The sequence below is a fragment of the Pseudoalteromonas byunsanensis genome, assembly GCF_001854475.1.
Classification (GTDB): domain Bacteria; phylum Pseudomonadota; class Gammaproteobacteria; order Enterobacterales; family Alteromonadaceae; genus Pseudoalteromonas; species Pseudoalteromonas byunsanensis.
This window is the reverse complement of sequence record NZ_MNAN01000028.1, coordinates 329,997-435,818: the sequence shown is the minus strand read 5'-3', so window position 1 is coordinate 435,818 and position 105,822 is coordinate 329,997. Positions and strand designations below refer to the sequence as shown.

Below are 105,822 nucleotides of genomic sequence, written 5' to 3'. Positions count from 1 at the left end.
TGAACCATCGACCAATGGATTAAAAGTCCACTGCTCTACCAACTGAGCTAATGACCCGCTCTGGATTCAAAACTGATTTTGTAAATGGTGGGTCATGATGGACTTGAACCATCGACCAATGGATTAAAAGTCCACTGCTCTACCAACTGAGCTAATGACCCGCTCGAGTTATCCTGAATATTGCATTGATGGTGGGTCATGATGGACTTGAACCATCGACCAATGGATTAAAAGTCCACTGCTCTACCAACTGAGCTAATGACCCGCTCGAGTATCAATGCAAAATTGTAAATGGTGGGTCATGATGGACTTGAACCATCGACCAATGGATTAAAAGTCCACTGCTCTACCAACTGAGCTAATGACCCGCTCGGATAACATTTACAAAATAAGTGGTGGGTCATGATGGACTTGAACCATCGACCAATGGATTAAAAGTCCACTGCTCTACCAACTGAGCTAATGACCCACTTAGTGCAGCAGTTTGATTTGAACCAATCGCCTGCTGCGGGCGCTTATAATACTTATTTAAAAAATGAGTGCAACTGAAATACGTAGTTTTTTTCAGTTTTTGTGTCTAAGCGCCTAATTTTAAACCATTGTGGCAAAAAATCATGCCATTTAGATCTTTGCAAGACGTTCTGTGGCTAATTTAGCAGCAGTCGTACTTGGGTATTGCGAGATCAAAGTATTTAAGATTTGCTTAGCTAAATCTAAGTTGCCTTGCTTTTCATATAAAGCACCTAACTTTAACATTGCATCAGGACGCTTGTTTGATTCAGGGAACTGTTCCACTACAGTCTTAAAATGCACCATCGCATTTGCATCATCGTTTTTTATCGACTGTAACTGTCCTAACCAGTAATGCGCGTTTGGAATATACACAGATTGTGGAAATGTCGCCAAAAAGTTTTGGAATTCAGGAATAGCCGCATCATAGCGCTTGTCTTGCATGATCAATGCTACCGCTCGGTCATATGCCTCATTCTCATTTAAATCACTACTGATAGCTTGTGAGCTGTCGACGGCAGTTGTAACTGAAGTACTGTTCGATTGCTCATACACCTTAGAGACGCGATTCTCAATTTCTTGATATAGTTCACGTTGACGCTGAAGTACTTTCTCAAGCTTGTAGCTTTGCTCCTCTGTAACGCCACGAACTTGACTCACTTCATCTTGCAATAAATTGAGTTGTTGCTGTAACTCTATTTGCAACATATTACGTGTTTGCATCATGCGCTCTAATTGTGCAATACGTTGCTCTAACGAACTTGGGTTATTTGCAGCCTCAGAAACAGGAGCGGGAGCAGCCCAGACATGGGTGCTCCCGCTTAGTAATAGTAGAGCTGCCAGAATATTATTCGGCTTCATAATCTCTCTTACTTATTAGTATACAAGCACCGCGCGACGGTTTTTAGCAAACGCTTCTTCTGTACGTGACTTAACCATTGGCTTTTCTTCACCATAGCTAACAACAGAAATTTGGCTGTCTGAAACACCTAAACTTTGTAAGTACTTCTCAACAGCTTTACCACGGCTTTCACCAAGTGCGATGTTATACTCTGGCGTTCCACGCTCATCCGCGTGACCTTCAATAAGTACCTTAACGCTTGGGTTTTTAACTAGGAAATCAGCATGAGCTTGCAATAGCTCAGCGTATTGGCTCTGAATCGTTGACTTATCAAAATCAAAATAAACGATTTGCTCTTGACGCAATGCTTCGTACTTTTCACGTAGCTTCTCTTCTGCTGACTTTTCACGAGAAATAGTATTTACGTCTACTTGATTGTTCGAATCATTAGTTGCAGCCTGGTTGCTTTCATTTGCTGCACCTTCGTCAACACTTGAAGAAGAGCTACATGCCGCTAGCGTCATTACTGGTAAAGCCACCAATAGCGCTTTTAAAGTTTTATTAAGTTGCATCGAGTATATTCCTATTTGTAAAATTCAAACCAGCAAAATTGTTATAAAAATGGCGACCAGGCCGGAGCCTTTACTTGTCCATCCGAAACGGGAAGTCGCGCTTTAAATCGACCATCCATAGACACTAAAGCCAGTACCTGCTTATTGTTATGTAGCGTGCTATAAATGATCATTGAGCCATTTGGTGCAATACTGGGAGACTCATCTAAACGCGTTCTCGTCAATACTTGAAACAGCCCCGATTCTAATTCTTTTTTAGCAATATGATATTTGCCTAATGTTCTATTAACCATAATCAATTGTTGACCATCGGGGCTAATAGATCCAGCAAGGTTCATGTCACCGTCAAAGGTAATACGCTTTGACCTACCAGTCTGTAAATTTAACTTATATATCTGGGCATTACCACCCCTTTCAGACGTATACACAATTTCTTTACCATTTGGATGCCAAGATGGTTCAGTATCTATGCTTCGGTGTTTGGTTAAACGTCTCGTTTGTTTGGTTTTAAGGTCCATTAAATAGACTTCCGTAGCCCCTCCCGAATCCTTAGATAACACAATGAGTAACTGTGTCCCATCAGGCGAGAATTGAGGCGCACCATTTATACCTGGAAAGCTAGTCATCACTTCGCGTTTCCCGGTATAAAGATCTTGCATGATAATTTGTGATTGACGGTTTTCAAAAGTGACATAAGCCAACTTGTTACCATCTGGTGACCATGCAGGAGACATCAGCGGTTCTTTTGAGCGCAGTAGCACCTGTTCATTGTAGCCGTCATAGTCCGCTACAACTAATTGATAAGGTTTCTCTTCACCATCGCGTACAATCACATACGCAATTTTGGTACGAAATGCTCCACGCTCACCAGTTAACGATTCATAGACAACATCACTGATTTGATGGGCATAACGTCTAAAGCCCTCGCTGGTAATGATACTTTGTCTGGCTTCTTGAATATGGTCCTGACTTTTCATCAACTTACCATTACTCATCATACGTGTTTCGCCCCCTGTTATCTGGGCACGAATAACGTCAATTAACTCATACTTTACCAAGTATCTTCCACCTGGTTGCTGCTCTACAGAACCAACGACGATAGCCTCAACACCTTTCTCTACCCAAGCGTTATAATCAACATCTTCATCACTGGTTGGAAGCTGCGGCATGTCTGCAAGCGCTACAGGCTTAAATTTACCACTGCGCATCAAATCTGCAGCTATTACATCACTCAACTGCGAAGGTAGCTGACCTACCCCTTCATACTTAAACGGCACAATAGCTATCGGTCGAGCACTGTCTATGCCTTCCGTTATGACAATCTCAAGTGCGGCGTTTGCAACACCTTGAAAGCCAAAAGCAACTATGATTAACAAGTTTCTCAATCGGTTAAACATAAGTTTCCTTTATAAATTTGGTTTAATGGTTAAATTAATATTTTTTAGTTCTTCAAACACATCTTTTTCTTTTGATACCGGTAATGTATCGGCCATTCGCACCGCTCTAAGTGCAGCATCACACACTAACTTATCACCGCCCAAAGAGGTCACACTAGTAACCAGACCATTAAATGCTAAGCGAATGTTTACACGGCACTCTTTACCACGCATCTTTTCATCCGTTAGTAGATTTTGTTGGATCCGTTGTGTGATCAATGCCTGATATTTCTCAACTTCTGTAAGCACCTGTTGCTGGCGAATGCGATTTCTTGCCGCTTGCTCTTTGGCTAACTGCTCCTGTAGCATTTTTTCTTCAAGGGCTTTTTGGCGTGCACGCTCAGCTTCTTCCGCTTTGCGTTTTTCCTCTGCTTCGCGACGTTTTCTCGCTTCTTCAGCTTTGCGCAAAGCATCCTCTTCCGCTTTACGTTTTTCCGCTGCCGCCTGAGCCGCCTTTTCAGCTACCAATTTTTCTTGCTTCGCTTTTTGAGCTTTCTCTCGTTGCTTTTGCTCAATTTCACGCGCTTTCTTAGCTTGTGCTTCTGCTTGACGTTTTTCTTCTTCTTTTGCTTTACGCTGCTGCTCTAACTTGGCGATACGACGAGCTTCCGCTTCACGATCTTGCCTTGCTTGCTGCGCACGTCGCTCCAGATCTCGAATACGCTTCTCTTCAGCCTTTTTCTGCGCGTCCTCTTTTTGCCTTAATTCCGCAATTTTCTTTTCTACCGCATTTTGATCAACTGAAATCGCCGATACCACCTTGTCTGATTGAGGTGTTTCGGGCGTATTAAGCGTGACTTGCATGACCGTGGGTGTGGGCGCTTTGAAAGTTGCACTGACAAATAGAAAACCTGCAATAGCAAGGTGTAAAAGAAAAGATTTTAACAATCCACTTTGTAGTGAGCCCATGGCTATTCCTCAAATGATTTGGTCATTAAACCCACCGATGGCACCCCAGCATTTTTTAAAAAGTCCATCAATAGCAGAACTTCCTGATATGACACTTTACCTGAGCCTTTGATCATCACTGGAGTTTCAGGATTTTGTTGCAGCTTAAGTTTTATAACAGCTGCAACCTCAACTGCATCCATGGGAGACTCTGGATCTGTTCCCACACTTACATAGTAACGACCTTGTGAATCAATACTAGCAATAATAGGAGGCGCATCTTTAGTTTCAACCAGATCAGACTCCTGCATTTGAGGTAAATCGACCTTCACACCGTGAGTGATAAGTGGCGCTGTTGCCATGAAGATGATCAACAATACCAACATTACATCAATGTAGGGAACAACATTTATCTCCGCCATTTGGCGGCGTTTCTTCCGCACATACATGTTATTTCGCCTCTGCCGAGTTTGCTGTCTGACGGTGAAGAATGTTTGAGAACTCTTCCATAAAGTTGACGTATTGAGTCTCAGCTCGCTCTACATCTTTAGCAAAACGGTTATATGCCATAACAGCTGGAATAGCCGCGAATAAACCCATTGCTGTCGCTATAAGAGCTTCAGCTATACCCGGTGCAACCATCTGTAAGGTTGCCTGCTTTACTTCACCCAAAGCGATGAATGCATTCATGATCCCCCAAACCGTACCAAATAGGCCAATATAAGGGCTAATTGAACCCACTGTCGCTAGGAAAGATAAGCCAGCTTCAAGCTTTTCGATTTCTCGTGAAAGTGCAACTCGCATAGAACGGTGAGTTCCTTCTATCACCATAACAGCCGAAGGTGTGCTACTTTTTTTATGGCGGGCAAACTCTTTAAAACCAGCAGCAAATAGAGCTTCCAACCCTGAAGCTGGTTCCGTCTTGGCACTTACTTCACTGTATAACTTACTTAAATCCATACCAGACCAGAACTTGCGTTCAAACTCTCTCGCTTCAGATACTGCTCGGCCAAGAATTCCTTTACGCTGAAAAATAATGGCCCAAGAGGCAATCGACATCCCAACCAGTGTCAGCATCACAAGCTGTACTAATAAACTTGCTTTTAAAATTAGATCAATAAAATTGAGTCCCGACTCCACTTTTTATACTCCTAACGATTGTGTTTCGGCCCATGGCCTACTACTTCACTCTATTGACTGTAAGCGACTATAAATGTTCAGTTAGTTTACTCACACATGCCAATGCTTACAATCTCATTACCGTGAATTACAGCTATTTGGCGACAAAGTGCGCAAAAATATAACAACTCCCTCACCTACTCATAAAAAATAAGCTTAAAGGATTAGAGGGGTAATTTTAACCTACATATAAAATGCGTATTTATTACTAATTTATGCATAAATCGAGCTCTTTATGCATAAATGGCGAATAAAGTCACATATCTATATTGGTAAGACCAATTAACAACAAATAAACTAATACTCACAAATTGTACAAAAACAAATCAACTCTTATAAAAACAACAAGTTAAAACAGGATTGAGCATAAAAAATCAACACCATCTTAAACAATATAAAAACCTGATATTAGTTTTTTTTATTTGAAAATAAAATTTTTCTAGTTTGATGAAATGAAAAAACATCTTTAATATACACCCTGTACTGAGCACACAGCATGATAAATGCACAAGCACAGTTGTTAGTAATATGATTTCTGATTTGTCGTATTACTTTGATAAATGCGTATTGGATAAAACCGATGTTCATTTATCAGTTCCCTGGATTACTTCCTTCAACTTGTTGTTTTGCCCGCTATCTTAGCGGGCTTTTTTTTGTCTTTAATTCGTGGAACAGTGTATCGGCCGAGCCTTAACCTTGACTGAAGTGAACGAGTTCTGATGAAGAGTTATGAGGCCTCAAGCCTAGTTTTAAACTAGGCTTGAGGTGTTAAGTTAAAATGAAGGTATGCTGCATTGGAGGCGATGCGACCACGGGGAGTCCTTTGTATAAAGCCTTGTTGGATCAAAAATGGTTCTATAACATCCTCAATCGTTTCCCGCTCCTCGCCAATAGCCGCAGCTAAGTTGTCTAGCCCGACAGGGCCTCCCGTGAATTTTTCAATAATGGCCAGTAAGTATTTACGGTCCATATAATCAAACCCACACTTGTCTACATCCACCATATCTAGTGCCTGTTGTGCGATGTCTACACAAACTTTTCCATCCCCTTTTACTTGTGCAAAATCTCGAACCCGCCTTAATAAACGGTTAGCGATACGAGGAGTGCCTCGTGAGCGTCTGGCAATCTCATCTGAACCTTCAGGACTAATGGTCAAATCTAAGTAAAAAGCCGAACGAGAGATGATCTTCGCAAGATCTGACACTGAATAAAACTCAAGGCGTTGCACAATACCAAATCGGTCTCTAAGTGGCGACGTCAATGAGCCCGCGCGAGTCGTAGCGCCAATTAGTGTGAAAGGAGGTAAGTCTAGTTTGATTGAACGTGCAGCTGGCCCTTCACCTATCATAATATCCAATTGGTAATCTTCCATCGCTGGATATAAAATCTCTTCAACTTGTGGGCTTAAGCGGTGAATTTCATCAATAAATAATACATCCCCTTCTTCAAGGTTAGTCAGCAATGCCGCCAAGTCTCCCGCTTTTTCAAGCACGGGTCCTGAGGTTGTTTTAATATTTACTTCAAGTTCATTGGCAACAATGTTCGCCAAGGTGGTTTTACCCAGTCCCGGAGGTCCAAATATCAATAAATGATCCAGAGCTTCATCACGTGTACGAGCAGCCTTTATGAATATTTCCATCTGCTTTTTTACATGTGCTTGCCCTGTGTAATCGGCCAGTAACTTTGGACGAATCGCCCTGTCGACTACATCTTCGTTACCCTGTACTTCTGGTTCTATTAATCTGTCGGCTTCTATCATAATGGCTTACATCATAGATTTGAGCGCTTCTTTGATCAGCGCCTCTGTGCTCATATTCGGTTGCGATACATTCTTTACCGCTTTAAATGCTTGTGCTTGTTTATAGCCTAATGCTAGTAAAGCAGCAACTGCATCATCCGCAGGAGTATCCGCTACAGTGGGGTTTTGCATTGGCTCAAAAACCGTAGCATCACTAAATGGTGTTAGTAGATCATGACCAAAATTCTTCAGCCTATCTTTCATTTCTAATACTAAACGCTCTGCGGTTTTTTTCCCAACCCCAGGGATTTTAACCAGAGTTGTCGCATCTTCATTATTGACACACTGTATAAATTGTTCAGCTGACATTCCCGATAAAATGGCTAAGCCAAGCTTAGGACCTACGCCATTTGCTTTTATCAACTCTCGAAACAACGCACGTTCTTTTTTGTGGTTGAAACCAAATAATAACTGCGCGTCTTCACGCACAACGAAATGTGTATAAACAGCTGTTTGCTCACCTATACCTGGCAGCTCATAGAAACAGGTCATAGGCATTTGTACTTCATAGCCCACTCCTGTAACATCGAGTAAAATTTCTGGTGGTTGTTTTTCTAATAATGTCCCACTGAGTCGTCCAATCATGCTGATTCCTATCTAAGTCTACGCCTTACCGTTTTGGTAGCACTGCCAGCAAGACGAATTAAATTTTGTTCCGAGTGAGCATGGCAGATTGCTATGGCTAAAGCATCGGCAGCATCCGCCTGTGGCGTGCCCGGCAACTTAAGAATACGCTTAACCATTTCTTGTACTTGAGTTTTTTGGGCGCTTCCTGTGCCAACAACTGCTTGTTTCACTTGCCTTGCGGAGTATTCACTTACAGGCACATCTTGCATCGTCGCAGCGACGATGGCAGCGCCTCTGGCCTGGCCTAGTTTTAAAGCAGAATCAGGGTTGTGTGCCATAAATACTTGCTCAATAGCAAAGCTGTCTGGCGAAAATTGTTCAATTAACTGATTTACTCCTTGGTAAATCATTTTCAATCTTATGGGAAAAGCATGCTCCCCAAGCTTAATACAACCACTGCCTAAATACTGAAACTTCGACCCTTGATGAGAGATCACACCATAGCCAGTAAAACGAGAGCCGGGATCTATGCCTAAAATAATTGCCAATATACTTACTCGGTCATTAGGTTTAGTGCATAATGCCAAAATACTGTATGAATTACCAGTTATAAGTCTTAGAGTTTAATGTCTGCTTTAATCGCTCTTATATCTCGTTCTAAAATAGAACATCGCAATAAACTCGGCGTCTTGGTGTTCGTGCATGCCAACATCTGCCCCGTTTTATCCCAAACCGCATTATTGCCGGCCGAAGACCATCCACCAGTGACGGAAATATGATTACTAAGTAATACAGGAAAATGATGTGTTTTGGCTATCTGTGCGAAGAGTTTGCTGTCAGGCTCAAAACCCGCTTGAGAAATTAGCGCACTGACAAGGTATACATCAGCGCCTGCCTTTGCGGCGTTTTTACTATGTTCAGGGGCACTAAAATCAGCACATACCGCCAAGGCGATACGATGGTGCTTACAGTTAAACACATAGTCTCTAGTACCTGTACTACAATAGTTTTCCTCTCCAGCATGTAAAAACTGTTTCGAATAAAACTCAATTTCACCATCTTCGAAACATATCACCGCACCAATAGCCGGTTTTTCTGATGACTTACTACTTAACGGACAGCCAGCAATCACAATAATATTATTTGCCATTGCCGCCTGTGATAGCCCCTTGAAATTTTCCGCCTCTGGCTCAACAGCCAACGTATTTAACAATTCCAATTCATAACCACTAAGCGATAACTCAGGAAAAGCGACAATATCGCACCCGAGCTCTGATGCTTGCGCTATCATGGCCATGTGGGTCTTTAAATTTTCGGTGACATCACCTTTTACAACCGGCGACTGTGCCAAGCCAATCACAACCTGCTCTCTCACTTCAACTCCTAAAAACATTCATAAACAGCTGTCAGTCTAGAACTGCTCGCTGTAAACCTTAAAACTAGGCTGTTAATCTCTTAGACATTACTTGCACATCTACACCGCAATAAGTCACGCGCTCCAAATTTTGCCACCCCACGCGCTTATAGAGGCCCCCCTCTAGTGCTTCTGTTTGTAAAAATAACTCTTTGATACCAATAGATTTTGCTGCTTGTTCAACTCTATCAACCAAGGCTGTAGCAACTTCTTTCCCGCGCCATTTGGGTGCCACAAACACTCCACCGAGCCAATGCTCTCTGTCTGGGTAGATAGACATTTCACGGTACTTAAGCTGCGCAACGCCGATCATTTGTTCGCCTTCCAAAGCAACAACGATAAGTGGCATACAGTCACGATTAAGGTACTCATCAAGTTGTTGCTCAAATAACGCTATTGATGCGTTCTCAATAATATTTCCCCATTGCTCAAAATACCATTTGGCCACTTGCGGTTTCAGCTCTACCTTGTCTGCTAAAAATAAAATATCCATACATAGTTCCTTGTCGTTTTGGGACATTCAATGTTTTGAGGTGAAAACCACATCTGGTGATTTTCACCCTTTATCAGTAATACTTAACCCCCATGAGATGCAAAATTTCTAACATCTTGCAACCAGGTATTGCGCTGCGCTTCATCTGCCACTATCACCCCACCGAACAAACTTACTGCAGCTTTTTCAATACCGCAAAATTGCAATGTAAATACATCAAGTTGTTCTAATACAGGTTTTGCCTGCATCTGCATGAAGTCGCTCGGTGCATCCATAGTTAAAATTATACGGGCTGACTTACCACAAAGATGTGGAGTCGGTAATGGATTAGCTTGCTCATAGCTAAACGCAAACCCAGGTAAAAAGGTCCTATCAAATAATCCTTTGAGTTTTGCGGGTAAACCGCCCCACCAAATTGGTGAGACGATTACGATATGTTCAGCCCATAATAGCGCTTGCTGAAACTGCACCAAAGCTGGCTCTAGAAACTGCTTTTGATCATACCCAGCTACTAGGTTGGGATTAAACTCCATAGTGGATAGATCAAAGCGTCGTACTTGTGCATACTCTGTTGCCGCTATTTCGTAACGGTCGCTCAACTGCTTTGAAAAGCTCTTTTCTTTTGGGTTACCATTTAGCAATAATATATGTTTCATCGTTACTCTCTATTTAGATTAGAAAACGATGCTGAGTTTAAGCTCTCCCCTTAACGGCAGAGTCAAGTACTTTTGGACATGACTCTATGGTACGAATACATTGACTCACCTTAGCGATATTATTGCTAATACGTAGCACTTGCTCTTGCATCTCTATTTTTAGCTGTTGTAAAAATAGATTGATTCGCTCCCAGTCTACTTGGTCGTTTTGATAGACAATCACGCCTTTTAATTTCGCCAACGTCACACCAAGCTCCTTGGCTTCTCGGATCAGCTTTAATACTTCCACATCACTTGCCGTATATACACGATACCGCCCTTGTCTTAAGGGCTTTTTGATAAGGCCCTTTTGCTCGTAAAAGCGGATAGCTTTTACCGACAAGCCTGTTTGCCTTGCTACTTCACCAATAAACACTACTTATCCTTCGCGACGTCTAAAATAACCGCGTTATTCACTAAAATTGTTAATATTGATTTCCATGGGCTGATTTACCCATCCCTCAGATCTGCAATATCACCCACACTAATAAAACCATACCGCTCATATGCCGACACCGAAGTCGTGGATGCGTGGACCGTAAGCTTAATATTTGACGCGACAATTTTGAGTGAAGACAGCAAGCAGCTTGCTAATCTAGCAAATGTTAAGATCCCTTGCTCTGATAAAGTGTCTGCCACTGTATTCATAAATGAATGCATACACACATTGCTCACTTCGTCGCAATCAGAGTATAAAAACTTTCTTATAATCATAAGAGTTACCTAATGTTTTTCAGCCATGCTCCATATCATTGTGACACTCTTGCAAGGGGCTTATACAGCCGATTAGAACGACACGATAATGCATCTGAAAATAATACAAGATACTTAAGTAATCACGTGTTTCATCTTGTGGCCACCCGTTACCTCAAAACCATTAGATTTGTAAAACTCTACGGTGCTTTTGTACTGTGGTAAAGGTGGCGTGCTCAACTCTAACCTCTTCCATCCCTGCTGCTTGGCAAGCTTCAATACCGACTGTAATAATTCCTGTCCTACACCTTTAGAACGATACTCAGGCACAACATAAAATTCTTGAATAATACCGAATTGACCTTCTGCATAGAGCGAGTAACTTTGACACACAGAAGCAAAGCCCACTATCTGCTCGGCATCAAAGGCTGCCATCACTTGATAAATACCGTTGGACATATAGTTTTTGCACAGATCAATTGCTAACGGAATATCGACATTAAAGTACTTAGTGCCCATTCGTTCTGAAATTTCATTGGTGAGACAAACTGCAAGCATTGCAATTTGTTCAGATTTGGAAGAATCAATAATTTGGTATTTCATGCGCTCACTCCTTGTACGCTGATTAAATTTAAAAGAAAAGCGTTATGGAGCAAAGTAGCTACCTAATAACGCTTTTCTACGTCCAAATATTAATAACGAATTGATGACAAATACAAGTACTATCTAGTATTAAAATTGAACATTCTTATTCTTACAGAGCTGTGGCACGTATTGATTGAACACACTGCATTCGCATAACCTAAATAAAAAAGGCGACCCTAGGTCGCCTTTTTCAATCGTATCATTCGTTATTCACTGTCGATTTTTGCTTGTTCAACACTAATAGCGAGTTCTTTAAGCGCATCAGGGTTAGCCACGCTTGGCGCATTGGTCATTAAACAAGATGCTTGCGTCGTTTTCGGGAACGCAATTACATCACGTATATTGTCTGTGCCGCATAACAACATCACTAAACGGTCTAAACCGAACGCTAAACCAGCATGTGGCGGTGTGCCATACTTCAATGCGTCCAATAAGAAACCAAATTTATCTTGTTGCTCTTGTTCGTTAATTCCCAAGATTCTAAATGCAGCCTGCTGCATCTCATTGTTGTGAATACGGACCGAACCACCACCTACTTCATAGCCATTTAAGACCATATCGTACGCGTCAGATATTGCACCTGCTGGATTTGCTTCCAGCTCCGCTGCTGAAATATCTTTTGGAGCAGTGAATGGATGGTGTACTGCGTGCAAAGTACCTTCATCATCTTCTTCAAACATTGGGAAGTCTACAACCCAAAGCGGAGCCCACTTAGTCAAATCTGTTAGTTCAAGATCAAGACCCACTTTTAAGCGTAAAGCCCCCATAGCTTCATTAACAACGTTACGCTTGTCAGCACCAAAGAGAATAATATCGCCAGTCTGTGCATTGGTTCGCGTTAGTAGTGCATTAATCACTTCTTCATTTAAGAATTTAGCAATCGGTGATTGCACACCTTCGATACCAGCAGCGCGATCGTTAACCTTCATCCACGCTAGACCCTTAGCACCATAAATGCCAACAAACTTAGTGTATTCATCAATTTGCTTACGCGATAACGCTGCACCACCTGGTACTGTTAACACTGCAACGCGACCTTTCTCGTCATTTGCAGGGCCAGATAGTACTTTAAATTCAACATCTTTCACTAAATCAGCAACGTCAACCAATTCCATCGGGTTACGTAAGTCTGGCTTGTCTGAACCAAAGCGACGCATCGCTTCGCTGTACGCCATAACTGGGAATTCACCCAAGTCGACACTTAACAACTCTTGCCACATTTCACGAATTAGCTTTTCTGTCACTGTGCGCACTTGATCAGATGTCATGAATGACGTTTCAATATCGATTTGTGTGAATTCTGGTTGACGGTCTGCACGTAAGTCTTCGTCACGGAAACACTTAACGATTTGATAATAACGGTCAAAACCCGACATCATCAGTAACTGTTTAAACAGCTGTGGTGATTGAGGTAGAGCGTAAAAACTGCCTTTGTGTACACGACTTGGCACTAGGTAGTCTCGCGCACCTTCAGGTGTTGCCTTGGTCAGTACCGGTGTTTCAATATCTAAAAAGTCATTGCTGTCCAAGAAACGACGTACAAAACTGCTGGCTTTTGCACGTAATTTAATACGGTCACTCATTTCTAAACGACGCAGGTCAAGGTAGCGATACTTTAAACGACGTTCTTCAGAGTTTTGTTGGTTAAAGTCCAGAGGTAGCGGCTCAGAACGGTTAACAATCGTCAACGCCGTGCCTAAGATTTCAACCTCTCCTGTGGCCATATCTTTATTTACCTGGCTATCAGGACGAGCGCGAACCACCCCCCTAACCTGTACACAGAACTCTTGACGCAAAGTATTTGCTGTATCCATTAACCCTTCAACTTCTGGGTCAAAAACGATTTGCACCAACCCTTCACGGTCGCGCAGGTCGATAAAAATCAAGCCACCTAGGTCGCGGCGTTTATTGATCCAACCGCATAGTTCTACTTCTTGTCCAACATGGCTTTTGTTTAAATTTCCGCAGTATATAGAGCGCATAGTATTCCTGTGTCTCAGTTACACAAGGCTGGTAACTGGCATTAATATGAAAAATTATCGGCGATTATATAAAATTCCTTGTCTGAATGTCATCCTCGATCCGATTTAGTTTCTAAAATTCACCATCTTTATTACACTGTCGTCACTAACAACCACTTTAAACTCGATAACATGCTATATCTTGGCTGCCCACAATGGAGCGCTTCTCATTGGAAAGGTCGTTTTTTTTCATCCCATTGCCAAAACAATCAAATGCTTCAAGAATATGCGCAGATTTTTAATTCGGTTGAAGGTAACACCACCTTTTATGCAGACCCAAAACCTAGTTCAATTGCTAAATGGTACAGTGATGTGCCCGATGACTTTAGATTCACCTTTAAAATTCCCAAACGTATTTCTCATGAACTAGCGTTACAAAACTGCCAACGCGAGTTAAATCATTGGTTAACTCTGTTTGAACCTATTTTTGATAAAGTAGGTCAAGTGATGCTACAACTACCTCAGGCTTGTGATCCACAATTTTTACCCCTGATTGAAGCGTTCTGCGCTCAATTACCAAAAGACCTACCACTGGGAATTGAAATCCGTCATCTAGCATTTTTTGATAAAGCTGATAATGAGCGTCGATTTAATCAGTTTTTAATTGGAAATCACTATAATAGAATTATGATGGATACGCGTCCCTTATTTAGTGAAGTCGCAACAACCCCAGCTATTATTGATGCGCAAAAAAAGAAACCGAGAGTACCATTACATGTTATCGCCACAAGTAACGCGCCTGTTTTACGCTTTGTTGGGTGCTCAGGCTTACAAGCTAACCGTCAGTTTTATGCGCCATGGCTGGTAAAAATTAATCATTGGCTAGATGAAGGAAAAACACCCTATGTGTTTTTCCATACTGCGGATAATTATGATGCGCCGTTGCTCGCCAAACAGTTTATTGAAGACCTTAAGCGCCCAGAGGTTAAACTAGGAACATTTCCTGCTCACCAACAACCTCAACAAACAAGCTTGCTGTAGTAATTTATTTCACGTCAGTGTGAGCTGTCATACTGTTAGCCTTATCTCGGCTAGGCTCAAAACCTTCATATCTGGGTAGTTCAACATCAAGTTCTTCCCAGCTTGCTTTACTGGTCACAAAATTATGTGACATTGGCCGCTCTTCAATATCTGAATCTAAAACTCCCAAACGTAATCGCAATTTACTGGGCAAATCATCATTAGAGCTAAATAAAGGACTGGCGCAGTGCTTGCAAAAATGTCGCTTTCGACCCGGCTTAAACTCAAAATACTTAATCGCGTCTTGACCACTAATAATGTGTAACTCTTCACTGTTCACAAAACCATTAGTAGCAAACGCTGTACCTGTAGATTTTCGACATAGTGAGCAATGGCAATGAATAATGTCACTGATCTTCCCTGTAATGCATAATTGGATTTTACCGCATAAACAACTGGCCTTATACATTCATTCTCCTTGCTAGGATGTGATTACTTTTGATATTGAGTATAATGAGTCGCCGTACCATGTACCAGAAATTTAGCCATGACCTTTTCACATTATTTTCTCCACTACCCTGAGCATATTCAAAATCAAGTTCAGCAACTAATCACATCGGGCAAAATTGAACAATATTTCAAGAACAAATACCCTGATGCTCATCAACTGCAAAGTGAAAAGTCACTGTATGAATATACCAATAAACTCAAGCAGCGCTATTTAAAAAATGCGCCCAACCTTAACAGTGTTAAATATAAAAAACAGAGTGATTTGGTAAAAAATGCACTGGGAACGCATACTTTTAAGCGTCATCAACATGGTGGAAAGTTAAAAGCAAAGCATGAAATAGCCATTGCAGAGCAATTAAAAAATGCCCCTGAAGCATTGCTCAAGGTATTAGTTGTACATGAGCTTGCACATTTTAAAGAAAAAGATCACAACAAAGCATTTTATCAGCTTTGTTGCCATATGGAGCCTGAGTATCATCAGCTTGAATTAGATTTACGATTATTCTTGGTACTTCAACAGTTACAACTGAGCTTTTATTGAAGGCCTAGCAAATCCGAGTAAGTGTTCGATATTAAGGTAACCAAGCTTGATCACCAGCCAAGCACGAAGCACAGCACCAAGTGCAAAACCAAAACAAAATGCCCAGGCGATACCCAGCAAGCCAAATTGAGCCTGGCAATACCACGCAATTAACACCGTGACCGCTGTCGCAAACAGTAATACCCATAGATTGTAAAGTGGTTCGCCAACCAAATTAATCACGCTACTTGCGCATATTCGCAAGGGTGTGATCAACTGCGCCAGTAGTAATATTAACAATAGCGTATGACCGGACTCCATTTCAGGCTCTTGATATAGAGCTAGTAGAGGGTAAGCCGCGATAGCAAGTATTAACACAAAAACTAAATTGCATAACCAAAACAGTCGCATTACATGCGCGACTTCAAAACTGTCTATTTGCTTGTTCAGTAACATCGGCTTTAGTACCATACCAAACGCATTGGATAAAATAGCCATCAACCCTGCAATCACCACCGCCGGATAAAATACACTGACAGCTTTTGGACCTAACCAATGATGTACTAGCAAGACATCAAGTTTAGCGACCAAGGCTACTCCAGCGCCACTTGCAAGCAATCGCAACGATGATTTACACCAGAACACGGTTTGATAAGCTGGTTTATTTTTTTCAAGCAGCGGAAATATCAGTACAAACTGCAAAACCACCACAATACTGATACTAACAATCAACGCTTGGCAAACCATTGCAAGGTCTAATGAATCATGCTGAAAATACAAGTACGCGCAGCTTAGTGCGGTGAGTATTTCAAACAGTGATTGCTGAGTAAGCAGGCCACGTCGTTTAGCATCAAGTGCCATTAAAAAAGTTGCTTGGCACTGCATAAGAGCACCAAGAGGCACAATAAAAAGTAAGTATTCTAAATGCTCGTTTGCCAGTTCATGGGGGGAAAATAACGCATAGCCGAATAACACGACGGCCACAAAAATGCATCCAAAGCTTAATGCCACTGCAAAATATACACGCTTTAATCCTTGTAGCAATGCATGTTGCTGACTTTTATAAAGAGGGTGCGCTATGCGCATAAGTGATGATGCAAAGCCCATACTGGCAGGTAAAAGTAGTACTTCACACAGCGCTAATAAGGCCGCAAACGTACCGAAATGTTCGGCACCCATAAAACGAGCCAGCAGCAAAGTCATGATAACTCTGCTAATGTGATTGAGCCCAGTAAAGGTGCCGAGTGACAATACGTGTTTTAAAACATCCATGTTAGGCAAATAATTACAGGCCTAACTCCGACATAAAATCATCATCCGCTGCATCAGCTTCATCTGCCGCTTGCTTCTTACTCTTGTTCTCTTCTTCATTTTTTGTAGCCTGGCGCTCAATAATGGTATCTGGGTCCACAGACTCTGCAATATCAAAGTCATGCAGCTTGATGAACTCAGTTTTATCCATAGCCAGCTCTAGATAGAAGATATTTTGATTCTGCGTAGTAAATGTTACCCGACGCGCTTGCGGGCGGTCCATCGTGGTATCTACAGAGATCTGAACTTGCTTATTAATTGCCATCATCTTCGGTTGATTTTGGGTAATTGACGTGTGTAATTGCTCACGCACTTTACTGGTAAAGTCACCCACAATTTGGTTCATCAACTCACCCATCACGTTGGATACATCATCGGACAAATGACTATTTGCTATTTCATCTTCTGGCATACCCATGCTGCGCATGTAGTCTTGGTAAATCTCCATTGCAGCTTGCGCGGTAAAGTTGGTAACCACTAGGCCAGTAAAGCCACCGTCAAACAATACAAAGCAACCAATATCTGGGCGCATACACGTACGTGTAATTTTTTGTACCATCGCAGAATATGCGATTTGATTACCACTTGCCGAAGAAAGAACCTCGGTCACAGAACGACACAAAGTCGATAATATGTCTTCAGTACTAACTACTTTATTTCTCGCCATTATTTATCTCTTTTTTACTTCTTATCATTAATAGTAGCCAAGCTACTCAATTTATCACTGACTATCCAGCATAAAATGGTAAAATAACACGATTATTTGGTAAGAGAGATAAAATGTGACTGGCAAAGACAGTATTTATGCCACTGAGCAACAGGTAAAAGATTTCAGCTTTGACGCTAACGTCGTTGAAGTTTTTCCGGATATGATACAACGCTCAGTCCCAGGCTACGCTACCATTGTAAGCACCATGGGTAAACTGGCGGGGCAATTTGCCCAAAGTAACTCTAATTTATATGACCTTGGCTGCTCTTTAGGCGCAGTAACGCTCAGTATGCGCAGAAACATCGCAAAAGAGAACTGCCGGATCATCGCAGTGGACAACTCACAAGCTATGGTTGAGCGCTGCAAAATGCATCTTAGTGGCTTCAAGTCTGATGTGCCCGTTGATGTCCAACTTGGCGATATTAACGAGCTTGAAATTAGCAACGCCAGTGTGGTTGCTATGAACTTTACCTTGCAGTTTATCCCACAGGAACAACGTTTAGCCGTCTTACAGAATATTTACAATGGTCTTAAACCAGGTGGCATCTTACTACTGAGTGAAAAGATCAAAGGCGAAAATGATGAGCAAGATAACTTACTGATTGATTTGCACCATGATTTTAAACGCCACAATGGTTATTCAGAGTTAGAGATTAGCCAAAAACGTACCGCAATTGAAAATGTCATGCGTCCTGACAATTTGAACAAGCATTTAACTCGATTAAGTGACATTGGTTTTAAGCAAACACAGGTTTGGTATCAGTGTTTTAACTTTTGTTCAATGATAGCCATTAAATAACGGAGAAAAGATGAACAACTGGTTTACCGACTTTTATGCCGCCATCGCGAAAAATCAACTGAGTCATTGGCTCGATACCCTGCCAGCCCAACTTACACACTGGCAAAATGAGGCCCAGCATGGCGATTGGTCACAGTGGGAAAAGGTCTTAAAGAACTTGCCTGAGTCAAATACTCAACATATTAATATTGAGGATAAAGTAGAGTTTGGTCTTGCCGATGAGCTGTCACAGGGCCATAAAAAGCAACTCACTCATTTACTGAAACGGATGATGCCTTGGCGCAAAGGTCCATTTCATATCCACGGCATTCATATAGATACCGAATGGCGTAGCGATTGGAAATGGGATCGCCTATTGCCTCATATCAGTGATCTTCATGGTCGAACCGTTTTAGATATTGGCTGTGGCTCTGGCTATCACTTGTGGCGTATGCGTGGTGCTGGCGCTGATTTTGTAGTGGGAATCGACCCATCAGATCTATTTTTATCACAGTTTCAGGCCATCAAACACTTTAATCCTGACCCTAATGTACACCTGCTTCCCCTTGGCGTAGAACAACTGCCACAGCTAAAAGCATTTGATACAGTATTTTCTATGGGGGTGCTTTATCATCGTCGTTCGCCAATTGATTTTCTAGCACAGCTTAAGGCGCAACTTCGAGCTGGTGGAGAGTTGGTACTTGAAACTTTGGTCATTGAAGGCGATGTCAATACAGTGTTGGTACCAACTGACCGCTACGCCAAAATGCGTAATGTCTGGTTTATTCCCAGCACCGCAGCGCTGACTTTATGGCTTGAACGTGTTGGCTTCAAAGACATCAAAGTCGTGAATAAAGATGTAACATCTCTTGACGAGCAGCGCCGTACGCCTTGGATGCAAACCGAGTCACTGGCGGACTTTTTAGACCCCAACGACATCACTAAAACCATTGAAGGCTACCCTGCACCACTGCGTGCTATTTTAACAGCTAAAGCTTAACTCTCAGAAATAACTGTGCAGGGGTCGCCTTTGGGCATTCCCTGCACATGCTGCTAATCTTTACCACATGCGATTAAGTGATATTTCAACTAGCCCCATATGGGCAATTGTTGTAAAATACGCGCGTTTCTAAGCAACCCATAAAGCAATTTTGAGGAAAACCTGTGAGCGAACAAAAACAGTCTCTTAGCTACAAAGACGCAGGCGTAGATATCGATGCGGGTAACGCATTGGTAGAGCGCATAAAAGGCGTAGTGAAAAAAACTCGTCGTCCAGAAGTAATGGGCGGAATTGGTGGTTTTGGTGCACTATGCGAACTTCCAACTGGTTACAAAGAGCCTGTATTAGTTGCTGGCACAGATGGTGTGGGCACTAAACTTCGTCTCGCTATCGATTTGAAAAAACACGATACGGTAGGTATCGACCTAGTTGCAATGTGTGTAAATGATCTTATCGTCCAAGGTGCTGAACCCCTATTTTTCTTGGACTACTACGCAACTGGTAAGCTGGACGTCGATGTTGCAGCGGATGTTGTAACCGGTATCGGCAAAGGCTGTGAATTGTCGGGTTGTGCATTAATCGGTGGCGAAACGGCTGAAATGCCAGGCATGTACGAAGGTGACGATTACGACATGGCTGGCTTCTGTACGGGCGTAGTTGAAAAATCAAAAATCATCGATGGTACTAAAGTAGCATCGGGTGACCAATTGATTGCATTAGCTTCAAGCGGCCCGCACTCAAACGGTTATTCGCTTATCCGTAAAGTGTTGGAAGTATCAGGCGCTGACACAAACTCAGAATTTGAAGGTAAAACACTTGGTGAGCACTTATTGGAACCAACTCGTATTTACGTTAAATCAATCCTAGAGTTACTCAAAGATGTAGACGTTCATGCGCTATCTCACATCACAGGTGGTGGCTTCTGGGAAAACATTCCTCGCGTGCTACCTGAATCAGCAAAAGCGGTTGTTAAAGGTGACAGTTGGCAATGGCCAGCTATTTTCAACTGGTTACAAGAAAACGGTAATATCAGTACTCACGAAATGTATCGCACATTTAACTGTGGTGTTGGCATGATCTTAGTTGTTCCTGCTGACAAACTAGCACAAAGTCTTGAAATTTTAAGCGCTCAAGGTGAGCAAGCTTGGCACATTGGTGAAATTCAAGATGCGGTTGCTGGTGAGGAACAAGTTGAGATCTTAGGTGGTAAAGCCTAATGTCGAATACTCGCTTAGTGGTATTGATCTCTGGCAGTGGTTCAAACCTGCAAGCCATCATAGATGCCTGTCAGAGTAATCAAATAAAAGGCGAGGTAGTTGCTGTTATCAGTAACAAAGAACAAGCTTATGGCTTAACACGTGCCGCCAATGCTGGCATTGAAACTAAGGTGTTAAGCCATAAAGCATTTGCTACACGTGATGATTATGACGTCGAGTTGGCCTCTTTAATCGACTCTTTTAATCCAGATTTAGTTGTATTAGCTGGATTTATGCGTATTCTAACTCCTAGCTTAGTGCAAAAATTTAAAGGAAAAATGTTGAACATTCATCCTTCTTTGTTGCCTAAGTACCAAGGGCTGAACACCCATCAAAGAGCGATAGATGCAAAGGACGACGTACACGGTGTTAGCGTACACTTTGTGACGGAAGAGCTGGACGGCGGTCCAGTGGTATTACAAGCGAAGGTTCCAATCTTAGCTAATGATACCGCAGAGACTCTGGCGCAGCGGGTTCATGAACAAGAACATATTATCTATCCTTTGGTGGTCCAGTGGTTCAGCGAACACAGACTAACAATGGAAGCAGATTATGCCGTTTTTGATAACCAACCCCTTCCAGCTCAAGGCGCAGCCTACCCATAATAAAATATGCGCTTGGCTACTTGGCTTAAGCGCTATTTTCTCTTGCTCTATCGTTGCCAATCCCCTTGTTTCTTATAACGCAGAATACCAAGTCTCTCGTAAAGGCTCAGTCAAAGGTACAGCTTACCGCGAGCTTAAACAGCTTGACCAGAACACCTATCAATTAAAATACAAAAGCGATATCGAATGGATGATTTTCTCTGACGAGCGTGAGGAAACTTCTAAGTTCAATATGCATGATGATACACCTGTTCCTCTTGAATACAGCATGGTGCGCACAGGTACTGGCCCAGACAAAGATTACAAAATTACCTTTGATCGTAAAAACCAAGCAATCATTTCAAATCAAGAAAAATACCCGTTAGGTGTAAAGTGGATTGAAGAACAGCAAGATTTACTCACATACCAATTGCAGCTAAGAAAGGAATTAATGGCAGGCAAACAGAAATTTAGTTATCCAATTATTGATAAAAAAGGTGGACAGCGAACTTACGACTTTGAAGTTGATGGCAAAGAAACCATTACTTTGCCTATTGGTAACGTAGAAACTGTGCGTATAAAACGCCTTTATGACGACGACAAGCGCCAAGTAACTGTATGGTTAGCACCTGACTATGATTATATTGTAGTGAAAATGTACAAGGGCAAGGAAGGCATAGAGCAATTTCAAGTGCAGCTAACAAAGTATGAAAAGCATACCCCTATGTAATAACGGGTAAAGGTAGTCGAAATTGCTCGACTACCTTTTAAACCATCCAAAGTGTTTAGATCTTCTCACCCATTTTAAACAGTACAAACTCCCCTTCTGACATTTTTTGCCATTGTTCATCATTAGTTAAAGGGCGAGTTGCGATAACAGTAACCACATCATTTGGCGTGGTTTCCTTTTGAAAATCCACCACCATATCCGCATCAATCAAAGTTGCTTTACCAAATGGCGCTCTACGAGTGATCCAATGAAGATTATTGGTACAATATGCCAACACATATACGCCATCAGTTAGTAACATATTAAACACGCCTTTGGCGCGCAACGTATCGGCCAATTTCGCAGCATACCTAAATACTGCGGCCATGTTTGAGGGGCGTTTTGGATATTTTTCGCGTATTTTATCGAGTATCCAACAAAATGCTAATTCACTGTCGGTATTGCCCACTGGTCGATAAAATTCAGGCTTTAGGTCACTATAATTAGATAACTGGCCGTTATGAGCATAGGTGATCTCTCTTCCCCATAACTCACGTGTAAAAGGATGGGTGTTCTCAAGGCACACTCGACCACGATTGCCTTGTCGAATATGGCTTATCACCGACACACTTTTGATTGGGTATGCTTTCACCAATTTTGCGATTTCAGACTGGCAACTCGGCTCAGGGTCTTTAAATGTTCTGCACCCTTTGCCCTCATAAAATGTAATACCCCAGCCATCTTTATGGGGCCCAGTGTTGCCGCCACGCTCCAAAAGCCCAGAAAAACTAAAACAAATATCTGTTGGGACATTCGCCGACATGCCCAATAGCTCACACATTAAATAAAAACCCCTTTAAAAACAGTAGAAAGCACCGGATTTTAGACTTATACAAGTATATGTTTTGTCCAGTGTTATGGTTACGATTGCGCTTATTATTATGCGTAACATCGCTATGCATTATGTCTCACTCGGGTGCACTCGTAAATAAGGCCGAGAATTTAAAATAAGGGGTTTTGTAGGCGAGCTCATATTTACCCCCACTCAGCCTACAAAGTGGCACGGACTCTAACTATTGACTACAAATGTAATCTAAAGCAATATTGGATTACAAATGTAATCCAAATAATAAACTATGAAAATAATTCTATCGATATTAATCGCATTGACGATGGTCGCATGTCAAAGCCCAACTGTTCATATCTATTCGCGAGATTTATCGCAACTAGAGCGTTCGAGAGTACAATCGCTTTTTGAAACTGAGAATATCCATTTTAAGTTTACCAATTTGCAATCGCCTGATCATTATCATGAGCCGTATTTGCTATATCACCCGCAAGATAGTGATCAGGCTCTCATTAGTGCAGTTGAACGTGTGGTAAGAGAGGTAGGCTTTAATAGATTAAACACGCAGGTGTTCAACAAAAAAAATCACTATTACACCCAAGGTAATATGGGGTTATATTTTCCCGCTAAAAACAGCCATTCAGTAGAACTTCCGGAATTATTATTTACACATCAATGCACTACCACTGATATGCAAATTCATATCAAACAAAACGGTAAATGGATGGCCCGTAACCAAACTGATTTACAGGGAAAATGGCAGTATGTTGAACCATATTTAACTCTACATTGGTTTGATGGCTCAGGGATGGTACAGCAAGCCTATCAAGGCCGAATACACACAGTACCCACCAAGCTTGGACCAAGAAACGCGGTTACCTTTACCGTTCTCGGTCATCGCAGCTATCCATTAGCATTGTTAAACTGTGATTTACAAGCGATTTTTATGTAACACGTATCAAGCATAACTTAAGTGGAAATAAGTGGGGGGGTAACTAAAGTACATCTCACAAATAGGGGGCATAATTTCACGCCCCCTAACCCTTTACGCCATCAGCAAGAAGCCGATGAATGCGATAAAAGCTGCAATTAAAGCATAAGGTAACTGCGTGACCGCGTGGCTAATTAAGTTACATCCAGAGCCTTGTGCAGCTAATACAGTTGAATCGGAATAGAAACACGCTTGACTGCCAAAAGATGATGCCGACAGCAATGCACCTATCACTAATGGTGTATTTGCATCAACCGCCACAGCTAACGGCATCACAATTGGGATCGTTACAGCAAAAATCCCCCAACTAGACCCTGTAGCAAACGCTAGGATAGCCATAGATAGGAATACCATAGCTGGTAACAACTGTGCCGTCATATATGGGCTTAATGAGTCAATAACATATTGAGGTAGCATCAGCTGATCACACACGTCTTTAAAAATAAATGCGGCGATAACCGTACCAATTGCTGGCAGCATACATTTAAAGCCATCAATCATCTGCTCAAGCATATCTGCAAGCGGCATCAACCTTTGCAGTAAGTAGAAAGGAACCGTGACTGCCAAAGTCGCCAGTAAGCCCTTCCAAACATCGATATCAAAATATACCGTAAACGCCACCAACAAGCTGATAGGCACTAAGAAGTTGTATAGTTTGCCTTGCTCATCTGCTTGTTCAAACTCTTGCTCTATCGCCTTTGCAGCGTATTCGTCTGGTGTATGCACATCCGTCAAGTCCACCTGATCTAGTGCTGGTTGCCCTTGCTGTGCCGCAAGTTCTGCACGCTTCATAGGCCCAAGTAAAGGCATGACACCGAGTGCCACAAGTGGCACCATAAGTACAGCCACCCAAGCATACAACATGTAAGGTATCGCCTGCATGTAGGTTACAATGCCCTGACCTTGCTGTGCAACGCCATTGTCGACCAACAACCCACCAAAGAACACCGCCCATGTAGAAAGTGGCACCAACACGCAGATTGGTGCGGCTGTTGAGTCAACAACATAGGCCAGCATTTCACGAGATATTTTAAACTTGTCAGTGACTCTGCGCATGGTTTCACCAACCGTTAACGCATTTAAATAGTCGTCAATGAAAATAACAACACCTAAAAGATAGGTCATCAATAGTGAAGACTTGCGCCCTTTGGCCATTTTCAATGCATTACGCCCGAAAGCCAACGCCCCACCAGTGCGCACTAACAACGCGATCAGCGCGCCAAAGCTACCACATACTAATATTAACCACCCTATGGTCTCATCAGCCATTACTTTCAACGAAGCATCGGCAAAGTTTGGTAAGACTGCCCCCACGTCAACAATCGCCAAACCAACCAATGCGCCAATAACAAGCGCTAAAATAGGTCTGCGTAAGAGGATTGCGAGCGTCAAGACGACGATAGGTGGAACTACACTAATAACACTAGGCTCTGTCATTGAAAATCATCCCAATATTATGACTACACTAAAACGTAATGGCCGCTACGCCAAGCGAGCGGGTATCTGCTTAATATTGGGTTGACCCGTGATTAGTATGGCCCTTCTTGAAACATCAGCGAGAAAATAAACAGTAAATCTAATCTCGTCAATTTCTTTTTTATAATGCGATTGATTTGCCGAACATCTGAACTGTTTCGAATAAAAATTATTGTGTCTATAAAAATGATGAAGCCCCCTTTAGTGGGTCTTATAAACTAAGAGATGTGAGAAACTGTCGTTCAAATCGCTCTATATAAACCCTTATCCAAAGCTAACTTTAACTTTTAAATCATATTACTAACTAGAAAATTGGGGAATCGAAAAGAGTTAAGGCAGGTGCCACACTAGAGTATTGTTGTTCATTCAATACAGCAAAACTAACATCATTATATTTACTCTTAACGAGTAAATTTTTTCGTTGTTCAAGGCCTTATTTTTAGTTTAAAAAGTGCATGTCCAATTAACTTAAGGCAAAAACAATGAAAAATACACTTCTTGGTATGGTTACAGCACTTACTTTCGTTGCAACAAGCAGCTTAGCTGACGAAAAAACGGTTGCACCTCAAGAGCTAGTACAAGAGTTTACGCAAATGTGCTTAGAGTGGGCAAATGACGATGGCGTAGACGCGAATGACGTTAAAAAGTACGTATTAGATTGCGTAAATGAAGAGCTAACAAGCAACAGCTATCAAACAGTAAGCAGTGTTGATATCTAATCTCAGATTATTAAGTCTAATCACCTCATTCAGACTTCACTAAAAAGCCGGGTTTCCCCGGCTTTTTGTTGTTACTTTTTCTTCTTCGATGCTTTGGTTTCTATCACCCACTTACCACCTTCATAAGTGGCTTTCCAGCCTGTGGCCTTGCCATCAACCTCAGTCATCACATACTGAGTTTTAGTTTTCCGTGAATAGCGAACAATTGCTAGATTGCCATCATCGTCTTGTTCAGGCGCATCTGCTAAGTAATGAAACTTAGGAGATATCCTATCTCTGAAACGTTTAAGCTCTGCAACCTTTGGTGCCCGAGTTTCTCGTGATTTAGGGAACGTATGAGCCGCTAAGAAAATGCCTGACGCGCCATCACGTAATACAAAATATGCGTCCGACTTCTCGCATTCAAGCTCTGGTAAGTGGACAGGGTCTTCTTTGGGTGGCGCAGGTTCACCATTTTTTAGCAGCTTGCGAGTATTTTTACACTCTTCATTGCTACAACCAAAATATTTACCAAAACGTCCCGACTTAAGCTCCATATCTGAGCCACATTTATCACACTCAATGATAGGACCATCATAACCTTTGATCTTAAATGTACCTTTCTCGACAACATACCCTTTACATGCAGGGTTATTACCACACACATGCAACTTACGCGTTTCATCGATAAGGTAAGAGTCCATCGCCGTTTCGCAAATTGGGCAACGCTTCATTTGCATTAATGTTTCTGTTTCAACGTCTTCAACATCTGCGGCAATCGCCTCGTCACCCGAAACTAAGTTCATGGTTGTAGTACAGCGCTCTTTTGGCGGCAAATTATATCCTGTACAACCAAGAAACACGCCGGTAGATGCAGTACGAATACCCATTTTACGATTACAGGTTGGACAATCTATATCTGTCTCAACCATCACGTTTTGACGCATACCGCCTTCAGCTTCTTCTCCAGCAGCAATTTCAAGCTGTTCCGAAAAATCGGCATAAAACTTATCTAAAACCTGAGTCCAAACACGCTCGCCTTCGGCGATATCATCGAGTCTGTCTTCCATCTTTGCTGTAAAGTCAAAGTTCATCAGATCATTAAAGTTCTCAACTAAGCGATCGGTAACAATCTCACCCATTTTTTCAGCAAAAAAACGACGGTTTTCAACCCGAACATAGCCTCTATCCTGAATGGTTGAAATAATCGATGCATAAGTCGAAGGGCGACCAATGCCTCTTTTTTCAAGCTCTTTAACTAGGCTTGCTTCACTGAATCGAGCTGGTGGCTTGGTAAAGTGTTGTTTAGGGTCTAAAGCGACTAAATCAATCTCATCACCTTCACTTACTGGTGGGAGAGATTGATCTTCTTCATTTTTCTTACGAACTGACGGTTGTACTTTAGTCCAACCATCAAAGCGCATCACGCGCCCTTTTGCTTTTAACGTATAGTCATCAGCTGCAACAGTCAGTGTTGTCAAATCATATTCAGCAGCTGTCATTTGACAAGCGACAAACTGACGCCAAATAAGTTCATACAGCTTCTTCGCATCTGCATCAACACCCTCAACATGGCCTGATAAAACATTTACATCTGAAGGACGTATTGCTTCGTGAGCTTCCTGAGCGTTTTCTTTCGCACTGTATTTAGCGGGATTTGCAGGTAAATATTTATCACCAAATTGGGTACCAATGTAATCTCGGCACATCGCAACCGCGTCATTTGATAAATTGGTTGAGTCCGTACGCATGTATGTGATGTAACCCGCTTCATATAAGCGTTGAGCTAACATCATTGTTTTCTTTACACCATAACCTAAACGCGTGCTCGCAGCTTGCTGCATGGTGGAAGTTATAAACGGCGCACTTGGTTTGCTCTTGCTGGGTTTCTCTTCAACCTTAACAACACGGTAAGCGCTCTTTTCCAGCTCAGATACCGCTTTCATTGTTTGCGATTCATTTACCGGTTTAAAGGCATTGCCTTGATATTTTGTAACCTCTAAACGAATTGGTTGTTTCGCAGCAGTGACATCGGCGTGAATATCCCAAAATTCTTCAGGAATGAAAGCTTTAATTTCTCTTTCACGCTCTACTAAAAGTCGCACAGCAACAGACTGAACTCGCCCTGCTGACAAACCTCTGGCCACTTTTTGCCAAAGCAAAGGAGAAACCATAAAACCCACAACGCGGTCTAGGAAACGGCGCGCTTGCTGAGCATAAACCATATCAGTATTAAGCTGGCCTGGCGTTTCAAAGGCTTGCTGAATAGCGTTTTTGGTAATTTCGTTAAATACAACACGCTTATATTTTTCAGGCTCACCACCGATGATCTGTTCGAGGTGCCAAGCAATCGCTTCCCCTTCTCTATCCAAATCGGTTGCGAGATAAATTTGGTCCGCATTTTCTGCCAGCTTTTTTAACTCTTGTACTACCTTCTCTTTTCCTGGCAGTACCTCATAGTGGGGTTCCCAGCCTTTTTCTGGGTCAATGCCCATACGTGCAACGAGATTCGCATAATCTTTGTTTTTCTTATATATGGCCTTTTCTTCAGGAGACATTTTTCTGACTTCAGCCGGACTTTTAGTAGCCAAGCCTTTTGTCTTTCCTGCACCGGATGTTGGCAAGTCACGCACATGTCCAACACTGGATTTTACGATATAGTCCTTACCTAAGTATTTATTAATTGTTTTTGCCTTTGCGGGAGACTCTACAATTACTAGCGATTTGCCCATAGCTGCCTATTTTTGACCCATTCTTGTCTGAGTTTTTGCCCATCTCGGGCGATTAATATTTATAGGTATATCTACAAACACCTATTGTTACAAGCTTTAAATACAATCTTTTAGCTGATTAATGATTAATTACACAATTACTGTTGCTATTTTAAGCAAAAAGTACAAAGCCAAATTTAAGCAGCGCAATATAAAGGAATCGATACAAAAATGCCAACCCGAAGGTTGGCATTTTGCTTTTTATTATCCAGCGTCTTTGACTTTTAAGCTGGCCGCCGAAACCACTCCAGCGGGTGTGGTAAAGGCAAATAACACCTGACCATCTTCTCTTTGGTTCGCCTCAATTTCATTGGAAATGGTGAACTCAATTACTGAGGCATCTTTTCTTGACAAGTTAGGCACGACAAAACTTGTTTCGCCTGTGTAAACTCCGTTATCTGCACTCACTTGGATCTCCGTTCCTTGAGGCAAGGGGTTGTTATGAATATCGCTGTAATATAGAAATACTTGAACACTGCCTATATTATCTGAGGTGTTAAAGTTAACCTGTTTAACATCACAATATGCATCGAACTCTGATGGCTCAAGTTCAAGCGCCATCACATCTTCTATCTCTAGATCACTGCAGTCTTGTGGTATTGAATGCCCATTGGCAAGGCTTGCGCTCTTACTAACGACAAATCGGAAGTGAGCGTCACTACCAGACATTATAATCTCAGAGGTATCAAACACATCGATGATTGATTTGCTACAAGCTCCCGCCTGTTGTTGTGCGGCAGTACAACTTAAACCATTGTATTTCCGATCTTTATCGGTAAAGGTGCCATCACCATTACTGTCCCATAGTTTTTCAAAGTGCCCTGCATTAGTATTTAATGGAGAACAAGGGTTTGAGTCACTATTTGGTAAACAATTAGTTCCGTCATAGCTACCATTTTCGTTGTCGTCACGAAACGCCTCTGGCACATCGTAAACTAGGCTAAACTCATTCTCATCGAACAAACCATTGCCGTTTACATCATTGAAATTTTCTTCACCGTCGGTAATAGCAATCAAGGTTGCACGACCGGCCAATGGCACACCATCCTCATGGACTGATGCATCTAAAATTCCATTTGTACAAGGTGCTGAGTTACCAAAGTATAAATCACAATTACGGGTGCTTTCTAACACAGTTCCAGCTAGCTGGTTGTTACCAACGTTCAAAATCTGTTGATGACTTGGCGCTGAGTTCCCTTGTCCCACTAAATAAGACTTTTTGGCTTGATATAACAGCTTAGGATTGTATGAATCAATCCTGTTACCCCAATAATCTTGAGAACATCCCACTTGATTAGCTTGTGCACAATTAATGGGGCTACGAGGGTCGCTTGCTGGTTTATTGGTAACAAACGGGATCACATTTTGGCTAACCCAAGTTGCACTACAGCGTCCATCGGTGGTCTCACACTCTAACTCAGCGTTAAACTGCGTACCATCAACGGTCCCTACAGCTCCTCCCTCTGTACTAATGTACACTTTGGTGCCATCGTGCACGAAATTTCCATATCTATCGGCGACATTGACCACTATCGGTACTTCTTTATTACTTACATTCAGTGTTTCAGTATTAACGGTCTCGACAGACAATGACATCGTCGAGTTTACAGGTAAACCACTGGTCACACTTAAACGACTCGATACCGACATAATCGCTTCATCTTGCGGTACCAAGCTTATCACACCGCTAGGACAGTCGCTCGGTTTTGAAGAAGACGTACATTCATCAAAACGTTCCTGCCAACAGGTTACTTCATCGTTGCTACTGCTTGGGATAAGCTCACTTGGAATAAAACATGCCTGAACCACAAAGCTTGAGGATACATTCCCCGAACTGACTATAACTTTGGCTTCGCCCACTGAATCTGTGCGCACGCTTCTTGGCACCAACGTTGCGTCACTGTGCTTTGCTCTGAGTCTGAAATCTAATCTTTGATTCGCGGCTCCGCCGCTTAGACTGTTAATGAGTTTGAAGGTTAACTCAGATGATTCTTTACGCTGCGGTCCACCGGTGCCTCTAAGCGCTAATAGACTCTCTGAGGCATCAAGAAACTCAATCGCTTGAGGTTTGGCTGGTGACACAGGAATGATCACTTGCTCAGTCTCTGAGTTACCACCTTTTGAAATGGTTACAGAGACTGCATCACCCGTTGCAATATCACAGCCTAAGTTTTTATAGGTTGAATAGGCTATGCCCCCTACGCTGGTCGCATTACTATCAACTTGCGCCTTGTCGCTTTCAGCACAACCAGAAGAAAATGCCACATCCAAAGGCGCAGTTACAAAATCCCCGTTTTGATCTCGGATTTCAACAGTGATCAGCGTGGTTTCACCCGCCCCCAATGCAATGGTATTCCCCTGTGCGTCTTTACGAAGACCATTGTCTATGCTCAAAGAGAGATCCTCAGCACCGCTGGTAAAAGCGAACTCGGTTTCCACTTCATTAAAGCTTGCTTTTAGTTGCCCAGCCCCCCCTTGCAATGGTGGGCGGTACTTAAACAGCGCAAAACCAAAGTTGTCAGTTACACTCTTCTCACCCGACAAAATCGTACCAATATCAGCTTCTAACTCGACCAATACGCCCGAAATTCCAAGCCCTGACTTCGTACTTGAAGCGCCTACCAACACATCTACTTCTTGAATTGCATCAATTTGGTTGGTGGCATTACATACTGTAGCCAAGTCGCTAAGTGCGGTTGTATCACGTTCTTTTTCCCAACCTGCCGGGCAATCTGCTAACACTTTTATTGATAGTTTGGTACCGTCTTCTTGCGCATCAGCTTCATCACCCGATGAATAGAACACTGATTTATCAGTGTAAGTTTCACCTTCTGAGTCTATATATGTGACCGTCACTTGACCCCAGCCGCGATTTTCTCCACTGGCTATCGTAATAGTCGCAACGCCAGAGGCGTTGGTCGCACCAGTGCCCGACTCAGGACTGAGTCTACCTGCATGAAGCAAACTAAACTCAACAAGCGTACCAGTAACAGGCTCATCCCCTTTGGTGAGCGTTGCTGTCACAATACCAGAGTTGTCCTGTGAAATAGGGTTATTTTCATCAAAAGTTTGTCCGTCACTGTCTGCCACTTGGATAGTCAGTACAGTATCAGCACTTTGATCAGGCGTGCCGTCAGTTCCATCGGTATTTTTCTCAATTGAACCACCACCACCGCATGCAGTCAGTAGCAAACTCAGCATCATGATGCTTAACCAGCGCATTAAAGGCATTAACCTCTCTCCCTAGCACAATTTTGAAGTTAAATTTTTCCTCATACTACCCTAGAAAGCGCTCAGAAATCACAGTTTTTTCGTATTTTCTCACCGATTTTTTTTGGTCAAATGCAAGCGGCCTGTTAGGCTATGCAGATCTATTGTTGTCGATCTCAATTATGAACATGCAAAAAAATAACAAAATGAGTTTAACCACACGGATTATGCTGGGTATGCTAGCCGGCATTATTCTGGGCTTATCACTACAAGCTCTGTTTTCAGGCCAAACCGAATATTTAATTCCTCTAGGCCTATTCGATTTTCCTGTAAAAAGCTTTCTAGTAGATGGACTTTTTCATGTGGGCGGGCAAATTTTTATTGCCAGCTTACAAATGTTAGTGGTTCCTTTAGTATTCATTTCTTTGGTATGCGGTACATGCAGCCTGAGCGACCCTAAAACACTTGGTCGTCTAGGAGGTAAATCTATTGCCTTATATTTGATGACAACCGCTATTGCTATTACCGTCGCCATAACATTGGCGCTGATTATTGCCCCAGGTATTGGTCAGGAGTTACCAAGTAACGCTAGTTACGAGGTGCAAGAAGCACCAACTTTTGCGCAAGTGATCATCAACATGTTTCCTACCAACCCTATTAATGCAATGGCAAACGGAAATATGTTACAGATAATCGTTTTTGCATTGTTATTTGGTATTGCCATGGCTTTATGTGGTGAGCCGGGTAAACGTGTTGCCAAGGTATTTGATGACTTAAACACTGTGGTGCTTAAGTTAGTAACCATTTTAATGAACTTGGCGCCTTACGGGGTGTTTTGCTTAATGGCAAAGCTGTTCACCACCATAGATATTAAGCTGATTGGTAGTTTGGCAAAGTATTTCTTCGTGGTTTTGGCTGCTTTATTTATACACGCTCTTATCAACTACTCTATCATTTTAAAGGTGCTAACAGGCCTTAGCCCAATTACCTTCCTCAAAAAGATGAAAGACGCATGTATGTTTGCATTTAGTACATCAAGCTCAAGTGCCACAATGCCAGTGACACTAGAGACTGCGACCAAAAAACTCGGCGCACATAATTCAGTAGCCTCATTCACGGTGCCACTTGGCGCAACCATCAATATGGATGGCACCGCGATTATGCAAGGCGTAGCAACAGTATTTATTGCACAAGTCTATGCGATTGTTTTAAGTATTGCGGATTATCTAATGGTGATTCTAACAGCCACATTGGCATCGGTGGGGACGGCAGGTGTACCTGGTGTTGGTCTGGTGATGCTGGCGATGGTACTTAATCAAGTTGGCTTACCTGTTGAAGGGATCTTCCTAATTATTGGTGTAGACAGGCTGTTAGATATGACTCGTACAGCGGTCAACGTAACCGGTGATTGCATGGTGACTTGTATTGTTGCCAAGTCAGAAAATGAGTTTGACCTAGAAACCTTTAACGACCCAGAGGCTGCAAAAGAACTTGAAGAGAAAACCTCTCTGTAACCATACAAGCTCTCTAACAACGCTAATTAGAAAAGCCCCAAATATGCATTTGGGGCTTTTTACGCTGCTCAATATACAAAGCTCGCGGTAGATTTAAATTACAGCCCAGTTTTCAAGAAGCGCTTAGTAAAGACTCTGTCTGAAATTGGCTTATCAATTTGCTGATCAAATATAATTAGTGTTTTGTTATGAGTCATATGATCAATCATTTCGATTCGATTCGGTCGCCATACTTCTTTATTGTTCTGACCATAAAACTTGGTTACATCAGCGGATGTCCTTGTTTTCATATGCTCGCCCTTCTTGTCGTAATATTCCTCTTTAATGGCCGTAAAATAGTCTTTTTCAACCCAAATAATACGCTTACTGTAGGAACTCTCTTCAATGCGTTTTTGTGTAACAGGTAGCGCCTCTATCACCCATGTGGGCTTAACTACACCCAAAGCATCTGTTGCCTCTTCTTCACGCAAGATTTTATAGCTATGATTTGCACTACCAACTACACCGTCTGCTATTTCCATGTCTTCATAGGTAAATTCGGTTCCTACGAAACTTTCTCCAATATCAGATGCGGCAATACGCCTAGTTTTTCTAAGAGCAGGTAAAAAGATCCAACGGTCAGCATCTTCTTCCGCACTTTCCTTTTCTAAGGTCAGGATCCGAGTGCCTTTTATACTGCTAGGTTCCACAAACTCCACGTAGGTTTTTCGAGCGATGATATTGCTATCGTCAATGCGAAGTTCCAGTACTCGATTTCTTTCCTGTCCTTTTGCATTGGTTAATTTCATTTGTAGTGTTGAGTACTCAGTGACACTCTTGCGTGATGCTTCATTGAGTATCATGATTTCTTTCGCAGTTAACTCTGATTGCTTCTTTTTCGCAAGTTGTGCATGAATACTTGCATGTGCATTAGCTTGCTCATTAGCGCTCAGACCCGTGCTTATTAGCCCTGATGCTAAAAATGCGGTTAACGCCCATTTACTTATAAGCTTAGTTCGACTCAATGTCATTCTCATGTCCTTTTACTTCTTTAAAATCTTCAATATAGGCATACTGCTTGTCAGTATATTCGCTCTCAAGCGGCATCATCTTTCTTAAATTCAATAATGTATAGTAAGGTGCATCCTCAATCATACTATTGTAAATAAAGCTTGGAACACTCCCCCCAGGATCACTCAATGCGGAAAATACCACCTTAGTCTCAGCTTCAGAAACCGGGATGAATTGCCAATAGCCCTCAAATTTAGGGATACGAACATATTTCTTTGTCTTCGGCATCAAGTCGCTTTTGGATTGCATAGTCACCGTCACAACTTTACTTACCGAATCTTGATATGTTTGGTTAAAGACCACGTTATCTCTATCCTGAGTGGGCCATGGCGTAGATATGATTGAATATGATGTGTACTGTTTAAAGTCTGGACTGTATGGCTCAATTACATCTACTGATTCCAGTGCGTGTATCCATTGATGAGCAGACTCAAGATCATGTAGCAATGCTGTCAACGCGCTCAGCTTGGCAGGTACAATAGTAACTCCTCTGAAGCGCTTGATATTTTCCCCTTGCTCTTCGCTTACGAATACTTTTATATCGTTTTTGTCACGGACAAGCTTTTCTGCGTTTGCAGAAAAGCTTGTAACAAGAATCAAAGCTGCTGACGCAAAGCCTTGTAACCTGCTCATACTTTACTCCCTTGTGCACCTTCAATCACCTCTGAAGGCAAGCCACGATTGGTTAAGCGGATCAAAGTAGGTAGCATAAACAGCGAAATTACAGCACTCAAGATCATAGACATCGCAACTAGTACGCCTAGATTGCGAATGGCTGCATAGTCTGAAAAGTACAACATGAAAAATCCACAAGATAGTGTCAGGGAGTTGACTAAGATCGGACGGCATACTGTCTGCATTGTTTGTGCTAACGCGCTGTTCACGTCTTCGTTAAGCTCTGCAAAGTTGCGTTTGTAGACACTAATGAAATGAATACTGTAATCGATGCCAACGCCAAAGCAGATACCACATATCATAGAAGTACCGATGTCTAATGGGATATCCAACAGGGCCATGATCCCTGCTAGCATTGCAATGGTAGAGATAAGTGGTGCAATTCCAATAAACCCAAGCACAAAGGATCTAAACAAAATCACCATCAGAATCGAGATAAGGGCGACGGAAATCACAAAGCTCGAAATCTGAGAGTTAATAATTTCAGGTATATTACTCGCCTGTAATTCACCAGTACCAATAACATGCATCGTAACTCCAGAGGGCAGCTTACCTTCAGCATAGGCTGATACAGATTTGATAATATCCTGCCATACAGTACCCTTATCTGTGTGGGATAGCGCTATAATTCTGGTATTCATGTAATCATAATCAATCACATCCAAAATTTCTGTGCCTTGCCCAAACTCATAAAGTAGAAAATATTGTGAGATCAACTCTTGAGTTGCAGATTCAGGCAAAGTGCTCTGCCCATCATCAGCAATTACGTCATGAATTCTATCAAGGTAATCTACATAAGACAGTGTATAGCCAACATGTTCATGGGCTGAAATATGTGCTTGAATATCTCGGACAAACGCCGCCATTTCAGGCGTCTTCAATATCTCTTTTTGCTCTGACTCAAACCAAATTGATACTGGGATAGTTCCACCAAAGTGAGCATTAAGCGCATCATTATCTTGACGCACTCTCGTAGAATCAGAAAATGAAGCGATATTCTCATTATCTACAACCACTTTGCTGCCCAGTGTACCCATAGTGCCAATCAATACTACAAGAGCTAAAAGCACCAACCATGGTTTAGACGTAGACAACTTGTTCGCCTTAGCGCCAAACTTTTCAACAACATTGAGTAACCCTTTACTGGTTGCTTTAGCTTGCGCTTGATTGCTTTTTAATCTTGGCAAGATAAGCGGGAGCATAGTCACGGTTAAAATAAATGCGAATACAACACCAATCGCCACAAACAAACCAAACTCACGAATGAATGACAAATTCGAACTAGACAATGCGAAGAAGCCAAAAAACGTTGTTATTGTTGTTAATAGCATGGGTAGCATTAAGTGATCTAAGCTTTTCACCACCGACACTGTTTGATCATACGACTGCTTATATTTGTCGTAGGCAGTCAAGAAATGAATCGCATCTGCGACCGCTATTGAAATCAAGAAAACAGGGATCATATTGGTGATGATATTTAGCTTGAAACCAAGCAAGCTAACCACACCCATGGTCCAAATCAACGTTACAATTGCAATACTCAAAGGTAGCCAAATTCCCTGCCAACTTCTAAAGCTAATGAATAGCAATAGCGCGATAACAGCCACCACAAATGGAAAGAATTTGTTGTTATCCTGCTCCACAATTTGCGTAATTGCCGCCATATAAGTAGCGGTTCCACCAATATGGAAGCTATCAGCTGAGTCGGTATTATTGAGTACATCAACGACTTTACCGTAAAACTTTTGCAAGTTGTATGAGTCTTCCTCATCAATTAACAACTCGATTTGTATCATCGTTGACTTGCGGTCCGCAGAGATCAAAGAGTCTATAAATAGTTTGTTCTCATAAGCCTCTTGCTCCAACTTTCGAGCTTCTTCCACATTTTTAGGAACAGTTTCCATGAGATCATGAATGTCTAAAAATTCATCCTTTAACTGAATATTCTCAACATTCGCGATGCTACGGATCCTAACTATTGGTGCAGCTCGAACCAAAAGCCCTTCAAGATAATGAATAGTATCAAGCTGTTGCGGTTGTGTTGCTCGAACATGCTCAAGTAGCTTAGATAATTTAAACTTATCATCTTCGTTAACGCCGTGCTCAAGGATCGCATCAATTTGTGCGCTGCTTTGCTGATCAGTTGCCAATGCCTGCAACGCTTCGGTGTCTTTCTCAGTGACTAGGTTAAGAGTTGCAAATGCCTTACTTAACGCAGATACCTGCTCTAGTGACGCAACATTAAAAATACTGTCTTTATCTGTCACAACCCCAACAAGAATCTGCTCACCTGAACCCGAATAAATATCCCTAGCTCTATCCATATGGATACGGCCTTCGTGCGTTTTATCAAGCAAAAATAGAGATGGATTGACTTTTATCCAAAGCAGTTGAACTGCAAAAAACAGTGAAACAATGACCAACAAACTAGTTAGCAACTTGCTGTTATTCAAAACAAAGTTACTATATTTTTCGGTGAAACTTTTCATTTGGTTCATATAACTAACCTGTAAAATCAATTAACCTGAGCTTAAACACAGGGCTCAGCATCTTGCTGAAAAGATGGTGTGTCTGAGGATGTTATCTGTGCCTCAAAAGTTTGTTTTTTATACAAAGCACCTAAATAATCGAACACCTTGATAGCATCTTGTATAGAGCATTCAATCGCTACATAGCCATCCGGTCTGACTAGCAAAGCAGACTCTTCTCCTAATAATGTGAGCCGTTGCAGCTTGCCTGTGCTATCAACATAGTGCTCATAGCATTGACGTGAATGTGAGCTTTGATGCTCTAAAGAGGCAGGTTTTTGGCTAATTAAAAATGCCTTTAAAAAGTCGCCTGTTAGGTAAGGAGTACTTCGAAGTAGCTCATCGCAATCATCTGAAAGAGCATTAGTTATTAACAACAAGCTGTAATGTGTGCCAGTTAGTAAATCAAACAACCTTTCTGAAGCACCACTTAAGCTATCGCTCAAAGTACAATCCGGCATTCGCTTACCAACCAGTTTGCTGGCTTGATTAGCAATAGTCAGTTGCGAGTCACCATAATCAACTAAAAATCCCGCAGCTTGTGAAACCACATTCGTTTTAAACTTATGGGTGCTTGCAATACGCGGGACGACCAGATCTCTAAGAACTCTCAACACAGGATTCGCCATATTTAAAAGCTTCATTTGTTGATTCGTTCTATCAAGAACCATTTGCGCTACTGGCCGCCTTTCACGGCTATAACTTTCTAGCAGTATGGGTGACGCTCCATATAGTAAGCTATGTGCTATCTTCCAACTTAAATTGAAAGCATCTTGAATTCCCGTATTGAGACCTTGACCACCGATTGGACTGTGGACATGACACGCGTCACCCGCAAAATAGATGTTATTTTGGTTGTAATTATCGATTAAACGCTGCTTAAAATGAGCAATAGACAACCACACGGGATCGCTAAACGATGCGTGCTCTATATTTTTATCACGTATATACTTATTTACTACTTCTGGGGTCAGCTGCTCTTGGGTGAGTGCATTCGTTGATTCATCAACAACCACACGCCATAGCCCGTTAGGTAGTGGGAAAAACATAATATAGCCCCCCCCCGCTACATACACATGACCAATTTTGTCATCTCCATGCCAGTCGAGTTTGCCATCAGCAATGATATAGGGAGTTTTGTAATCAGACCCTACAAATGGAATATCGAGTAAAGTTCTCACTTCACTTTTGATCCCATCTGCCGCTATCATGTAGGCAAAATAGCCCGACTCCTGCTTATCGGCACTTTTAAATATGGTGGCCACACTATTGTCCTGTTGCTTAACGTCAATAAGCTCAACACCTACTTCCACCGTACCACCGAGTTGCTCGTACTTCTGTTGTAATATCTCTTCTAAGACATTTTGAGGGATGCTGGCAACATGCTGATACGGAATATCAAGTACATCAAATGTATAATTGATTAGCCTCTTGCCGTTACTGTAGATGTGCATCCCTTCAACAAAGTGTGCTTTGTTACGAATATCATCCAAAACCCCCATGTCTTCAAACACTTCCAAGCTTCTGGAGTGAATTGCGAAGGCCTTTGAAAATGGCTGTCTTTCAAGCCTTTTATCTATAATGCGATGCTTAATGCCAAACCGTTGTAGCTGAATTGCTGAGGTTAGACCTACAGGACCCGCACCTACGATAATGACTTCGTCATTAGATTTAAATTCAGTCATTTTTCGTCCTTAAAACTATTAATTAAATGATTGTTTATTAGAAACATCTGTAATGAGGATGATCAGCTACCTCAAGTAGTTCTTTGTCACCGCTGCTATCGCCGTAGGCATAAATTTCATACCTCTCGAGTGGACCCAAAATCTGTTGAAGCCGAACAACTTTCTCAGGACCTTGGCAATGATCACCAATGAGCTGCCCCGTAAGTTTGTCTCCAGACAATTCAAATCGTGAGCCGCTATATGCGCAAAAACCCATTTTCCTCGACCAAGGCTCGATGTATGACTCCGCGGCATTCGAAATTAAGATACATTTATGATTGTTTTCTTGATGCCAACGTAATTTCGCCAGAGCTTCGGGTCTTATCCACGGGTCTATAGCGCCTTGAGCAAAGACTTGCCCTTTTTCAAAATAGTTTTTCGAAGAAACCCCCGTCATACAGCGGCGGATCATCACTTCACGCGCGTCCATCAAGGCTATTTTTTTTCGCCACAAACGAATAGCAGTGGGCACTAACGTGATAGCCACGAGCCAAAACTTAATCGGCCCAACCAAACTCACCAAATATCGCCAAAATGTATGCCTGTCGGTGAGTGTTTTATCAAAGTCGAATACCGCTACAACTTCTTTGCTCTGCGCTTGTATTGTCATGATTTTTTCCTACAAAATTAAAAATCTAATCGCACGCAACTAGGCTTCAGCCAATTCGCGTATCGCACTGTATTTGTCTTTGTTCATGATCAGCCCTCTACCACTGACATTACCAATGACTCGCCCATGCTGTACTAAGTAGCAGGTGCTATTCATTCGATGTAAAACACCATCTACGAGTAATTTGTCGGTAAATTTGGCCAACATAAATACAGGCGCATGTTGCTCTGCAAAATGCGAGAAATTGATCTGCATATCGTCAAGCACAAATGGGTGTTTCAGTGGTACATTGTGAAAGCAATGCGCACTTGCTAAACCAAATTGGCGAACAGCTTCAATAAGATACAAACCGGGGATATGGTCTTGAGGGTGTTCGTAGAAAAACGGGTGCTGTGGGTCATGATACAGCTGTGAAGCATACCAATCGCTATCATCTATACGAGACATTTCTGCGATTAGAACATTATGTTTTTCATGCTTGTGAACTAGCTTCTGATCAATCTGAACATGCTCAGGCTGCCAAGTTCCCAGCCACTTTACAGCTGCAGATAGCTCATCCTGATCCGAGAGTTCAGATTCTACCGCGCTGCTTTCATCAACACTGTTGTCCATATATGTTTGTAAACTGCTGATGGGTGAATCATAGAGCATCTCATAAGGAATATCCGCCAAGGTAGGATAGCGTTTCATCAAGGCTTCTCTCAGATCTACTACCATCAAGGAGTCGAACCCCATATCACTCATCAGAGTTGCATTTACATCTACTTTCTCTGCGGTTGTTTTCGCAAGCAATGCTATCTGATGCAGTGTGAATTCACCTGCCGAATTATGGTCTACTTGCTGCGCTGTGGGTATCTCGACTCGTGTACTACTTGGCCCACTTTTAGACGGTTCTAACAATTCAAACCAGTACCGCTCACCTTGAAAAGCGTAACTCGGTACAGGTATTTTGCTCACCTGTTTACCATAGTACCAACCGTGTAATTGCATTCGATAACCCTGTGCATAGGCACTTGAATACTGAGCTGCTATTTCAGGCCAGGGCGTATAATCGTCACTTTCTATGAAGCCAGAAAAAACTAAGCTATTGTCAAACACGTTTGGTAGCAATAATCCCGCACTACCTAGAATCACTAAACGCTTAGCGTTCATTTTTTCTTGTAACACCGCCATCGTATTAATATCAGATGCTGCCAGCTTAAAATCACTATCACCGTGCCTTGTAAAAGTGCGCACTGTGGATGAGTACTTACTCGTAATTGACGGTGCACTCGATAGTATATTTGCCAGTTCAGATACACCCACATTGTTAATTATAGCGAGAACAAACTCGTCATTTTCTAGCTCGGAACTGACCATGTCTGGGCTAAACCCCAACTGAGACCACATAGTAAATAAAGCGTACTGACACAAAATGGCATGTTGGGATATCTCTTGTTCACTCGCATGAGCATATAGCTCACCACGAAGCAATGCTTCATTGAGCTCAGAGCGAGACTGCAATGCTTGACTCAACTCATCATAGGCGTTTCTAAATGCTGCACTGGTGCGATAAAACTGCTTGCAAGTGCGTAACTCATGCTCAAATATTTGACCAAAGTGTACATTTGCCTTCGTTAATGCTTTTTTTACGCTGTGCTGATAGCTTTGTAGCTCACTATCTAAGGCTTTTGACAGCTGTTCCTTGTTAGCTCCATGCACAAGTATACTGTGCTCAAAGTCACTACGGCCTATGTTGTAGCTATAACAAATATTTGCGACCATATCTTGTGAACAGTTGGCCAAAACTGATTTTGCTCGTTCGATATTTTCTCGTAAGGCCGCTTGCGATTGCGCCGATATTCTCAGTACGTGATAGTGGTATTGCACCGAGTTTGAACTAGCCTCCTCAACTTGTGCTTGCTCTTTATCACCGTCATATTGCGCCAGTATCATATGTACATTTGTGCCACTAAAACCAAATGAGCTTACCGCTGCAACGCGTGTTGAGCGCGGGGCTGTTTGCCAAGTTTGTAACTTTTGACTCGGTGCTAAATTTTCATGTTGCAAATCAATATGAGGATTAACCTCTGTGCAATGAAGGTTGGCTGGGATCACACCAGTTTGCAGTACTTTCGCAGTTTTAATCAAACTGGCAACACCCGCTGCTGATTCAGCATGCCCAATGTTACTTTTTAGAGCCCCTACAATGAGCGGTTGTTCGCGACCTGCTGCGCGTCCATACACGCAGCCCAACGAACGAGCTTCAATTGGGTCTCCCAGCTTAGTCCCCGTCCCATGTGACTCAACATAACCGACATCTTTAGCTAGCATCCCAGCATTATTTAGCGCTGTGCGCATTACTCGCTCTTGAGAAGGTCCGTTTGGTGCACTAATACCTTGACTTAACCCATCTTGATTAGTCGCACTACCTTTGATAACACAATAAATGAAATCTCCATCCTGCTGAGCCTGAGATAGTCGCTTGAGCACAACCATTCCAACCCCTTCAGAACGCACATATCCGTCAGCACTGGCATCAAATGTTTTACAATAACCCGATGTTGAATGCATTCTTGCCTGAGACTGTGCAATTGTTGATGTTGGTGATAGCAATAGATTACATCCACCAGCAATCGCAAAATCACACTCTCTACTACGTAAACTTTGACACGCTAAATGCACAGTTAACAAAGAAGACGAACATGCTGTATTCAACGTCAAGCTAGGTCCTTTAAAGTCGAAAAAATAGGATAGACGACCCGATAAAACACTTTCGTGATTGCCGGTATTCATTTGCGCCAATATCTGGTCGTTACTCAGTTGATTAACCATAAGATCTGAATGATCTTTGTTCATCACACCTACAAATACGCCCGCATTTGCACCTCGAATACTCTCAATTGGCATTCCGGCGTTCTCCAAAGCAGCCCAACTAACCTCTAATAGCTGCCTCTGCTGCGGGTCCATACACTCTGCTTCATGAGCTGTTGTTTTAAACAGTTCAGCGTCAAAGCGCAGAATTTCATCTAACAAACCAGCTTTGGGTGAATATGTTTTACCTTTTTTTGGACCATTCTTGTCGAAAAATTTATCGTGATCCCAGCGCTGTTTCTTCATATCTACAACACTGTTTTTACCCTCTACTAATCCTTGCCAAAATAACTCAACATCATTTGCACCCTCTGGAAATCGACAGCCTATTCCTACAATCGCAATAGGTTCAGACTTCAAGTTAGTTAACTCCGAATTTAAGCTTCTTATCTTGGTTAAAGCGTTTTCCATCAGTTGCCGCGTCTGATCTTTATTGGTCACAACCGTACTCCCTTTACATCAATTCATCAGCAAGCATTTTTGCCAGCTCACTGTCGCTCATAGCTTCTAGTTCAAGTTCTGCTTCACGCTGCTTTGCACATTCCACACTATCAACCTGAGGTTGAGACTCTTGCTCAATATGCTCTTGTGGATACATTTTCTCTAAAATAAACGCACTAATGGTTGCAATAGTTGGATAGTCGAAAAGCAATGTGGCTGGTAACTTTTGTGCAACCAATTTGCTGACAGAGTTTCTCAGCTCCAATGCCATCAAAGAATCAAAGCCAATATTCAGAAGCGGCTCTGTAGGATTAATCACATCGTCTTTGTCTAAGGCCATCAATTTGCCAATAACTTCATTCATTTTGTGTTGTATGAACTCAAGGCGCTCTTGTGCTGCTGTCGATGCTAATTGCTGTTTAAATTCATCTATATCTAAACCCTCACCCGCACCTGTTGATATATTCACATGTGTTCGCATATGACTAAAAAAATGCTCTTGTGTACTGCTTGGCAACATACCTAGAATTAGACTCCAATCTACATCCACGACTGCATAGTTTGCACTTAGGGGGTTACCTGCCATGTTATGTCGCTGTAGTTGCATCATTAATTCAAATGCATCTTCTGGTACCAAGAAGCCAAGGCCCTGAGCACGTTCAAACTTTGCTTGAGCTGAAGAACCTGCGGCCATACCAGCCCCAGCCCAAGGGCCCCAGTTAATACTTAAACCACTCAATCCTAGTGCTTTACGCTGATATGCGAGCGCATCTAAAAATGCGTTTGCTGCGGCATAGTTCGCTTGCCCCGTAGAACCAAATACGGTCGCAATAGAGGAGAACAAAACAAACCAGTTAAGTGGCTTATGTAAACTTACTTTATGGAGATTCCAACTTCCCGCGACTTTTGCATCCAACACACTTACAAAAGCTGACCACGGTTGACTATCAATCAATCCATCAGACAAAACGCCCGCACAATTGAAAATACCATCTACTGGCGCAATAGTAGTCTCAACAAACTGATACGCTTGTTCTACACTGGCAAAATTAGTTATGTCACACTGCACCGTGCAAACAGACGCACCAGAGCGATTCCACTGTGATATTTTCTGTTCCACTTCAGCGCTGGTTTGACGGCGAGACAACAACACGACATATTTCGCCCCATTGTCGATTAAGTGCTGGGTCAGCCCAAGGCCAATAGCACCTAAGCCACCGGCAATAATGTAGCTTCGTGTTTCATCAAACCGTTGCTGTGTTTGCGCTACGGTGTCAAGCACGCTGGGCATCAACTTTGCTGTGTATCTGCGATTTTGGATATACCTGACATCTTCAATGCTATCAGCACTGACTATCTCATTTACAATGTTGTTAGACGCAGCTTCAACATTACCTTGATCAAAATCCAATAGCTTAATTTGTGTGCCATTGAATTCATTCCTTAACACTCGTGCAAACCCTTGGAACAAAGCTGCGATCGGCGCTTGTTCACTGGCAAAAGCTGTGAATATCCAGTCTGGTTCTTGTAGGTGCTTCACAAAGGTTTGCTGCGTAAGTAAGGTCGGTTGCAACATACACGTTTGCGCTTTGGATAGGTCATGATCACAGCGGGATGTGATCTCATGAGACAACAAGTTAAGCACCGTGTGTACTTTATGAGATGCAATGATAGCTTCAAGCTTCGACCTAATCGCCTGCTCATCAACTAGAGCAGTTTGTATATCAATACATGATTCATCTAACACTAACCAATGATGCTCAATTCCTCGTTCAGTCAAGCTATCCGCTAATACCGGATAATAGTCATAGGCTAAACACAACACCGATTTAGGCAACGTGGTACTGTGAGTACTAAAGTCATTGCGCAGTGTTTGTTCTTGCCACTGAATATCATATGCAAGCTTAGATAATGGTGGTTTTATCGCTTCAAGTAACACCGATTTTGGCGCCTTTTTGCTACGTAATGCATCAAACCATAACAATACCCGCCCCTCATCATTGAACACCCAGATCCGATGTGAGAATGTTTCCTGCTGCGCCGCTATCTCATCAGCTTGTAGCATTTCAATGTAGCACCAAACGGCTGATGTTATCTCAGCACATATTGACATTGCATCCACAGCCATTGGAATGTAAATATCTGTTGTATCAGATAATTTAAACGTAGCATCTGGTGATGCTGCTGCTGTAGATTGGAAAAATGCATCCATTAATCCTGGATAGATTAGATAGCTTTTTTCAGCATCGCTGTGTGGTGCCCGCAAACGTGTTAACGCTTTACCTGGTTTACGCCAAATCTGTTCAATCCAACGAAATCCGCCTGTCAATTGATATCCAGCAGCGTCCATTTCACGATAGAAATGCTCACCACTAATCATTTCTCCCAGCTCCGTTTGCCAACTTACTAAATCAAACTCAATACTTCTGTTACCAGCACTTTGCTCTGGGTTAGGTATTAATTCAGCACTATAGTGCTGTGTCCACTTTGCTTTATTATCAGATGGCTTACTGTAAGCTGTAAGAGAGCTTTGAGCGGTTGTTTGTGTACTCAAAACATATTGCACATCTTTGTGTTGTTGCTCACCAAACACCATTGCATTAGGAAATAAAACGTTTCTAATTTCATATCCAAAGCCATAATTTCTATCTTTAGCAATCAGTGCCGACATTGCCAGATGGCTTGCGCCAGGTAATACAACTGTGTTGTATAACTGGTGGTCTTCAATCTCAAAAGGGGTGTTGGCTGATGCTGTGTTTATATAAGCCACGTCTCCATTTGCTAATTCAGTAGTCGACCCGAGTGGATTTGATGAGCCACTCTTCGGGCCTGATGACTCAAGCGTAGGATATAAAATGTTTTCAGCAGTTTTTGGCCAAATGCGCGTTCGTTGAAATGGATAAGTTGGCAGCATCACTGCTTTCAATGTGCAATGATTTGCATAGAAATCAGTCCAATTGATATTTTTGCCCATACTAAATAACGCTGCGACAGACGACAAAACAGCTTGCCATTCATTATTACGTTTCAACGATACGCAGAAGTTAATGCTGTCATTATCTAAATGGCGCTTTGCCATACCCATAAGCTGATTGGCAGGACCAATCTCTAGATAAGTGTCCACACTTAACTGCGCAAGTGTATCAAGAGCATCAGCGTACAATACGGCTTGTTCAACATGCGTAACCCAATATTGTGGATCCGTTATTTCGTTACTGATCTGCTCACCAGTCACCGTTGATACGAATGGAATCGTTGGCTTATTCAGTGACACTGAATTAACCACTTCATAAAATGATGCCAACATAGGCTTCATCAAAGTGCTGTGGAACGCGTGTGACACAACAAGAGATCTTGCATTCACATTCAACTGTGCTAATTGCATTTCTAATTGCGCTACAGATGCGGATGAACCTGACACTATGATATTTTTTTCACCGTTAACGGCTGCAACAGAAAGATCCTGAGAATATGCAGCGTCTAAGGTATTAATATATGCTTGCACCGATTCTTTATCTGCAAATACAGCGAGCATGGAGCCTGCTTGACACAATTCAACCATCAATCTGGAACGCGCACAAATCACTTTAACTGCATCTGGTAAGCTCATTACGCCCGCAAGACATGCCGCAGCATATTCACCAACACTATGGCCACATACCACATTAGGTTCTACGCCCCAAGCTACCCATTGTTTAGCTAGGGCATATTCCAAAGCAAACAAAGCGGGCTGAGTGTAGTACGTATCATTTACTTTGCTGTCAAGCTCTTCCCACATCACACTAAGTATTGAACAACCTAGATACTGATGCATAAGCGCATCACATTCAGTTAGTACTCGCTTAAACTCGTTAGCATATTGCGCGAGTTCTTGACCCATACCGACATATTGTGATCCTTGGCCTGTGAACATGAACGCTAGTTTGTTAGCTTTAGTGTGGACATCAGGATAGTCATCTGTAGTACTAAGTTGTTGTCGTAAATCAGCTAAATCAGTTGCCACAAACGCAGTACGATGAGCAAAATGCTCACGCTTAGTGCTAGCCGTATAACATAGCTCAGTGAGTGAGGGCTCATAACCGGCTAGAAACGCTTGATATTGCTCAATCTGGTTCTGTAAAGCCGCTTTATTTTTACCTGTTACGGGCAATACATAGCTTGGATAGACGACATCTTCGCCTAAGTTGGGCTCAGGATTTTGCGCTGTGTAGGCTTCTAAAATGAGGTGTGCGTTCGTACCACTAAAACCAAAAGAGCTAACCGCAGCACGTTTGGTCGTATCACCTTGTTGTGATGAAACTTCCCACGGCATATTTTCTCTGGCAATACGAACTGGACCTCGCTCACTTTTTACCGCCTCACTGAAATGTTCATTAAGTGTATCAACGTGTAAATTCTTAACTATTTGACCATGGTGCATCATCAAAATGACTTTCTGTAACGAGGCAACACCAGCGGCGGCTTCTGTATGGCCTATATTGCTTTTTACTGCGCCGACAAATACATCTGTATCACGCTCAACACCATATACATTCTCTATGGTACGCATTTCAATTGGGTCACCAAGTGGTGTGCCAGTACCATGTGCTTCTACATATTGAATCGCACTCGCTTCACAACCTGCACGTGCCAACGCTTTTTTGATTACTCGCTCTTGAGATGGCCCATTTGGAGCTGTCAAACCCTGACTTCGACCATCATGATTGATGGCTCCCCCTTTGATGACAGCTAGTATATTATCTCCATCTTTTTGAGCTTGGCTGAGTGTTTTAAGTAGCACTAAGGCACAACCTTCAGAGCGCACATATCCATCTGCACTATTATCAAACGTTTTGCAACGTCCACTTGGAGAAAGCATACGGGCTTTTGACAAAGCGACATTGGTCTGTGGAGACAAAGTTAGATTAACCCCACCAGCTAACGCCATGGAGCAATCTCCCTTGCGCAAGCTATCACATGCGAGGTTGATACTAACTAAACTTGATGAACACGCGGTATCTATAGCCATTGCAGGTCCTTGCCAACCCAGATAGTAGGCCAACCGCCCTGCCGTTACGCTAATCGAGTTACCAGTTCCAAAGTAGGCATTGGTACTTTCAACACCTTGGGTCTTTAAAATATGCGTATATTCGTTTGGCCCACAGCCAACAAAAACACCGGAGTCACCAATTTGGTTTGGTAAAATATTCGCGTGCTCAAGTGTTTGCCAACTCACCTCTAACAACAAACGTTGTTGAGGGTCCATCATCATAGCTTCTTGATAACTGATACCAAAAAATCGGTTGTCAAACTCATCGACTTTATTGAGTAGTCCGCCCCACTTTGAGTACATTTTGCCAGGGGCATCTGGGTCTTCATCAAAGAAATATTCGCAGTCCCAGCGAGCATTACCTATCTCACTTACGGCATCCCAACCTTCACTCAATACCCGCCAAAACCCTTGTGGGCTGTCTATCCCGCCAGGAAATCTGCAACCCATACCGATTACAGCAATATCTTCATTTTCTTGGGATTGATGAACATCTTGATGCATTTGTGTTGCTTCGGATTCAACAAATGATTGCGACAGAATGTACTGAGCCAAAGAGTCGATGTTTGGATAGTCGTAGAGCAAACTAACTGGCAAACTAAGCTGAGTACTCTTCGCCAATGTGTTTCTCAATTGCACCGCCATCAGTGAATCAAAACCTATATCGACTAAAGATTGATCTTTGGGGTAATCAAATACATCTTTATTGCCTGAGGCGTAAGCAATCTTTTCACGGATAAAGCGCATTGCATCTGCCTGCCTCTCCACCTCATTTAGGCCAGATAAACGCGCGACAAACTCACTTTCAACCTCATCATTTGACTGAGATAAAGATTCGTTCGGTGTGTTCTTCTGCTCTTGCAAACACCTACTAACATACTGTTTTACATAACTTGGAAATGGCATGACCTGCATAGCATCGTTTAGCTGCGCTAAACGTAACTGCATGACTATTAGATCCTGGTCGTTATGGCGCAAACAGCGGTCAAACACAGCTAAGGCATCTGCAACTGCTAACAATTCTATACCTACAGAGTCCATAGCTTTGGCAACTAGTGCATCCTCAGCCATACCTTGCTCGGCCCAAGGACCCCACGCAATCGCAACACTAGGTAAACTGTTTGTACGCCTAAAGTTGCTCAGATCATGCAAAAAGCCATTTGCCATACCATAAGCGGCTTGACCAATGTTGCCAAATGTTGCAGCCAAAGAACCAAACAGGACAAATTGTTTGACCGGATGCTCTAATGACAGCTGATGTAAATTGTAAGCCCCTACGACCTTGGCACGCTGAACACGCATAAAAGCTGCTTCATCAATATCTTGACTCAACCGGTCTTCCAAAACACCAGCACAATGTATAATCCCTGTTAAATTAACCGGATCACCACTTTGAGTATTAAGTGCATCGTAAAGTGCGCCGTAATCACAAACATCAATGGATAACACTTCAACACATGCACCCAACTGACGTATTTTGTCCAACTTTTCTTGTGTTTCTTGTGGCCACTGAGTACGACGACTAAGCAAAATCAGGCGTCCTACGCCACTTTTAGCCAAGTGCTGGGCGATCACTAAACCAAGAGCGCCCAAACCACCCGAAATCAAATAGCAATCTTGCTGCGAAAATTCATGGTGCGGTGTCGTTGAAGCTAATTCAACATGTTTTAATTTTGGGCGGTAAAGCTGTGAGTCTAAAATTCGCAGTTCATTTTCGTTTAAACTTTTTAAATGACCGCTCAGTGCCATTGCCATAAGTGGCTGATAATCGTCATGCTCTGAACTAGCTAAGACCACACTAACAAAGTTGTACTGTGTCTGTTCCAGTCTTAGCGTGCGAAATAGACTTGTCACGCAGTGATGTAAAGTCATTTCGACATTAGCTGTTGCTACTGTGCTTTGCTCTCGCTGGCAATAAATAAACGATGCGCCTTTGTTAACCCGACTTTTACTAATCAAGGTATTCACCAAGTTTAGTATTGTGAAAGAGTAAACCAGAGCTTCTTGGGCATAGGTGGCGTGGGCGCAAGGTAATATCAATACCCCATCGTACCTATTATCTAGCTCTATCATGCTGAGTGTTTGCTCAGAAAGTAAAAACTGAATATTCAATGTATCAACACATTCTGAATACTCGGCTGACAGCTGGGTCAGTAAGGTGTGCTCGTCACTAATAAGTAACCATTTCTCATCACTGTGAGATTTTAAAAGCTGCTGTGTTTGTGCAATCAGTTCATACTCTACAACACATACTTGAGGCGTATTTAATGCCTGGTACGCAGAAGAGGCTTTAGCACCATGCAAGTAATGTTTTGGGTCATAATCACACCAATACCGCTTTAATGTCGGAGCTGATACAGGTAGATTGATTTGCTTGAAAGGCTCACGCTCTGCTAACGCCTTGGCAGGCAGTAACTTACGAAGGTACATGCTGGTCAAAGTGCTTTGTAGCAGCACTGTATCGTCATGTTTTTTATGCAACGACAATAGCATTTGCCAGCTATTAACATCTATGGTCATACTCAGCAGACCGGTTAGCGTACTACCGCCGCCAATCTCAAGCGTATTGCGCTCTTCACACTGATTAAGGCTTTGCAAAGCTTTATAAAACTGAACAGGCTGAACAATTTGCTCAACCCAATAGTCCGCTGTTGCAAACAAATCACTCTCAAGCAGTCCTGTGACACTCGAAATAAAGGGAACTTGTGGCGCTTTTAATTGAACTGCTTCTACTTCCTGGCGAAAACGTGCCAGCATAGGCTGCATCATTGGAGAGTGAAATGCATGGGAGACTTTTAACTGGGTATGCTTAACACCTTTACTGACCAGTATTTGTTTACAAGCGTCAATGGCTTCATGTGTTCCAGCAACCACACAGCTTTTTTCGCCATTGATAGCAGCAAGAGCTAGCGTTTTATCATCAAACGATGCTAAAAGTTGTTCAACGTACTGTTGAGATTCACTAATACTCAACATTGAACCAGGCTGACACAATGTAGCCATTAACTGTGCGCGCTTGATGATCAGTTTAAGGGCATGCTCAATAGACATCACACCTGTAATACATGCTGCTGCATACTCACCAACACTGTGTGCAAGCACGACTGAAGGACGTAGCCCCTTACTCTGCCAATAAACACACAGCGCAATCTCAATGCAAAAAATTGCTGGTTGTGTAAATTCAGTATTATCAATCAGATCCTGTTGGTTTTCTGAGTCAGTGTTATGCCACAAAATGTCAAGTAATGACTTTCCTGTCTCCTGTAAAAACAAGTCGGCACAGGTATTTAACGCGTCTGTGAAAACAGTATTTTTTTGATATAGCTGTTTACCCATTCCTAGGTACTGAGAGCCTTGTCCTGAAAATAAGAAAGCAACCTGATCATTTGAAGGCTGCAATGCATCGAGGTTATGAAAGCATTGCTCACTTGTGCGCCCAGCAATAAAACCTTCCAGTTCAGTTATTAATTGTTTGATTGAACTAACATAAAATACAACTCTAGCAGCTTGATGTACTCGCTTCGCTCTACTATTTGCACAGATTTCCTGAAGACTATCTGTCGATAAGTTCAAAAATGCTATCCAGCGTTTCGCTGTTTCATATAACGCATCTTTTGAGCCTGCACAGAACACCAATGTGTCAGGTTGCTCAGATAATTTTTCCCTTTCCTCAGTCTCAAACTCGCTGTTCCCATCGTGATACGCTGAGGTGATCATATGAACATTCGTACCGCTTAAACCAAACGCACTTATTGCACCGTATTTTTTGTTCTCGGCCAAGTCCCATCGTTGCATCTGATTTGGGATTTCTAATTGATATTTTTGCCATGAGATATAGGGATTTGGCTGTTCAAAATGAACTTGCGGCGCGATAGTCTGAGTTTTGTGAGACATCACCATTTTAATCAAGGACGCAATCCCTGCCGCAGCTTCTAAGTGCCCAATATTAGCTTTTACTGACCCCAGCAATAGTGGTGTTTCTGGGTCTGTATTGCGAAGTGCTTTACCCAAAGAGTTAACTTCTATAGGGTCCCCAAGGCTTGTTCCAGTACCATGTGTTTCAACGTAATGTATATCAGAAGCTTGTACATTTGCGTTTTCTAACGCCTGCTCTATTACTTTTTCCTGCATTGCACCATTTGGTGCCGTTAACCCGTTACTTGCTCCATCATGGTTAACTGCTGAACCTTCAATCACAGCGTAAATTTCATCGCCATCAGCTTGTGCTTGACGCAAGCTTTTCAACACGACAACACCACAACCTTCACCACGTACGTAGCCATCAGCGTCCGCATCAAAGGTTTTGCACAAACCCGTTTTCGATAATGCTTGTAACTTTGACAAACCAATACTAACTTCAGGCGTTAAAATCAGATTCACACCACCGGCAAGTGCGGTATTGCTTTCTCCTCTGCGAATACTTTCACAAGCTAGATGTACTGCTAATAATGAAGAAGAACAAGAAGTATCCAACGCAACGGCTGGGCCATGGAAATCCATTAAGTAAGAAATACGACCAGCAGCTAGACTTGGCGCACTGCCCAAACAAGCATATCCATCAATATGCTCATCAGTCTCATGACTCAAGGTAAGGCGAGCATAATCATTGGTACTACAGCCTATAAATACACCAGTTTTATTCTCTTTGCCTTGCGCTGATTCCCTTTCGACACCTGCATGTTCAAGAGCTTCATGACATACCATCAAAAGCATTCGCTGCTGCGGGTCCATGAGTTCAATTTCTGGTTCACTAAGGTTGAACAGGCTTGCATCAAACATATCAGCTTGCTCGACCATACTAATATGCTTTGTATAAATCGTTGCTGGTTGCTCGCCTGACGCATCATAGAACTTGTCCGCATTCCAACGTTCATTAGTCATTTCTCTGACAGAGCATTTGTTTTGTAACAAATATTCCCAGTACTGTTCAGGACTGTTACACCCATCAGGGAAACGACAAGCGGCACCAACAACTGCAACAGGCTCGTGCCGTTTCATCTCTTTGATTTCAGCTCTCAACCCTTGAATTTCATTGTAAGAGGCTTCTAACAGTGAATTTATTTGCTCTTGCTTGTTCTTGTTCGCAGTGCTCATACTGATACTTACGCCTCAGCCTTAAGGTTCTTACCGAGTAATTTTTCTAGCTGCACTGCAATATCATTTTCTCTTGGCGCATCATGTGCATCTTTGACCAAGATAGATTCTGGATGCTCTTGAGTATGTCGCTGAATCAAAGTAGCAATATGTTGAGATAGACGACTTACATTTGGATACTGCCATGCTGCAGTAGCGTCCAACTCAACACCGAAGTCAATATTGATCTTTTCGGCCAATGCCACTGAGTCCATCGAGGTTAATCCCAGCTCTGAAAATGCAACTAGCACGTTTACATCCATATCTTCAAAATAGTCATGCTCATCTAACCAAGTTATAAGGTGGTCTGACACAGACTTCGCAATCTCTTCACGAGACATACACACAAAATTTTTAGAAATGGACGTAATATCTATTTCTTTCCTAGGAGAAAGTTCCAATTCAAACATAGTTTTTCCTTTAAACATTTATAGGTATGGGGATAAGCAGTGGCAGCATGTTTTGCTGCCTTGATGCTGATTATGCAATGAGTTGCGAGTCTCCTTCGTAAACATCTAGTAGCCCTTCTTTCAATCTAGAGAGGATGACCTTGCGTCGTTTCTTACCACTAGAAGTTTTCTCAATCGTCCCTTTAGCGCAGAGGTAGACTTTTGCAACTACAACATCATGCGTTTGAGCGATGGCATTGGAAATAAGCATTTGTTTTTCAAATATTTCATCAGCAGAGTCAATCACTGCGGTTTCTACAACCACGTGTAACCCCATCACTCCCGTTTTTTCATGTTCAATGGCTAACAAAACTGATGCTGAAGCACGAACAAAATCTAAGCTTTCTACCGTTTCTTCGATATCTTCAGGTACAATATTTCGACCGTTGTAAACAACTAAATCGTCTTTTCGGCTGTAGAAATAAAGCTCGCCGTCATCACTAAGGAACCCTAGGTCACCCGTTCTAAAGCGGCCATTGGCCAACTTCTCTTCGGTTATATCTGGTTGGTTAATATATCCAGATGTAAGGCAGTCACTCTCTATATTGAACTCACCCATTTGCATCGGTGCTAAACAATTATCATCTTTGTCACGCACAGTAATGATATGACGCGCATTTGGATAACCCGAAGAAACAAGGGAGATTGAATCAGGGTGACCCTGTTCAACAAATGACACTTGACCCGATTCGTCAATCACGACGGAGTTAATTTTGAGAGCCCCCATTTTACTGACACTGGCGCCTAAACTGTTTTCGGCCATACCGTATGCAGTGTGAATGCGCTCTTCAGAAAGACCAATTGGAGCCAGTGCTTTTCGCGCCTTTGTCAATGTAATACTGCTGACTTTTTCTGCCGAGATGTACACGTGCAACTTTCTAAGGTCAACATCCTCTTGGTTGTACAGGCGTTTGATTGAACGCATTGCAACGGCTAGGGCTGAGTTGGTTGTAAATGTGATATCTACACTATATTTTGATAACAGCTTAAACCAGCGAGGAGGGTTTCTCATATAGAAGTCGGGTGAGGCTAACACATTGTTACAACCGGAAAAAACTGGGTATAAAACGCCGGTAAACAATCCCATATCATGATTAATTGGTGTCCATGAAGCCGTTGTTTCACACACCGAGTTATTACCGTGATGATCAAAAATATGTTGTAGCTGATTTACCGCCATTCCATGGGTAACCACCACTCCTTTAGGGAAACCAGTACTACCAGATGAAAATTGTATTATTGCCATATCCGTCAGTCTGGGTGGGCAAATATTTACTTCTGGCTTTGGTTCAATTGCGTTCAATTCTGATATAGACAGAACTGGAATACCTAATAAACTTTTCCATTCATTTATATCTTCGCTGCCGAAGGAGTCAGCACATACCAGCATAGAAAATTTACAAGATATATGGCAACCCTTAATAAAGTTGCTATAAGAATGGTATTTCCCTGATTTAGTACGCAATGGAACTGCGACGATATTTCTTTGCCAACAAGCATATAAACATGCAACCAATTCCAAGCCATTCGGTAGTGCGACACCGACAATGGATTGCTCTCTTAATTCCAACTGCTCGAATCGAGAAGTATACTCACCTATGATTTTTTTGAGTTCGGCTAAATTAACCGTTTTATCCATATCTGGGAAATACCACTCCACTGTAGGCTTTGTTTTTGAAAACTTCTCGAGGTAATCAATTATGGTAGACATATCACTTCCTAATAACACTACTTTCCAAAGTAAAAATTTACAAATGACTATAACCAGCCATTAAACGTTAAAAATACCATTTAAAATTAAGACCAATCTGATCTCTATCGTCATATTGACCAAAAACTCCTATATAATCCCCATAGAAATTATTCAAATAAATAGACAACGAATAATTATCTGAAATTCTATAATCACCACTAAATCTGACTAAACCATCATGGTCATGCACGTCATAAAACCATTGCGCCTCTATATCCAAATTATCATTCCACGTACTCAGTCGATAAAGAAATGTGATAATCTCGTCATTTTCAACAACAGATAATGTCGGCTTATAATCAAGTATTCTACTTTGATAAAACTGAAAGCTAACCATTGAAGATTCAAATCCATAATAGTCAACACCAATTACATAATTTAACTCTGGAGATATTTGAACACCGTCAAAATCTCTCGCGTCATAATCTATATAATATCGATTAGTAGAGTATGCGACTTCAGCCCTGATAACGTAGTCCGAATACCCTCGATTGAGACCAAACCCATATGTTTTTGTTTTTTTGAAAGTTTCATGAACAGTAACTTTAGGAATGTCACTTTCAAGATTAATAAACCTTAAAAATGCAGGTCTATCATAATAATGATTCAGATAGTTTACGTTTATATCCAAGCCAGATATCTGTTTTGAAATTTCAAAACCATAGTCTGAGTCCTTGATTACACTATTTGGTTTATCTACTGGTTCTATAATATATTCGGCAGGATATGGACTAGGATACTGAGGCATTAGCCTTGATGAAGTTAAAACAAATTCACTGTCATTATTAGCAAACTCACTATAAGATTGATCAGGAATCCAAATTAATTGAGCGCTAAAGTCATCAAAATATAAATCGTAGCGAACAGACCATAATGGGATCCTCGCATCTTCTAAATCCTCTAAAACAAACTCACGGTAGCGAATTGGATTAACAAGGTCTAATACAGCCACGCCATCTGCTTGACCCCAAGCAATTTGCTGTTTCCCAACCGTCAGTTCGTGACCAAAAAGCTCCGTTTGGTAATAAAACTCTCTCAGGTCAAATAAAACATTATCACTTCCGAATAATGCTATTCTGTGACCAGCGGCAGATGGCTCATTTTCATAGGGGTTGCCTCTTTCCAAATTCCCCCCAAGATCAAAAGAAAATGTATTTGAGAAAAAAAGCTTTCCACTTTCTAGCTCCCAATCAAATTCAAGCTTAAGTTTTAATTCTGATTTATTTAAATATGATTCATCAACATTATAAACCGTGGAGTATTCCATCAAATACTCACTTTCAATCTCATCTGATAAAGCACACGAAGAGAACAATAAATTAGCTACAACATAGAAATTAAAAACAGAAAAAAATCTTAAAAAAACACCCAAAGCCATTCCTTAAAAAATATAGACACGTTTAAAACGCGGCAGATAGTACCATGCAAAAAAAACAACAAACAAGGCATTAAATATTACGCAATCATTTAAAAATTAGAATAAAACAACTAAATAAAACCATTTATTCAGCAATATTTATAAATTGGTAATATTCAGTAAAAGGCAATATTCAGTAAAAAGACAAGCTTAATAACTCTAAAATTTAACCAAGCAGCAACATAAATTCACTTAATATTAATCAGGTACAGCACATTGAACTTTGTATTCTTCAAGAAATTCCGAGAAGAAAAAAACTTAACAATAAAGTATTAGAGCAATTGCGTAATACAGTACAACAACGGACATGTGCCACTGTTCACGATAGGAAGCAGAACCAAGACAGTTATGAAAGAGAAAAGTAGAAGGTAAAAAGTTAAAGATCCGCGAACAACTATAAAAGTATTCCTACGAGCCTACGAAAACTGCAATTATGAAGTTATTTTGATAAAAGTATTAAAATTTGAGGAAAGTTTCTTAGCGGTGAAAATCAAGCAACATTGTTAAATAAATAATGATAAAAAACACATCATTTAGAGTAATAATTCTTTTACCACCTTATTTAGCAACATAAAACACCATTTATAATAAAAAGGAATAAGGTATGAATAATTTAATAAATGCGCTCGTAGATAAATAAAATATGAAGCTTCTATCTAGGATAGAGGGTTTTTCAACTCTACGCTGCAAGAGAAATATTGCACGCTTTGAGCACTAATGTCTGGCATACAGCACATCAACAGTGTGTAATTTGATGCTACCCACTCTCTGTCATGTTATTTAAATCAACAGTTATTGATTAAGTCATGCCAGTATTTTTAACTAAAACGGTTGCAGAACAAAAAAGCCCACTTCAAAAGTGGGCTATATAGCGGCTGCACATCATCAGCAATTTTGTTGGTAAACTTCCAGTGCTTGACCCAAATCCAATATTAAATCTTCTACATCTTCTAGGCCTATGTGCAAGCGGATAACTGGTCCCTTATCCCAACCTGTCGTGCTACGAAGCCCAGCCATAGTTTTGTTGGCTGTGACTAGGCTCTCGTAACCTCCCCATGAAAATCCCATTTTAAAGTGCTCTAATGCATCTAGAAACGCATTAATTGCCTTTTGTGTACCTGTACGCATCACAAAAGAGAACAAGCCATTACTACCGTTAAAGTCGCGCTTAAAAAACTCATGTCCCGGACACGTTGGCATTGCAGGGTGTCTTACATGGTCCACCAACGGATGCTCACTTAGCCATTGAGCGACTGTTAGAGCCGCTTTTTCATGTTGCGCTAATCTAACCGGCATGGTGCGTAAGCCTCGCAAAGCAAGATAAGCATCATCAGCAGAAGTACATTGCCCTAACAAATATGAGTGTTCTCTAAGAGTTGACCAGTACTTTTCATTTGCCACAGCAACACCCATCATCACATCTGAATGCCCCACTATGTACTTGGTTGCAGCCTGAATACTAATGTCTACTCCATGATCGAGTGGCTTGTAATGCCAACCATTACCATAGGTATTATCTAGCATAGTCATCACACCATGTTGCTTTGCCACTTTAACTAAACTTGGTACGTCCTGTACTTCCATGGTGATAGAGCCTGGCGACTCTAAAAATAGCACTTTGGTATTTTCTTGAATCAAAGCGTCAATGCCAGCGCCAATCATTGGATCGTAGTATGTTGTGCTTATTCCAAGACCAGCTAAGATTTTATCGCAAAAGTCTCTAGTTGGTTCATAGGCGGTATCAACCATCAATAAGTGATCTCCGGCCTTTAAGAAAGATAACAATGACTGACTTATTGCCGCCGCTCCACAAGGGTACAATGCACAGCCAGCTCCGTTTTCAAGCTCCATTATTGCGTCTTGCAAGGCGTAATGAGTATGGGTGCCACGACGACCATAAAACAGGGTGCGATTACCCCGTTCTTTAATAGCTTCATGCAAATCGGCAACACTGTCAAACACCACTGTTGAGGCCCGCTGAACAACCGGATTAACTACGCCTTGTGTATACTGAGATTTGCGACCGGCACTTACCAGCTTTGTATTCTTTTTCATTTTTATACCTTTATGTGTGCGCGCCAATATTCAACTAAATAACGTGAAATAGAATCAGGACGCGTCAACTTGAAACCGGAGTCTGTATCACCCCACTGACCAAAAGCATTTAATTGTTCACGAGAAAACCATTGCGCATCTTCTAAATCATCTTGATCAATTTTAATGTCGGTGGTGCTTGCTTTGCCGATAAAACCCAGCATCAATGATGATGGAAATGGCCAAGGTTGCGAAGCAATATATTCAACGTCAGTCACGTCAATATTGGCTTCTTCTTTGACTTCCCTTATTACCGCCTGCTCTAGAGTTTCTCCAGGGTCAACAAAACCAGCTAACGTTGAATACACGCCCTCTGGCCAATTCGCCTGACGGCCCATTAAACACCGTTCAATACCATCCTCAAAAGTGTGGGTTATCAACATAATCACCGCAGGATCCGTACGCGGAAATGTCATATGTCTACATTGGCTATTTTGACAAAGCCTAGCATGCCCACCCTCAATGCTTTCATTGGTGTAACCACAGCGGCCACAAAAACGGTGAGTCTTATGCCAATAACATAATCCTCTCGCTAGCACACCTACCGAAGCCATGTTGTAATCAAGTTGCAGGCCAATATTGCGCATATCAACAAACTCAAGTTCACTGCTAGCAAGCAGGTCCGTTGTATGTTCAGAGCCCGATACATCCAAAGCAAAATAACTATACTGCTCATCGACACCAAGTAAAATGGCATTTTTTTTGTCAAAATGACTTACCTGTGTGAAAGTAAGTAAGTGCAGTTCACTACAGGCTACATTGACTAGGTTTCGGTCTTTATCAATGAGTAGCCAAAGGCTATTTGAGTTTTTTTGCTGCTCTATCCACTGCTGATCTTTGCGTTCATTGGAGGCACGATTGAGGTGCATATACGAGTAATGTAACAAAGCCTAGTCCTTGTTGAAAATGTTTGCATAAAACTACCACATACACACTAAAAGCTAAACTCCTACCACCGCAGGGAACACCCATTACGCTTGCAAAACGAGCAAAAAAAAAAGCCCTTTCGGGCTTTAAACTATAGTGTAACTCCACACTACAAAGAGGCAAGGTAATCTTGAAGCTTCTGGTTTTCAGCTTCAATATGTTGATAAAATTCAATATCTTTAAGCTTAGATGCGGCTGCTAGGTCAATCACTACTACCGCATCTTTGTGTAGTTGCAATGCTGAGGCAGGACAGGAGGCCGTTAGTGGTCCTTCTACCATATCACGAACAGCATCAGCCTTATTTTCTCCTGTGGCAAGTAACACAACTTTTCTGGCATCCAAAATAGTGCCAATGCCCATAGTGATAGATAAATGAGGCTGGTATTCACCTTCTTCAAAGAAACGTGCATTATCTTCGATTGTTTCTCTGGTAAGAGTTTTGACGCGCGTCCGAGAAGTTAGGCCAGACGAGGGTTCGTTAAACCCAATATGACCATTACGGCCAATACCCAACAATTGTAAATCGACCCCTCCGGCTGCTGCCATGCGGGCTTCATAATCCTGACATGCTGTCATCGGGTTTTTCGCATCACCAGGTGGAACATGTGTATTGTCTTTATCGATGTCGATATGATTAAACAACTGCTCATCCATAAAGAATCGGTAGCTTTGTGGGTGAGAACCATTCAGACCTAGGTATTCGTCTAAATTAAACGTGGTTGCATCTTTGAAACTAATCACCCCTTCGCGATTGCGACGAATAAGTTCTTGATACAGAGCCACTGGTGTTGAGCCAGTTGCCAAGCCTAAGACTGATTCAGCTTTGCGTTGTAACTGAGTTGAGAAAATATCTGCGCCATAGGCTGCCACTTCTGCGGCATCATTCATAATAACAATTTGCATAGTATAGGCTCGGTGTTGAGTACAAAGAAAAATGGGATCTGAACCTTACTTCGCGTGCAATCAAAGGAAGGCCAGATCAAACCTAATTGGGATACACTGTAATTAGGCATTACCATTATGACAACGCTGTCATTATTATCAGAATAAAATGCTTTGTAAAGTAAAAGTGAAGGAAAATTCTCTATTTTTAGGTCAAAAACACGCAAGCCCGCATTTAGTGCGGGCTTGCAGACATTGAAATAAATTAATTTTACTATCATACACTGACGAAAATCTTACGCTTGTACATCCAGTGTAATACCAACAACTGCACTAATAAAAGAGCAATAACAGAGAGTAAAGGCTGCCATTGTGGATCTGATGCGCTCACCAGAGCACCAAACAAACTTTTACTAATATAGGTCCAGTTAACCAATGAAGAGGCAAGATAAATAATGATGGAGTTTGCGCCAATAATAATAAATGGATAAGCGAGACGCTGTCCATTTAGCACATCCACCAAAGCATAAAAAGCCGCGAATAATATGGCACTCCATCCAACCGTTACCAAGACAAATGAACTGCTCCACAATTCTTTATTTACAGGAAAATGCCAATCCCATATCCAGCCCACCAGTACACTCACCACCCCTGCTGCAAAAAGCATAGCCACACTGCGCCATTGACCAAAACATTCAGCTTGAGCAATAAAACGACCGACAAATACTCCGGCAATTGCATTAACAATAGCAGGCAAACTGGAAAGTACTCCTTCTGGGTCAACGACCCGGTTCTGGTAACTAATTCCTGGCAGTAGATGCTTGTCAAACCAAGCATTCCAACTACCCGCCCCCATCGCACTTAAATCGCCTGCATCTCCCCCTGGAACGGGAATAAAACAGAGCAAAAGCCAATAAAACAGCAAAATACCTACCGCCACAATCGCCTGAACTCGTGCGCTGGTATGCCACACCAATAGCGCACAAAAAAACCAAGCGATAGCGATACGTCCCAATACACTCGAATAGCGTATTTCGTCCAAAGCCGCAGGTATGCCTGTTCCCCAGCCGTGGTTATACAAAACCCCTAAAAAACATAATAACAGGAGTCTTTTTAATGCCTTTTGATAGTAGGGTTTGCGCTGTGAAAAGGGTAACTCGTCAATCCGTTTAGGGGAAAGACCCATCGCCACACCAGAGAGAAATATAAATAATGGGAATATCAAGTCATAAAACGTGAAACCATGCCACTGGCTATGTAGCGTATGTGCTTCGAAGAGCTTCCACCCTTGCCAGCCCGTTAGCACAAATAACGCAGCAAAAATTGACTGTCCACCTAAAATCCAAAACATATCCATTCCTCGCAATGCATCTAATGACGCGAGGCGTTTTTTCTTTATTATTGTATTCATTTTGGCCCTCCTAAAAGGAAAAAGCCCCGTTAAACTGCAACGGGGTTTTCATTCAGGGAAATCTATAATTGATGTCCAGCGATGTAAGTGGATTGTGTAAACAATTGCTCATCTAATACCACGAAGTCTGCATCCGCCCCTTCGAGTAAGTGCCCCTTAGCCTTAAGCCCTAAATATTGAGCTGGATAGAGTGAAGCCATTCGTAAGCTTTCACTCAATGACACTTCCAGTTCATTTACAGTGTTGCGTACCGCACTGGACATATCTAATACACTACCAGCTAGTTCTCCCGTGCTAGAGTTCAGCCTATCACCTGTTCGTATCACCTTACGGCCATCGAAGAAGTCAAACTCCATGTCATTTGTGCCAACAGGTGGCATCGCATCCGTAACTAACATTATTTTGCCACGCTGTTTTGTACGAATCGCCAGCTTTGCCGAGGTACTATGAACATGATGCCCATCGACAATTATTCCACACCAGCTATTGTCATCCCACAATGCGGCACCAACAACACCTGGCTCGCGAGATGTGAACGCGGACATAGCATTAAATAGATGCGTGAAACCGTCTGCTCCAACATGAAGTGCAGCCATCGTCGTATCAAAGTCGGCATTAGAATGCCCAATACTGACCTTTACTCCGAGCGCAACCAAACGTTTAATATCTTCCAACGGCACTGTTTCAGGCGCTAAGGTGACCATTTTTATACCTAAATCTTGACGTGCGTAGATAGCAAACTCTTCTTGCGAAATAGGCCTAATATACTGCTCGCTATGGGTACCCTTTTTAGGGTGAGATAAATGTGGTCCCTCAAAATGGATCCCAACAATACCTTTTTGCTTGTTAGCTACGGCCTGAGCCGTCGCATCTGCTGCAGCTTTCATCACTTCTATTTTGTCAGTGATCAAAGTTGGCATGATAGCTGTTGAACCATACTGACCATGCGCTAACAACATCTTCTCTAAACAAGCACTCGACTGCTGAGCATTGAAAAATGCCCCGCCACCGCCATTGACCTGAACATCTATGAACCCGGGAACTACCAGTCCTGATAGAGGCTTAATGGAGTCACTGTGAGCGTCAACATCAAAGCTTATTTTTCCGTCTTTTACAGCAAAACAAACATTTTCTTTAAAATCAAAACCGTCAAATAGCTTATCCGCTCGATATATGTGTGTCGTCATTAATTAACCTTTTCCAAACTCTGCTCTACATTCTGAATCGCAAAATAAATCGCGCCCATCTCAGGTGGCTGCTTTGGAAGCTCAACACGCGCAGCAACATCAGGGTCTAACCATTTATTTAGTGGCTCGGCCAATCCACCAATCATCGATAAGCGAGGTGGCTGGTTTTCTAATAAACGTTTTGCTAGGCGGCTAATATAATCTGCCCCCTGAGTGACAATAGATAGCGCAACTTCATCTTCTTGTTCTGCAGCACTAAATACAAATCGAGCTAGTTTGGCGTATCCGCTAGACGGTTGCCCTGCCGTTTGTTCAGCAATTCCCATTGCAGTGAGTGTATTAAAGTGAGATTTGAACATATCTGTCAATGCGGTACTTTTGCCCAACCCATCTAAGTCAAGTAATACGGCTTTAATTGCTTCCAAACCCATCCAAGCACCACTGCCAATGTCACCTTGCGCAAAACCATGGCCACCATAATTAACAGAACGTCCGCTGACGATAGAAAAACCGCACGAACCAGTGCCGGTTATAATAACTGCGCCGTCCTGTCCTTCATGTGCTCCAATACAAGCCGTATGTAAGTCCGTGGTTAAGAACATTTGTCGGAAAGGGTGATCCCACTGCATGATTTTGTCATATAGAGCCGGTAAATTAACGCCAGCTAGACCCATTCCGGCGTTGAGCTCATGAACTTGCTCTACGCGCAAGCCAGCATCTTGCAGAGCTAGCTGTGTAGAAACCATGATTGACTCTAACGTACGTTCAAGACCATGTAGTGGATTTGCCGGACCTCCCAGCCCAGTGCCTAGCACACCGTGTTGCTTTGAGTAGATAGTAGCGCGGCATTTGGTTCCTCCGCCGTCTATACCTATATATAACTGGTCTTGTTGCACCTGTTTAGCCATCATGTAGCGACCTCTATCGATTGGAGTTGGCTCAATTTTATAATTATTGCTGAGCATTGAGTCGTGTTGAATTAATGTTACACACAAAATGACAGCGTTGTCATTACTTTTTTGACAAATTTGTTCGACAATGAAAAATTCTAATATTGCACAGAATCATCAGGTTGTCAGCGTAATTTTGATAAGTATATTGATTATATAGAAACAAAGTTCGCGGGTAAGTCTTGTTAACTTATTGAATTACATACAAATAGAGCGGCTATGCCGCTCTGTTCTATTTAACGCCGAGTTCAGCTAACCTTTCCTGAAGGTAGCTATCCGCGGTGTATCGCTCTGATAAAACAACATCAGGGCGAGGGTGTAAAAACAACGGTAAAGAAATGCGAGATTTCGTAGAGGCTTTACCTGTTGGGTTAATTACTCTGTGAATGGTTGATGGGAAATATCCACCAGACGCCTCTTGCAACATATCACCAATATTAATGATTAAAGAACCAAAGTCACAAGGTACATCAAGCCAACCACCCTCTTTAGTTTGCACCTGAAGGCCCGGCTCATTTGCAGCAGGTAATACCGTTAGCAAATTAATATCTCCATGAGCAGCTGCACGAATTGCACCAGGCTCTTCATCGCCCGTCATTGGCGGGTAATGTAATATACGCAGTAACGTTTGCTCAGAATTAGCAATCATGTCTTTCAGGTCAATTGAAAACTTTGCGCGTACATCTTCTGGCGCTTGCTCTTGTACCCAGCTCAATAACTGGGCTGCAAACTCATTAGCTAGTCGGTAATATTCACGAACTTCAGCTTCTAATTGCGCAGGCACGCGACCTTTAGGGTAAACATGAAAGTACTCTTTGATGTCTTTAACAGTAAAGCCTTTTGCAACCTCTGATACATCAGGTGGAAAATAGCCATCTTGAGTTTGTTTGTCGAACAAAAACTCATGCTTTTGCTCAGAGTTGAAAAACTCTTGCCAGTTTTTGTAGATAGACTCAACTAACTGCTGTGGGATTGGGTGGTTTTTCAACACACCAAAGCCTGTATTGCGTAAAGACTCGACAAATTGTGCTGCAGCATCTGGCGCACGATAATCGACCGTAGGTAATTGTTGCATAATGATTCCACTTGATTATTGCATGAGTTCACTCGTAAATAAGCAATCGGTATCTAAACCCGCCTATCTTAGTGTTAGTCCTCTATAGATAACTGGCGAGCATAGATAAATAAGCACCTTCAGATAAGGACTTTTGTCCTCTCTCTCACTGTGTTGCTGCCTATTTTGAGCCAGATCAAATTTCATTTAGGCGCCAGCAACCAAGCAGCTTACTCAATGTGCGCATTAACTATAGCAGTCAATGCGCATTTCATATGATAGTGAACACTTAAAACCAACTAGCAACTTACTTGCACTGTGGCTTTGAACCTGACTGCCAAGCTTGTTGTTTGAGTTCACGCGCTTTAATCATACCCTGCTGTAAATTAGCAATGCGACTTTGTGGTGCTGGGTGTGTAGACATAAATTCGGGAGGACGCTCTTCAGATGCCGCTTCCATATTTTGCCACAAAGCGACCGCACCCTCCGGATCAAAACCCGCCTTGGCCATCAGGTCCAGTCCTATTATATCCGCCTCACTTTCATGCGAGCGGCTAAATGGTAATGCAACGCCAAATTGAGCCCCTAACCCTAACCCTTGCATAATAGCGTCACGGTATTGCACATCACCCATTTGCAATGCAACATTACTCGCCTGTAAACCAAACTGTAGCAAACTGTTTTGCGATACGCGCTCGTTTGCATGTTGCGCAATCACGTGGCCTACTTCATGGCCCATCACCGCTGCGAGTTGATGTTGATTCTTGGCCACCTCTAATAATCCTGTATGAACACCAATTTTGCCACCTGGAAGAGCAAACGCATTAGCGCTTGGTTCTTTGAATACCACTACTTCCCACTGTTGACTTGCATATTCAGCAGGCAATTGGTCAATGAGATGATCAGCAATACATTTCACATAAGCATTAGTCGCCTTGTCCGCTTCGATTGGCTGCTGCTCTTTCATTTGCGAAAAGCTGGCAACACCCATCTCACTCATTTGTTGATCAGAATATAGCGTGATCTGTGTACGCCCAGTCGGTGAGGTTTTGCACCCTGATATAGCTAACGTAATAGCAAAGGCGGTAAGTAATTTCTTCATGCGGTTAATTCCCGTAACATTAAGTTTGCTGGTAGTTTAAAACATCTGATTTGCTACTCAAGTACCAAGTAGAACAAAAGCAAAGTCTTAACCCATATTATTGCCCTCTAACTCAGAATCTCCCCTGAACACGTCTAAATTTGATAGACTTGTTGCAAACTCATCACTTTGGATTCTTGTGCAACACGCTCATTCTCTTGGCCGGTTATTCTTGCCATTATTAGCCAGTATAGTGGCGTTAACACCGCTTGCAGTAGACCTATATCTTCCAGCGATGGTTGCTATCGCAGAACAACTTGACACCTCTTTAGAAAAAGTTCAGGTATCTCTAAGTAGCTACTTAGCCGGCTATGCACTCGGTATGCTGGTTTTTGGCCCACTGGCCGACAGATTTTCGCGCACCCTGTTAGCGCGTTTTGGGCTGTTTGGATTCGCCATCAGCTCTGCACTACTTGCGATGAGCACAAACATTGAGACATTCAATCTGCTTAGGATCATACAAGCTTTTACCGGCGCGGCGGCCACTGTGGTTATACCTGGAATTATTAGACACTTTTATCAGCAAGATACAGCCAAAGGCATGTCTTATGTGTCTATGATAATGATGCTCGCTCCTCTGCTTGCCCCGAGCATCGGCGCAGCCCTTATGCTCATATGGCATTGGAGTGCAATATTTTGGTGTTTAACTTTATACGCGACCGCGGTTCTTATTTTTATTACATTCGCCAACATTGATGTGCCCCGATTTAGCAACGACAAAATTTCCGCTCGTTTCTTTTTTAGAAACTATCAGCAAGTGCTGTCCAACAAGCTATGTCGCATGGATTTACTTACTTCCATGGCGGCATCATTTGCTTTTTTCTGCTTCCTCACTTCGGTGCCTTTTGTCTACCTTGATTATTTCAATGTCTCAGAGCAATTGTTTGGTATTTTATTTGCGCTCAATGTGATGGCGTTAATGTTGGGCAACTTTCTTAATACACGATTAGTTCCAAAACTAGGCTCAAGACGCGTACTCTATATAGGTCTGTTTATTGGTATGATCGCAGGTACCGCTTTAGTAATACAAAGCTCTCTACAGGTCAATGTCTGGATATTTGCAAGTACCATTGCACCATTGATGATGAGCTTAGGTATTATCGCTAGCAACGCGGACGCGTTAATCTTAATCGCCTTTGAACAGCACACAGGTACCGCCACCGCAGTGATTGGCACTTTACGTTTTGGCAGTGGTGCCCTAGTTGGCCCAATTTTAGCCTTCATTGAGCCCAGCACTGCATTGCCCTTTGCCTGCATGATGCTAAGCGCTTTGGTACTATGTTGCATCTATCAGCTTTTGCAAAAATCAGGCATAAAAAAAGCCGAGTAGTTCGGCTTTTCTTTATGTTCCAAAGAGATACTTATTCCGCTTCTTTAGAAACCATAACCATTGCAGGTCGTAATAAACGACCATTTAATGTATAACCCTTCTGCATGACCGCAAGAACGGTGTTTGGTGATACATCATTGCTTGGTTGAATAGACATAGCTTGGTGTAACTCTGGGTTAAACGTTTCACCTTGTGGGTTAACCGTTTCAACACCGAACTTAGCCACTGCGTCAGAGAAGCTCTTCAAGGTCATATCGATACCTTCTAGCACAGGCTTCAAGGTTTCATTCTCTCTGTCAGAGAATTCAATAGCACGCTCTAGATTATCAATCACAGGTAAAAGTTCGTTAGCAAACTTCTCTAACGCAAACTTATGTGCTTTTTCAACATCCTGAGCAGCTCTGCGGCGCATATTCTCAACGTCAGCAGCGGCGCGTACGACACTGTCTTGCTGATCAGCGATAGTCTGCTTGGCAGCTTCTAGCTCAGCATATAAACCCGCAATTTCTTCTTCTGGGCTTAGCTCTGCTTGCGCTTGATCTTGTGCTTGTGTTTCTTCTTGTGTTTGAGCTGCTTGTTCTACTTGTTCAGCAGCTTCTTGTTCATGTTCAGGGGCATTGGTTTGCTCAGACATGTAAGATTTCTCCAATTCTTTACAACTGTGGCTAATTATGGGGATTGAATTTTGAGATTCAAGCCCCTAATGGCGTGATTTGAGAAAATTGTGTAATGATCGCTTCAATCGGTGCATTAGATGGGCAAATTACACAAAATCTGCTCTGGTATTCACCTTTGTGAAAATAGGGGACACTCAAAACAACTGACTGTTTGACATTGAGTGTACTCAACTCAACCCCCAGTACGACCGACAAACCATTTTTAAACGCTAGTTTATCTTCAACCTGGTGTAAAAATGATACGCCAATATTGAGTTCAGCTTCTATGTCCAACCCTTGATATAAATATCTCTCTCCCACAACAATACTATTATCAGTACCAAGTTGGTGGTGAAGTTCTTTTGTCCATTGGGCTAACTGCTCACGGCAGTTTTCAGGAGCGCTGTGCGCCATAGCGCGCATACGGTGCAAGCCTTCGATCAACGTTTGTTGGCTAAATACCGTATTCATCCATGCAGCGAATAGATATCTATGCTGATCGCTGTCATCTCTAGGCTTGTTGATACAAATATTTTGTGACTGCCCCGCCCGGTCAATAAGTAGCACCAACCATGAGCTACTATCAAAAGCTAAGACTTCAACTCGAAATACCAACTGTGAACTTGCTTGTGGCAAACCAACACAACAACAAACATTAAATCTTTGACTCAAGCTGTGAGCAAATTCTACCAATTGATTTTGTTCTGGTTGCCAGTAATTTGCTATCTGTGGGAGTGCAAAATATTCATCCAGCCAGTATTTCAACCCCGAATCTGTGGGTACTCTACCCGCCGATGTGTGAGGCGAATAAAGTAGACCCACCTTTTCTAATCTTGCCATTGCATTGCGAACGGTAGCAGAGCAAACTGCCATGCCTTTTTGCTTCGCTATTTTACTCGAAGCAACAGGATGCCCCTCGCCGTTACAGTATAAGCTCATCACGGCAGAAAAGATTTGTTGGTCGCGTGCTGTTAATTTCATATTATTTATGTAGTGACATCATTTGCCAGTTTCAAGTCCTAACTTTTTAAGTTAGTCTTGCGCTATTATTTTCAAGGATATTCAACATGACGACTCACTTCAAAACCATTGGTTTAATTGGTAAGCCGAGTCATGAAGGCGCGGCGTTGACCTTACAACGCTTATACACCTTTTTGCAAGCACTTGGTTACACCGTATTGGTTGAAGCGCGCGTAGGAGCGCAAATATCTAACATTGATAACAATTCGCTCACAGAACTAGTTGAGTTAGGCAATCAATGTGACTTGGCCATCGTCGTCGGCGGTGATGGTAACATGCTCGGCGCAGCACGTGTGTTAGCACGCTTTGATGTAGCTGTTATAGGTGTCAACAGAGGTAACCTTGGCTTTTTGACAGATTTAAATCCGGATGGATTCGAAGCTAGTCTTGAGGAAGTATTACGTGGTGAGTTTATTTCCGAGTCTCGATTTTTATTAGAAGTTGAAGTGTATCGTCACGCCGAACTAAAAAGCGCAAACCTTGCGGTGAATGAAGCCGTACTTCACGCTGATAAAGTCGCGCACATGATAGAGTTTGAAGCCTTTATTAATGGTGAGTTTGTCTTCTCTCAGCGCTCTGACGGTCTGATAGTTTCAACCCCAACAGGGTCAACCGCGTATTCTCTATCTGGCGGAGGGCCTATTCTGACGCCTCAGCTTAACGCTATGGCTTTGGTGCCAATGTTTCCTCACACGCTTTCAAGTCGCCCCTTGGTCGTTGATGCCAACAACGAAATTAGGCTCAAGCTGAGCCTGGAAAATACAGATAGCCTGCAAGTAAGCTGCGATAGCCATGTGGTGCTTGCCTTGCTCCCTGGCGATGAAGTGGTCATTAAAAAGGCAGATAAAGCACTGCGTTTGATCCATCCAAAATCGTACTCGTACTACAACGTGCTAAGACAAAAATTAAATTGGGGTAGCAGGCTTTACTAATACCTGTAAGATACCGCAAAATACATCAAAATATTTTTCTAATTTAGGAAAGTTAACCCGACATGATCAGTTACATTGTTTTTTTCACACTACTACTTCTTATTACATTGCTTGGAGTGTACGTTGTGATAGAAAATAATCGAAAAAAGGCCCGCGAAGCCGAAAAGAAGATTTTTAACAACCGTTTAAAAGAGATCACTACCAGCTTTAAGCATAAAACAGCAGAGTATGTGGACGCCAAAATACTGCGCCCTAAGTACGCACCAAAAATCAATGCTATTGTCAGTAACTTCTTTGTAGTTCAAGCACACACAGAAGATAACCTGAGCCAGCTTGAAGTAGTCAGTGAGTTATTTACGCGCACTGTAGGTACTGAGTTAGGAAAATGTAGAATCACGGGTAATACAGATTTACTCGCCGAACAACTACAATATTTCGTAGCAGAATTACCTTCTAACGGAATTGCCTACAACAAAGACTTTTACTACGAAATACTTCCAGCGTTAATAACACTTATCAAAACCCCCGATGTCCCTATGGGCATGGAAACAGAAGCAGAATCACAAGAAGGTGATTCTGACGATAACAGTGACAATGAGTTAGGTGAACAAACCAAACAACACATGTTAGATGCAAGGCAGAGGCTAACCACTAGCTAGTGAATATTGTGTTGATTTAATAAAATTCGAGTTGCTTTTAATCAGCATACTGTATAGATTAACAGTATAACCACTGTTTGGATGCACAGTATGCTTATTAACTTAGAAATTAAAAACTTTGCTATTGTAAACGCGCTACAAGTCGAGTGGCGCTCTGGTATGACCGCCATCACCGGTGAAACAGGTGCAGGCAAGTCTATCGCTATAGACGCACTGTCATTGTGTCTGGGTGAGCGAGCTGATGCCACAGCCATTCGTCCCGGTGCGGACAAAACTCAAATAAGCGCACACTTTGATATCTCAGAGTTACCCATCGCAAAACAATTTTTAAGTGAGCATATGCTCAACAACGAAGATCAGGATTGCATTTTACGCCGAGTCATTGGTAAAAATGGCCGCAGCAAGAGCTATATCAACGGCATTGCCGTTACCGCAGGCCAGCTCAGAGAACTAGGCCAACATTTGATCTCTATCCACGGCCAACATGCTCACCAACTGTTACTCAAGCCAGAGCATCAACTTCACCTACTCGACGCCTATGCAGGGCACCATGCTTTGCTCAATGCGGTCAATGCACAATATGTCCACTTTAATAAGCTGCAACGCGAATATAGCGAGCTGCAAAAGCAACAGCAAACGCAAGCTGCAAAGCAACAACTGCTTGAATATCAAGTTGCTGAATTAGATGAATTCGCTTTACAAGAAGGTGAATTTGAAGAAATAGAAACAGAGCATAGCCGTTTAAGTCACAGCCAGACGATATTAGAAACCTGTCAGCGTGAACTTTCACACCTCTATGAAGATGATCAAACCGTACTGAGTCAACTACAACACAGTGCGCAAAAATTTTGCGAACTGGCAAGCTACGACAACCAGCTCAGTTCTATTGCACAAATGCTTGAAGAAGCCGCCGTACAAATAGAAGAAGCTTGTCGAGAAGTTCGCAGCTATGGAGAGAACATTGAGCAAGACCCAATGCGTCTACAAGAGCTGGAGGAGCGCTTGTCAAAAGCCATGGACTTGGCACGTAAACATACGATTAAGCCAAACGAGCTATTTGCCTTACATCAACAGCTAAAACTAGAGCTAAACGAAATCAGCTCAGACTCAGAACGTTTAGATGCTTTGGAGCAAGAGATTGCCGATGCCATACATGCCTACAACATTGCCGCAAAAGGGCTAAGTGAAAGTAGACAAACAGCAGCCGGGCAGCTCAATGAACTGATCTCAAAAAGCATGGCTTCTCTTGCAATGGAAAATGGCCGTTTTGCCATTGAGCTGACGCAAAAGCCACAACAAAAGCCCGCTGCCAATGGTTTTGATGACATTGAATTCTTAGTCTCAACCAACCCCGGCCAACCATTGCAGCCGCTAGGTAAAGTTGCCTCTGGGGGGGAGCTTTCACGTATTAGCTTAGCTATTCAAGTTATTATCGCGCAGCGTGTTACTATACCTACACTCATATTTGATGAAGTAGACGTAGGTATTTCTGGCCCTACTGCATCGCAAGTGGGTAAGTTGCTCAGACAATTAGGTCAATCAACCCAAGTTATTTGTGTGACGCACCTACCTCAAGTCGCATGTAGTGGTCATCAACAGTTTTTTGTCGCCAAAGTTGTTGAAAATGGTGAAACCTTCACCTCAATGAGGCCACTTGAACATGAAATGCGTATTGAAGAAATAGCCCGCCTGATTGGTGGTGACAAAATTAGTGCCACCACCAAAGCCAGTGCACAAGAACTACTAGCAGTGCAAAGAGCTTAAGTTTTAAAAGTAAGTAAGACTGACCTCTCGGTCAGTCTTACATCTGGTTTAGCATATTTAATCGCATCTTCCACCTTGTAATTGCTTAGTATTTTCCCCTCACGTATTTACATTGGGTACATGTTATATGATACTACCCACGTTATTTCGAATGACGCAACAATTCAAAATCACTGCAGTAATATCAATGACAAGGGACTAATATTTTGAAAAGATTTCTCATCTTACCAGTTTTATTTTCATTCAATACATGGGCAATAAACTCCGATCCTCATTCAGATATATTTAACGTCTACAAATACTTAAAAGATAAAGAAGGCAACTGTATTACACAAGAGCCTTTAAGTAAGGCTAGATGTATCGCGAAGGCCCGCAATACTGTAACTCAATTCAAAACGGGTTACGGGTATATTGGCCATGTATTTGGCTTAAAGGGAACTCAAAATGACCACGTTAATAAAGTACATTCTAGCGGGTTAGATCTAGACTTAGACGGTTTGAAAGATCCCATAACTAAATATAGTGGTCCAGTTTCAACTTATACAGCCAAACATTACCCTATAGCTGTGAAGCACAATCACTTTACGTATTTTGTATATTCTGGCCCCGTTATTTTAGATAACGGCAACCTAAACAACTTAACCGACTTAGAAGTTGCCACGGCTTCAGTTGTGAATCCCTACTCAATGGGAGATATAAATGGCAGCATCAACAAAGAGGCTGGCGCTAATCAAGGGGTTTCACCATTTGGACGCCACAAATACTCAAATGGGCAGTACCTTCCTGATAATTCAGGATGCTTCTTCAATGTAGGTGCCTATTTAAGTGCCCTAGATAGCAACGATCCTAATGTTGACACCAAAGAATACGATAGAGAATTCAGGGATCACAGAGCTTTAAAGTTTGACCCTGATAGAAACTATCTCTGTAATAAAACCAATACAATTGGGGTCTATGTTGGTAAATACAACCACACTACAAAAAAAGTAAGTAGACCAGTATTAGTGCACGCAAAATATACCGATGATCCGCATGATAATGCTGTTATCAATGTCGACAACAACGGGCATGTAGTTGTGCTAGTTGCTGGAAGGGGCCCTCGCCGTGGTTCATTTGTTTTCAGAACATCCGTTGCGGGAGATTTATCAACTTTCAAAGATGTCACACCTGAAAGCATTGATTATGCCGCCATATTCGATAAAACGGCACACGCTGCAGGTCTAGATAAAACAGCTACACTCTTTGAAGCAGACAGTGAACAATTCAGAGGTATGGCCTACCCCAAATTATTTTCACTACCCGATAATGACGGCACAATGAGAGTGATTTACACCGTTTACTGTAAAGGTAGACAAGGAGATCAGTTACCTATCAACGCGAATTCAACCTGCACCAACACCAAAGGCGGCGGACAATCAAGGCAGCTTCATACAGCGACAATGACCTATGATAAAACCATAGGGAAAATGGTCATTGATATAAAGAAACATCAGGTACTGGCTGCACTTGGAGGCCATTACGCCATTGCTAAAGCCAAAGGCAACGAAATACATTTAGCATTCAATGCACACCTTGATGCCAATACAGATAACCGCGTTAATCTTTATCATATGTTTTCAACCGATGGTGGAAAATCTTGGAAATACTTAGACAAATACGGTTATGAACGAGACATTGTGACACCGATAGTCAGCAAAACGGAAATAGACAAACTAGCCGTTATCCAAGACAGAGACCTGTCTGATTTTACCTCTACAGTAACAGCACGTACATTCGTTAAAGATATTGATTTCAAGAGAGAAAACAATACTCTTCAAGTATATGCCCTAACAGTTCGCTCGTGCGTTAACAATAGCAGTATCGCCTGCACTAACGGCCAGGGTTACTTGCCAACGACCGAATCGATTCATAGCCTGTATCGTAGCTATTGGAATGGAAGGCGTTGGGCTAATTTAAAGCTAACGGACAGTGTCGACCATAACTACTCCACCGGTATGGTAAGCAATGTTAAAGACCAAGGTATATTTCAAGTTTTCTATCCTAAAACCCAAGAAAGCTACAATAATGCACTAGCAGGTGGAGGAGTCGCGATGTATAGAGAAGTGATAACTCCAGAGAGACACTCAATAGGACATTTCGATTTGGCGCCAGTTACTCGTAAGCCAAAAACCAAGCAATACTATAAAAACCTATGTGAGTTTAACTATATTCGTAGTGTTTTAAATGGCAGTGACGATATTGTGGGAATTATGTCTGCATCTAATCCACAGCGATTCGAGCCTTCTAAAGTGAACTCTTCAATGCCTGCGTCACCATTATTCTTGTTATCGAGTACGGGACGAATCTTCCGCTTGCCGATGTTCATCGATCCAAACGACGAGGAAGCGAGCCTTCGTGAAGAAGACGGAGATTTAGGGATCAGTTGTAACGTACAACTGTAAAACTTATCAACAGCAACCACAAAAAAAGCCCGCTTTTGCGGGCTTGATGGTCTTACTACTTAGTTTGAATCATAAAAACTTTGCTTGGCTTAAACACCCAAATAATCCATGATGCCCTCGGCGGCATTACGACCTTCAAAAATAGCTGTCACTACCAGATCTGACCCTCTTACAGCATCGCCACCCGCAAATATTTTTGGGTTACTGGTTTGATGGGTAAATTGCCCTTTTTCTGGTGCTTCAATGCCACCCCAGTGGTTAATCTCAACATCATATTGCGCTAACCAATCTAAGCTATGTGGTTTAAACCCAAATGCCATCAACACCGCATCAGCGTCCAACACATGTTCAGAGCCTGGTACTTCTTCTGCTCTTCGGCGACCATTTTCATCCGCTTCACCGAGCTGAGTTTGTACCATCTCCACACCCTTAACATGGCCCATTTCATCCACCACAATGCCTTTTGGTTGCAGGTTGAACCTGAACTCAACGCCTTCTTCTTTAGCATTTTTCACCTCGCGGCGTGAGCCTGGCATATTCTCTTCGTCACGGCGATACGCACACACAACTGAGGTAGCGTTTTGACGAATAGATGTACGTACACAGTCCATGGCCGTGTCACCACCACCAAGTACTACAACCTTTTTACCCGCCATGTCGATAAATGGTTGCTGTGACTCGTCGTATCCCATCACTCGGTTTGTATTACCAATCAAAAATGGCAACGCATCGTAAACACCTGGTGCATCTTCATTTGCCAGTCCACCTCGCATGCTCTGATAGGTACCGACACCAACAAATACCGCATCATACTGAGATAGCAACTCATCCATACTGATGTCTTTACCCACTTCAGTATTGAGCTGAAATTCAACACCCATTTCGGTAAAAATTTCACGACGCTTTTGCATCACCGACTTTTCTAACTTGAATGAAGGAATACCGAATGTGAGCAGTCCGCCAATTTCAGGGTTGCGGTCAAACACAACAGGCTTCACACCATTGCGAACTAAAATGTCCGCACACCCTAACCCTGCGGGACCCGCACCGATAATCGCTACTTTTTTATCGCTCCAAACCACATACGACATGTCGGGCTTCCAACCCTGTGCAAATGCCGTATCGGTGATGTACTTTTCAATATTACCGATTGTCACGGCTCCAAATTCATCATTTAGAGTACAGGCTCCCTCACACAGTCTGTCTTGTGGACAAACACGACCACAAACCTCAGGCAAACTATTGGTGCGGTGAGACAACTCAGCGGCTTCAAATATGCGCCCAGTTCTGATCAGCTTTAACCACTGTGGAATGTAGTTATGTACTGGACATTTCCACTCACAATAAGGGTTACCACAATCGAGACATCGGTCTGACTGCGAATTTACCTGACTGGTAGAAAAAGGCTCATAAATCTCTACAAAAGATTGCTTACGCGTTGAAATTGGCTTCTTGCGCGGGTCAACCCTTTGTACGTCAATAAATTGATAAACGTTTTCGCTCATACTTCCCCCTATTGAGCCTGCACACGAAGCTCAGCGCTACTACGCGCCCTGTGCCCTAATAGGCTTTTTACATCGCTCGATTTTGGCTTTACCAACTTGAACATCGGTAAGTACAAATCAAAGTTGGCTAACACCTGCTCTGCTCTTGATGAACACGTTAATTCAAGGTGCTCTGCAATAAGACCTCGTAAATGCTCCTGATGGGATGGCAGCTGTGTCAGCTCAACAATTTCAACTAGCTCAGGGTTGATACGTTTAGCAAAGTCATTACCTTCATCTAAAACATATGCAAACCCTCCTGTCATGCCTGCGCCGAAGTTAACACCCACAGCACCTAAAATACACACAACACCACCTGTCATATATTCACAGCCATTATCGCCCACCCCTTCTACAACGGCTTGCACTCCGGAGTTGCGAACGGCAAAACGCTCTCCCGCACGACCCGCAGCAAACAATTTTCCTCCGGTCGCTCCGTATAAGCAGGTATTGCCCATGATAGTAGCTTGATGGCTGGCAAAGCTTGACCCCATAGGTGGCCTAATAACCAATTTCCCGCCAGCCATGCCTTTACCGACATAATCATTTGCATCACCCACCAGAGTCATTTCTAAGCCTCCAGCATTCCACACACCAAATGACTGACCTGCAGTACCATGCAATTCGATAGCAACGGGGTCCGCAGCCATTCCCTGATTACCGTGTTTAGAGGCTATATAGCCCGACAACATGGCACCCACAGAGCGGTCTGTATTACCGATGCGGTTAACCAAAGAAATTCCAGTTTTGCCATCTATAGCCTGTTTTGCTTTATCCAGTAATAGTTCATTCAACTCGCCTTGGTAATGGGAAGTATTAGCTGTACTACAATAAAGTGTTTCACCAGATGGGTTATTTGGCTTAGCAAGCAAACCCGACAGATCTAATTTATTCTGCTTTGCAGTACGGCCCTCTATCATTTCCAACAGATCCGTACGGCCAATTAAATCAACCAAGCGTGTGACACCCAGCGCAGCCATTAGCTCACGTGCCTCTTGCGCAATGAACTTAAAGTAGTTCATCGCCATTTCCGGCAGACCGTGATAATGCTTTTGACGCAGCGTTTCATCTTGTGTCGCAACCCCAGTTGCACAATTGTTTAGATGACAAATACGCAAATACTTGCATCCGAGCGCAACCATTGGCCCCGTACCGAAACCAAAGCTCTCCGCCCCTAAAATTGCGGCTTTGATGATGTCTAAACCAGTTTTCAAACCACCGTCAGTTTGCAAACGAATACGATGGCGTAAACCATTTTCAACTAAGGCTTGCTGAGTTTCGACCAATCCCAGTTCCCACGGACTGCCCGCATACTTAACTGAAGTTAGTGGGCTTGCCCCCGTGCCGCCATCATAGCCTGCGATGGTTATCAGATCGGCATATGCCTTTGCAACTCCAGTGGCTATCGTGCCAACCCCTGGCTCCGACACTAACTTAACCGAAATTAAGGCATTTGGATTAACCTGCTTTAAGTCAAAAATAAGCTGTGCTAAATCTTCAATTGAGTAAATATCATGATGTGGTGGCGGTGAAATCAAGGTCACACCAGGCACTGAATAGCGTAGTTTGGCGATATACGGCGTGACTTTCTCTCCCGGTAACTGCCCCCCTTCACCCGGTTTAGCACCTTGTGCGACTTTGATTTGGATAACATCAGCACTTTGTAAATAGTGTGGCGTTACACCAAAACGGCCAGAAGCAACCTGTTTAATTCGCGAGTTTTTCTCTGTGCCAAAGCGTAACTTATCTTCACCACCTTCACCTGAGTTCGAAAATCCACCCAAACGGTTCATAGCAATTGCTAATGCTTCATGCGCTTCAGGAGACAAGGCGCCAATACTCATAGCTGCGGAATCAAAGCGCTTATAAAGCTCCGTGGCGGGCTCTACATCATCAATGCTAATAGGTGTCTGAGTTTTTAGCCCTAGTAGATCACGTAAATTTGTCACGGGACGATTATTTACCAGTTGGGCGTACTTTATATAATCTTCATAACGGCCCGAACGTACCGCCACCTGCAGGCTTTGCACAACATCGGGGTTGTACGCGTGATATTCACCACCGTGAACATATTTTAGTAATCCGCCATGACTTAACAACTTGCGCTTACTAAACGCGAGCTTGTGTAATTTTGCTTGTTCCTCAGAGAAATCCTCAAAGCATGCACCCTGAATTCGATTTGCTACTCCTTTAAAGCAAAGTTCTACAACATTGTCCGACAATCCTACTGCCTCAAATAGCATTGAACAGCGATATGACGCTATGGTACTGATGCCCATCTTCGACATGATCTTGTACAACCCTTTGTTGATAGCATTTCGATAGGCCAACGTAACTTCTCGATAGGTTTTTTTAATCACACCCGAGTCACACATAGCAACCAAAGATTCATATGCCAAGTATGGATATATCGCAGTAGCGCCAAAGCCAAGTAACACCGCAAACTGATGCGGGTCTCTTGCACTACCAGTTTCAACAATTATGTTTGAGTCGCAACGCAGATTCATATTCACTAATCTTTGCTGTACCGCTCCCACAGCCATCGCCGCAGGCACAGGGAGAGTGTTTTCATTAATATCTCGGTCACTCAGTACCACCATCACGCAGCCAGCTTGAGCTTTTTGCTGAGCCTCATCGCAGATCCGCATAACAGCATTGTGTAGCCCTTCCTCAAGCGTATACTGTAAGGACACTTTACAAATAGAATAGTGTTCGTCATCCGCATTGCGCAGCTGCTGCATGTCAGAATAAGATAATACGGGTGAATCGAACTGCAAACGCTTAGCGTGACCGGTCGTTTCATTAAATACATTTTGCTCTCGACCAATACAAGTGGCCAATGACATAACGTGATTTTCACGCAATGGATCTATTGGAGGGTTGGTAACTTGCGCAAACTTTTGACGGAAATAGTCGAACAATGAACGGTAACCCTCAGATAAAACAGCAAAGGGGGTATCATCTCCCATGGAGCCCGTAGCTTCTTGACCATTCTGACCCATTACCCGAAGTACCTGATCTAGCTCCTCATTGCTATAACCGAATAACTTCTGATATGTCAGTAGAGCTTGGTCATCTATATCTCGACCGCCGGCCTGTTGTTCATCCAACTGCTCAAATGGTGTCAGCCGCTTTACATTTTGCTCAAGCCAAGCTTTATATGGGTGGCGAGCCTTGAGGTCTTGATCAATTTCATCCGATTGCCAAATTTTTCCATGCAGGGTGTCTATCACTAATAGCTCACCTGGGCCAACACGGCCTTTATCGATAACTTCGTCCGCTGCATAGTCCCAAATACCAACCTCAGAAGCGAGGGTGATAAAACCATCTTGTGTAAGCACATAACGTGCGGGTCGTAAGCCATTTCTATCTAGGTTACACGCAGCAAAACGCCCATCTGACATAACAATACCGGCAGGTCCATCCCATGGTTCCATATGCATTGAGTTAAAGTCATAGAATGCTCTCAAGTCTTCGTCCATCGCACGGTTTTGCTGCCATGCAGGTGGAACCAGCATACGCATTGCTCGAAATAAATCCATTCCGCCAGCTAGGAATAACTCCAGCATATTATCTAAACTGGACGAATCAGAACCTTCTTCATTAACAAATGGAGCTGCTGTATGTAAGTCGGGCAACAACGGTGAAGAAAACTTATAGGCACGCGCTCTTGCCCATTGACGATTACCCGTGATGGTATTTATTTCACCATTATGAGCCAAATATCTAAAAGGCTGAGCCAACGGCCAACGTGGTTGTGTATTCGTTGAAAACCGCTGATGGAAAACGCAAATCGCACTAGTCATTCGCATATCAGCCAAATCAAGATAAAAGTTTGGCAAATCTGCGGGCATCATTAGCCCTTTGTACACAGTTACCAGCCCAGAAAGGCTCGATATGTAAAACTGTTTATCCTCGCTTAAGCGTTTCTCAATGCGACGTCTGGCTATGTACAAGCGACGCTCAAGATCTTTTGGTCGCCACCCTTCCGGCGCACTTACAAATACTTGCTCAAATTTAGGCAACTGTTTTAATGCTATTGGACCTAACATAGACGGATCGGTTGGCACTTCTCGCCAACCTACCAGCGTCAAAGTTTCTTTTTCTAATTCTTCATTAACAACCTTTCGCGCAGCTTGGGCCAGCTCACTATCAGTGTTTAAGAACATCATACCAACCGCGTAGTTCTTCCCTAGTCGCCATTTTTGCTCTGCAGCAATAGCACGAAAGAAACTATCTGGTTTTTGTAATAATAATCCGCAGCCATCACCTGTTTTACCATCGGATGCAATACCTCCACGGTGCTGCATTCGGTCTAGGCCAATGATTGCCGTGCGAATGAGTTTGTGGCTCGCTTGACCATTGATATGAGCTATCAAGCCAAAGCCACAGTTATCTTTTTCTAGTGCCGAGTCATATAACATGGACTCCTCCCCTTGCTACAACTGCCATTGGTTACACTTCTAACGAGATTTTTTGACAGATATTCAAAACTAGCGAGGTTTTAAATTGGAGTCAACACAATTATGAATACATATTCACTAACATGAATATTTCTCATTGGTATGACAAATTAACCGAAAGTGAAATATTTGAGTTTAAATCATAAAAAAAGGCTAAAAAAAGACCATGACACCAGTGTCATTTTAAATTAAAAGTTAACAAATAGATTCAAAAAGACCAGTTTACGTAAACGTAAACCAACTAAATAATGAATAATTATTCATCAACATCTTAATTACCAAGCGCCTTTTAAGAAATGCTCTGCATATTATTCAACGGTCTTAATAGTTACGCTAAGTTGATTCGGTCTATGTAGGAAGGTTTGAGGAAGAAGTGGTTAACGTTAACGTCAACTTTCATTTTGCACTTAATATGTGTCCTGAGACTGGGCACAAAAAAGCCCAACTAAAGCTGGGCTCAAATAAAGTATTTTTACTGACGATGTTTACTCAGCAGAGCTAGACTCTTCGGTCTTGTATTTTGCAGCTGTTTCTTGGATTAGTGGCTGTAACTCACCACGTTGAAACATTTCAATGATAATATCACAGCCACCGATCAACTCGCCTTCAACCCATAGTTGTGGAAAGGTCGGCCAATTAGCGTAATGTGGTAATTCAGCGCGGATATCTGGGTTAAGAAGAATATCAACATACGCAAATTGCTCGCCGCATGCCATTAATGCTTGCGCAGCTTGTGACGAAAAACCACAGTTAGGTAATTTTGGAGAGCCTTTCATATAAAGAAGAATCGGGTTTTCAGAAATTTGCTGTTTAATTTTATCAATGGTTTCCATCTTTAACCTCAAAGTGACGATAGCGTTTGGTCCGTGATAGTAAAGCGAGCTTGAAATATCACCAATAAGACCATATTTACGATTAGTATTAAGGCAACGCCATTGCTGTTTGCCAAAACTTGAGTAAAATACTCGGGAATTATAGTATCACTATAATGCCAATTCGTATAGAACAGAGCAATTATCTAAGCTATGTTTGGTACTGCGATTTGGCATTCAAACAACAAAATGGAGATTAACATGGCATTTGAACTACCGTCACTACCTTATGCAATCGATGCGCTTGAGCCTCACATTTCACAAGAGACTTTAGAGTTTCACCACGGTAAGCACCACAACACTTATGTTGTTAAGCTAAATGGCTTAGTTGAAGGCACTGAATTCGCGAACAAAACTTTAGAAGAAGTGGTATGTAGTTCAGAAGGTGGAGTATTCAACAACGCTGCGCAGATCTGGAACCACACATTCTACTGGCACAGCCTATCACCAAATGGTGGTGGTGAGCCTACTGGTAAAGTTGCAGAGCTAATCAACGCTAAATGGGGCTCATTTGCAGCGTTCCAAGAAGCTTTCAATGACAAAGCTGTTAACAACTTCGGTTCAAGCTGGACTTGGTTAGTACAACTTGCAGATGGTTCACTTGATATCGTGAACACTTCAAACGCTGCAACACCTCTTACTGAAGCTGGTGTTACACCAATCCTAACCGTAGACCTTTGGGAACACGCTTATTATATCGACTATCGCAATGTTCGCCCTGACTATTTAAAAGGATTCTGGGCATTAGTTAACTGGGAATTTGCTAACAGCAACCTAGCTTAACAATTGCGACTAATACGGCAATAGAATTATTGCAATAAAAGGCACTGTCAGTGCCTTTTTTTATTTCCTCCTCTGCCGCACACAAATGCATTAAATATTTGGAATTTTTAGGCAAATTTCAAATATCAAGACTAAGCTTAAGGTAACCTTTTCCTTTGTAGATAAAACAGCTTTTTTATGTAAGCAGGTTACTGGAGGTCGTTATGACGATATTTGAACACTACCAAGCCAGATATGAAGCAGCACAAGAAGAAGAGTACAGTATCGCCGAATTTCTTGAGATCTGTAAAGAAGATAAGTCGGCCTATGCAAGTGCTCCAGAACGCCTATTAATGGCAATTGGTCAGCCTGAAATGATCGACACTGCAAGTGATGCGCGCCTTAGCCGGATTTTCTCTAACCGCGTGATTGCACGCTATCCTGCTTTTAGCGAATTCTACGGAATGGAAGATGCGATAGAGCAAATTGTGTCGTACTTAAAACACGCCGCACAAGGGCTTGAAGAATGCAAACAGGTTCTCTATTTACTTGGTCCGGTTGGCGGCGGTAAGTCATCCATTGCTGAAAAGCTAAAATACTTGATGCAACAAGTCCCAATTTACGCAATCAAAGGCTCTCCTGTAAACGATCATCCCCTCTCCCTATTTAACCCAATTGAAGACGCAGAATTACTCGAAAAAGAATACGGTATTAAACCCCGCTACTTAAAAACAGTGATGTCACCGTGGGCAGCAAAGAGACTGCATGAGTTTAACGGCGATATTAGCAAGTTCAAAGTAGTTAAGCGCTATCCATCTATTTTGGACCAAATAGCCATCGCCAAAACTGAGCCTGGGGATGAAAATAATCAGGATATATCAGCCTTAGTTGGTAAAGTGGATATTAGAAAACTCGAGCACTATGCTCAAAATGACCCAGATGCCTACTCATACTCCGGTGCTTTATGTCTTGCAAACCAAGGCTTGATGGAGTTTGTAGAGATGTTTAAAGCCCCCATCAAGGTGTTGCACCCATTGTTAACCGCCACTCAAGAAGGTAATTACAATGGTACCGAAGGGATTTCGGCGCTGCCTTTCAGTGGTATGATTTTGGCGCACTCCAACGAATCTGAATGGCAAACTTTCAAAAATAACAAAAATAACGAGGCATTTTTAGACCGGGTTTATATTGTTAAAGTACCTTACTGCCTGCGCGTTTCTGAGGAAGTTAAGATTTATAACAAGCTCATTGAAAATAGTGAACTTGCTCTTGCGCCATGTGCCCCAGGCACATTAGAGACCCTAGCAAAGTTTGTTTCACTATCACGTATTAAGGAACCAGAAAACTCAAGTATCTACTCAAAAATGAGAGTGTACGACGGAGAGAGCTTGAAAGACACTGACCCTAAAGCTAAGTCATATCAGGAGTACCGGGACTATGCGGGAGTTGATGAAGGCATGACTGGGCTATCGACCCGTTTTGCTTTTAAGATCCTATCTCGTGTATTCAACTTTGACCATGCAGAAGTTGCAGCAAACCCTGTACATTTGTTTTATGTACTGGAACAGCAAATCGAACGTGAACAATTTAGTGCAGAAATTCAAGAGCGTTATTTAAGCCACCTCAAAGGCTATTTGATCCCTCAATATGTTGAGTTTATAGGTAAAGAACTACAAACGGCTTACTTAGAATCTTATTCAGAGTATGGACAAAACATTTTCGACCGCTATGTAACCTATGCCGATTTCTGGATCCAAGACCAAGAATATAGAGATCCCGATACAGGCCAGCTGTTCGATAGAGCAGCGTTAAATGCTGAGCTTGAGAAAATCGAGAAGCCCGCTGGAATTTCTAATCCTAAAGACTTCCGTAATGAGATCGTGAACTTTGTACTGCGCGCAAGAGCACACCACAATGGTCAAAACCCTGTATGGACTAGCTATGAAAAGCTACGTACGGTTATCGAGAAGAAAATGTTCTCCAACACTGAAGAACTACTTCCTGTTATTTCGTTCAATGCTAAGACCTCAGCTGAAGACCAGAAAAAACATGAAGATTTTGTAAACCGTATGGTTGAAAAAGGGTATACCCAGAAGCAAGTACGATTACTCTCTGAATGGTATCTAAGAGTTAGGAAATCACAGTAAGACGATTAGACACTGAGAGGGTGATTTATGGCGCATTTTATAGACCGTCGCCTGAACGGTAAAAACAAGAGTACTCTAAACCGACAACGTTTCATTAGGCGTTATAAAAAACAAATTAAAGAGGCAGTGTCGGATGCTATCAACAAACGCAGTGTCACTGATACTAGTAGCGGTGAGAGTATCTCTATTCCGCAACGAGACATCAGCGAGCCTGTATTTCATCAAGGTAAAGGTGGAGACCGAGAACGGATCCACCCAGGCAATGACCAGTTTAGCACTGGGGACAAGATCCAACGTCCCCCTTCAGGCCAAGGTGGAGGAGCAGGCCCTGGAGACGCAAGCGATCAGGGGGAAGGCGAAGACGATTTTGTCTTTTCTATTTCAAAAGATGAATATCTAGACCTGCTTTTTGAAGATTTAGAGCTTCCAAATTTAAAACAAAGCCAGCTAGATAAATTAGTGCAGATGAAAACGCACCGTGCTGGATTCTGTAATGATGGGATGCCCAGTAACTTAGATATAGTGCGCTCACTGCGTGGCTCACTCGCGCGTCGAGTGGCTATGTCGGCAAGCAAACGTAGACGTTTGACTGAGGCTGAAGAAGAGCTACAGGCGCTACTTAACGAGCCTGTTCCTCCTCATCAGAAAATTACCGAGCTAGAAGCGGAAATTGCCGAGTTAAAACAAAAAATCGCAGCGGTGCCTTTTATAGACAACTACGATTTACGTTTTAGAAATTATGAAAAGCGCCCGCACCCAACAAGCAAGGCGGTGATGTTTTGTTTGATGGACGTGTCTGGCTCGATGGATCAAGCAACAAAAGACATGGCAAAGCGTTTTTACATTTTGCTATATCAGTTCCTTACTCGTACTTACAAAGACATTGAAGTGGTGTACATCAGACATCATACACAAGCTAAAGAAGTCGATGAACAGGAGTTTTTCTATTCACAAGAAACTGGTGGAACAATTGTCTCTAGTGCCTTGAAGTTGATGGACGAAATAGTCAAAGAGCGCTACTCACAAGGTGACTGGAATATCTATGCTGCACAAGCTTCGGATGGTGATAACTGGGCGGACGACTCTCCGCATTGTACGGATATCATGACCAATAAATTACTCAAAGTTGTGAGGTATTATGCCTATATTGAGATCACTACCCGAGCACATCAAAGCTTATGGAGAGAGTATCAAGCAATTGCTAATACTCATGATAACTTTGCCATGCAGCACATTCGTACAGTGGAGGATATTTATCCCATCTTTAGAGAGCTGTTCAAGAAAAACCGTCAACAACAAGGCGCAGCTTAGCCACATTGGAGGGAGCTTATGAGTTATAAGCCAATGAATGATGGGCCTGATTGGACCTTTGATCTGCTTAACGAATATCAAGTCGAAATAGCCCGTGTTGCAGAGCATTACAGGTTGGATACATACCCTAATCAGATAGAAGTGATAACAGCTGAACAAATGATGGACGCATATTCCAGTGTCGGTATGCCTATTGGCTACAGTCACTGGTCATTTGGTAAGAAATTTATTGCAACCGAACAAAACTATAAACGTGGACAAATGGGCTTAGCCTATGAAATCGTTATTAATTCGAATCCTTGTATTGCATACTTAATGGAGGAAAACACTCTCCCCATGCAAGCGCTTGTCATGGCACATGCTTGCTACGGCCATAACTCATTTTTCAAGGGTAATTATCTATTTAAAGCTTGGACCGATGCTTCTTCAATCATTGATTATCTGGTTTTTGCCAAGAACTACATAGCCGAGTGCGAGGAAAAGCATGGTATTGATGAGGTCGAAAATTTACTAGACTCATGCCACGCATTAATGAACTACGGCGTTGACAGATACAAACGTCCTCAACAGATTTCACTGTACGAAGAGCAGAAACGACAAAAAGAACGTGAAGATTATTTACAATCGCAAGTAAACGAGCTTTGGCGCACTATCCCGGTTAGTCAACAAGAAGAGCGAATGAAAAAAGTGCGCTTCCCCAGTGAGCCACAAGAAAACATTCTTTACTTCATCGAGAAAAATGCACCTCTGCTTGAATCATGGCAGCGTGAAGTTATTCGGATTGTAAGAAAAATATCGCAATACTTTTATCCGCAAAGACAAACCCAAGTTATGAATGAAGGTTGGGCTACATTTTGGCACTACACTATTTTAAATCACCTCTATGATGAAGGAAAAGTCTCTGATTCCTTTATGCTAGAGTTTTTGCAAAGCCATACCAATGTAGTCTACCAACCTCCCTATAACAGCAAGTTTTATTCTGGAATAAACCCTTACGCCCTTGGTTTTAACATGATGGTTGATATTCGCCGCATATGTGAAAACCCAACCGACGAAGACAAAGAGTGGTTCCCAGAATTTGCCGGAAGTAACTGGTTAGATACGCTACATTTTGCGATGGAAAACTTCAAAGATGAGAGCTTTATTAGCCAATTCTTATCACCAAAACTGATAAGAGATTTTAAACTTTTCACCATTATCGATAAGCAATCTAGTCCGCATTTGGAAGTGGGAGCAATTCATAATGATGTTGGCTATCAAAGAGTTAGATCATCATTGTCAGCGCAATACAACCTGAGTAACAACGAGCCTAATATTCAGGTCTATGATGTAGATGTTAGAGGGGATCGTTCCCTCACTTTAAGGTATGTTCCTCAAAATGGAATTCCTCTTGCAGAATCTAAATCAGAAGTCTTAAAACACCTCTACAGACTTTGGGGCTTTGCTGTACGACTCGAACAGGTAGATGACAATGGCGAAGTGCAAGTCATCGCACAATGTCCTTTAGAAGAAGAAGAGGATTAAACTATTGCAACATAGAAGTAACACAAACTGGTTTGTGTTACTTAATTCACTTAACTAATCATAATAGAGTCCAGCTTTAACTCAGGCGTTTACTTACAGCCGTACACCGGATCGTGCTTTAGTCACAGTACTAATCAAACTAGGATGACGTGGCTTCGCCACTTACCCAACCTACTCCGATATAAATTTAGGTTGGATAAGCTTAAGGCGCCATCCAACAATCTGACAAGTCACAAATAGCCTTCTATGTAGGTGATTAATAAAAGGGACGTTGCAACTGTCGAAGTAAATCAAAGAGTTAAAAGTCAGTTCATAACACATATACGACTGTCAGGCTTGATTGGGTCCTATTAACCATATCTGACAGACTTATCACTTAATCCACGTTATTAACCTTAACAGAGTCCTTTTTTAACTCTGGCGTGTATTGAGTGACCTGGTTTCTACCGGATTCTTTTGAGTGGTACAACGCCATATCCGCAGCTTCAATCCATTGCTCATGCTTGGAAAAACTTGAGTTATAAGTCGCAAAGCCCACGCTTACCGTGATCTTAATCTGTTGCTCATCATAAAAAATAGATGACTTTTCTATCAAACTACGCAAACGCTCAGCGAATATTCTTGCGCCTTCGGCATCAGTATCAACCAAAGTCACAGCAAACTCCTCCCCACCATATCTACCAGCAGTATCCGTTTCGCGCAGAGTTTTTTTCAATAAATCAGATATATGCCTTATCGCTTCGTCACCACCACTGTGGCCATATTCATCATTAACGGTCTTAAAATGATCAATATCAAACATTAGTAATGAACTACAGCCATTACTACGTTTGAGACGTAAAAACTCGTTGCGTAATCCAGCTTCCCAATAACCTCGGTTGGCTAATTGTGTCAAACTATCTGTTCGACTGATGCGCTCCAGTTCATGATTCGCCTTTTCCAACTCAATCTTGTTCATCGCTTCATCAGTGACATCATAAATAATGATACATATATGCCCTACTTCACCTGTTACCATTGATAGTGGGATAATAGTAGAGTTTTGGTACATATAATCCGCTTTCCCCGTAATTGGGCGGTAGTTCTTAAAGCGGAAGATATAAGGTTGCTGTTCCCAAATTGTAAATGAGCGATTTTTTAAAACAAATACCGACTCGGCTTTAGAGCGAAACCACTTTTCATCAATACTTGGAAAGATATCAAAGATATCTTTATCTTTAACCGCACTGGGTAATAGCCCAGAATGGTTTTCCATAAAACCATTCCACACACATACTTTATACTCTCTGTCTAATACCACCAGACCAATGTCAACAGTATTGAACATGTCCATCAACCAGTGTATTTCATTCATTTCAAAATCGGCAGCAGGCATAGTTTTAATCTTCTAATAAATAGGCGACTTTATACTTCAAGGTTTTTAATGAGTCTTCTGTAAACAACAACATAAGGTCACAGTTAATATTGTGGTTTTCAATACCATAACTGATCTCTATCGCTAACGTTCTTTGCCATCGACCTTTATTTGCTTTGACTAAGTCGGACACATCGCAGTGCTGCCCCAACACCACAGGGTGGCCCTGACTAAAAGACATGTCTAATTGTTTTGATAGCCCAGTTAAAATAGCGCCAATTAAGATATTACTAATATCCATCAATAGCTCTAACTCAACTTTGTCATTTAACTCACCTTGATAGTTCATCAGCGATGCGACTTCTTTAAAACTTGAGTCATTTAGCAAAAGAAGCGCTTCACCAGAGACACCACCACCAATAAACCCTTGGCATACACCCGATGTACTGGCATTAGCATCAATGGCTTGTAACGCCATATGTAACTCGCTTACTTCTAATACATTTACATTCGGAATAGGTAACTCTACAAACACATTCAACAAGCGTGCAAGTAAATCCCCTGCTTGGCCCATCGCAACGTTCGTCAGTTCTTGATAGATGTCTCTGATCTCAGGTTCCAACTGCTCCCCCAGTTTATGAACCAAGCTTTCTCTAATCGCCCTGTCTCGAATACCATGATGCTCGATGATTTCCACCAGCTTTGATGAATCGCAGGGTTTTCGAATGAAATCTATTGCACCAAGCTCAATAACACGTTGATGTGCGTTTGGCTGAATGTCTCCCGAAACCACGACGGTAAGCACATTTAAACCTTGCTCATTTATTGCTTGTAGAACGCCGTAGCCATCCATTTGTGGCATGTTTAAATCTAAGAAAAGAATTTCAGGTGAGAGTTTTTTTATTTTTTCAATACAATCAATACCATGCTCTGCAAACTCTACTTTTATGTCCCAATCACTTGGCAACGAACGCGCCAACTGTCGACGCGCCAGTTTTGAGTCATCACATATTAAGACCAATGTTGACATAAAAGCTCTCTTACATTGACAAACCACAATATTAATGAGATGTTATTAAATGGTTGCATTTGTTGTTATAGGTATTCTATATTAGGATACCGCTTATTTTTACGGCACATGTTAATAAAATCGGCCTTGATTTACAACGTAATTCCTACCGTAAGCTTGGTTCATAGCTAACAGTATAATACACTCTGAATGATTACGATAACTGACCTTAGGACTTGTTTATGCACAAAGCAATAATACTAGCTACGGCGCTGTTTTCAGCACAGCTTATAGCAATGGATTTTCAGGAAAATCAAATAGATAATGGCAAAGTAAATGCTAACGGCAAACCTGTAACTTTATTAGGTAATGGCGTTAAAGTTGGCCAACAAGCCCCAGATTTCAAAGTCGTTGATGGCTCTTTCGTTCCTGTTACATTAACAGACTTCAAAGATAAAGCCGTATTAATTAGTGTGGTACCCAGTTTAGACACCGGCATATGTAGCTTACAAACTAAACATTTTAATGAAAAAGTCGCTGGAGAATTTAGCGATGTCGTCATGTTGACCATAAGCGCGGATTTACCTTTTGCGCAAAAACGTTTTTGCCAAGCTGAAGGAATCGACAAAATACAAACACTATCAGATTCAGTTTGGCACGACTTTGGGAAAAACTATGGCTTATATATCAAGGATATGGGGCTATTGAGTCGTGCTGTTTTCGTGCTGAACAAAGAACACAAAATAGTATACAAACAGCTAGTTGAAAATTTGGCAACAGAGCCGAATTACGAGCAAACCCTAGAGGCACTTAAAGCGCTCTAAAAAGCTTGCAGTATTATTCAATCATAAAAAATGCCAGTCAATGACTGGCATTTTCCAATAATCTAAAAAAATTATCCTAACAACTGAGCTAGCTGTTGACTTACCGCGTCAACGGCTTGTGTTCCGTCCAGTTTATGATACTGAGTGTTACCAGCGTCAGCTTCCGCCTGATAGTATGAAACCAGTGGTTTAGTTTGATCATGGTAGATGCCAAGGCGCTTACGCACAGTCTCTTCTACGTCATCATCACGAATGATTAAGTCTTCACCTGTAACATCATCCTTGCCTTCTACTTTAGGCGGGTTGTAAACCACGTGGTAAACGCGGCCAGAACCTGGGTGAACACGACGTCCGCCCATACGCTCAACGATGATTTCGTCAGCAACATCAAACTCGATAACGTGATCAATGCTGATACCATTTTCTTTCATCGCGTCGGCTTGAGGAATAGTACGAGGGAAACCATCAAGCAAGAAACCTTTTGCACAGTCTTCTTTGGCAATGCGCTCTTTAACCAAACCAATGATGATTTCATCAGAAACCAACTGACCTGCGTCCATCACTTTTTTAGCTTCTAGGCCAAGTGGTGTTCCCTCTTTGATAGCAGCACGTAACATGTCACCAGTTGAGATTTGTGGAATACCATATTTGTCCATTAAAAACTGTGCTTGAGTGCCTTTACCTGCACCCGGCGCGCCTAAAAGGATAATGCGCATAATTATGTTCCTCGTTTTCGGAGTTTATTTGAAGTTGGTTAAATTTTTTCACATGCGTCCAAGATTCTCAAGCGACTTATACTAATTGCTTAACTTAATAGTCATATAAACGCAAAAAAGGGGCTATAGAGCCCCTTTTTGACTTCACGCATGAACCTATTTACTTAGATCAAGCATTAATTTATTAAGACGTGTTACGAATCCAGCTGGATCTTTTAGACTACCACGCTCTGCAAGCAAAGCTTGGTCTAGTAACACTTCTGACCACTGTGCGAACTTATCTTCATCTTGTTCAACATTTAAGTGTTTAACAAGCTGGTGCTCTGGGTTTAGCTCAAACACAGGTTTAGCTTCAGGTACAGCCTGACCAACCGACTCCATTAGCTTTTGCATCTGTGAACTCATATCGTGTTCATCTGCAACAACACACGCAGGAGAATCAGTTAAACGATGCGTAAAGCGTACTTCTTTAACTTTGTCGCCAAGCACGCCTTTAACACGCTCAACCAACCCTTCTACTTCTTTTTCGCTTTCTTCTTGAGCTTTTTTGGTTTCTTCGTCGTCTAAGTCGCCTAAGTCTAAGTCACCACGCGTAATTGACTGAAGTTGCTTTTCTTCAAACTCTGTTAAGTGGCTCATCATCCACTCATCTACGCGATCAGAAAGCAATAACACCTCGATGCCTTTCTTGCGGAAGATTTCTAGGTGAGGCGAATTTTTCGCCGCTTCAAAGCTGTCAGCAACGACATAGTAAATCTTGTCCTGACCTTCTTTCATACGCTCAATGTACTGCTCTAAAGACACATTTTGTGTGCTTTCATCAGTGTGTGTTGAGCTAAAGCGCAGCAGTTTAGCAATGGCTTCTTTATTGGCCATATCTTCTGCAGGCCCCTCTTTGATAACTTGACCAAACTCATTCCAGAACGTTTGATACTCTTCTGGTTTGTTTTTGCCCATACGCTCAAGCATTTTAAGCACGCGTGACGTACAACCTTTACGAATTGCTTGTGTGATCTTGTTATCTTGTAAAATTTCACGCGATACGTTCAATGGTAAATCGTTTGAATCTAGCAAGCCTTTTACAAATCGTAGGTAACTTGGCATGAACTGCTCGGCGTCATCCATAATGAATACGCGTTGCACATATAGTTTCAAACCACCTTGACGGTCACGATTCCACAAATCAAACGGTGCTTTTTTAGGGATATAAAGCAAGCTGGTGTATTCAGTCTTACCTTCTACCTTGTTGTGTGCCCATGTTAGAGGCTCTTCCCAATCATGACCAACATGCTTGTAGAACTCTTTATATTCTTCTTCGCTTATTTCAGACTTGTCGCGAGTCCAAAGTGCCGTTGCGCGGTTAATAGCTTCCCACTCACCAGGCTTGGCTTCAATTTTCTCACCATCAGGACCTTCTGACTCAGGCACAGGCTCTTTATACATTTCTACAGGAATTGAAATGTGATCCGAGTATTTAGTAACGATGCCACGTAGTCTAAAGTCATCTAAAAACTCTTGTTCGTCTTCACGAAGGTGAAGAATAATGTCGGTACCACGGCCTTCTTTTTCTACTTCAGCTAAGGTGTATTCACCTTCACCTTTTGAGTGCCATTCAACTGCAGCTTTCTCACCTGCTTTACGAGTAACCACTGTTACCGCATCGGCTACGATGAATGCCGAGTAAAAGCCAACACCAAATTGACCAATAAGCTGAGAATCTTTCGCTTGGTCGCCTGTTAAGTTTTGGAAAAACTCTGCGGTGCCAGATTTAGCAATCGTACCTAGTGAACTGATCACTTCATCACGCGACATACCAATACCATTATCAGAAATAGTGATGGTATTTGCTTCTTTGTCTACGCTAACACGTACACGAAGCTCTGCGTCACCTTCGTATAAATCACCATTTGATAAGGCTAAAAAGCGTAATTTATCCGCTGCGTCAGATGCGTTTGACACCAGTTCACGTAAAAAGATCTCTTTGTTTGAGTACAAAGAATGGATCATTAGGTTTAATAATTGTTTGACTTCTGTTTGAAAGCCTAATGTTTCTTTTTGAGCTGCGGTCATTGTTCTCTCCGGTATAACCAATAGATGCAGTGTTAATATGTCAAAGGATATGGGGGAGAGTTTTTTAACTTCAAGGGGAAAAAATAAATTAATTTGCCAATTGTTGTGCTCAGAGTGTGGTCCATTTCACTCTGAGTACTTATAAATCATTGCATCACATTTAACTTAAGCTGCGTCTGCCTGAAAATGCATGCATAAGCGTCATGCCATCAACTAAGTCCAGCTCACCCCCTACCGGCATACCATGAGCAATACGTGATGCTGCCACTTGATATTTTTGGCACAGCTCTGCAATAAAGTGCGCGGTTGCTTCACCTTCAACAGTTGGATTGGTGGCCAAAATAACTTCGTCAATATTACCCGCTATTAGCTTTTTCTCTAAAACATCCAAGCCTATTTCTTTAGGTCCAATACCATCAATGGGTGATAAGTGGCCCATCAGTACAAAGTACAACCCCTGATATTGACCCGTTTGTTCAATTGCTAATACGTCTGTCGGTGACTCAACAATACAAAGTAAACGACTATCTTGGCGTTTAACACTTTGACAAATATCGCATTGTGCAGACTCAGAAAATGTTCGGCATGATTGGCAATGACCAATCACCTGCATCGCCTTAGTCAAACAATTGCCAAGTTGTGTACCACCATCTCGGTCTCTCTCAAGTAAATGAAAGGCTATGCGTTGTGCTGATTTTGGGCCAATGCCAGGCAAACAACGAAGGGCTTCAATAAGCGCAGTTAAACTAGGTGATAATTGCATAAAATACTGTTTTCTAATTGGCATGTCAGAATGTCCCCTGACATGCGTTTATTAATATTCCGAAAAGTACCACAACCATCAAATAGAGTACACTGCCGCTTTGCGTTAAAGCCCCCTACCGAGACTTTACGGTGCACCAAACATATATAAGTAACCTTAGTTAAGAAATATATTTGGATCTTTCAAAAAAATGTACCAGAGCCGACTCTTTTAATGGGTCATATCCGTCTTATCTATAACACGATTAAATTTGGAGCTCATTATGTGCACATCTCACACTCACTCTGGTGCATTTGCACACGGTCAATTACAAGAAGTATTCAAAAATATTTGGTTTGTTGAAGGGGGCTGGGATATGCCGCTATTTTTGAAGCCAAGGATCTCACGCTCAATGACCATAGTGCGCAATCACGACGGTACGTTAACTCTCATCAACAGTATGAAACTCAGTGATGAAGGACTAAAACAACTAGATGCGCTAGGCAAAGTAAAAAACGTGATACGCCTTGCGTCAATGCATGGTGCCGATGATGGTTTTTACAAGACTCGATACTGCGCCACAATCTATGCGCTTAAAGATACGCAATACACCAAAGGACTGCGTACTGACGTAGAAAACACGCAAAATTATTTTGAGCCAGATATTTGGTTTGATGAACATACCGATTTGCCGCTACCTAACGCGCAACTGTGGGTAATGAATAGCCCCAAATTAAAAGAGGGCTGTATCATATTAAATCGAGACAACGGTATACTGCTCGCAGGAGATGTACTGCATAACACCCCAAAACCCAATATATTTACCAACTTACTTGCAAAAATATTCATGCACTTATTTCGTTTAGCTAAACCCTATAATATTGGCGTTGGCTGGTGGCTTATGACTCAACCAAGTGGCAATGAGCTAAGAGCTATACTTAACCTGCCTTTCGAGCACGTTTTGCCTATTCACGGACAACCTGTGATTGGTAATGCCAAAGAGAAATACAGAAAAGCTATTGAATATTATGCTGCACTAGCCGAACGTAAAAAGTGGCATGCATTACAAGGGGCAACCAAACATGGTAAATAAACACATGAAACATGAACCTATCGCCACCGAGCAAGATTTACTTACTCACCTAAGCGAAGCTCGCCCTATTCTACATCGTTTTTGTACTCGCATTACTGGCTCTGTATTTGACGGTGAAGACTTAGTACAAGCCACGTTGCTACGCGCCTATCAAGGGCTGGCGCAAAGTATCCCCATAAATAATTTGCAAGCGTGGTTATTTAAATTAGCCAGCAATCTGATGATAGATAATCACCGAGCAACGCAAGCTAGACCTGAGGGCTATACGGTCGCACATGACAATATCAATAGTGATAAAATGATAAATGACGCCGCGCTAGACGACCTTGACTGGTTGATGACATTGCCACCAATACAGCGTAGCGTTCTGGTCCTCAATAATGGATTTGGCTATAGTGCGCAGCAAAGTGCCGCATTACTGCACACCACAGAAGATGCTATCAAATCAGCACTGGCTAGAGCCAGAGGACAGCTAAAAGGCTATATACCAAGCGCGACTAAAACCATTAGTGATGACGACACTCGGCGTTTAAAGCTGTATACCGAACTATTTAATCAGCGTAAATTTGACGAGCTACTGTCTCTTACCATTGACGAAATAAAATTAGATATGGTGGCCAAGGCACAGATGCATGGCAAAAAAGACATTCAGTTTTACTTTAGTAATTACGATACGCTCACCAATTGGCATGCCGAACCCGGCATAGTAGAGGGCAAGCCCGCTGTGCTAGTGTTTGAACCTAAGATAAGCAAAACCACTCCTCAATATGTGGTCTTGCTCGAATACGCTGCTGATGCACTTAAGCGCTTACAAGATTTTCGCTATGCACGATATGTGATGGAGTCAGCAAAGTGGCAAGTTGTTTAAAGCGTTAACTTCACAAAATGCGTCATAAAAGATAAAACAGTGGCTTAAACTGTACTAACCAAGCGCTTTTTTGCTATACAAAAGTTAAAATGCATAAAGCGCGACCCGCTAATTGGCCTATAGTTTGGGCCTTAGATTCTCAATCACTTTGGCATCAACCCAATAACTTTTTCCTACCCAGTTTTTGCTGCCGTCTTTTCGACGATGCCAATCACCACGAGAGAAAAATAGATATTTCCCGTCATGACTCACCCACGGAGAACTTTCATCTGAGTCCGTATTAATGTGCTCGCCCATATTGATCGCGGGTAACCATTCCCCTGCGCTGTTTTTAAAGCTGATATAAATATCTGACCCACCATGGCCGACATCTCGCACGACATCCCACATTAAATAAGATTCATCAGGCGCAATATAGGGGTGTGCTATCCACTCTCCGGTATTGATCTGTGGTCCCAGTTTTATAGGGTCTTGGTATTTGCCATTTATTAGCTGCGAATAGCCAATGTTGCCATGCCCATTATCTTGTTTTTTATAAAATGGGAAATAATAAGTCCCTTTTGCCGACACTGACAAACCGTGCCCTTGCTCTTTTATAAACGCGCCGAGACTTTTTAACTCAGACCACCCTGCTGCTGTCAGTTCTCTGTACTGTTTCCCAAGATGCATCACAGAGCCATCGGAAGAAAATTGCGGCCACCGTATATCCGTCTCGACCACCTCACCCCAGCGACCATTGTCATATCGAACAACAAAAAATGTACGTTTTTTGTACTTGCCATTTTTACGAGTGAAATAGAACGCAGCCATATCTGGGTTAAACATGCCCCCTTCAAAACGCCCATCGGGTGAAACTATTTTAGGGTCAAATAGTTTGGGCACTAAGCTAGGTGGCGTTTCACCAAAATAATGTTGCGATAAAGCGGCATCTGCACTTTGACTTATGCTTTTGCCACTCAAAGTAAATAAACCAAGAAGTAAACTAGTTGAAATAATCTTTCTAATCATTAGTTATCCATTATTTATGCTTAAACAAATAACCAATCTATTCTCAGCAATGGCAAAATACCTGACGCCCGAATGACTTTTAAATGACTTTGCACCGACTACATTTATTTGCAATGCCAATTTTGCTTGGTGAAAATTAATAACCAACTGATTTTTATGATTTTAAATGCTTTATAAAGTTTTAGATTTGACCCTCATCTGTTCGATTATTTTCGCATCAACCCAATGAGGGTTACCTATCCAATCACTGCTGCCATCCTGTTGTACTATTTTATCACCGCGCCAAAAGAACAAAGTACTTGACCACCTGCGAAGGCGCAATGGCCTTTTCAAGCCACTTTCCTTCTTTGTGCTGCATCACAATCCACTGAGGTGTTTTGAGTTCCCTCCCATTTCTTGTAAACGACAGCTGTGTCATATCGCTCAAAAATACAACCTCCGTTTCTAGGTATTGTTTTGTAGATACAATACCAGGGGCAAATAATTTAGGTGTTAACCCCGGTGGTTCTAGCCCCATATAGCGTGTTTCTAATGCGGGAAAACCATCTTGACTCGCGCTTTGACTTGTAAATGATAAACTCGAAAACAGCATCAATAAAACAAAAGAACGCTTCATAAATCTCCTTTTTTAAAAATAAGTAAATGAAAATACAAAAACTTTTATTTAATTGCCGCGTACTATAAACACACTAAAAACAAAAAACCTGACGTTTTAATGATTTTAAAACACCAATTACTTATCTTTATTTATCATAAGCTTGTTGCGTGCCACCAAGACCCTCGTCATCCTGACGAAGGTCAGGATCTGGTTGTTTTGTAAAGTTGCACATCCACTTTAAAGAGCCTCGTCATCCTGACGAAGGTCAGGATCTGGTTTCTATGAGCAACACTTAAACGGCAAAGACCCTGAAACAAGTTCAGGGTGACGAGTAGGTTCAGGACGGCGAATAGGTTCTGGACGTCAAATAGGTTCAGAGCAGGTTTAGAGTAACGCTAACTTCACATTCACCCAAAGCCCCGCACCTTTCGTCATCCTGACGAAGGTCAGGATCTGGTTTTTATAAGCAACACTTAAACGGCAAAGACCCTGAAACAAGTTCAGGGTGACGAATAGGTTTAGGGTGACGAATAGGTTTAGGGTGACGAATAGGTTTAGGGTGACGAATAGGTTTAGGGTGACGAATAGGTTTAGGGTGACGAATAGGTTTAGGGTGACGAATAGGTTTAGGGTGACGAGTAGATTCAGGACGGCGAGTAGGTTGTGGACGTCAAATAAATTCAGAACAGCTAACTTCACATTCACCCAAAGCCCCGCACCTTTCGCCATCCTGACGAAGGTCAGGATCTGGTTTTTATAAGCAACACTTAAACGGCAAAGACCCTGAAACAAGTTCAGGGTGACGAATAGGTTTAGGGTGACGAATAGGTTTAGGGTGACGAGTAGATTCAGGACGGCGAGTAGGTTGTGGACGTCAAATAAATTCAGAACAGCTAACTTCACATTCACCCAAAGCCCCGCACCTTTCGCCATCCTGACGAAGGTCAGGATCTGGTTTCTATAAACAACACTTAAACGGCAAAGATCCTGAAACAAGCTCAGGGTAACGAATAGGTTTAGGGTGACGAGTAGATTCAGGACGGCGAATAGGTTCTGGACGTCAAATAGGTTCAGAGCAGGTTTAGAGTAACGCTAACTTCACATTCACCCAAAGCCCCRCACCTTTCGTCATCCTGACGAAGGTCAGGATCTGGTTTCTATAAACAACACTTAAACGGCAAAGACCCTGAAACAAGTTCAGGGTGACGAGTAGGTTTAGGGTGACGAATAGGTTCAGGATAACGAGTAGGTTCAAGATGACGAATAGGTTCTGAACGTCAAATAGATTCAGAACAGGTTCAGGGCAACGCTAACTTCACATTCACCCAAAGCCCCGCACCTTTCGTCATCCTGACGAAGGTCAGGATCTGGTTTCTATAAACAACACTTAAACGGCAAAGACCCTGAAACAAGTTCAGGGTGACGAGTAGGTTCAGGACGGCGAATAGGTTCTGGACGTCAAATAGGTTCAGAGCAGGTTTAGAGTAACGCTAACTTCACATTCACCCAAAGCCTCGCACCTTTCGTCATCCTGACGAAGGTCAGGATCTGGTTTTTATAAGCAACACTTAAACGGCAAAGACCCTGAAACAAGTTCAGGGTGACGAATAGGTTTAGGGTGACGAGTAGATTCAGGACGGCGAGTAGGTTGTGGACGTCAAATAGGTTCAGAGCAGGTTTAGAGTAACGCTAATTTCACACACCGCTACAATCTCTTTTTATTATGACCTTTTAGGAAATAAACAACTGAGAAATCAGACAATATTTTGGTGGGTAATGATCATAAAGAGCCCTTTTTGTGACCACTTGTAATTGCATGTAATCCCATATTGCCAACTTTTACTTACTTTCCAGACTATACCTTTACTTCGACGCTTAGTTAAAACATAAATTTGAATTTGTAATTATGCACTGTTCATGGTTCTGGTTGTTGTCAGTGCTAAAACAATGAAGTGCTCCTTTGTTTCAACTTTGCATTTTCTGGCTCTTCCAACTTATGGATTCTAAGTTTGAGCAGGCATCACGATTCATACTTCGTCTGGCGACGAGCAGATAAGTGTACAAGCCAAATGGAATTGACTATCTTGTTCTAATTTCAATTCATGTGGTTAGAATTGATTTGTTTAAACTGCCAATCAATTTTGAGCATTACTGGTTGAGTAATATACACAATAAAGGAATTACTCATGGTTAAGCTTTCGAAAAATAGCTGTGCCCATTTCACAATCCCGCTCATTGTTATGCTTTTAAGTTTTAATAATAATGCCAGCGAACAACCCAACACTGATAACGCAAATTTATCTCGATACCATCTATCTAGCTCAGCTCTCGGTGCCGGAGGTGTAACACCAACTGTACCTACCAACCCAGTGCAACAAGAAGATGTAATTGATAAAGTGACAAACTGCAATGGCGCTTTAGACACAAATATAGATAGCACTATAAACTCTTTGCCCAACTGTCGTGGCACAAATCGCTTCAAATCAAAAAAGGTTACAGTCAGTAGTTCAACAACCGAAAATGGCCAAGTTACCCCACACACACTCACTTTCCTTACCGGCCAACAAGCTAGTTTTACTATTACCGCAAATGCCGGTTATGAAATCGCCTCTATCAAAGGGTGCAAAGGTAAGTTACTAGGTAACACTTTTCGAACTAGCCCTAAATTAAAGCGAAACTGTGATCTCAAGGTATCATTTTCCCAAAGAAATACAGTTGCTACCTCTGATAGCGTTGGTAGCCAGCGTACACTAGTCGCATTGGTTAACTTTCCAGACAACAATGAAAAAACCATTACCCTTGACCACCTCAAAAGACTGATAAGAGACAATCCTAATTCCCTTAATCACTTTTTGATTGATAATTCCAACGGTAAGTCGTGGATTGACGCCGAATTTTTAGATTGGACAACCCTTGAGAAACAATCAAACTATTACTTTGGCCCTAACTCAACTTACACAAGAGCATACACTGAGTTTCAAAATGACGTTGTGTCAAGTCTCGCTGCTAAACGTGATTTAACCAACATAGATCGCCTTATCATCGTCGCTAAAGACAGCTATAAGGGTAGCCCCGGCTGTTATGCATATCAAAGTAAAATGAGTCGAGGTAATCATTACGAATATTCAGGGTATCTGATGGTATTAAGCGGTTATGATATGGGCTGTAACAAGCCTGGGCGGATAGCACACGAGTATGGGCATACTCTAGGTTTTGCTCACTCACTCAGTTATCGCTGCACTAGTCAGCCTTCAAGTCTGATTGATAAAAATAACTCTCAATACTGTGAAGGTAATGGCGGTGCATATTCGCATTACCATGACACGATGGGATCAGATTATCAGTACCCTTTGTATTCGAGTGTATGGAGAGCGATGGCCGGCTGGTTTGACGAGGAGCAAGTTAAAACCGTAACACAAGATGGTACGTATACTTTAAGGCAATCTAGTATGCCATCTGAGGGCGTCAAGCTCTTGCAAATTCCAATTGGCTTTGACGGCCGAGGTAAGCCTCTTCACTACTTCATTGAACTAAGATCGGCCGCTGGTAACTATGATAAGGTACAATTTCAAGCGCGAAGAATAGACTATGATGTCATCGTTAGAAACAATGATATTTCAACACAAAATAAAGTAACCAATGATTTAGTCGATTACTACTGGTTCTCATCGGTAATAAACCAGCACAAACCATTTGTTGATAAGTACCGAGGTGTGTCTTTTTCAGTGCTGTCAGTAACAGGTGAAGGCGAAAACCTGTCGGCCGATATAAAAATATCAGTACCAAAGCTGGCGTTAGCCCCATCCAGAGTGACTGAATTTAAGGGCAGCTCTGAGCTAAGAAAATCAATTGCTGTACGTAACATATCCAACGAAAATGTTGCGATTAGTGATGTAGAAGTCAGTGGCAGAAACGCCACTGCATTTAGCGTTGAGCTAAATGGGTGTGGATCTTCTGTTTTGTCACCCAATGAAGCTTGCGATATTGTCGTCAAAAGAGATAAAAATGAAGCAAGCTACGGCAGCTTGATTATTAATGCATCAGAGGATGAAGCACAAGCTGTAGAATTGTTCGCCGCCAATATTCAACAAAGTGACCCTTACGACCCCAATGCGGTGCTCGAATGGCAAGCAATTAGCAAAGAACAAGCACCTAAACTTAATTGGTCAGATGCTAAAGCGCACTGTAATTCAATCCAAGATTATGGCCATACTGATTGGCGACTTCCTCATATTGAAGAGCTTAGAGATGCAATACAACGCACACAACCGCCTCTGTTTGTTTTAGAACTCTCATCAGGCAGCATTCAATTCCTATTTTGGGCACTAACAGGGCCAGCACATAATCCATTAAATGCCTACGTCGTCTATGGTAATGGTACTAGTCATTGGATGAATTCCAGTAAAGACGATAAGTATCACGTGGTATGTGCAAGAACGGTAGACTAAGGCCGCCCTCTTCCCAAAACATATGACCATATAAAACAAAAAAGCTCAGGAAATTTAATAACTGAGCTTTTTTATAGTGCTAATTCTATACCTGCCTAACAGAGGAAAAACAGACCAGCTCGATATGCAAAACGTCTAATTAGAACGGCATTTTGAAGCCAGGTGGTAGTTGCATACCGCCTGTGATCTCTGACATTTTCTTTTCAGACTCTTCCGCTACGCGGCGCACTGCATCGTTACATGCTGCTGCGAGTAGGTCTTCAATCATGTCTTTGTCGTCTTCCATCAAGCTTTCGTCAATTTCTACACGACGTACGTTGTGGCTACCTAGCATAGTTACTTTAACTAATCCTGCGCCAGCTTCGCCTGTTACTTCTAAGTTTTTAATGTCTTCTTGGGCTTTTTGCATGCGCTCTTGCATTTGCTGCGCTTGCTTCATCATGTTACCCATTCCACCTTTAAACATAATATGCTCTCTTACATCAATTCAATTGGGCTAAAAGATAAGGGCTATTGTACTTGATTACAATGCCTGAACGGTATTTTCATCTACCGTTGCGTCAAATTCTTCTACAAACTGTACCACGTTTGTATCTTGGTTAATTACATCCAGCGCTTGCTGATAACGATCTGCATCAATTTTTTGCTGGATTAAATACGGTGAGTCTATTACCCCCGGTGCAAAGCTAATTTCTAACTGTACTTCGTAGCTGTATATGTCGCACAAAGATGCTGTTAATTTTTGCCTAAGCATAGGGCTGTCTAAATGCTGTTGGCTTTGGTCAACTTCGAGCTTAAATATATGCCCGTCTTTAGTAAAAATTGAATGCAATGCAAATTGGCGCATTCGACCGCCCAGTCCCATGCGTTTGATTAAGTGCGCCCATTCGTCTTGCTGGTGGGCAAACTTAATATCGCTAATTGGGCTGCTAAAATCGTCCGGCACGGGAATACTCGGTGCTTGTGGCTCCTGTTCTTTGCTAGGCGATGGCGGCGCTATTTGCTGTAATAGTTCAGGCGCTAGCTTGCTCTCATCGGTTTTATGTCGCGTTTTAAAGTCAGCTTTCTTTTTTATGGGTGTCGGCGTTTGGCTTATCGGCGCTGACTGCGCCTGGGGCTTTTTTGCTTCATCCTCCGAAGCTCGCACCAACTTACCCGCACCGGAGATATTCCGGTTTTGTAAAATACGTGCAATCGCAGATTGCGCTTGCTGCTCTTTATCAGCAAGGTTCTGCGTCGCAGCTTCTCCCTGCTGCACCTCGGTAGAAGGTGAATGGGCTTGTTCAGTTAATTGATGCTCAGGAGCGGCTGTAAAGCCTTGTTCACTTGCTTGCGCCATCACCTGTTCATACTGTTGTGAAAATTCTTGCTGCTGGGCCTCGTCGATATCATCAAACTCTGCTTGCTGAACAGTCTCAGTCGACTCAACAGGATGTGCCTGGTCTTGCTCAGCTACTTTGGCTACTTGCTCTGTGACAGACTCTTGTGTCACTGGTTGTTCAGCCACGGCTTGTTGAGAAGCATTTTTTGCGTCCTCAGTGGCAGGATTGGGCTGCGTAGACTTAATCACCGGCGTGCTTGCCGTGGTATTGTTCGACTTATTAAGTAGCGCCCGCAAACCCCCGACTTTACTGTTTGACTCTTCTGTTGGTTGCGCAGATGTTGCTGGTGAGGTTGTTTGTAAATTGGTTTTCTCAAATGCCAACAAACGTAGCATCAACATCTCGAACCCCAATTTTTGCTCCGGAGCCCACTGCAAGTCACGTTTACCATTAAGTAGCAACTGATAGTACAACTGAACTTTTTCGGGTCCGATCTGCTGCGCAAGGAGCGCAACATCTTCGGGGTCAAAGTCACTTAAACGTGCCGCCTGTGGCACAAGCTGAGCGAGTTGCATTGCATGTGTCAGTGCTATCAAATCATCTAACACACTGACAAAATTGCCATTTTGTATTGCGATATTGTTCACAGCTTGAAGGAGTGTTTCGGCTTCCTGACACGCGATTGCAGTCAATAAAGTAACTGCATGCGCGCTATCCATCAAGCCCAGCATTTGCTGCACAGCCACAAGCGTAAGATCACCATTTGTCTGTGCAATCGCTTGGTCAGTCAAGCTCAAGGCATCACGCATGCTACCATCTGCTGCTTTTGCTAGCGCTTGAAGCGCTTGATGCTCAAACTTCACTTGCTCTTTGGGCAAAATATCGCTCAGTTGCGTAATGATCTCTTGTTGCGACATCGCATTGAGATTGAACTGCAAGCAGCGTGACAAAATTGTCACGGGTAATTTTTGCGGATCTGTTGTTGCTAGCAAAAACTTAACGTGCTGTGGTGGCTCTTCAAGGGTTTTCAATAAGGCGTTAAAACTGTGTTTAGAAAGCATGTGCACCTCATCTATCAGGTACACTTTGTAACGACCACGAGTGGGTGCATACTGCACGTTGTCTAAAATTTCTCTGGTGTCTTCTACTTTTGTACGTGAAGCCGCATCAATTTCGATTAAATCAATAAATTTGCCAGCTTCAATGTCCAGACAGCTACTACATTGACCGCAAGGGTTAGAGGTAATCCCCTGATCGCAATTAAGACTTTTCGCAAAAATGCGGGCGATGGTAGTTTTACCAACGCCCCGAGTTCCGGTAAATAAGTAAGCGTGGTGCAACCTTTGTTCATTTAACGCATTAACCAATGCCTGCTTAACATGTTGCTGTCCCACCAACTGGTGGAATGTTTGCGGACGCCACTTTCTTGCCAGAACCTGA

79 protein-coding genes and 4 tRNA genes (1 of these 83 cut by a window edge) are annotated in these 105,822 nt (G+C 42.3%); 23 read left to right on the top strand and 60 right to left on the bottom strand.

Features of this window, described 5'->3' with window-relative positions; all coding sequences use genetic code 11:
• Positions 1-85: 85 nt before the first annotated feature.
• From BIW53_RS09585 to aspS, 20 genes are all read right to left on the bottom strand, one after another.
• Positions 86-161 (bottom strand) — tRNA-Lys (locus BIW53_RS09585).
• Between the two features lie 28 nt (positions 162-189).
• Positions 190-265 (bottom strand) — tRNA-Lys (locus tag BIW53_RS09580).
• 27 nt (positions 266-292) lie between these two features.
• A tRNA-Lys gene (locus BIW53_RS09575) sits at positions 293-368 on the bottom strand.
• Between the two features lie 25 nt (positions 369-393).
• Positions 394-469: transfer RNA gene (locus BIW53_RS09570), tRNA-Lys, on the bottom strand.
• A gap of 152 nt (positions 470-621) precedes the next feature.
• The gene (gene ybgF / locus BIW53_RS09565; protein WP_070991604.1) at positions 622-1,371 is read right to left on the bottom strand and encodes a tol-pal system protein YbgF; all 750 of its coding nucleotides are present in this window, start codon (positions 1,369-1,371) and stop codon (positions 622-624) included.
• A gap of 15 nt (positions 1,372-1,386) precedes the next feature.
• Entirely contained in the window at positions 1,387-1,923 is a 537-nt protein-coding gene (pal, locus tag BIW53_RS09560; RefSeq protein WP_070991603.1) for a peptidoglycan-associated lipoprotein Pal, read from the bottom strand.
• 41 nt (positions 1,924-1,964) lie between these two features.
• Positions 1,965-3,320 carry a Tol-Pal system beta propeller repeat protein TolB gene (tolB, locus tag BIW53_RS09555; RefSeq protein WP_070991602.1) on the bottom strand — a complete coding sequence of 452 codons (1,356 nt, stop codon included), beginning with the start codon at positions 3,318-3,320 and terminating at the stop codon, positions 1,965-1,967.
• Between the two features lie 9 nt (positions 3,321-3,329).
• Entirely contained in the window at positions 3,330-4,268 is a 939-nt protein-coding gene (tolA, locus tag BIW53_RS09550) for a cell envelope integrity protein TolA (RefSeq protein WP_070991601.1), read from the bottom strand.
• Positions 4,269-4,270: 2 nt separating this feature from the next.
• On the bottom strand, positions 4,271-4,696 hold the full coding sequence (gene tolR, locus BIW53_RS09545; protein WP_070991600.1) for a protein TolR: 426 nt from the start codon (positions 4,694-4,696) through the stop codon (positions 4,271-4,273).
• A 1-nt stretch (position 4,697) separates the two neighbouring features.
• Positions 4,698-5,387, bottom strand: a complete 690-nt coding sequence (gene tolQ, locus BIW53_RS09540; RefSeq protein ID WP_070991599.1) for a protein TolQ — start codon at positions 5,385-5,387, stop codon at positions 4,698-4,700.
• Between the two features lie 793 nt (positions 5,388-6,180).
• Complete coding sequence (gene ruvB / locus BIW53_RS09530; RefSeq protein WP_070991597.1) at positions 6,181-7,185, bottom strand: Holliday junction branch migration DNA helicase RuvB; 1,005 nt, start codon at positions 7,183-7,185, stop codon at positions 6,181-6,183.
• A gap of 6 nt (positions 7,186-7,191) precedes the next feature.
• Positions 7,192-7,809, bottom strand: a complete 618-nt coding sequence (gene ruvA, locus BIW53_RS09525; RefSeq protein ID WP_070991596.1) for a Holliday junction branch migration protein RuvA — start codon at positions 7,807-7,809, stop codon at positions 7,192-7,194.
• Between the two features lie 8 nt (positions 7,810-7,817).
• Complete coding sequence (gene ruvC / locus BIW53_RS09520) at positions 7,818-8,339, bottom strand: crossover junction endodeoxyribonuclease RuvC (protein ID WP_070991595.1); 522 nt, start codon at positions 8,337-8,339, stop codon at positions 7,818-7,820.
• A 68-nt stretch (positions 8,340-8,407) separates the two neighbouring features.
• Positions 8,408-9,166, bottom strand: a complete 759-nt coding sequence (locus BIW53_RS09515) for a carbon-nitrogen hydrolase family protein (protein ID WP_139158817.1) — start codon at positions 9,164-9,166, stop codon at positions 8,408-8,410.
• Positions 9,167-9,230: 64 nt separating this feature from the next.
• A complete protein-coding gene (locus BIW53_RS09510; protein WP_070991593.1) occupies positions 9,231-9,698 on the bottom strand; it encodes a GNAT family N-acetyltransferase in 468 nt (155 codons plus the stop codon).
• A gap of 83 nt (positions 9,699-9,781) precedes the next feature.
• Complete coding sequence (locus BIW53_RS09505; protein ID WP_070991592.1) at positions 9,782-10,354, bottom strand: NAD(P)H-dependent oxidoreductase; 573 nt, start codon at positions 10,352-10,354, stop codon at positions 9,782-9,784.
• 37 nt (positions 10,355-10,391) lie between these two features.
• The gene (locus tag BIW53_RS09500; RefSeq protein ID WP_070991591.1) at positions 10,392-10,769 is read right to left on the bottom strand and encodes a MerR family transcriptional regulator; all 378 of its coding nucleotides are present in this window, start codon (positions 10,767-10,769) and stop codon (positions 10,392-10,394) included.
• A gap of 74 nt (positions 10,770-10,843) precedes the next feature.
• On the bottom strand, positions 10,844-11,107 hold the full coding sequence (locus BIW53_RS09495; RefSeq protein WP_070991590.1) for a GNAT family N-acetyltransferase: 264 nt from the start codon (positions 11,105-11,107) through the stop codon (positions 10,844-10,846).
• A 114-nt stretch (positions 11,108-11,221) separates the two neighbouring features.
• A complete protein-coding gene (locus tag BIW53_RS09490) occupies positions 11,222-11,689 on the bottom strand; it encodes a GNAT family N-acetyltransferase (protein ID WP_070991589.1) in 468 nt (155 codons plus the stop codon).
• Positions 11,690-11,937: 248 nt separating this feature from the next.
• Complete coding sequence (aspS, locus tag BIW53_RS09485) at positions 11,938-13,713, bottom strand: aspartate--tRNA ligase (RefSeq protein ID WP_070991588.1); 1,776 nt, start codon at positions 13,711-13,713, stop codon at positions 11,938-11,940.
• Between the two features lie 171 nt (positions 13,714-13,884).
• Here aspS and BIW53_RS09480 point away from each other — a divergent pair, with 171 nt between their 5' ends.
• Positions 13,885-14,733 carry a DUF72 domain-containing protein gene (locus BIW53_RS09480; RefSeq protein WP_175442112.1) on the top strand — a complete coding sequence of 283 codons (849 nt, stop codon included), beginning with the start codon at positions 13,885-13,887 and terminating at the stop codon, positions 14,731-14,733.
• A gap of 4 nt (positions 14,734-14,737) precedes the next feature.
• Here the strand turns inward: BIW53_RS09480 and BIW53_RS09475 are convergent, their stop codons facing one another.
• Entirely contained in the window at positions 14,738-15,181 is a 444-nt protein-coding gene (locus tag BIW53_RS09475) for a GFA family protein (RefSeq protein ID WP_070991586.1), read from the bottom strand.
• Between the two features lie 78 nt (positions 15,182-15,259).
• Here BIW53_RS09475 and BIW53_RS09470 point away from each other — a divergent pair, with 78 nt between their 5' ends.
• On the top strand, positions 15,260-15,763 hold the full coding sequence (locus BIW53_RS09470) for a M48 metallopeptidase family protein (RefSeq protein ID WP_070991585.1): 504 nt from the start codon (positions 15,260-15,262) through the stop codon (positions 15,761-15,763).
• On the opposite strand, the gene BIW53_RS09465 is transcribed toward BIW53_RS09470, so the two are convergent.
• Together BIW53_RS09465 and BIW53_RS09460 are read right to left on the bottom strand one after the other, a co-directional pair.
• Positions 15,743-17,014: a lipopolysaccharide biosynthesis protein gene (locus BIW53_RS09465; protein ID WP_070991584.1), complete on the bottom strand. Its 1,272-nt coding sequence runs from the start codon at positions 17,012-17,014 to the stop codon at positions 15,743-15,745. The genes BIW53_RS09470 and BIW53_RS09465 overlap by 21 nt on opposite strands.
• Positions 17,015-17,027: 13 nt before the next feature.
• Positions 17,028-17,720, bottom strand: a complete 693-nt coding sequence (locus tag BIW53_RS09460; protein WP_070991583.1) for a DUF3334 family protein — start codon at positions 17,718-17,720, stop codon at positions 17,028-17,030.
• A 115-nt stretch (positions 17,721-17,835) separates the two neighbouring features.
• Here BIW53_RS09460 and cmoA point away from each other — a divergent pair, with 115 nt between their 5' ends.
• From cmoA to BIW53_RS09435, 5 genes are all read left to right on the top strand, one after another.
• Positions 17,836-18,561 carry a carboxy-S-adenosyl-L-methionine synthase CmoA gene (cmoA, locus tag BIW53_RS09455; RefSeq protein ID WP_070991582.1) on the top strand — a complete coding sequence of 242 codons (726 nt, stop codon included), beginning with the start codon at positions 17,836-17,838 and terminating at the stop codon, positions 18,559-18,561.
• Positions 18,562-18,571: 10 nt separating this feature from the next.
• Complete coding sequence (cmoB, locus tag BIW53_RS09450; RefSeq protein WP_070991581.1) at positions 18,572-19,540, top strand: tRNA 5-methoxyuridine(34)/uridine 5-oxyacetic acid(34) synthase CmoB; 969 nt, start codon at positions 18,572-18,574, stop codon at positions 19,538-19,540.
• A gap of 164 nt (positions 19,541-19,704) precedes the next feature.
• Positions 19,705-20,757 carry a phosphoribosylformylglycinamidine cyclo-ligase gene (gene purM / locus BIW53_RS09445; RefSeq protein ID WP_070991580.1) on the top strand — a complete coding sequence of 351 codons (1,053 nt, stop codon included), beginning with the start codon at positions 19,705-19,707 and terminating at the stop codon, positions 20,755-20,757.
• Complete coding sequence (gene purN, locus BIW53_RS09440; RefSeq protein WP_070991579.1) at positions 20,757-21,401, top strand: phosphoribosylglycinamide formyltransferase; 645 nt, start codon at positions 20,757-20,759, stop codon at positions 21,399-21,401. The genes purM and purN overlap by 1 nt, the downstream gene beginning before the upstream one ends.
• Positions 21,349-22,110: a DUF3108 domain-containing protein gene (locus tag BIW53_RS09435; RefSeq protein ID WP_084228116.1), complete on the top strand. Its 762-nt coding sequence runs from the start codon at positions 21,349-21,351 to the stop codon at positions 22,108-22,110. The genes purN and BIW53_RS09435 overlap by 53 nt, the downstream gene beginning before the upstream one ends.
• 55 nt (positions 22,111-22,165) lie before the next feature.
• On the opposite strand, the gene BIW53_RS09430 is transcribed toward BIW53_RS09435, so the two are convergent.
• On the bottom strand, positions 22,166-22,930 hold the full coding sequence (locus BIW53_RS09430) for a class II glutamine amidotransferase (RefSeq protein WP_070991578.1): 765 nt from the start codon (positions 22,928-22,930) through the stop codon (positions 22,166-22,168).
• 295 nt (positions 22,931-23,225) lie between these two features.
• Between BIW53_RS09430 and BIW53_RS09425 the strand changes: the two genes are divergently transcribed.
• Positions 23,226-23,888 (top strand): hypothetical protein, encoded by a 663-nt coding sequence (locus tag BIW53_RS09425; RefSeq protein ID WP_139158816.1) that lies wholly within the window; start codon positions 23,226-23,228, stop codon positions 23,886-23,888.
• A gap of 93 nt (positions 23,889-23,981) precedes the next feature.
• Here the strand turns inward: BIW53_RS09425 and BIW53_RS09420 are convergent, their stop codons facing one another.
• Positions 23,982-25,364: a Na+/H+ antiporter NhaC family protein gene (locus BIW53_RS09420; RefSeq protein WP_070991576.1), complete on the bottom strand. Its 1,383-nt coding sequence runs from the start codon at positions 25,362-25,364 to the stop codon at positions 23,982-23,984.
• Between the two features lie 521 nt (positions 25,365-25,885).
• On the opposite strand from BIW53_RS09420, the gene BIW53_RS09415 reads away from it, so the two are divergent.
• Complete coding sequence (locus BIW53_RS09415; RefSeq protein ID WP_070991575.1) at positions 25,886-26,122, top strand: hypothetical protein; 237 nt, start codon at positions 25,886-25,888, stop codon at positions 26,120-26,122.
• A 71-nt stretch (positions 26,123-26,193) separates the two neighbouring features.
• Here BIW53_RS09415 and topA read toward each other — a convergent pair whose 3' ends face one another.
• Both topA and BIW53_RS09405 read right to left on the bottom strand, forming a co-directional pair.
• Positions 26,194-28,833, bottom strand: a complete 2,640-nt coding sequence (topA, locus tag BIW53_RS09410) for a type I DNA topoisomerase (RefSeq protein WP_070991574.1) — start codon at positions 28,831-28,833, stop codon at positions 26,194-26,196.
• A 243-nt stretch (positions 28,834-29,076) separates the two neighbouring features.
• Positions 29,077-32,103: an Ig-like domain-containing protein gene (locus tag BIW53_RS09405; protein ID WP_070991573.1), complete on the bottom strand. Its 3,027-nt coding sequence runs from the start codon at positions 32,101-32,103 to the stop codon at positions 29,077-29,079.
• Positions 32,104-32,270: 167 nt separating this feature from the next.
• Between BIW53_RS09405 and BIW53_RS09400 the strand changes: the two genes are divergently transcribed.
• Positions 32,271-33,596, top strand: a complete 1,326-nt coding sequence (locus BIW53_RS09400) for a dicarboxylate/amino acid:cation symporter (RefSeq protein WP_070991650.1) — start codon at positions 32,271-32,273, stop codon at positions 33,594-33,596.
• Between the two features lie 98 nt (positions 33,597-33,694).
• Here BIW53_RS09400 and BIW53_RS09395 read toward each other — a convergent pair whose 3' ends face one another.
• The 18 genes from BIW53_RS09395 to BIW53_RS09305 form a co-directional block, all read right to left on the bottom strand.
• On the bottom strand, positions 33,695-34,606 hold the full coding sequence (locus tag BIW53_RS09395; RefSeq protein ID WP_070991572.1) for an outer membrane lipoprotein-sorting protein: 912 nt from the start codon (positions 34,604-34,606) through the stop codon (positions 33,695-33,697).
• A complete protein-coding gene (locus BIW53_RS09390; RefSeq protein ID WP_070991571.1) occupies positions 34,587-35,279 on the bottom strand; it encodes an START domain-containing protein in 693 nt (230 codons plus the stop codon). The genes BIW53_RS09395 and BIW53_RS09390 overlap by 20 nt, the downstream gene beginning before the upstream one ends.
• Entirely contained in the window at positions 35,276-37,819 is a 2,544-nt protein-coding gene (locus tag BIW53_RS09385) for an efflux RND transporter permease subunit (RefSeq protein WP_070991570.1), read from the bottom strand. Before BIW53_RS09385 ends, BIW53_RS09390 begins: the two co-directional genes overlap by 4 nt.
• 32 nt (positions 37,820-37,851) lie before the next feature.
• The gene (locus BIW53_RS09380) at positions 37,852-39,534 is read right to left on the bottom strand and encodes an FAD-dependent monooxygenase (protein ID WP_070991569.1); all 1,683 of its coding nucleotides are present in this window, start codon (positions 39,532-39,534) and stop codon (positions 37,852-37,854) included.
• A gap of 37 nt (positions 39,535-39,571) precedes the next feature.
• The gene (locus tag BIW53_RS09375; protein WP_084228114.1) at positions 39,572-40,183 is read right to left on the bottom strand and encodes an HAD-IB family hydrolase; all 612 of its coding nucleotides are present in this window, start codon (positions 40,181-40,183) and stop codon (positions 39,572-39,574) included.
• A 39-nt stretch (positions 40,184-40,222) separates the two neighbouring features.
• Complete coding sequence (locus BIW53_RS09370) at positions 40,223-43,477, bottom strand: beta-ketoacyl synthase N-terminal-like domain-containing protein (RefSeq protein ID WP_070991568.1); 3,255 nt, start codon at positions 43,475-43,477, stop codon at positions 40,223-40,225.
• Between the two features lie 13 nt (positions 43,478-43,490).
• Positions 43,491-53,600: a type I polyketide synthase gene (locus BIW53_RS09365; protein WP_070991567.1), complete on the bottom strand. Its 10,110-nt coding sequence runs from the start codon at positions 53,598-53,600 to the stop codon at positions 43,491-43,493.
• Positions 53,601-53,608: 8 nt separating this feature from the next.
• On the bottom strand, positions 53,609-54,049 hold the full coding sequence (locus BIW53_RS09360) for an acyl carrier protein (RefSeq protein WP_070991566.1): 441 nt from the start codon (positions 54,047-54,049) through the stop codon (positions 53,609-53,611).
• A 70-nt stretch (positions 54,050-54,119) separates the two neighbouring features.
• Entirely contained in the window at positions 54,120-55,799 is a 1,680-nt protein-coding gene (locus BIW53_RS09355) for an AMP-binding protein (RefSeq protein ID WP_070991565.1), read from the bottom strand.
• Positions 55,800-55,866: 67 nt separating this feature from the next.
• Positions 55,867-57,213: a DUF1302 family protein gene (locus tag BIW53_RS09350; protein ID WP_070991564.1), complete on the bottom strand. Its 1,347-nt coding sequence runs from the start codon at positions 57,211-57,213 to the stop codon at positions 55,867-55,869.
• Positions 57,214-58,143: 930 nt separating this feature from the next.
• Complete coding sequence (locus tag BIW53_RS09345) at positions 58,144-59,313, bottom strand: cystathionine beta-lyase (protein ID WP_070991563.1); 1,170 nt, start codon at positions 59,311-59,313, stop codon at positions 58,144-58,146.
• A gap of 2 nt (positions 59,314-59,315) precedes the next feature.
• On the bottom strand, positions 59,316-60,239 hold the full coding sequence (gene nudC / locus BIW53_RS09340; RefSeq protein WP_070991562.1) for an NAD(+) diphosphatase: 924 nt from the start codon (positions 60,237-60,239) through the stop codon (positions 59,316-59,318).
• A 149-nt stretch (positions 60,240-60,388) separates the two neighbouring features.
• The gene (gene nagB / locus BIW53_RS09335; protein ID WP_070991561.1) at positions 60,389-61,183 is read right to left on the bottom strand and encodes a glucosamine-6-phosphate deaminase; all 795 of its coding nucleotides are present in this window, start codon (positions 61,181-61,183) and stop codon (positions 60,389-60,391) included.
• Positions 61,184-61,439: 256 nt separating this feature from the next.
• On the bottom strand, positions 61,440-62,573 hold the full coding sequence (gene nagX, locus BIW53_RS09325; protein ID WP_070991559.1) for a transmembrane glucosamine N-acetyltransferase NagX: 1,134 nt from the start codon (positions 62,571-62,573) through the stop codon (positions 61,440-61,442).
• A 62-nt stretch (positions 62,574-62,635) separates the two neighbouring features.
• Positions 62,636-63,760, bottom strand: a complete 1,125-nt coding sequence (nagA, locus tag BIW53_RS09320) for an N-acetylglucosamine-6-phosphate deacetylase (RefSeq protein ID WP_070991558.1) — start codon at positions 63,758-63,760, stop codon at positions 62,636-62,638.
• Positions 63,760-64,671: an N-acetylglucosamine kinase gene (gene nagK / locus BIW53_RS09315; RefSeq protein WP_070991557.1), complete on the bottom strand. Its 912-nt coding sequence runs from the start codon at positions 64,669-64,671 to the stop codon at positions 63,760-63,762. The genes nagA and nagK overlap by 1 nt, the downstream gene beginning before the upstream one ends.
• Positions 64,672-64,942: 271 nt before the next feature.
• Positions 64,943-65,785 carry an isopenicillin N synthase family dioxygenase gene (locus BIW53_RS09310; RefSeq protein WP_070991556.1) on the bottom strand — a complete coding sequence of 281 codons (843 nt, stop codon included), beginning with the start codon at positions 65,783-65,785 and terminating at the stop codon, positions 64,943-64,945.
• A 286-nt stretch (positions 65,786-66,071) separates the two neighbouring features.
• Positions 66,072-66,866 carry a M48 family metallopeptidase gene (locus BIW53_RS09305; RefSeq protein ID WP_070991555.1) on the bottom strand — a complete coding sequence of 265 codons (795 nt, stop codon included), beginning with the start codon at positions 66,864-66,866 and terminating at the stop codon, positions 66,072-66,074.
• A gap of 178 nt (positions 66,867-67,044) precedes the next feature.
• Here BIW53_RS09305 and BIW53_RS09300 point away from each other — a divergent pair, with 178 nt between their 5' ends.
• The gene (locus tag BIW53_RS09300; RefSeq protein ID WP_070991554.1) at positions 67,045-68,235 is read left to right on the top strand and encodes a Bcr/CflA family efflux MFS transporter; all 1,191 of its coding nucleotides are present in this window, start codon (positions 67,045-67,047) and stop codon (positions 68,233-68,235) included.
• Between the two features lie 31 nt (positions 68,236-68,266).
• Here the strand turns inward: BIW53_RS09300 and grpE are convergent, their stop codons facing one another.
• Together grpE and BIW53_RS09290 are read right to left on the bottom strand one after the other, a co-directional pair.
• The gene (gene grpE, locus BIW53_RS09295; protein ID WP_070991553.1) at positions 68,267-68,869 is read right to left on the bottom strand and encodes a nucleotide exchange factor GrpE; all 603 of its coding nucleotides are present in this window, start codon (positions 68,867-68,869) and stop codon (positions 68,267-68,269) included.
• 58 nt (positions 68,870-68,927) lie between these two features.
• A complete protein-coding gene (locus BIW53_RS09290; protein WP_070991552.1) occupies positions 68,928-69,872 on the bottom strand; it encodes an HrcA family transcriptional regulator in 945 nt (314 codons plus the stop codon).
• A gap of 86 nt (positions 69,873-69,958) precedes the next feature.
• On the opposite strand from BIW53_RS09290, the gene nadK reads away from it, so the two are divergent.
• The 4 genes from nadK (at position 69,959) to BIW53_RS09270 (ending at position 75,707) form a co-directional block, all read left to right on the top strand.
• Positions 69,959-70,843 carry an NAD(+) kinase gene (gene nadK / locus BIW53_RS09285; RefSeq protein WP_070991551.1) on the top strand — a complete coding sequence of 295 codons (885 nt, stop codon included), beginning with the start codon at positions 69,959-69,961 and terminating at the stop codon, positions 70,841-70,843.
• 65 nt (positions 70,844-70,908) lie between these two features.
• Positions 70,909-71,502 carry a hypothetical protein gene (locus BIW53_RS09280; RefSeq protein ID WP_070991646.1) on the top strand — a complete coding sequence of 198 codons (594 nt, stop codon included), beginning with the start codon at positions 70,909-70,911 and terminating at the stop codon, positions 71,500-71,502.
• Between the two features lie 90 nt (positions 71,503-71,592).
• Positions 71,593-73,266 (top strand): DNA repair protein RecN, encoded by a 1,674-nt coding sequence (gene recN / locus BIW53_RS09275; protein ID WP_070991550.1) that lies wholly within the window; start codon positions 71,593-71,595, stop codon positions 73,264-73,266.
• Positions 73,267-73,472: 206 nt separating this feature from the next.
• Positions 73,473-75,707, top strand: a complete 2,235-nt coding sequence (locus BIW53_RS09270) for a hypothetical protein (RefSeq protein WP_070991549.1) — start codon at positions 73,473-73,475, stop codon at positions 75,705-75,707.
• Positions 75,708-75,796: 89 nt separating this feature from the next.
• Here BIW53_RS09270 and BIW53_RS09265 read toward each other — a convergent pair whose 3' ends face one another.
• The 3 genes from BIW53_RS09265 to BIW53_RS09255 all read right to left on the bottom strand — a co-directional run bounded on the left by BIW53_RS09265 (position 75,797) and on the right by BIW53_RS09255 (position 82,547).
• Entirely contained in the window at positions 75,797-77,212 is a 1,416-nt protein-coding gene (locus BIW53_RS09265) for an FAD-dependent oxidoreductase (protein ID WP_070991548.1), read from the bottom strand.
• Between the two features lie 8 nt (positions 77,213-77,220).
• Positions 77,221-81,675 (bottom strand): glutamate synthase large subunit, encoded by a 4,455-nt coding sequence (gltB, locus tag BIW53_RS09260; protein ID WP_070991547.1) that lies wholly within the window; start codon positions 81,673-81,675, stop codon positions 77,221-77,223.
• Between the two features lie 524 nt (positions 81,676-82,199).
• A complete protein-coding gene (locus BIW53_RS09255; RefSeq protein WP_070985589.1) occupies positions 82,200-82,547 on the bottom strand; it encodes a Grx4 family monothiol glutaredoxin in 348 nt (115 codons plus the stop codon).
• A gap of 240 nt (positions 82,548-82,787) precedes the next feature.
• Here BIW53_RS09255 and BIW53_RS09250 point away from each other — a divergent pair, with 240 nt between their 5' ends.
• The 4 genes from BIW53_RS09250 (at position 82,788) to BIW53_RS09235 (ending at position 88,330) form a co-directional block, all read left to right on the top strand.
• On the top strand, positions 82,788-83,369 hold the full coding sequence (locus BIW53_RS09250; RefSeq protein WP_070991546.1) for a Fe-Mn family superoxide dismutase: 582 nt from the start codon (positions 82,788-82,790) through the stop codon (positions 83,367-83,369).
• A 203-nt stretch (positions 83,370-83,572) separates the two neighbouring features.
• On the top strand, positions 83,573-85,495 hold the full coding sequence (locus BIW53_RS09245; RefSeq protein WP_070991545.1) for a PrkA family serine protein kinase: 1,923 nt from the start codon (positions 83,573-83,575) through the stop codon (positions 85,493-85,495).
• Between the two features lie 27 nt (positions 85,496-85,522).
• Complete coding sequence (locus BIW53_RS09240) at positions 85,523-86,806, top strand: YeaH/YhbH family protein (protein ID WP_070991544.1); 1,284 nt, start codon at positions 85,523-85,525, stop codon at positions 86,804-86,806.
• Positions 86,807-86,824: 18 nt separating this feature from the next.
• Entirely contained in the window at positions 86,825-88,330 is a 1,506-nt protein-coding gene (locus tag BIW53_RS09235; RefSeq protein WP_070991543.1) for a SpoVR family protein, read from the top strand.
• Positions 88,331-88,706: 376 nt separating this feature from the next.
• Here the strand turns inward: BIW53_RS09235 and BIW53_RS09230 are convergent, their stop codons facing one another.
• Positions 88,707-89,705 (bottom strand): sensor domain-containing diguanylate cyclase, encoded by a 999-nt coding sequence (locus BIW53_RS09230; RefSeq protein ID WP_070991542.1) that lies wholly within the window; start codon positions 89,703-89,705, stop codon positions 88,707-88,709.
• A gap of 4 nt (positions 89,706-89,709) precedes the next feature.
• Positions 89,710-90,714 (bottom strand): response regulator, encoded by a 1,005-nt coding sequence (locus BIW53_RS09225; RefSeq protein WP_070991541.1) that lies wholly within the window; start codon positions 90,712-90,714, stop codon positions 89,710-89,712.
• Between the two features lie 221 nt (positions 90,715-90,935).
• Between BIW53_RS09225 and tpx the strand changes: the two genes are divergently transcribed.
• On the top strand, positions 90,936-91,517 hold the full coding sequence (gene tpx, locus BIW53_RS09220) for a thiol peroxidase (protein ID WP_070991540.1): 582 nt from the start codon (positions 90,936-90,938) through the stop codon (positions 91,515-91,517).
• Positions 91,518-91,588: 71 nt separating this feature from the next.
• On the opposite strand, the gene adk is transcribed toward tpx, so the two are convergent.
• From adk to recR, 3 genes are all read right to left on the bottom strand, one after another.
• Positions 91,589-92,233 (bottom strand): adenylate kinase, encoded by a 645-nt coding sequence (adk, locus tag BIW53_RS09215; RefSeq protein ID WP_070984846.1) that lies wholly within the window; start codon positions 92,231-92,233, stop codon positions 91,589-91,591.
• A gap of 156 nt (positions 92,234-92,389) precedes the next feature.
• Positions 92,390-94,303, bottom strand: a complete 1,914-nt coding sequence (gene htpG, locus BIW53_RS09210; RefSeq protein WP_070991539.1) for a molecular chaperone HtpG — start codon at positions 94,301-94,303, stop codon at positions 92,390-92,392.
• A gap of 160 nt (positions 94,304-94,463) precedes the next feature.
• Entirely contained in the window at positions 94,464-95,066 is a 603-nt protein-coding gene (gene recR, locus BIW53_RS09205) for a recombination mediator RecR (protein ID WP_070991644.1), read from the bottom strand.
• Between the two features lie 262 nt (positions 95,067-95,328).
• Here recR and BIW53_RS09200 point away from each other — a divergent pair, with 262 nt between their 5' ends.
• Positions 95,329-96,138, top strand: a complete 810-nt coding sequence (locus BIW53_RS09200; RefSeq protein ID WP_070991538.1) for a hypothetical protein — start codon at positions 95,329-95,331, stop codon at positions 96,136-96,138.
• Entirely contained in the window at positions 96,128-97,006 is an 879-nt protein-coding gene (locus BIW53_RS09195) for an RNA polymerase sigma factor (protein ID WP_070991537.1), read from the top strand. The genes BIW53_RS09200 and BIW53_RS09195 overlap by 11 nt, the downstream gene beginning before the upstream one ends.
• A gap of 117 nt (positions 97,007-97,123) precedes the next feature.
• On the opposite strand, the gene BIW53_RS09190 is transcribed toward BIW53_RS09195, so the two are convergent.
• The 3 genes from BIW53_RS09190 to BIW53_RS20865 form a co-directional block, all read right to left on the bottom strand.
• Positions 97,124-98,014, bottom strand: coding sequence for a PD40 domain-containing protein (locus tag BIW53_RS09190; RefSeq protein ID WP_070991536.1), 891 nt, complete (start codon positions 98,012-98,014; stop codon positions 97,124-97,126).
• A 274-nt stretch (positions 98,015-98,288) separates the two neighbouring features.
• Positions 98,289-98,630 (bottom strand): hypothetical protein, encoded by a 342-nt coding sequence (locus BIW53_RS09185; RefSeq protein ID WP_070991535.1) that lies wholly within the window; start codon positions 98,628-98,630, stop codon positions 98,289-98,291.
• Positions 98,631-98,996: 366 nt separating this feature from the next.
• Positions 98,997-99,311 carry a hypothetical protein gene (locus tag BIW53_RS20865; RefSeq protein WP_175442111.1) on the bottom strand — a complete coding sequence of 105 codons (315 nt, stop codon included), beginning with the start codon at positions 99,309-99,311 and terminating at the stop codon, positions 98,997-98,999.
• A gap of 1,487 nt (positions 99,312-100,798) precedes the next feature.
• Here BIW53_RS20865 and BIW53_RS09175 point away from each other — a divergent pair.
• Entirely contained in the window at positions 100,799-103,060 is a 2,262-nt protein-coding gene (locus BIW53_RS09175) for an Lcl domain-containing protein (protein WP_070991533.1), read from the top strand.
• Between the two features lie 139 nt (positions 103,061-103,199).
• Here BIW53_RS09175 and BIW53_RS09170 read toward each other — a convergent pair whose 3' ends face one another.
• Both BIW53_RS09170 and dnaX read right to left on the bottom strand, forming a co-directional pair.
• Complete coding sequence (locus tag BIW53_RS09170; RefSeq protein WP_070991532.1) at positions 103,200-103,526, bottom strand: YbaB/EbfC family nucleoid-associated protein; 327 nt, start codon at positions 103,524-103,526, stop codon at positions 103,200-103,202.
• A 57-nt stretch (positions 103,527-103,583) separates the two neighbouring features.
• A protein-coding gene (gene dnaX / locus BIW53_RS09165; protein WP_070991531.1) for a DNA polymerase III subunit gamma/tau crosses the window boundary here: on the bottom strand, positions 103,584-105,822 show its 3' portion. The gene runs 8 nt beyond the window's last position; 2,239 of the gene's 2,247 nt are visible here — the last part of the coding sequence; the start codon falls outside the window, past its right edge — the gene reads right to left on this strand; it ends in the stop codon at positions 103,584-103,586.

What these genes read in the sequence shown, in the direction of transcription:
- BIW53_RS09385 (WP_070991570.1), bottom strand. Translation starts at nt 37,819, where the DNA reads ATGAACCAAATGAAAAGTTTCACCGAAAAATATAGTAACTTTGTTTTG.
- BIW53_RS09405 (WP_070991573.1), bottom strand. Translation starts at nt 32,103, where the DNA reads ATGCCTTTAATGCGCTGGTTAAGCATCATGATGCTGAGTTTGCTACTG.
- BIW53_RS09380 (WP_070991569.1), bottom strand. Translation starts at nt 39,534, where the DNA reads ATGACTGAATTTAAATCTAATGACGAAGTCATTATCGTAGGTGCGGGT.
- cmoB (WP_070991581.1), top strand. Translation starts at nt 18,572, where the DNA reads ATGAACAACTGGTTTACCGACTTTTATGCCGCCATCGCGAAAAATCAA.
- BIW53_RS09470 (WP_070991585.1), top strand. Translation starts at nt 15,260, where the DNA reads ATGACCTTTTCACATTATTTTCTCCACTACCCTGAGCATATTCAAAAT.
- recR (WP_070991644.1), bottom strand. Translation starts at nt 95,066, where the DNA reads ATGCAATTATCACCTAGTTTAACTGCGCTTATTGAAGCCCTTCGTTGT.
- BIW53_RS09225 (WP_070991541.1), bottom strand. Translation starts at nt 90,714, where the DNA reads ATGTCAACATTGGTCTTAATATGTGATGACTCAAAACTGGCGCGTCGA.
- BIW53_RS09365 (WP_070991567.1), bottom strand. Translation starts at nt 53,600, where the DNA reads ATGAGCACTGCGAACAAGAACAAGCAAGAGCAAATAAATTCACTGTTA.
- BIW53_RS09235 (WP_070991543.1), top strand. Translation starts at nt 86,825, where the DNA reads ATGAGTTATAAGCCAATGAATGATGGGCCTGATTGGACCTTTGATCTG.
- BIW53_RS09255 (WP_070985589.1), bottom strand. Translation starts at nt 82,547, where the DNA reads ATGGAAACCATTGATAAAATTAAACAGCAAATTTCTGAAAACCCGATT.
- BIW53_RS09170 (WP_070991532.1), bottom strand. Translation starts at nt 103,526, where the DNA reads ATGTTTAAAGGTGGAATGGGTAACATGATGAAGCAAGCGCAGCAAATG.
- BIW53_RS09175 (WP_070991533.1), top strand. Translation starts at nt 100,799, where the DNA reads ATGGTTAAGCTTTCGAAAAATAGCTGTGCCCATTTCACAATCCCGCTC.
- BIW53_RS09290 (WP_070991552.1), bottom strand. Translation starts at nt 69,872, where the DNA reads ATGAAATTAACAGCACGCGACCAACAAATCTTTTCTGCCGTGATGAGC.
- BIW53_RS09265 (WP_070991548.1), bottom strand. Translation starts at nt 77,212, where the DNA reads ATGAGCGAAAACGTTTATCAATTTATTGACGTACAAAGGGTTGACCCG.
- BIW53_RS09190 (WP_070991536.1), bottom strand. Translation starts at nt 98,014, where the DNA reads ATGATTAGAAAGATTATTTCAACTAGTTTACTTCTTGGTTTATTTACT.
- BIW53_RS09195 (WP_070991537.1), top strand. Translation starts at nt 96,128, where the DNA reads ATGGTAAATAAACACATGAAACATGAACCTATCGCCACCGAGCAAGAT.
- nadK (WP_070991551.1), top strand. Translation starts at nt 69,959, where the DNA reads ATGACGACTCACTTCAAAACCATTGGTTTAATTGGTAAGCCGAGTCAT.
- recN (WP_070991550.1), top strand. Translation starts at nt 71,593, where the DNA reads ATGCTTATTAACTTAGAAATTAAAAACTTTGCTATTGTAAACGCGCTA.
- BIW53_RS09245 (WP_070991545.1), top strand. Translation starts at nt 83,573, where the DNA reads ATGACGATATTTGAACACTACCAAGCCAGATATGAAGCAGCACAAGAA.
- BIW53_RS09400 (WP_070991650.1), top strand. Translation starts at nt 32,271, where the DNA reads ATGCAAAAAAATAACAAAATGAGTTTAACCACACGGATTATGCTGGGT.
- nagB (WP_070991561.1), bottom strand. Translation starts at nt 61,183, where the DNA reads ATGCAAATTGTTATTATGAATGATGCCGCAGAAGTGGCAGCCTATGGC.
- gltB (WP_070991547.1), bottom strand. Translation starts at nt 81,675, where the DNA reads ATGTTATATGACTCGGCACTAGAAAAAGATAACTGTGGCTTTGGCTTG.
- BIW53_RS09480 (WP_175442112.1), top strand. Translation starts at nt 13,885, where the DNA reads ATGCTATATCTTGGCTGCCCACAATGGAGCGCTTCTCATTGGAAAGGT.
- BIW53_RS09490 (WP_070991589.1), bottom strand. Translation starts at nt 11,689, where the DNA reads ATGAAATACCAAATTATTGATTCTTCCAAATCTGAACAAATTGCAATG.
- BIW53_RS09355 (WP_070991565.1), bottom strand. Translation starts at nt 55,799, where the DNA reads ATGTCTACCATAATTGATTACCTCGAGAAGTTTTCAAAAACAAAGCCT.
- BIW53_RS09185 (WP_070991535.1), bottom strand. Translation starts at nt 98,630, where the DNA reads ATGAAGCGTTCTTTTGTTTTATTGATGCTGTTTTCGAGTTTATCATTT.
- BIW53_RS09250 (WP_070991546.1), top strand. Translation starts at nt 82,788, where the DNA reads ATGGCATTTGAACTACCGTCACTACCTTATGCAATCGATGCGCTTGAG.
- BIW53_RS09395 (WP_070991572.1), bottom strand. Translation starts at nt 34,606, where the DNA reads ATGACATTGAGTCGAACTAAGCTTATAAGTAAATGGGCGTTAACCGCA.
- BIW53_RS09360 (WP_070991566.1), bottom strand. Translation starts at nt 54,049, where the DNA reads ATGTTTGAATTGGAACTTTCTCCTAGGAAAGAAATAGATATTACGTCC.
- BIW53_RS09430 (WP_070991578.1), bottom strand. Translation starts at nt 22,930, where the DNA reads ATGTGTGAGCTATTGGGCATGTCGGCGAATGTCCCAACAGATATTTGT.
- BIW53_RS09495 (WP_070991590.1), bottom strand. Translation starts at nt 11,107, where the DNA reads ATGATTATAAGAAAGTTTTTATACTCTGATTGCGACGAAGTGAGCAAT.
- ruvB (WP_070991597.1), bottom strand. Translation starts at nt 7,185, where the DNA reads ATGATAGAAGCCGACAGATTAATAGAACCAGAAGTACAGGGTAACGAA.
- BIW53_RS09375 (WP_084228114.1), bottom strand. Translation starts at nt 40,183, where the DNA reads ATGACAATACAAGCGCAGAGCAAAGAAGTTGTAGCGGTATTCGACTTT.
- BIW53_RS09230 (WP_070991542.1), bottom strand. Translation starts at nt 89,705, where the DNA reads ATGCCTGCTGCCGATTTTGAAATGAATGAAATACACTGGTTGATGGAC.
- adk (WP_070984846.1), bottom strand. Translation starts at nt 92,233, where the DNA reads ATGCGCATTATCCTTTTAGGCGCGCCGGGTGCAGGTAAAGGCACTCAA.
- BIW53_RS09465 (WP_070991584.1), bottom strand. Translation starts at nt 17,014, where the DNA reads ATGGATGTTTTAAAACACGTATTGTCACTCGGCACCTTTACTGGGCTC.
- aspS (WP_070991588.1), bottom strand. Translation starts at nt 13,713, where the DNA reads ATGCGCTCTATATACTGCGGAAATTTAAACAAAAGCCATGTTGGACAA.
- BIW53_RS09310 (WP_070991556.1), bottom strand. Translation starts at nt 65,785, where the DNA reads ATGCAACAATTACCTACGGTCGATTATCGTGCGCCAGATGCTGCAGCA.
- tpx (WP_070991540.1), top strand. Translation starts at nt 90,936, where the DNA reads ATGCACAAAGCAATAATACTAGCTACGGCGCTGTTTTCAGCACAGCTT.
- tolR (WP_070991600.1), bottom strand. Translation starts at nt 4,696, where the DNA reads ATGTATGTGCGGAAGAAACGCCGCCAAATGGCGGAGATAAATGTTGTT.
- BIW53_RS09510 (WP_070991593.1), bottom strand. Translation starts at nt 9,698, where the DNA reads ATGGATATTTTATTTTTAGCAGACAAGGTAGAGCTGAAACCGCAAGTG.
- BIW53_RS09460 (WP_070991583.1), bottom strand. Translation starts at nt 17,720, where the DNA reads ATGGCGAGAAATAAAGTAGTTAGTACTGAAGACATATTATCGACTTTG.
- BIW53_RS09415 (WP_070991575.1), top strand. Translation starts at nt 25,886, where the DNA reads ATGAAAAATACACTTCTTGGTATGGTTACAGCACTTACTTTCGTTGCA.
- purN (WP_070991579.1), top strand. Translation starts at nt 20,757, where the DNA reads ATGTCGAATACTCGCTTAGTGGTATTGATCTCTGGCAGTGGTTCAAAC.
- htpG (WP_070991539.1), bottom strand. Translation starts at nt 94,303, where the DNA reads ATGACCGCAGCTCAAAAAGAAACATTAGGCTTTCAAACAGAAGTCAAA.
- BIW53_RS09475 (WP_070991586.1), bottom strand. Translation starts at nt 15,181, where the DNA reads ATGTATAAGGCCAGTTGTTTATGCGGTAAAATCCAATTATGCATTACA.
- BIW53_RS09435 (WP_084228116.1), top strand. Translation starts at nt 21,349, where the DNA reads ATGCCGTTTTTGATAACCAACCCCTTCCAGCTCAAGGCGCAGCCTACC.
- topA (WP_070991574.1), bottom strand. Translation starts at nt 28,833, where the DNA reads ATGGGCAAATCGCTAGTAATTGTAGAGTCTCCCGCAAAGGCAAAAACA.
- BIW53_RS09420 (WP_070991576.1), bottom strand. Translation starts at nt 25,364, where the DNA reads ATGACAGAGCCTAGTGTTATTAGTGTAGTTCCACCTATCGTCGTCTTG.
- ybgF (WP_070991604.1), bottom strand. Translation starts at nt 1,371, where the DNA reads ATGAAGCCGAATAATATTCTGGCAGCTCTACTATTACTAAGCGGGAGC.
- BIW53_RS09425 (WP_139158816.1), top strand. Translation starts at nt 23,226, where the DNA reads ATGAAAATAATTCTATCGATATTAATCGCATTGACGATGGTCGCATGT.
- pal (WP_070991603.1), bottom strand. Translation starts at nt 1,923, where the DNA reads ATGCAACTTAATAAAACTTTAAAAGCGCTATTGGTGGCTTTACCAGTA.
- BIW53_RS09505 (WP_070991592.1), bottom strand. Translation starts at nt 10,354, where the DNA reads ATGAAACATATATTATTGCTAAATGGTAACCCAAAAGAAAAGAGCTTT.
- tolA (WP_070991601.1), bottom strand. Translation starts at nt 4,268, where the DNA reads ATGGGCTCACTACAAAGTGGATTGTTAAAATCTTTTCTTTTACACCTT.
- grpE (WP_070991553.1), bottom strand. Translation starts at nt 68,869, where the DNA reads ATGTCTGAGCAAACCAATGCCCCTGAACATGAACAAGAAGCTGCTGAA.
- BIW53_RS09390 (WP_070991571.1), bottom strand. Translation starts at nt 35,279, where the DNA reads ATGAGCAGGTTACAAGGCTTTGCGTCAGCAGCTTTGATTCTTGTTACA.
- ruvA (WP_070991596.1), bottom strand. Translation starts at nt 7,809, where the DNA reads ATGATTGGACGACTCAGTGGGACATTATTAGAAAAACAACCACCAGAA.
- BIW53_RS09305 (WP_070991555.1), bottom strand. Translation starts at nt 66,866, where the DNA reads ATGAAGAAATTACTTACCGCCTTTGCTATTACGTTAGCTATATCAGGG.
- tolB (WP_070991602.1), bottom strand. Translation starts at nt 3,320, where the DNA reads ATGTTTAACCGATTGAGAAACTTGTTAATCATAGTTGCTTTTGGCTTT.
- BIW53_RS09200 (WP_070991538.1), top strand. Translation starts at nt 95,329, where the DNA reads ATGTGCACATCTCACACTCACTCTGGTGCATTTGCACACGGTCAATTA.
- nagK (WP_070991557.1), bottom strand. Translation starts at nt 64,671, where the DNA reads ATGATGGCTAAACAGGTGCAACAAGACCAGTTATATATAGGTATAGAC.
- BIW53_RS09345 (WP_070991563.1), bottom strand. Translation starts at nt 59,313, where the DNA reads ATGAAAAAGAATACAAAGCTGGTAAGTGCCGGTCGCAAATCTCAGTAT.
- BIW53_RS09240 (WP_070991544.1), top strand. Translation starts at nt 85,523, where the DNA reads ATGGCGCATTTTATAGACCGTCGCCTGAACGGTAAAAACAAGAGTACT.
- nagX (WP_070991559.1), bottom strand. Translation starts at nt 62,573, where the DNA reads ATGAATACAATAATAAAGAAAAAACGCCTCGCGTCATTAGATGCATTG.
- nagA (WP_070991558.1), bottom strand. Translation starts at nt 63,760, where the DNA reads ATGACGACACACATATATCGAGCGGATAAGCTATTTGACGGTTTTGAT.